This window comes from Parabacteroides sp. AF17-3 (assembly GCF_003635445.1).
GTDB classification, from domain to species: domain Bacteria; phylum Bacteroidota; class Bacteroidia; order Bacteroidales; family Tannerellaceae; genus Parabacteroides; species Parabacteroides goldsteinii.
Map to the genome: position 1 here is coordinate 173,015 of NZ_QTMM01000011.1, position 90,100 is coordinate 263,114.

General features: G+C 44.1%; 78 protein-coding genes, 1 tRNA gene, 4 pseudogenes and 2 riboswitches (1 of these 85 only partly in view). Of the genes and pseudogenes, 38 read left to right on the forward strand and 45 right to left on the reverse strand.

The features are described 5' to 3' along the window. The 11 genes and pseudogenes from DWW91_RS15805 to DWW91_RS15850 all read right to left on the reverse strand — a co-directional run. A protein-coding gene (locus tag DWW91_RS15805) for a DnaB-like helicase C-terminal domain-containing protein (RefSeq protein WP_122328296.1) crosses the window boundary here: on the reverse strand, window positions 1–487 show its start. It extends 899 nt beyond the left edge of the window; the window shows 487 of its 1,386 coding nt (coding positions 1–487); its start codon is at window positions 485–487; the stop codon falls past the left edge of the window. Next, window positions 487–981 carry a hypothetical protein gene (locus DWW91_RS15810; RefSeq protein ID WP_122328297.1) on the reverse strand — a complete coding sequence of 165 codons (495 nt, stop codon included), beginning with the start codon at window positions 979–981 and terminating at the stop codon, window positions 487–489. The genes DWW91_RS15805 and DWW91_RS15810 overlap by 1 nt, the downstream gene beginning before the upstream one ends. A 316-nt stretch (window positions 982–1,297) precedes the next feature. Beyond that, on the reverse strand, window positions 1,298–1,708 hold the full coding sequence (locus tag DWW91_RS15815; RefSeq protein WP_224264961.1) for a hypothetical protein: 411 nt from the start codon (window positions 1,706–1,708) through the stop codon (window positions 1,298–1,300). A 181-nt stretch (window positions 1,709–1,889) separates the two neighbouring features. Then, a complete protein-coding gene (locus DWW91_RS15820) occupies window positions 1,890–2,858 on the reverse strand; it encodes a glycosyltransferase family 10 domain-containing protein (protein ID WP_122328333.1) in 969 nt (322 codons plus the stop codon). 28 nt (window positions 2,859–2,886) lie between these two features. Further along, window positions 2,887–4,047, reverse strand: coding sequence for an OmpA family protein (locus DWW91_RS15825; RefSeq protein WP_122328299.1), 1,161 nt, complete (start codon window positions 4,045–4,047; stop codon window positions 2,887–2,889). A 21-nt stretch (window positions 4,048–4,068) separates the two neighbouring features. Then, complete coding sequence (locus tag DWW91_RS15830) at window positions 4,069–5,184, reverse strand: acyltransferase (protein ID WP_122328300.1); 1,116 nt, start codon at window positions 5,182–5,184, stop codon at window positions 4,069–4,071. 35 nt (window positions 5,185–5,219) lie between these two features. Beyond that, the gene (locus DWW91_RS15835) at window positions 5,220–6,320 is read right to left on the reverse strand and encodes a hypothetical protein (RefSeq protein WP_053078069.1); all 1,101 of its coding nucleotides are present in this window, start codon (window positions 6,318–6,320) and stop codon (window positions 5,220–5,222) included. Window positions 6,321–6,481: 161 nt separating this feature from the next. After that, on the reverse strand, window positions 6,482–6,646 hold the full coding sequence (locus DWW91_RS27690) for a hypothetical protein (protein WP_158599459.1): 165 nt from the start codon (window positions 6,644–6,646) through the stop codon (window positions 6,482–6,484). 401 nt (window positions 6,647–7,047) lie between these two features. Then, window positions 7,048–8,790 (reverse strand): ATP-binding protein, encoded by a 1,743-nt coding sequence (locus DWW91_RS15840; protein ID WP_122328301.1) that lies wholly within the window; start codon window positions 8,788–8,790, stop codon window positions 7,048–7,050. Window positions 8,791–8,831: 41 nt separating this feature from the next. After that, window positions 8,832–9,950, reverse strand: a pseudogene (locus DWW91_RS15845) (AAA family ATPase); the annotation flags it as partial. Window positions 9,951–10,065: 115 nt separating this feature from the next. After that, window positions 10,066–10,308 carry a DUF4248 domain-containing protein gene (locus DWW91_RS15850; RefSeq protein ID WP_007659180.1) on the reverse strand — a complete coding sequence of 81 codons (243 nt, stop codon included), beginning with the start codon at window positions 10,306–10,308 and terminating at the stop codon, window positions 10,066–10,068. 279 nt (window positions 10,309–10,587) lie between these two features. Between DWW91_RS15850 and DWW91_RS15855 the strand changes: the two genes are divergently transcribed. From DWW91_RS15855 to DWW91_RS15865, 3 genes are read left to right on the forward strand one after another with little or no spacing between them, the layout of a single operon-like run. Beyond that, window positions 10,588–11,043 carry an HU family DNA-binding protein gene (locus DWW91_RS15855; protein ID WP_010803439.1) on the forward strand — a complete coding sequence of 152 codons (456 nt, stop codon included), beginning with the start codon at window positions 10,588–10,590 and terminating at the stop codon, window positions 11,041–11,043. Between the two features lie 2 nt (window positions 11,044–11,045). Then, on the forward strand, window positions 11,046–11,492 hold the full coding sequence (locus DWW91_RS15860) for a glucosaminidase domain-containing protein (protein WP_046146878.1): 447 nt from the start codon (window positions 11,046–11,048) through the stop codon (window positions 11,490–11,492). Between the two features lie 58 nt (window positions 11,493–11,550). Further along, window positions 11,551–11,817, forward strand: a complete 267-nt coding sequence (locus DWW91_RS15865; RefSeq protein ID WP_010803441.1) for a hypothetical protein — start codon at window positions 11,551–11,553, stop codon at window positions 11,815–11,817. 89 nt (window positions 11,818–11,906) lie between these two features. On the opposite strand, the gene DWW91_RS15870 is transcribed toward DWW91_RS15865, so the two are convergent. The 6 genes from DWW91_RS15870 to DWW91_RS15895 all read right to left on the reverse strand — a co-directional run bounded on the left by DWW91_RS15870 (window position 11,907) and on the right by DWW91_RS15895 (window position 19,640). Continuing rightward, complete coding sequence (locus DWW91_RS15870) at window positions 11,907–13,628, reverse strand: ABC transporter ATP-binding protein (RefSeq protein WP_048317766.1); 1,722 nt, start codon at window positions 13,626–13,628, stop codon at window positions 11,907–11,909. Between the two features lie 9 nt (window positions 13,629–13,637). Next, window positions 13,638–14,912 (reverse strand): O-antigen ligase, encoded by a 1,275-nt coding sequence (locus DWW91_RS15875; RefSeq protein WP_232312623.1) that lies wholly within the window; start codon window positions 14,910–14,912, stop codon window positions 13,638–13,640. Continuing rightward, window positions 14,816–15,856, reverse strand: a complete 1,041-nt coding sequence (locus DWW91_RS15880) for a glycosyltransferase family 4 protein (protein WP_048317763.1) — start codon at window positions 15,854–15,856, stop codon at window positions 14,816–14,818. Before DWW91_RS15880 ends, DWW91_RS15875 begins: the two co-directional genes overlap by 97 nt. Window positions 15,857–15,859: 3 nt before the next feature. Then, complete coding sequence (locus tag DWW91_RS15885) at window positions 15,860–16,927, reverse strand: glycosyltransferase (RefSeq protein ID WP_048317761.1); 1,068 nt, start codon at window positions 16,925–16,927, stop codon at window positions 15,860–15,862. Beyond that, window positions 16,912–17,769, reverse strand: a complete 858-nt coding sequence (locus DWW91_RS15890; protein WP_233584504.1) for an MraY family glycosyltransferase — start codon at window positions 17,767–17,769, stop codon at window positions 16,912–16,914. Before DWW91_RS15890 ends, DWW91_RS15885 begins: the two co-directional genes overlap by 16 nt. Window positions 17,770–18,683: 914 nt before the next feature. Continuing rightward, window positions 18,684–19,640: a site-specific integrase gene (locus DWW91_RS15895; protein ID WP_122328303.1), complete on the reverse strand. Its 957-nt coding sequence runs from the start codon at window positions 19,638–19,640 to the stop codon at window positions 18,684–18,686. A gap of 105 nt (window positions 19,641–19,745) precedes the next feature. On the opposite strand from DWW91_RS15895, the gene DWW91_RS15900 reads away from it, so the two are divergent. Further along, window positions 19,746–21,290 (forward strand): ClC family H(+)/Cl(-) exchange transporter, encoded by a 1,545-nt coding sequence (locus DWW91_RS15900; RefSeq protein WP_122328304.1) that lies wholly within the window; start codon window positions 19,746–19,748, stop codon window positions 21,288–21,290. Between the two features lie 61 nt (window positions 21,291–21,351). On the opposite strand, the gene DWW91_RS15905 is transcribed toward DWW91_RS15900, so the two are convergent. After that, entirely contained in the window at window positions 21,352–23,028 is a 1,677-nt protein-coding gene (locus tag DWW91_RS15905) for a putative transporter (RefSeq protein ID WP_007659165.1), read from the reverse strand. A gap of 111 nt (window positions 23,029–23,139) precedes the next feature. Here DWW91_RS15905 and DWW91_RS15910 point away from each other — a divergent pair, with 111 nt between their 5' ends. Both DWW91_RS15910 and DWW91_RS15915 read left to right on the forward strand, forming a co-directional pair. After that, window positions 23,140–23,949 carry a peptidylprolyl isomerase gene (locus tag DWW91_RS15910; RefSeq protein WP_122328305.1) on the forward strand — a complete coding sequence of 270 codons (810 nt, stop codon included), beginning with the start codon at window positions 23,140–23,142 and terminating at the stop codon, window positions 23,947–23,949. A 12-nt stretch (window positions 23,950–23,961) separates the two neighbouring features. Continuing rightward, window positions 23,962–24,354: a hypothetical protein gene (locus tag DWW91_RS15915; protein WP_007659163.1), complete on the forward strand. Its 393-nt coding sequence runs from the start codon at window positions 23,962–23,964 to the stop codon at window positions 24,352–24,354. Window positions 24,355–24,360: 6 nt separating this feature from the next. On the opposite strand, the gene DWW91_RS15920 is transcribed toward DWW91_RS15915, so the two are convergent. The 8 genes from DWW91_RS15920 to DWW91_RS15955 are packed head-to-tail and all read right to left on the reverse strand — an operon-like array spanning window position 24,361 to window position 34,036. Then, window positions 24,361–24,804, reverse strand: coding sequence for a VOC family protein (locus tag DWW91_RS15920; RefSeq protein ID WP_122328306.1), 444 nt, complete (start codon window positions 24,802–24,804; stop codon window positions 24,361–24,363). A gap of 54 nt (window positions 24,805–24,858) precedes the next feature. Beyond that, on the reverse strand, window positions 24,859–26,439 hold the full coding sequence (locus DWW91_RS15925; RefSeq protein ID WP_007659155.1) for an NAD(P)/FAD-dependent oxidoreductase: 1,581 nt from the start codon (window positions 26,437–26,439) through the stop codon (window positions 24,859–24,861). A gap of 6 nt (window positions 26,440–26,445) precedes the next feature. Then, the gene (locus tag DWW91_RS15930) at window positions 26,446–27,144 is read right to left on the reverse strand and encodes an outer membrane beta-barrel protein (protein WP_007659151.1); all 699 of its coding nucleotides are present in this window, start codon (window positions 27,142–27,144) and stop codon (window positions 26,446–26,448) included. Beyond that, on the reverse strand, window positions 27,141–28,925 hold the full coding sequence (locus DWW91_RS15935) for a hypothetical protein (protein WP_010803447.1): 1,785 nt from the start codon (window positions 28,923–28,925) through the stop codon (window positions 27,141–27,143). The genes DWW91_RS15930 and DWW91_RS15935 overlap by 4 nt, the downstream gene beginning before the upstream one ends. Window positions 28,926–28,937: 12 nt before the next feature. Continuing rightward, window positions 28,938–30,311, reverse strand: a complete 1,374-nt coding sequence (radA, locus tag DWW91_RS15940) for a DNA repair protein RadA (RefSeq protein ID WP_122328307.1) — start codon at window positions 30,309–30,311, stop codon at window positions 28,938–28,940. 34 nt (window positions 30,312–30,345) lie between these two features. Continuing rightward, a complete protein-coding gene (locus DWW91_RS15945) occupies window positions 30,346–31,302 on the reverse strand; it encodes a hypothetical protein (protein WP_007659146.1) in 957 nt (318 codons plus the stop codon). Window positions 31,303–31,337: 35 nt separating this feature from the next. Beyond that, the gene (locus DWW91_RS15950; RefSeq protein ID WP_007659143.1) at window positions 31,338–31,880 is read right to left on the reverse strand and encodes a ferredoxin domain-containing protein; all 543 of its coding nucleotides are present in this window, start codon (window positions 31,878–31,880) and stop codon (window positions 31,338–31,340) included. Window positions 31,881–31,915: 35 nt separating this feature from the next. Next, complete coding sequence (locus DWW91_RS15955) at window positions 31,916–34,036, reverse strand: KamA family radical SAM protein (RefSeq protein ID WP_122328334.1); 2,121 nt, start codon at window positions 34,034–34,036, stop codon at window positions 31,916–31,918. 653 nt (window positions 34,037–34,689) lie between these two features. On the opposite strand from DWW91_RS15955, the gene DWW91_RS15960 reads away from it, so the two are divergent. The 4 genes from DWW91_RS15960 (at window position 34,690) to DWW91_RS15975 (ending at window position 38,980) form a co-directional block, all read left to right on the forward strand. Further along, entirely contained in the window at window positions 34,690–34,971 is a 282-nt protein-coding gene (locus tag DWW91_RS15960) for an HU family DNA-binding protein (RefSeq protein ID WP_007653559.1), read from the forward strand. 213 nt (window positions 34,972–35,184) lie between these two features. Continuing rightward, window positions 35,185–35,871: a response regulator transcription factor gene (locus DWW91_RS15965; protein WP_007653558.1), complete on the forward strand. Its 687-nt coding sequence runs from the start codon at window positions 35,185–35,187 to the stop codon at window positions 35,869–35,871. 15 nt (window positions 35,872–35,886) lie between these two features. Then, window positions 35,887–37,653: a cell wall metabolism sensor histidine kinase WalK gene (locus tag DWW91_RS15970; RefSeq protein WP_122328308.1), complete on the forward strand. Its 1,767-nt coding sequence runs from the start codon at window positions 35,887–35,889 to the stop codon at window positions 37,651–37,653. Window positions 37,654–37,738: 85 nt separating this feature from the next. Continuing rightward, on the forward strand, window positions 37,739–38,980 hold the full coding sequence (locus tag DWW91_RS15975) for an Hsp70 family protein (RefSeq protein ID WP_010803449.1): 1,242 nt from the start codon (window positions 37,739–37,741) through the stop codon (window positions 38,978–38,980). A 115-nt stretch (window positions 38,981–39,095) separates the two neighbouring features. On the opposite strand, the gene DWW91_RS15980 is transcribed toward DWW91_RS15975, so the two are convergent. From DWW91_RS15980 to aspT, 5 genes are all read right to left on the reverse strand, one after another. Continuing rightward, a complete protein-coding gene (locus DWW91_RS15980) occupies window positions 39,096–40,442 on the reverse strand; it encodes a citrate/2-methylcitrate synthase (protein WP_007653552.1) in 1,347 nt (448 codons plus the stop codon). 20 nt (window positions 40,443–40,462) lie between these two features. Continuing rightward, on the reverse strand, window positions 40,463–41,722 hold the full coding sequence (gene icd / locus DWW91_RS15985) for an NADP-dependent isocitrate dehydrogenase (RefSeq protein ID WP_122328335.1): 1,260 nt from the start codon (window positions 41,720–41,722) through the stop codon (window positions 40,463–40,465). A 169-nt stretch (window positions 41,723–41,891) separates the two neighbouring features. Next, window positions 41,892–44,141, reverse strand: coding sequence for an aconitate hydratase (locus DWW91_RS15990; RefSeq protein WP_046146872.1), 2,250 nt, complete (start codon window positions 44,139–44,141; stop codon window positions 41,892–41,894). A gap of 273 nt (window positions 44,142–44,414) precedes the next feature. Then, the gene (locus tag DWW91_RS15995) at window positions 44,415–46,070 is read right to left on the reverse strand and encodes a bifunctional aspartate transaminase/aspartate 4-decarboxylase (RefSeq protein WP_007653544.1); all 1,656 of its coding nucleotides are present in this window, start codon (window positions 46,068–46,070) and stop codon (window positions 44,415–44,417) included. A gap of 67 nt (window positions 46,071–46,137) precedes the next feature. Further along, complete coding sequence (gene aspT / locus DWW91_RS16000; protein ID WP_122328309.1) at window positions 46,138–47,835, reverse strand: aspartate-alanine antiporter; 1,698 nt, start codon at window positions 47,833–47,835, stop codon at window positions 46,138–46,140. 140 nt (window positions 47,836–47,975) lie between these two features. Further along, window positions 47,976–48,172: riboswitch (cobalamin riboswitch) on the forward strand. Window positions 48,173–48,294: 122 nt separating this feature from the next. On the opposite strand from aspT, the pseudogene DWW91_RS16005 reads away from it, so the two are divergent. The 6 genes and pseudogenes from DWW91_RS16005 to cbiD form a co-directional block, all read left to right on the forward strand. After that, window positions 48,295–48,654, forward strand: a pseudogene (locus DWW91_RS16005) (sirohydrochlorin cobaltochelatase); the annotation flags it as partial. Window positions 48,655–48,979: 325 nt separating this feature from the next. Further along, complete coding sequence (locus DWW91_RS16010; RefSeq protein WP_044214490.1) at window positions 48,980–49,822, forward strand: helix-turn-helix domain-containing protein; 843 nt, start codon at window positions 48,980–48,982, stop codon at window positions 49,820–49,822. Between the two features lie 394 nt (window positions 49,823–50,216). After that, window positions 50,217–51,629: a precorrin-3B C(17)-methyltransferase gene (cobJ, locus tag DWW91_RS16020; protein WP_122328311.1), complete on the forward strand. Its 1,413-nt coding sequence runs from the start codon at window positions 50,217–50,219 to the stop codon at window positions 51,627–51,629. Then, window positions 51,626–52,834, forward strand: a complete 1,209-nt coding sequence (gene cbiE / locus DWW91_RS16025; protein WP_122328312.1) for a precorrin-6y C5,15-methyltransferase (decarboxylating) subunit CbiE — start codon at window positions 51,626–51,628, stop codon at window positions 52,832–52,834. Before cobJ ends, cbiE begins: the two co-directional genes overlap by 4 nt. 7 nt (window positions 52,835–52,841) lie before the next feature. Next, window positions 52,842–54,686: a precorrin-4 C(11)-methyltransferase gene (gene cobM / locus DWW91_RS16030; protein ID WP_048317832.1), complete on the forward strand. Its 1,845-nt coding sequence runs from the start codon at window positions 52,842–52,844 to the stop codon at window positions 54,684–54,686. 18 nt (window positions 54,687–54,704) lie between these two features. Continuing rightward, window positions 54,705–56,546 (forward strand): cobalt-precorrin-5B (C(1))-methyltransferase CbiD, encoded by a 1,842-nt coding sequence (cbiD, locus tag DWW91_RS16035; protein WP_122328313.1) that lies wholly within the window; start codon window positions 54,705–54,707, stop codon window positions 56,544–56,546. Window positions 56,547–56,583: 37 nt separating this feature from the next. On the opposite strand, the gene DWW91_RS16040 is transcribed toward cbiD, so the two are convergent. The 4 genes from DWW91_RS16040 to DWW91_RS16055 all read right to left on the reverse strand — a co-directional run bounded on the left by DWW91_RS16040 (window position 56,584) and on the right by DWW91_RS16055 (window position 60,548). Beyond that, on the reverse strand, window positions 56,584–57,261 hold the full coding sequence (locus DWW91_RS16040) for a hypothetical protein (RefSeq protein WP_046146864.1): 678 nt from the start codon (window positions 57,259–57,261) through the stop codon (window positions 56,584–56,586). A gap of 72 nt (window positions 57,262–57,333) precedes the next feature. Then, window positions 57,334–58,338 (reverse strand): ABC transporter ATP-binding protein, encoded by a 1,005-nt coding sequence (locus DWW91_RS16045; RefSeq protein WP_044214665.1) that lies wholly within the window; start codon window positions 58,336–58,338, stop codon window positions 57,334–57,336. Window positions 58,339–58,340: 2 nt separating this feature from the next. Further along, the gene (locus DWW91_RS16050) at window positions 58,341–59,378 is read right to left on the reverse strand and encodes an iron ABC transporter permease (protein WP_007653531.1); all 1,038 of its coding nucleotides are present in this window, start codon (window positions 59,376–59,378) and stop codon (window positions 58,341–58,343) included. A 9-nt stretch (window positions 59,379–59,387) separates the two neighbouring features. Further along, a complete protein-coding gene (locus DWW91_RS16055; protein ID WP_122328336.1) occupies window positions 59,388–60,548 on the reverse strand; it encodes an ABC transporter substrate-binding protein in 1,161 nt (386 codons plus the stop codon). Window positions 60,549–60,595: 47 nt separating this feature from the next. After that, window positions 60,596–60,806, reverse strand: a riboswitch (cobalamin riboswitch). Window positions 60,807–60,872: 66 nt separating this feature from the next. Here DWW91_RS16055 and cobI point away from each other — a divergent pair. Beyond that, window positions 60,873–61,571 carry a precorrin-2 C(20)-methyltransferase gene (gene cobI, locus DWW91_RS16060; RefSeq protein WP_122328314.1) on the forward strand — a complete coding sequence of 233 codons (699 nt, stop codon included), beginning with the start codon at window positions 60,873–60,875 and terminating at the stop codon, window positions 61,569–61,571. A 34-nt stretch (window positions 61,572–61,605) separates the two neighbouring features. Here cobI and DWW91_RS16065 read toward each other — a convergent pair whose 3' ends face one another. After that, complete coding sequence (locus DWW91_RS16065; protein WP_010803462.1) at window positions 61,606–62,058, reverse strand: hypothetical protein; 453 nt, start codon at window positions 62,056–62,058, stop codon at window positions 61,606–61,608. A 393-nt stretch (window positions 62,059–62,451) separates the two neighbouring features. Here DWW91_RS16065 and DWW91_RS16070 point away from each other — a divergent pair, with 393 nt between their 5' ends. Next, window positions 62,452–64,119, forward strand: a complete 1,668-nt coding sequence (locus DWW91_RS16070; protein WP_007653523.1) for a formate--tetrahydrofolate ligase — start codon at window positions 62,452–62,454, stop codon at window positions 64,117–64,119. 99 nt (window positions 64,120–64,218) lie between these two features. Here the strand turns inward: DWW91_RS16070 and DWW91_RS16075 are convergent, their stop codons facing one another. Further along, window positions 64,219–65,028 (reverse strand): alpha/beta hydrolase family protein, encoded by an 810-nt coding sequence (locus tag DWW91_RS16075; protein WP_007653521.1) that lies wholly within the window; start codon window positions 65,026–65,028, stop codon window positions 64,219–64,221. 49 nt (window positions 65,029–65,077) lie between these two features. Next, a complete protein-coding gene (locus DWW91_RS16080) occupies window positions 65,078–66,817 on the reverse strand; it encodes a thiamine pyrophosphate-dependent enzyme (protein WP_048317335.1) in 1,740 nt (579 codons plus the stop codon). A gap of 167 nt (window positions 66,818–66,984) precedes the next feature. Between DWW91_RS16080 and DWW91_RS16085 the strand changes: the two genes are divergently transcribed. After that, complete coding sequence (locus DWW91_RS16085) at window positions 66,985–68,328, forward strand: MATE family efflux transporter (RefSeq protein ID WP_010803466.1); 1,344 nt, start codon at window positions 66,985–66,987, stop codon at window positions 68,326–68,328. A gap of 18 nt (window positions 68,329–68,346) precedes the next feature. On the opposite strand, the gene DWW91_RS16090 is transcribed toward DWW91_RS16085, so the two are convergent. Further along, window positions 68,347–68,434: transfer RNA gene (locus DWW91_RS16090), tRNA-Ser, on the reverse strand. 489 nt (window positions 68,435–68,923) lie between these two features. Here DWW91_RS16090 and DWW91_RS16095 point away from each other — a divergent pair. The 11 genes and pseudogenes from DWW91_RS16095 to DWW91_RS16140 all read left to right on the forward strand — a co-directional run bounded on the left by DWW91_RS16095 (window position 68,924) and on the right by DWW91_RS16140 (window position 77,581). After that, window positions 68,924–69,595: a FadR/GntR family transcriptional regulator gene (locus DWW91_RS16095; protein ID WP_122328315.1), complete on the forward strand. Its 672-nt coding sequence runs from the start codon at window positions 68,924–68,926 to the stop codon at window positions 69,593–69,595. Between the two features lie 162 nt (window positions 69,596–69,757). Further along, entirely contained in the window at window positions 69,758–70,636 is an 879-nt protein-coding gene (locus tag DWW91_RS16100) for a cache domain-containing protein (protein ID WP_122328316.1), read from the forward strand. A 2-nt stretch (window positions 70,637–70,638) separates the two neighbouring features. Further along, the gene (locus DWW91_RS16105; protein ID WP_122328317.1) at window positions 70,639–71,310 is read left to right on the forward strand and encodes a DNA-3-methyladenine glycosylase; all 672 of its coding nucleotides are present in this window, start codon (window positions 70,639–70,641) and stop codon (window positions 71,308–71,310) included. A 7-nt stretch (window positions 71,311–71,317) separates the two neighbouring features. Then, window positions 71,318–71,425, forward strand: a pseudogene (locus tag DWW91_RS28115) (Ada metal-binding domain-containing protein); the annotation flags it as partial. A 60-nt stretch (window positions 71,426–71,485) separates the two neighbouring features. Continuing rightward, the gene (locus DWW91_RS16110; RefSeq protein WP_233584506.1) at window positions 71,486–72,019 is read left to right on the forward strand and encodes a methylated-DNA--[protein]-cysteine S-methyltransferase; all 534 of its coding nucleotides are present in this window, start codon (window positions 71,486–71,488) and stop codon (window positions 72,017–72,019) included. A 2-nt stretch (window positions 72,020–72,021) separates the two neighbouring features. Then, window positions 72,022–72,879 carry a methylated-DNA--[protein]-cysteine S-methyltransferase gene (locus tag DWW91_RS16115; protein ID WP_122328318.1) on the forward strand — a complete coding sequence of 286 codons (858 nt, stop codon included), beginning with the start codon at window positions 72,022–72,024 and terminating at the stop codon, window positions 72,877–72,879. An 84-nt stretch (window positions 72,880–72,963) separates the two neighbouring features. After that, window positions 72,964–73,812, forward strand: coding sequence for an RteC domain-containing protein (locus DWW91_RS16120; RefSeq protein ID WP_122328319.1), 849 nt, complete (start codon window positions 72,964–72,966; stop codon window positions 73,810–73,812). A gap of 210 nt (window positions 73,813–74,022) precedes the next feature. Continuing rightward, the gene (locus tag DWW91_RS16125) at window positions 74,023–74,382 is read left to right on the forward strand and encodes a helix-turn-helix domain-containing protein (RefSeq protein ID WP_122328320.1); all 360 of its coding nucleotides are present in this window, start codon (window positions 74,023–74,025) and stop codon (window positions 74,380–74,382) included. After that, window positions 74,345–76,387, forward strand: a complete 2,043-nt coding sequence (locus tag DWW91_RS16130) for a bifunctional DNA primase/helicase (RefSeq protein ID WP_122328321.1) — start codon at window positions 74,345–74,347, stop codon at window positions 76,385–76,387. The genes DWW91_RS16125 and DWW91_RS16130 overlap by 38 nt, the downstream gene beginning before the upstream one ends. Before the next feature lie 12 nt (window positions 76,388–76,399). Beyond that, window positions 76,400–76,678: a helix-turn-helix domain-containing protein gene (locus DWW91_RS16135; RefSeq protein ID WP_009000849.1), complete on the forward strand. Its 279-nt coding sequence runs from the start codon at window positions 76,400–76,402 to the stop codon at window positions 76,676–76,678. 381 nt (window positions 76,679–77,059) lie between these two features. Continuing rightward, complete coding sequence (locus DWW91_RS16140; protein WP_199722596.1) at window positions 77,060–77,581, forward strand: dihydrofolate reductase family protein; 522 nt, start codon at window positions 77,060–77,062, stop codon at window positions 77,579–77,581. A 105-nt stretch (window positions 77,582–77,686) separates the two neighbouring features. On the opposite strand, the gene DWW91_RS16145 is transcribed toward DWW91_RS16140, so the two are convergent. From DWW91_RS16145 to DWW91_RS16155, 3 genes are read right to left on the reverse strand one after another with little or no spacing between them, the layout of a single operon-like run. Next, window positions 77,687–79,768 (reverse strand): type IA DNA topoisomerase, encoded by a 2,082-nt coding sequence (locus DWW91_RS16145; protein WP_122328322.1) that lies wholly within the window; start codon window positions 79,766–79,768, stop codon window positions 77,687–77,689. Continuing rightward, a complete protein-coding gene (locus tag DWW91_RS16150) occupies window positions 79,765–79,953 on the reverse strand; it encodes a hypothetical protein (RefSeq protein WP_122328323.1) in 189 nt (62 codons plus the stop codon). The genes DWW91_RS16145 and DWW91_RS16150 overlap by 4 nt, the downstream gene beginning before the upstream one ends. Next, window positions 79,950–81,485 carry a DUF3945 domain-containing protein gene (locus tag DWW91_RS16155; RefSeq protein WP_122328324.1) on the reverse strand — a complete coding sequence of 512 codons (1,536 nt, stop codon included), beginning with the start codon at window positions 81,483–81,485 and terminating at the stop codon, window positions 79,950–79,952. The genes DWW91_RS16150 and DWW91_RS16155 overlap by 4 nt, the downstream gene beginning before the upstream one ends. A 224-nt stretch (window positions 81,486–81,709) precedes the next feature. Between DWW91_RS16155 and DWW91_RS16160 the strand changes: the two genes are divergently transcribed. Next, window positions 81,710–82,522 carry a phospholipase D-like domain-containing protein gene (locus DWW91_RS16160; RefSeq protein WP_122328325.1) on the forward strand — a complete coding sequence of 271 codons (813 nt, stop codon included), beginning with the start codon at window positions 81,710–81,712 and terminating at the stop codon, window positions 82,520–82,522. 59 nt (window positions 82,523–82,581) lie between these two features. Here the strand turns inward: DWW91_RS16160 and mobC are convergent, their stop codons facing one another. The 3 genes from mobC to mobA are packed head-to-tail and all read right to left on the reverse strand — an operon-like array spanning window position 82,582 to window position 86,271. Then, window positions 82,582–84,591: a conjugal transfer protein MobC gene (mobC, locus tag DWW91_RS16165; protein ID WP_122328326.1), complete on the reverse strand. Its 2,010-nt coding sequence runs from the start codon at window positions 84,589–84,591 to the stop codon at window positions 82,582–82,584. Window positions 84,592–84,610: 19 nt separating this feature from the next. After that, on the reverse strand, window positions 84,611–85,849 hold the full coding sequence (mobB, locus tag DWW91_RS16170; RefSeq protein WP_117904955.1) for a conjugal transfer protein MobB: 1,239 nt from the start codon (window positions 85,847–85,849) through the stop codon (window positions 84,611–84,613). Further along, window positions 85,834–86,271 (reverse strand): conjugal transfer protein MobA, encoded by a 438-nt coding sequence (gene mobA, locus DWW91_RS16175; protein ID WP_117904953.1) that lies wholly within the window; start codon window positions 86,269–86,271, stop codon window positions 85,834–85,836. Before mobA ends, mobB begins: the two co-directional genes overlap by 16 nt. A 358-nt stretch (window positions 86,272–86,629) precedes the next feature. Here mobA and DWW91_RS16185 point away from each other — a divergent pair. From DWW91_RS16185 to DWW91_RS16215, 7 genes and pseudogenes are all read left to right on the forward strand, one after another. Beyond that, window positions 86,630–86,941: pseudogene (locus DWW91_RS16185) on the forward strand (hypothetical protein). 2 nt (window positions 86,942–86,943) lie between these two features. Continuing rightward, a complete protein-coding gene (locus DWW91_RS16190) occupies window positions 86,944–87,705 on the forward strand; it encodes a ParA family protein (RefSeq protein WP_044544900.1) in 762 nt (253 codons plus the stop codon). Window positions 87,706–87,709: 4 nt separating this feature from the next. Further along, window positions 87,710–88,144: a DUF3408 domain-containing protein gene (locus DWW91_RS16195; RefSeq protein WP_120129915.1), complete on the forward strand. Its 435-nt coding sequence runs from the start codon at window positions 87,710–87,712 to the stop codon at window positions 88,142–88,144. Window position 88,145: 1 nt separating this feature from the next. Further along, the gene (locus DWW91_RS16200; RefSeq protein ID WP_120129918.1) at window positions 88,146–88,826 is read left to right on the forward strand and encodes a hypothetical protein; all 681 of its coding nucleotides are present in this window, start codon (window positions 88,146–88,148) and stop codon (window positions 88,824–88,826) included. Window positions 88,827–88,990: 164 nt separating this feature from the next. Then, window positions 88,991–89,287 (forward strand): DUF4134 domain-containing protein, encoded by a 297-nt coding sequence (locus tag DWW91_RS16205; protein WP_005926215.1) that lies wholly within the window; start codon window positions 88,991–88,993, stop codon window positions 89,285–89,287. Window positions 89,288–89,298: 11 nt separating this feature from the next. Further along, a complete protein-coding gene (locus DWW91_RS16210; protein ID WP_032529744.1) occupies window positions 89,299–89,625 on the forward strand; it encodes a DUF4133 domain-containing protein in 327 nt (108 codons plus the stop codon). Then, on the forward strand, window positions 89,622–90,100 hold a 479-nt coding region (locus DWW91_RS16215; RefSeq protein WP_122328339.1), incomplete at its 3' end, for a TraG family conjugative transposon ATPase. The genes DWW91_RS16210 and DWW91_RS16215, both read left to right, overlap by 4 nt.

Sequence of the window (90,100 nt, forward strand, 5' to 3'; positions counted from 1 at the left end):
TCGACGAGACATGTGCCATGCCATCACGTAAAGAGCCTGCCAGATCCTCTATCCCCGTCAACAACGCTGTAACATCGGCGGAGGGCAATTGCGCCTCCGTCTCTTTTTTCTTCAACTCATTCACCAGCTGACGCAAGGTATAACAACGGACCAGCTCGTCGGCATGAATGCGGATATGGGCATCGCTACGTACGTCCAGCAACATATCCGACAGAAACGATAATCCATTCAACTGTATATACAAGCCGTTATCCAGCCGTCGCATCTCATTCTCTACGGTCAGCATATCGACAGCTGTTCCGGAGGCCATCAGCGAAAGTACCGCCCGGTAGACAAAACCGATCCGGTTGTCGCTGAACATATCCGGCTGTAACCGGTCCGCCACATCGAATATCGCTTCCGGACTCACCAACAAGCCGGCTATCACGGCTTGTTCCAGCCGAAGGTTCGTGTTCGGCTGAGACTGCATGTTCTTTTGTGTGTTCATCAGTTCACCGCCCCTTTCTGATCATTACCCGGATTATAAAAATTCATCGCTTCATCCCAAATACTACCGCCGGAATTATTCCGGTCGGTTTCGTTCGGATTATGGTCCGCCGGTTCCCCATGTTGCACCTGTACGGATTGTTCATAATTGACCAACGCAATCCGCTTGTAAAAACCGACATTCGACACAAGTACGAAATGTTGCTTTTCCAGCTTCACCAGATACTTCTTCACCTGGCGGCGATCGATACCCGTCAGTTCCTCGATCTCCGTGTACGAAGTGATCCACTCTCCCGGATGACAGAAATAAACCTGATCGTTCAGCCAAACCTGTCCTTCGCTGAAATAGGCAAAAGTTTCGACACAGAGCAAAATACTAGCCAACTCACGGAGATCGCGTTCTCCCATAAAAAATGCGCGCAACACACTTCTACCCACTTTCAGGTAGCCCGACTTCCGGTAATCCGGTGTCATGTTTTCCTTACGTTTTTTCATTTTTACAACCTTTTTAGTTACTAATTCAAACGTGACAGGTAAAAGCGCGCTTTTGTGACAGATTACGAATTTTGATTATCAAACGGTAGAAGATGGTTATAAGACATTACCTTGACAACGGTTCGTACGGCCTCTTTAATATAGAATGAATATTATTATAACTAATACAAAGAAACGTGCAATCAAAAAATCATTCAGGACACTCCTGCCCGCTTACCCCATGATGTAAATATACATCCGGTATACCACTGGGCGGAGTACACCAAAAACCGGGAAAACAAGAACAAAGCAAACTCATTCCCAGCCGATTAATAATTTATTTCTTGATTTTTAGTGTGCAAAATAAATCTTTAAACGTTGTTAAAATCTCTTCATATTCAGGGGGCATCTCGTAAAACCATCTGCGGACAGTGGAAAGTTCCTGGTCAAAACAAAACATACCGCAAAGCGTTTTAACCAATTGCCCTTTTTTAGCTCTGATAATTCCCAGCTCCAATAAAACCGACATAACTGCAATAAAGAAGCGTGGGTAAACCAATACCCTGGGTGGCGCATAATACAGCTGGCTTTCATAACCGTAATACTGCATGATCGTATCGCGATATTCCGTAAAAAAACGGCGGGAAAATTTATGCCATTGTTCATTATCGATATCACCCGATTCACGTAAAAAGACAGCTATCTCCATAACCGTTCGTACCGGATCCGGTTGTTGTTGAATATTCACTTTAAAAGTCGGAAAAGATAACGGATCTCCTCCCGCAAGCCTGCATAATTTTTTTTATCCATTGTTGTATGTATTAGGCCGGGAATGGGTTGCTTATTTCCTAAAAAAAGGTCATGACCTTTGATTGTAAAAGTCCCTTATTTTGAAGTTAAAAGACTGGTCTTAACATTTCAAAACACCCTTATTTTTTCTTCAATAGTTTTTTAGTCATAGTTTTTGACAATTCAAGGAATGTCGGAGCATAATATCTCCTTCGTCTCATAATAGTAAATTTGTTACAGCCATAACGTACCCGGCGACCGGCTTTATCCAAAGGTTGCTCAAAAATATAGATGAAAAAATCCTTTATTTTTTTTATCTCATTATCTCGAAAGTCTTCAAAATCCGCCCCATAAGGCCAAAAGGGCATCATCATTTTTTCCAGATAAGCAGCATCGTCTTTATCCAGGCGGATAATCTCCTCGATAGCTTCTTCTATGGAAGAATAATTCATCAGATTAACAAACGAGTTCGGATGGTAATCCGAACTGACAGTGGGGCTGCCCCAATAAAGTGGTAACGATTGGGCCAGAAATGGCTCCAAAATTTTTTCAGTCGCATAGCCCGGTAAGCTCGAGTTCTCGATTGCCAAAGTGAATTTATAATCACGCAAGAATTGTCTCTTATCGGCTACCCTCTTACCCATATTATTCAAAAAAGCACCACCGGAATCAATCCGTTTATAACCGGATAAAGCTTTAAAGAACAACTCCCGATAAGGGACGGCACAAGTGTTGTTGGAATAAACAAAATTGCAGAATTTACGGTTAAGCAACGCTTCCTCTTTTAAAACCGGTAAAATCAAATGAGAATCCTTTCTATACAAAAACCCGCTATATTTTCGAAAAGTTCTGTCATCACATTGAAGGTTACTCAAACTCAAAGCATAATCGCATAAATTAAGATCGGGCACAACGTTTTCGTCACTCCAAAAAATCCGGATACAGTCTTCATAAAACAAATGTTCATTGCCAAAACAGGAATAGAATAAATAATCCGGATGCTCTTTATCTATCAGAAACTCATATTCATCCAATAAGAACCATAAGGTAAACCTATAATCAAAATTCGGCCAGAAATCGACAAAATTGCAGCGTATTTTCTTTTTCATATTCAAATTCATTTAGTTGATCCAAAAACTATTCATTTATCATTCTCAGGTTTTCACGGGCTACTCTCGGATTCAGGGGAAGATACTTACGAAAATAAGAGGCAGCTCCTTCTTTATCTCCTTCCATCAGCAATAAAACTCCCTGGTTATTGTAAGCGCGCGGATCATCGCCTACCTGTTGGAAAAAGTGGCGGGCCGCTTCTTTATCACCTAATGCCAACGATGCGGCAGCGGCATTCAGCAGGGCGACAGCACAGGAGGGATAGGTATAGGCGGCTACCTCATATACTTCACGGTATTGTTCGGTGCCCGGACGATAGAAAGAGGCCAAACGGATAAAATCAGGTAATGAGATTTTTTCCGGGTGGGTATATATCGTTTCGATCAATTGAGGATCAGTCAGGGTGGGTTGTTGCGCTTCTGTCTCGACTGTCAGTTCCATCCGGCGTAAACGGCTGAAAAAACTCTTTTCGATATCTTTATAAACGGCACCGTTATCTATGGCTTTTATCTGTTTACGACGGCTATCCGGATCGTCGGTCAGTTGGAAGATAGTCTGTACACGGCTGCCGTATTTTTTATCCGACGCGGAGATCAAACCTTGCAAACCGTCCCAGTCTTCTCCTACCCAATCGACAGAGACCTGGCAGGTTACAGGCAGTTTGAATTGTTTCTGCAGATAGTTTTTAAACTGGACGGCACGGTTGCCTGCCAGGCGTTCATTATCCTTCGTGTTCCCATCGGGAGAGGCGTAACCGATGATACGGATGTTTTTTACAAAGCCGTCAGCAGATTGCAGCAAGGTTTTCAAATGTCCTTCCAGCTTTGCCAGTTCGGCAGAATTATTTCCGTATTTAGGGTTCACCTGAACACCACCGGCCGGAAAATCAATGTAAACAGCCAATTGCTCCTTCAATAACACCGGAGCCAACTCTTCTTCCGGAACGATATAATTAATCATCCGGTTATAAACAGACTGGGCATCGACCTGCAACTGGGGGATTTCCACATTCCGGGATATTTGCCCCTGTTGTTTATCGCTCCCTGCTTCCTGCTCCGTTCCGGTTTGTACGGTACGTGCCACAGCATACACATCTTCCGGCATTATTGCTTGTTTTTGAGTACTACAAGCCGGAAGAACAGCCAGTAAACCAATACCGGCAATCCCTTCTAAAATTCTTTTTCGCATGATTTATGTAAAATTTTAATACTAATTATCTCTTTTCGATAGACATGGAATGCGGCACGAGAATTGCCTGTTTTTTAACCATGATTTCACCGTAGCCGTACGTTTTTCAAATATCCAATAAATAAAATAGGCGACTATCATACTCAAAATCAGTTCCCCTATGTAATACCCTACGGAAAACCAATTTACACTCGTACTTTTCGGTGCCCCATAATATTCCAGTAACCGAAGAACAAGCATATGGGTTAAATAAAGAGTATATGAAAATGCAGCAAACTTCGTGCCCATGCTATTTATAAATCTAGCAAGACTATTAACCGGACGAATCAAAATCACTTGCTGCAAAAACAAACAAAAAGTAAAAGAAAACAACAACTCCAATGCATCTCTATTCGGTAAAAAAGAACTATATTCTCCCAAAGAAAGCGAACGTGATACGCGAGTAAACTGCAAAGTTCCTATCAATATAATCATAGCCAATAAAGCCACACACAATAAAAACTTATTACATATTTTAGGTTGCACCCAATAGGTAACAGCTCCCATAACCCAAATGAAGAGATAGACTGAGTTCAGTTTTGTAAAAACCAACAAACAAATTAATAATAATACAAATGGAATAGCTATTCCATTTGTATGCTTTTTTAAAAGCATTGCCAGGGAGCCTGCTAAAATATAAAACCAAACTTCATACGACAAGGACCATAAAGGATCAATCACGCTGGAACAATAAATACCTTGGAGCGACAGTAAATTTCCAAACCAAGCTATCCAGTCCGTATCAATACCTTGAATAAAGTTTGTGAGTATAAGAAATAACAATGTTGAGACCAATGGTAACAAAATACGAACCGAACGATCTATTCCATAACTCTTCAAATCAAAAACACCGTTTTTTAATCGTTCAATCACACGTCCTCCCACCAAAAAACCACTCATCACAAAAAAAATCAGAACCGCCTCATGACCTAAACGAGTCACTAAATAAAAAAAAGAAATAAAAGCATTTTGCTGTTCAGCGGGAAGTAATCCATATTCCACAAAAAAAGCTCCTCTAAAATGAGATGAAAGAACCAAAAATGCAGCCAGAAAACGAATCAGATCCAGCCAATAATAATGTACTTGATTATTTTTCATATACTAATTATTTTTCGCATGATTTATGTAAGTTTTTAATACGAATTATTTCTTTTTGATATATTACGAGCCGTTTCTTTCAATAGCAGAGCGGGAATCGGCAGATTCTTTTCATACTGTCCACAGAATAACCATATTCCTTTCTGGAAATAATTCCAATCAGCAGATACTGTGTTCCATGTTAATTTTGACGTTAGAACGATCCATTCTTTAATATTTTGATACGAATTCGTTCGCATTCCTTGTAAATGATACCAGAACCATCCTCCAAATAAAATCGGTTTATTATATCTCATAACCTCAATCGGATTTTTCCTACCTACGCTGGTTATATAAAAAGTATCTTCTGTTATACCAAAAATCAAATGGTCGACCGTTCCATTATATATTAATTTGCCCAATCTGCAAATATGCCACTCTCCTTGTTTATACCCCAAATTAATACCGGACATAGAAACGGCATACTTATTATTAATAACCTCTTTAATAATATAATTCTCATATTTCCGAAAAACAAAATCACGTATCGCAGGTATTCTTGAAAATAAATCAAAGGAGGATAAAAAAGTATATTTCACCATGATCCGTCGATATATCTTCTCATAATATTTTCCAAAATAATCCCCCAAAGAAAAGGTGACTTTATTATCTGCCCGGTAAGCATCACAATATCGTTTTAATTTATCTGTAAAATAAATCTGATCGCTATCAATTTTCATGGCATACCGGTAAGTGCTCTTCGACAAGGTATAATTGTAATAATTACAGAGTTTATGTATAGAAGAATCAGGCAAAGAAAAGGCATTTTTCTTTGCCTCTTCTGTCAACCCATGACAGAAGACCGGAGGAGCATAATAAAAAACGTTGATTTTATCCGGATACTTCCGCTGTTTTTCCCGGATAATCTCCGGTGCATTATCCGTACAATCCTGATAGCAGATAACCAATTCATCCAAAGCATCGATACATGATTCTATACAATCCGACAAGAACTCGGCATCATTTTTTACACGCAACAATCCGGATACGCCAACCGGCCGTTCTTTTTTCAGAAAAGACATATCCACATAATAGTCTTCACCCTTATATTTGCCCTCCTGACAAAGAGGACAAGTACATTCAAGCATTTCTTCCATTGATTATCAATTCTATTATTAGATTCAAAGATTACATCCAGGCACTAAAAAGCCAATGAATACCGACATAAAACAGCGGTAGCCCTTATCCAGTTTTTTAAACGATTTCATGTTGATTGTTCCGTTAATATAATCAAAGGTAAGGTTGGGTTCAAGATTTATCAGAATTGAATGTTACTTTTCTCTTGATAGAAAAGTAACCAAAAGATCAAGGCTGCATCTGGTTCGCTACTCAGTATCCTACGTTCGCTGTCGTCTGTGAACTCGCTACGCTCAAACAGCACAGCCTCCGGGCGCTCTCTACGGATACTTCGCTTTACGCTCACCAGATGAGGCCTTTCATAGAACGCTTTGCGTTCTCCTAAGATTGCCGATACTACCTGTTAAATCCGAAAGTTTTTGTTCTATAAGTACCGGTATCGGCCATCCTAAGAGGAAGCACAGCTTCCTGGGAAAGGCCTAAGCGGGTGAACGTCCGCGAAGGGGGAAGACGAAGCTGTTAAAAAAATCCGTTGTCTGAGCGAAGCGAGTTTCGGATTTTTCAGCGAAGTCTTTCACCGGAGCAGTGAAGCCGGTTGAGCCTTGATCTTTTGGCTACTTTTCCATCAAGGGAAAAGTAGGTTCAATTATTTCTAAATACGATTGTAATTTTCGGCAAAAACATCATGCATTCTAAATACGATTGTAATTCTCTGACCTTCGGACTAGAATAAAGAATGTATCAACATCACTCAAATTCCTGCATTGCCTCCGGTTGCCAGCCTCTGTAAACTGCGGCAAGGAGACGCAGACGGGTGTTACCTGTACTGCTCTTTACCTTTTCATCGGATGCATATTTATGCAATTGTGTTTCTGCTTCCTGCATCAACGATTCAACTTTAGTTGTCGTATCATCCCGTTTCAGAAACTTCAACTCTATCAGGTAAGAATATTGCATGTCCGGATAATTGGCCAGATTGGGCATCAGGTAAAGGTCTGAAAAACCACGCCCGGCTTCAAACTCGGGCCAGATGATAAAATAATCCGTTAAACCCATATAGGCTAACATAAGTGTTTTGATAGTCGATTCCTGATAGATCGCATCACGAAGGACAGCTTTCTTATCCACCTGATCAGCAAAAAAGCCCAACGCAGCTTCCCATTCTCCAAAATAAGCCATGCGGCGCATACGGTCGGACAATTCCATAAACGGGAAAACAATCGAATCGCGTTCTTTCATTGCTTCCACCAGGTAGCCGTAAATCTGTTCGCGAACCGCCAGATTCGGTACTTTCATTATCGTCTCCCCATATTCTATCCGGTCATAAGTCAACAAACCGAAATAATATAACAAGGAAACAAAATTTCCCGGATCAGCCAGATTCTCAGCAGGAAAACTCTCTTTTATCACATTTCCGTTCACTTCGCCTGTATCGATCAGGCGGGTTATAACCGAACGTCCTTCTTCCTGCATCTTATCGATACGGATAAAATGACGCAATTTGCTGTAATCGGTACGGATATTACGGTCCAACATATCGGAAGGGGCACGTTTTTTCAATAAATAATTATTCAAAAAATAAAGTACCATATCAGAGTTATACATAGTCTGCCCTATGCATTCCCAGGCAAAACAATAATTGTCATACCAAGGCTTCATCAACCTGACAAGTTCTTCTTTTGAGTTAACCAGCATTCCTTCTGATTCATAATAGGATAACATCTCTTGCAATTCAGATTCACTGAATCCGACCATTGAATTAAATTGTTCATCCGTCGTAATATTCGTCCCGATATTAAATCCACTCGTTACATCATCCAGGGTTACAGGCGACACACCGGTAATGAACATTCGTTTTACAGGAGCTTCCGGACCGGTTGTAATTGCTTTGACAATATTGAAAAATCCACGGTAAAAACCAGAGTCATGTGTCAGGGCACGATACACATTATTACCCTCACTGGATAATATCGTATTTGTAAAATTATCATATTCGTCGATCAGCAGGTAGATAGACAAGCCTAACATACCGGCACGTTTTCCTATATAATTCAATTGGCTGGCTGCCGACTTCAATTCCCGTATACCCTGTGAGAAGCCGGGTTCAAAATAAGACGCATACTGGTCGGCGAACGCTTCCATCTGTATTTTAGCATACATGTTGAAGTTTTCCTCCAACGCCTCTCCCGTTCCACGAACGGCACTGAAATTGAAATAAAGTACCAGATACTTACCTTGTTCTGAAGTTGGATGTTTGCCGATATATTGATTGCCGAATAACTCGTCAAATTTATCTGCATATCTCACATCGTAATAACAGTAAAGCATATTCAGGAACAAAGACTTTCCGAAACGACGCGGACGGATCAGAAACAGAAAAGCTGCCGTCTTTTCCAAATCCTCAATATATCGTGTCTTATCCACATAATAATAATCTTCTGTAACAATACGAAGATAATCTGTCAATCCGTAAGGTATTTTCTTTGCCATATCTTTCTTCTGTTTTAAAAATTCAGTATTATTTAAAATAAATCGACGAAGCCATATTTTACTTCTTCGTTCGGGAAAGCCAATGTATATAAAGCAAACTCTTTATCATATCCTTTGATTGTCAGATAACCGCTTTGATAGAGTAGCGGTATTGGATTATTCGCCTCCATACGATATTCCGAAAAAGCAGAAGCACGCATTTCCACACCTTCCAAAAGCAACCGCAAATCATAATCACTCTTTTTCAATAATTCAACCAGAAAAGTAAGAGTTCCTGTTTGAAACCAGTAATTATCAAAACGACGCGTATGTAAACAATTTAAGACACTGAACGGATTAAATATGCCTGGAGTTTCTTCCCGGAAATGATAACCGTCATATTTAAGCTTCATCTGATGGATAGTCTCATCCAATGCAAAATTCATTTCAAGACTAAGGACCTCTAGTTCCGGTATAAAATTCGAACGCAATTCCTCGGATGTTATTCCGCAGATAGCCGCATAATCCGAATTCATACTGATATCTACCAATTGATTCAAATCACTGAATACGCTTACATGCGCAAACTTGGTTACTCCTGTAAGAAAGACAAATTTCAGGTGGCCATCCAGACTTTTAAGAACGCCATAAAAAGCTTTCAATGTATTACGATATTCTATCGTCAAAGTCTCATTACCTAATGCTTGTAATAATGGTTTATCGTATTCATCTACCAATATGACAACCTGCATACCTGTTTTTTCTTCTGCACGGCGAATAATACCGGCAAAGCGGGTGGAAAGGGTTTGTTCATCTTTTCCTTTCCCGTATAAATCTTCCCACCGTGTAAGATGAGAACTCAGAATAGCTTCAAGAGCTTTAGGAGAATCATATTTTTCAGCATTCAGATCCAGATGCAATACCGGATATATTTTCCAGTCCTGTTCCAGTTTTTCAACCGCTAAACCTTTAAACAGATGCTTTTTACCTTGAAAATAGGCTTCTAATGTCGAAAGAAACAAACTTTTACCAAAACGCCGCGGACGGCTTAAAAAATAGGGATTACCGGACTGAACCAATCGATATAACAAATCGGTTTTGTCTACATATACAAAATCTCCTTCACGAACCTTTTCGAAGCTCTGTATCCCGACCGGAAGTTTTCTGGTTTTCGTATTCATATCGAAACTATTTCCTAATTATTACTTGTCATTATCGGCAACTATCACACAAAGATAAATAATTATACCGTACGTACTGTCTAATTTTCAATTTTCAATTCCTAATTTTCAATTCTCAAGGCTCTCCCAGAAACCTGAATATCTGTTGCGTCTGCAAAGGTGTAAACTTGCGCTGGCCTTTGCGCCAGCCGGATTGCTGCAAGGCGGTTGTCAGGTCCTTGTTGAAGGCAATCCAACGCTTGATGGCTTTCGCTGCCGAATCGGGCTGCAAGGACGGGTTATATAACAAACCCAACTCTGTTAGTCCGTAACTACGTACTTTTACATGTGCTTCCGGTTGTTCCGTTTCCTTATTCATATCCTGCTGTTTCTAATTGGTTTATGCCTTAAATTTACAAAATAAATAACAGAAAAACAAGCATTTACCTCCATATATTCCAACTGAAATCATTTTATAGCCAGACATATCAGCCTTTATCCATACATAACCGTACACAACCGGAGTTAACCGGAAACGACACTCTCCCACCGTCGTACCTTTGAACTGTTATCGATAACCAACCAGTTAACCGTCAATAGCTTTCGGAGTATTTCCTTTGGCATATTGGCACATTGTCAAATTAAAAAATTATTTCCCATGGCTTTAAATTATCACCTCGTAAAACGTCCCGACATGCGTAAAGACGCTGCCGCAGGTTCCGAACTGTATTATGCACAGGTCCGGGCATTAAAGAAAGTCAGTTTCGAAAAGTTATGCAGCATGATCGCCATGCGAAGCACCGCATTTATCGGTGATGTCATGCTGGTGATCGAAGGCTTGCTTTCGGTCATGCAGGAACGCCTCGAAGAAGGCGATATCATCAGTATGGGCCGCCTCGGAAACTTCCGCATGGTTGCAGGAAGCAAAGGGGCTGCCACAAAAGATGATTTCAATACCTCTCTCTTTAACGATGCACGCATCGTATACGTATCGGGCACTATGCTTGCCGATATCAAGAAAAATGCCAAATTTGAAGAGCTGAAACCGATCATCGATCCCGATGCCAACAACAATGGCGGCAGCGGTTCCGAAGATCGTCCTGAAATCGAATAGGCATGGATAAGCAAGCATTCTTCAAACAGTTCCTTCCGGCTGCACAGGCGGCCGGGGAACATTTCAAGCTGAATCCGGATATCATACTGGCACAAGCGGCCATCGAAAGCGGTTGGGGTGAAAGTGTTCTTTGCCGGACATACCACAACTATTTCGGACTTACCGGATACGGACAATCTACCCTCTACTGGAAAGGAGCGAAAACGCTCAAAATAGAGGACGGAGGAATCTCTCATCTGCAATTTCGTATATACGAATCGGATCAACAAAGTTTCTTTGATTTTGCCCGGTTGATCCGTACAGTCTATCCGACGGCTGCTGCCATCAGCATTTATCCCGAGGCTTATGCCAAGGAAATCGCCTACAGCCGCTACATCAGCGAACAAAACGGCGACAACCGCGAAGCCTACCGGAAACTGCTGATTACGATTTGCAACTATATGAAATAAATAACCGCTCAATTGGCACATTTGCATATTGGCATATTGACACATTAAAATTATTCCTATGAAATATCTTGAAGCTATCCTCGGTTTCCTGACTACGATCGCCCGTTTGATTTTTCGGGCCAAAGGGAAACACAAACCCGGTCAACCTGTGGTTGACGATACTGGCCATCCTGGCTGTCCGCCATCAGAATACGGAAGTGGCGCTGGCAGCGGTCGGGGCGATACTCTCAATATCAGGGAAACCTTCCCTGCACCCGAAAAAATAATGGGTACGGCACTAATTCTCTGTGCAACGGGAGGGTATTTGCTGAAATTGCTGGCATAATCCTTTTCCTTTAGCGGGAAGGTGTCAGAAGTCACTATCCTGTGATCCCGGGCTTGTCCCGGGATCACATACCAAGTTAATATACATTGTTATTGTATATTACATATATCCACGATCCGGCGACAAACAGATAACGATTCCGGACGATGGGAAATAACCAGTAACGTCAATCCCGGACACTCCTCAGAAAGCCGGATAATAGAGTCGTTGATCGCATGCTCCGTTGTCTCGTCCAGAGAAGAAGTCGCTTCGTCGAACATCAGAATCTCTGCTTCCTTGTATAAAGCCCGGGCAATCCCCAACCGTTGGCGCTGACCTCCCGACAACAGGCTTCCGCCTTCCCCCACCGGTGTATAAACACCTTTGGGCAGAGAACTGACAAAATGATTCAGCGAAGCCAGACGGAGAACCCGGTCGATCCGGTCCATATCCGGATGTTCACTATTATACCCCATTACGATATTATCGAGTAACGTACCTTCCACCATAAACAATTGTTGCGACACATAGCCGATGCGGCTCCGCCAGGAGGTCAGTTTATCGGCAGACAAAAGAGCATCATCCACATAAACTCCTCCCGAATCCGGTTGCAAAAACCCCAGTATCAAATGAAACAAGGTCGATTTACCCGAACCGGACTCTCCCCGGAAACCAATAAAATCGCCTTTATGTATCTCCAGATTATAATGATCGAATATGGGAGCTTTTCCATCATAAGAAAAACAAATATCCCGGATTGTTATCGAATGCCCGAACTCGATCGGAACTTGTTCCGTTATGACCTGTGTAACCTGCCCGGACTCAAGATCGGATAACAGGTTCAACGCAAACGAATTACCCCGCATCTGAAAAATATATCCCGTACCTTTTATAATACCCGGTAACACCCGGTAAACGGCGATGGCAAATATACCGACTATCAGCCCTATGGATGGAAGTTTAAATAACTGTGTTGCAATAATCAACACCACCACCGAAGACACAATAGCCACCTCCAATACTTTTTGTAAAGAATTAGTCAAAATAAAATTACGGACAGTCAAACTGTTTTGTTTTTTCAACAGGGCCGTGAATCGCGAAAAGCTGTTGGAAAAAGTATTATTCATTTCCATATCCGTAAACCCGATAAATGTCTGTTGCAATAATTTGCCCCTCTGGGGATTCAACAGATTCAACTGTTTCCCGTATTCTTTTATCCGGGAACGGGAAAAACGATAATAGGTCCATGTAATAGGGACAAATGTGAAAACGACCAGTAAAAATACATAGATATTGAATGTAATCAATCCGACCAGAATAGAGGTTGTAACAAAAAACTCACAAAGTAATTGGGCATAAGGTACAAAATAACCTTGTATTAAATTACCGGCTACACTGTTGACCTGATTAATCAACTTATGGCTGTTGTTTTGCTTGATGAATAAATACCCCCGTGAATAATAACTCTGATAAAGCTGAAGGGACAAATAACTGGATATATAAAATAACCGTTTGTTCTGTTTATACTGCAACCAGGCAGACAGACAAACACGTATAATTGAAAAAAGCAATACTACTATACAGATAAAAAATACAAACGACCGGATACTGTCAAATCCCATCCAACTGTAAAATAAGGCCATATGGCGATTTTCCAGGATGATATTCTCATTAAGCACCAGCAATAGAACAGGTAATAAAACGCCGGTCCCCACCAAATCCAAAACCGCCATAATAAAAACAGAAATACCGACCTTCAACAACCGTAACCTGTATAAACGAGGCAATACTTTATACAAACGTTTCAACTCCGAAGGTATGATTTGTATCATATCGAACAATTATTTTACATTAATTACTTTATTACACTCCGACAACAACAGCCACAGAAAAAAACATAAGTAGGCCCCCGAAGACACTACATACCCTTCAAAAAACAGGTGAAAAAAGAACAAAAACAACAGAGAACCCAAAAAATAGCCATTTATACCGACCGATTCCCTTTGGAACATCCGGTACATAAAAGACAGATACGGAATAAAAAAAGCCAGGAAACCCGTTATCCCCATTGAAGACAGCAGAAATAACCAACTGCTCCCCGGTTCAATAGTCCCGGTCTCCAGATTTACTTTGTTTGTCTTTGCGTAGTCAGGCTTTACGGTAGCAAATCCGACTCCAAAGATGGGAAATCCCTTAAATTCGGTCATACGGGCATCCCATAAATCATCTCGTGAACGGGTCAAACTACCTGCTATTTTACCACCTTCCATTTTAGAACGTATTCTTTCCGTATAAGGCCACCAAATACCGGCTGTCAATACAGCTAATATAGCCAGCATAAATACGAGCCGTGCCAACCGTTCCACACGATGACGATAAATCCGGCTATAAAAAAAAGCAACAGCCATAACAGAACTTGCCAATGCGGCACGGGAACCGGCCAGTAATAGTACGGCGAATGAAATAACCGTAATTCCAATTTGTTTATATCGTTCACAAATTCCGGAAGACAAATAAAAACGGTACAAACTATATACCATTGAAATACCTGCTAACGGACCGAGCAGCATGGATTGATTTGTCAATCCACGGAAACCGCTGTACCCATGTACAAAAGGTAACCTGAATGCCCATGCAAAGAATGAGATTATCACAATCCACCGGATAACCGCTAACACATATACAAAAAGCAAACGCCTCCACGTAACCATATACGGATTTATAAAGAAAGGGCCGACAGCAAAGACTACAGATAAAAAAGCCAGAACCCGAAACCATACTTTAAAATAAGCAGGAATCTCATTCACCCAGATAGAGATAAACAAGGCAACCAGAAAAGGTATGTAAGTGTATGATATTTTCAAACCTCCCCGTAAAACAAACCAGATAAAAAGGACTAAAAATACAGCATAGTATACATTATCCGGAATAGGATAAAAATAAGGTATGACCTTTGTCAGTGTCAACAAAAGGACACCCGGCAATGCAATGCGGGAAAGAATATCCGTCGTGGCAACCATCATTTCAATACGGCTAAAATACAATCGGCAACTTTCGACGGTGTAATCCTCTCTGACAGTTTCCTGCTTCTCCGCCCCATTTGTACCCACTGCCACTCCGGCAAACGGATAAAACGTTCGATAGTTTTACGAATAGAACGTTTATTCGCCGGCTTAAACAAAAATCCGTTTTCCCCGTCTTTCACAAAACAACTCACGGCACCGCAACAAGCGGATGCCAGTATCGGTAAACCGGCACAAGCGGCTTCATGTATCACCAGTGCCCAGGGTTCGGTAACAGAAGGTAAAATAAATGCACCCGCCTTTTCCAGCTCTTCCGCCAATTCTTCCTGCGGCATAAAATCTTTTATTTCGACATCCGGATATCCTTTCAGTTTAGGATAATCCGGTCCGTTCCCTATCAATACCAATTTCCAGTTTTTACGATCCGGTATCGTATTCCAGGCCTCCAAAAGATACGCCAAGCCTTTTTCTTTCGAAAATCTACCAATAAATACTAAACGACGCGGATATTCTTTTTCCCGCATTTTCAAATCGACGTTATGGAATAACTCCACATCGGCCGATAAATTATGCATCAGAATCTGTTCCTGCCGAAATCCCAATTTACGTGCATAAGCAACCTGCGGCTCACCCGATACAAACAAATGGCTGAACCACCTGCGATGACGAAAACGGGATACCAGGACATTGAACCATTGCATTCCCCCTCTCCATTGGGTATCGCTACTGGCTATTACGGGTATATGCAGTTGCTTACGAACTTTGCCTGCCACTTCGTTATATAAGGGATCTATCCAACCGGCAGTCCAAATCAAATCAGGTTCCAACCTTTTTACCAAGCGGAATAAATGGTCGGGATCCCAAAACGAAGAACGGTTGTAATACGTGACGCCTTCCAACTGGGGAGGCAAATAAGGTGTCTTCTTGTTTGAATCCGACAATACGACATGTACATGGCATTCCCTATCGACCAACGCCTTTATAACTATTACATTATAAGGCATTAGCTCTGTATACAAAATTACAATGGTAATCATATGTTATTTAGATATAAGTCGTCTGAAAATACGGTAAACACCATCAAAATGATACCGCATATAGAATAAAATCCGATAATAACTATCTGTCATTCCGGATGTTGTTTTAAACAGAAAGAAATAAAACATTCTTTGCTGGAAACCGGCAGGACGTGACAATATGAGATCCCGTCTTAATAAGCCGTTTTGCTTAAATTCCTTTTCCAGACATTCGATACGTTCCCTGCGCGTAAGAGGACAATTCTTTTTATAAAAACTTGCCGCATACGCAGAATAATCGGTAATTCTTCCAGACCTCAGATAGGATTCCATATCATTGCTATTCCAGTCATGTATTCTGAAAAAGTGACGAAACGCATCTTCCGTCAGTTGACAGGCCTGCAAATGGTCTGATGAAAAAGAACCGGCAGCACTCATCTCATCCCGGCATAAATAATGATAAGGACTGCTATCCGGAATAAAACCGATTCTTTCGGCAAACGAAAATGCACGCAGGTTGAATACCAAATCTTCATGGGGTAACATTTCCATAAACCGGACTTTTTGTTTTTTCAGTAACTCGGAGCGGTATAATTTATTATAGGCTACCGCAAACATTTTTTTCTCTTTCAACAATAGAAAAGCATCCAGTGATGTTACTGCCGGCCATTCTGTAATCGATTCTACAAATCGGTTTTCCTTTTTCCGGTTATCACGCAGCCATTCTGTTGTTACCCCTGTAACGACAATATCCAGGTTATCCGTTTCCGCTTTCGCATAAAGAGAAGAAAACATCTCCGGTTCGATCCAATCATCCGAATCGACAAATCCGATATATTCTCCTGTCGCCAATTCTAACCCGACATTACGTGTCGCTCCCGGATTTCCGTTTCTTTGATGTACCACCCTGATACGTTTGTCCTGCAAGGCATACTGTTCTGCAATACGCCCGCTGTTATCGGTCGAGCCGTCATCTACCAGTATAATTTCCAGTTCTTTCAATGTTTGATGGCAAATACTGTCCAGGCAAGCCGGCAGATATTTCTCCACATTATAAACCGGTACAATGACCGAAATCATTTTCTTTTCCATATTTTCAATGATTTACTCAACAGGATACCAAGCAGCAAATCGACTATCAATATAATAGTTATATTACAGAAGCCTGTCAACCAATTATTCAGGACCAATAATACGATTGTAAATACCAGAATAAGTTCCGTTGCCTGTAAATGAGTCATGCTCGCAGCCAAACATTTATGATGCAAATGATTCTTATCGGCAATAAATAAGGGACGGTGGTGCATAGCGCGTACCAGCATGACACGAAGGACGTCGAACATCGGAATGAATAATAAGGTAAACGGAATTACCAGATTCTTTACATCCGGTTCCGTTTCCGATACATACACAGCATATTTAATGACCAGAAAAGACAACAGATATCCCAACGACAACGCTCCGGCATCTCCCATAAACATCTTGGTTCCTTTGACAGTACGGCCCCATACATTAAAATATAGAAAGGGTATCAGGCAACCCAACGCCGAAAAAGCCAACATCGAATATAGCCATAACCCTTTGAGAGAAAACATCAGCCCAATCACCAGGAAAGAGAAAGCACTCCCTCCCGCTGCCAATCCGTCGATGCCATCGATCAGATTGACCGCATTTGTTATAAAAACGATCAACAAGACTGTAAACGGAATCGCGATATATTCCGGCAATATGTACACCCCAAACAATCCGTATAAATTATCCAGATAAAAGCCGGATACCGGAAGTAAAGAAGCCACAGCAAATTGTATAAAAAATTTCTTACGATAACGAACCCCTATCAAATCATCTTCTACTCCGGTCATATACAGGAACAAACATCCTGCCGACAAAAATAAAAATTCCAGTAAGATATTGCCATTTAATTGATGATTCATCGGAAAACCAATCAAATAACGATAACCGACTACTAATGACATAGACAAAACAATGGAAGGAAAAAATGCCAGACCACCTAAACGGGGTATTTTTTCATGATGACACTTCCGCCTATTCGGCGTATCATATAATTGTTTGCGTCGCGATATATTCAAAATTTGAGGAAGAAACATCAGAGAAAAGAAAAATGACAAAATCAAACAAAGAAATAAAGATATCTTACTTTTCAATGGCTCTCCGGTAACAACATCCAAAACAACTAAAAATGAATTAGTTAACATGCATTTATTATTTGAGGGTTGATATAACAAAGGTCGTCAGTCCCATTCCTGAGGGTGACATACTAGTGCTTTTTATTTTGACCCTTATTTATAGAATAAGGGTCATTGAGTTTAAATCACTATATATCAACACAGTAACAGCACGATTTATATAGAGAGTAAGTAAAAAATCACTAACGATGTCTATTTACATTCTATATATAACCCGGAAATAATCAGTTGTCTGAAAAAGGAAAGGACAAGAAACTGGAAATGGAAAAATGATAGTGTTTATTTAGTAAAATAATATTACAAAACTCAGGATTCCTTAAATAAATGTCAATCTATTTGTTTCTGATAGTTGGAGTGTTCTGCTAAGATCAGTTAATGGTTTTATAGCGGTTAATCTTGAATTTCATAATGGTTTCATTTTTAGGTCTTTCCGTATCGTTTTTTCATGAATTTCAGTAAGATTATCTTAATATTAATCTTTTTTAAGACACAAATTTTCTTCTTACTACAATTTTATCAATAGTAATTTTTTACTTTTGCACTGTCAAAGATTTTCAAGCTATCTGGTAGTATAGGGTATAGATTTCGTAATTATAATCCTACCAGTTTATAGACAATGACCCTTATTCTATAAATAAGCGTCAATTCTTATAACTTCTTTTACTTACCCATTTTTCCACAAAGTCAATGATTTTCAAATTAACCCTGTCAATGATATTTTGATCCAATTCTTTTAAATAAAAGAGTGTTGTTCTTTCGGAAGTATGCCCCAAGGCCTGACTGATCACAGCAACCGGAACAGAGTTTTCTTTTGCCTGCATAGCCCAGGAATGGCGGGCTACATAAGAGGTCAGTTTTACCGGACAATCTATCATATCCCCTATCGTAGCTAACCGTCGGTTGTATGTTCTTAAAGCGACTTTATATCTCTCATAAGAAACATTTTCCGATTGTAATACCGGAAATAGCAGGTTGGAATTATCCCTGGCATATTTTTCCAATAAACGACGCATACCCGAAGTAATCGTCACGCGGATTTCTGTTTTTGTCTTCACACGGTAATAGACAAGTACATTGCCACGTACATTATTTCGTGTCAGATGCGCCAAGTCAACAAACGCCATTCCGCATGCCATAAAACTGAACAAGAACAGATCGCGGGCAAAATCAAGACGCTTCTTCCCTTTTAAATCCAATTCCGTCATATCCTTAATGACCTGTATCCCCACTGAACGCTTATAAGTGGATATGGGGCGAAGATGTATTTTTTGAAAAGGATTTGTTTCAGGTGTAACCAGATTTTCAGATACAGCACTGTTGAATACGGTACGGAATATACTGGTGTAGTTGGTTACCGAATTAGGACTTAAATTGAGGGATTGCAGATAAGATACAAAATCTTTCACCAACAGGGGGTTCACTTGCTTCATTTTTAAAATATCCGTACCTACGAACCGCTCCAGATGCCCCAGGGTTACCTTATAGAGGGAAGCTGTACTTTGGGCTGATCCACTTTTCTCCTTTTCAAGAAAACTCATATAATTCAATAAATTTCCCCGAAAATTTCTTTTTACTTCTTTTACATACGATGTTTCCATAAAGTTGTTTTTTTAATTAGATTATATAGAACAAATGTAAAAGATAATTTGATAATGAACTTCTGCTAAAACCAAACTTGATTCAGTCTTGTTTTTATCGAGCTTATGAAGGTAAACTGGAGGATATTAAAACTGAAACTAGTGGATGCCAGGCTCTATTTCGTGAGCCTCATTGTAGGGTTGCTGACCGGGTTGGTGGCAGTTCCCTATCACTATTTATTACAGTTATTCTACAATTACCGGAAGGATTTCTTTGAATCGTCGCCACCCTGGTATCTTCATATTATTGCTTTCCTTACCTTCTGGGGGGTCCTCCTGTTTGTCGCCTGGATGGTGAGGCGATGGCCTTATATATCGGGCGGCGGTATTTCACAAACACGCGGGGCGATCAACGGAAGGATTGTATATAAGCATTCTTTACGGCAACTGCTGGCTAAATTTGCCGGTGGAGTACTGACATTAAGCAGCGGCCTTTCCATGGGGCGCGAAGGGCCGTCCGTCCAGATGGGATCGTATATCGGTGACCTGGTCGGTAAATGGGGACATATCCTGAGCGGTGAACGGAAACAGTTGCTGGCAGCCGGTGCCGGAGCCGGACTGGCGGCTGCCTTTGCCGCTCCATTGGCGGCTGCTACGCTGGTTATCGAATCGATCGAGCGGTTTGATGCGCCCAAGACGGCTATCACAACCATACTGGCCGGGGTGGTTGCCGGAACCATTGCCAATATGATCTTTCCCATAAATCCTTATCATGAGATAAATGCCGTGGCACCGGATTTGTCATTCTCGTTACAGATCAAACTATTCCTCTTGTTCGCCGTCATCGTCTCCGTTTTCGGAAAGTTCTATTCGCTGTTGATGCTTTACGTGAAAAGGTTATATCCGGCCATAAAACAACCGGAATACATCAAGTTGCTGGGATTACTGATCATGGCCTATACCATTTCACTGACGTTAACGGACCTGACCGGAGGCGGCGAACAGTTCCTGATGGAACAGGCTTTAGGCGGAAAAGAGAGTATCCTGTGGATAACCGGGATGATGTTGCTGCATATGGTGTTCACCGTCTATTCCTTTTCATCCGGACTGCCGGGTGGCAGTTTTATTCCGACACTGGTAACAGGGGGATTATTAGGAAAGATCTGTGCCTTATTGCTGGTGCAGCAGGGCATCATCGCACCGGAAAATATAAGTTACGTCATGTTGATCGGGATGGCTGCATTCCTGGTTGCCGTGGTACGTACTCCCATCACCGCTATTCTCCTGATAACAGAGATCACCGGCCATTTCGAAGTGTTTTATCCTTCGATCGTTGTCGGAGGACTGACGTATTATTTTACCGAGTTACTGGAAATAAAGCCTTTCAACGTCATGTTTTATGAAGAGATGATCAAGAAGCCGATCTTTCAGGAAGAAAAACGGCTGATACTAGATGTCGAAGTCATGGTAGGTTCTTATTTCGACGGGAAGCTGGTCGATACGCTCCACCTGCCCAATAACTGCATCATCATCAATATCCACCGCGACCGCAAAGACTTCCCTCCTGCCGGACAAACGATCCTGCCCGGCGACCAGCTGACTCTTGAAATCGATGCCCAGGACATCGAGAAGCTGTACGAGCCGCTGGTTAGTATGGCAAATATCTATTAGCCCCAATAAAAAAGGTGTCTGATAAAAACTCAAACACCTTTCCTATCTATGAATTGTTTGTTTACGCAAAGAACAATATCAACAATTGTGCTGTCAACACTCGCAGGAACATCGTCAACGGATAAACTGTTGCGTATCCCACAGACGGTGCATCGTTACCTGCCGTTGCGTTTGAATAGGCCAGTGCAGGCGGGTCGGTCGTACTACCGGCAATCAGACCCATCAGCGTGAAATAATTCACTTTGCAGAAATAGCGGCCGATACAACCGATAATCAGCAAAGGTACGGTAGTGATGATAAAGCCGTAACCGATCCAGGCAAAACCTCCATTGTTCACGATCGTGTCGACAAAACCGTCACCCGCACTGATACCGACACAGGCCAGGAACAACGTTATACCGATCTCACGCAACATCAGGTTGGCACTCTGAGTCGTATAAGTCACCAACTTATATTTATAACCGAAACGGCTGATCAGGATAGCCACGATAAGCGGACCACCAGCCAATCCCAATTTTACCGGCTGGGGAATACCCGGGAAAGTAATAGGAATACTTCCCAATACAATACCTAAAGCAATACCGATAAAGATAGTGATAAGGTTCGGCTCGTTCAAACGTTTCATCGAGTTACCCAATACCTTCTCTACGTTCGTTACGGCAGTTTCAGTACCTACTACATTTACACGGTCACCCACCTGAAGGGTCAGATGCGGCGTTGCAACCAGGTCGACACCGGCACGGTTGATACGGGTTATATTGATACCATACAGTTTACGCAGTTTCAACTGACCCAGACGCTTACCGTTCAGTTCCGGTTTTGTAATCAGGATACGGCGGTTGATAAACTGGCTTTCCATACGAATCCATTGTTTACGCTCCATATCGATCTCTTCACCAATGAAAGTTTTAATCGTTTGGGCATCCTGCTCCGTAGTAATGACAAAAACCTTATCATTCTCCATCAATACGGTATTGGCAGATACGATTTCAATCTGCTTGTCGCTATCGTGCCAGATACGTGAAATAACGAAATCACGATGTTCCAGAAGGTTTGATAACTCACCGACACTCTTACCGAAAACAGCCGGGTTCTTCACGATTAATGAAACAGGTTTTGCCTCATTCGTATGGGAAGCATCTTCATTGTTCAACTGTTCGTTTTCCTTGTCAAAGTTAACCCGGAACACGTAACGGATAAATATAATCGACAGGATAATACCGATAACACCCAACGGATAAGCAACTGCATATCCTAACGCTATCGTATTGTCCGTTGATCCGTACATATCGGAGAATGCCTGTTGTGCAGCACCCAGACCCGGGGTATTCGTTACAGCTCCTGACAGGATACCGACCATCGTCGGCATCGGAATGCCGGTTGCATAATGCAGGATAATAGCTGTTACCACCCCCAGGAATACAATCCCGCAAGCCAGCATATTCAACGTAATACCACCTTTCTTAAAAGAGGAGAAAAATCCAGGTCCCACCTGCATACCTACCGAGTAGACGAACAATATAAGACCAAATTCTTTAAAAAAGTGGATAACATTGTGATTGATCGTAAAGCCGAAATGCCCTAAAATGATCCCCACAAACAGTACCAGTGTGATCCCTAACGATACACCAAATACTTTAATTTTTCCCAATTGAATACCTGCCGCAATAACGAAAGAGAGCAACAGGATGGAGTGGCCAATGCCTTCGCCCCATAATAAATCATTGATCCAATTCATACTATTATATTAAAAAATCTTTTTGCCATTAAATAAAGTTCGCAAAGGTATACATTTAGTTTGTGTTTAACAACATAAACAGTATCTTTACCCGGGAAAAATAAAAAGATCATGAAGAAAATATATCGTATAGCACTTGCTTTGTTATTTGCCGCGACAGGGCTTAATGCTCAAAGCTCTGAAAAGACAGTAATTATCAACACGAACGTAGGGACCATGAAAGCCCGGCTGTATGACGATGTCCCGAATCATGTCCGTACATTTATCGCCCGGGCCAGACAAGGCGAGTTCAACGGGACACTTTTTACCCGTGTGATCAAAGAGTTTATGATCCAGGGAGGAGCGCCCGACTCAAAGAATGCACCGGCCGGAGCCCGTTGCGGTTTTGGTGATTCGTCGGCGGAGATCATGCCGGAGTTGAACGATAAATATTTCCACAAGAGAGGTGCGCTGGCCGCCCCGCGTCAAAACGATGATGTCAATCCGGAAAAGAAATCGGATATGTCGCAGTTCTTTATCGTACAAGGGAAAGTCTATCGCAACGGGGAACTGGATACGTTGGAATTGATTGCCAACCAGGACATACGAAAAAAAGCGCTGGATAAGTTCTACCGTCCTATTGCCGTCGACTTAAAAATGCTGAAACAAAGCAACAAACGGGAATACAACAAACGGGTAACAGCCGTCAACGCCCAGATAGATTCCATGATCCTGGCAACGCCGGGACACCTGATCTTTACAGACGAGCAACGGAAGGCATACACCACAGACGGCGGATGCCACCACCTGGACGGTATTTATACCATCTTCGGCGAACTGACCGAAGGATTCGATGTGTTGGATATCATTGCCAACCAGCCGAAAGATCAATATGACCGTCCTAAAAAAGATATCAGAATCATTAGTGTTATTATTGAATAAAACATCATTTATATGTTAAAAAGAGACTTTATCATGGTCCAGATAGAAGAACTGGGCAAAGTGATCGCCCAGATCATCTTCAACCGGAATGCTAACGCTGCCCGTAAAAATCCGGAGTTAATACAAACGGTCTACAGTTCACTCAAACTGGATCAGGATTTCCTGATGACCACATCTCCCGAAGAGATTCTCCGTTCTCTGGACAATGAAGATAACGGCGGTGTGTTACGCCTTGAAATAGCAATCAAGACCCTGATCGAGGACAGTTACCTCCAACCGGAAAACCAACCGCAAATACTCCTGCGGGCTAAAGAATTGCTGGAATACCTGCAAGCACATGACAGTACGTTCTCGCTGGAAAGGGTCAATTTGCTGAACGAGATCGAGGAACGGCTGAAAGAATAATTCTATTTACTGGAATTTCTTATTTTCTTCTATTAATTCTTCGCTATATTGTTCCGGAGCTAAGGGTGAAAAAAGTTCTATTAAATTATCTTCGGGATCACGCAGATGTACTGTGCGCGCTCCCCAATCAGCCATATCGGTTGGTTCATTAACGAATATCACACCCTTATCTTTCAGAATCATATAAGTGTTATCGACATTATCCACACTGAATGATACAAGTGATTTCTCTCGAAATCCCACAGGTAATTCTTTATCTGCATTGCCCACTGACGGAGCCATCCAGTCGGATACAAAAAGAGCAAATCCTTCTATTCCATCTGCTACTTTAAAACTTGCATAACCACTGTTTTCATCTCCCCAAGCAGGCTCTAAACCAAGCTGCCCGGCATAAAAATTAAAACATTTTTTGTAGTCTTTGACTAATAATCTTACATTACTAAACCTCATAATTGTTCTTTCTAAAATTTATCAAATAGTATTTCTTTATTCAGTTGGCAACTGTTACTTTTCCAATGCCGCCACTCCTTCCGCGCAACGTTCCCCATCGATCGCAGCCGACACAATACCACCTGCATAACCGGCTCCTTCCCCGCAAGGGAAAAGTCCTTTTATCGTAACATGCTGATAGGTGTCACGGTCCCGAAGAATACGGACGGGAGAAGAAGTTCGTGTTTCGACACCGATCATCAGTGCTTCATTGGTAAGAAAGCCTTTCGATACCTTTCCGAAATAACGAAAACCTTCACGCAAACGGCGGGTTACAAATTCCGGCATCCAGAAATGAAGCGGAGAAGCCAGCAAACCGGGAGTATAAGAGGAAACAGGCAGATCGAAGGAGTTTTTCTTGTTTACAAAATCGTTCATACGCTGTGCCGGTGCCGTCTGTTTCATGCCTCCGTTCAACCAGCAGACTTCTTCCAGCCGTTCCTGAAAGGCCATCAAAGCCAGTGGCGAATCAGCCGGGACCGTCACTTCTTCATGTTTCATCAGTTCGGTATAATCTTCCGGACGAATTTCGACCACCATTCCGGAGTTAGACCAACGGGAACCACGATTAGAGGGAGACATCCCATTCACGACGACCTGCTTCGGACCGCTCGCCGCCGGAACGACAAACCCGCCGGGACACATACAGAATGAATAAACGCCCCTCCCGTTCGACTGGGTAACGAAACTGTACTCGGCAGCCGGAAGATACTTGCCCCTTCCCTCCCTGCGATGATACTGTATCTGGTCGATCAGTTCCTGCGGATGCTCCAGGCGGACGCCTACCGCAATACCTTTCGCCTCTATCGGAATCTGCTGCTGATAAAGGTATCTGTAAACGTCACGTGCCGAATGTCCGGTTGCCAGGATTACCGGACCGTAAAAAGTCTTTCCGGTATTCGTCTCCACACCGATCACTTCGTCCTCTTTCAGGATCAAGGCATCCATACGGGTTTCAAAATGCACTTCACCGCCACAACGGATAATCTGCTCACGGATATTTTCTATCACCCGGGGGAGCTTGTCCGTACCGATATGCGGATGGGCATCGGCCAGAATAGAGGTACTCGCTCCGTGCTGGCAAAAAACATTTAATATCTTGTCTACCGAACCGCGTTTCTTGCTGCGGGTATATAATTTACCATCGGAATAGGCTCCGGCACCACCTTCACCGAAACTGTAATTCGATTCACTGTTTACCGTATGTTCGCGACTGATCAGGGCAATATCTTTCTTCCGTTCACGAACGTTTTTCCCCCGCTCGATAATCACCGGACGCAGTCCCAATTCAATCAGGCGAAGGGCAGCAAACAAACCACCCGGCCCGGCACCGACAACAACGACCTGTTTCCCTCCGGATACATCTTTATATTCTACCGACTGATATTCCGGCTCTTCCGGTTGTTCATTAATAAATACACGTAGCTTGACATTCACATAAATCGTACGCTGACGGGCATCGATAGAACGTTTCAATACACGCACGGCCTGAATATCTTTTGGCTGAGCACCGGTTTCATGCGCCACCACCTGTTTCAATGATTGCTCATTCACAGCCTCCTCCGGCAGGATGCGGAGTTGTAATTCTTGTATCATATCTGTTTATTTGCTTGTTAATGGGATATAATAGATAATACCTCCCTGAAGGCGCAAACCACTCCAATCGGGAGCTATCGTAAGCGACTGGCCTTTGTTCCTGAATCGTTTTGTCAGATCAAATTCATAACCGACATTTATATTCAATGCGAGTTTCTTATGTATCCGTATCTTTGCACCAACAGCAGGTTCAATAAAAAAGTTTGTTCCGTCAAGAGATTCGGAGTCTATTATTTCTTTTGGTCTTTCCGCTAAAGTAACTTCCTCCTCGACAGTACCGTTATTAAAAACAACGCCGGTTGAAAACTGCAAATAAGGCCTCACGATACATTCCGAAAAATCCGGTAAAGCAAAACGATAAAATCCTCCTAAACGAACTCCTTTCGTACGAATAGTAAAGTTGTAAGACGCTGAATAGTCAGAGACTCCTTTATTGCCTACAGTATTCATAAAATCAAGTAATAATCCGGCCTGATGCAATTTCCTCCATTCAAGCCCCAATTTAGCCTGATGAGTTATATAACCAGGAAAGTTATCGGTTGTTTTAACATGGTTCAAAGAAGGTTTTGCTTCGTCGAGCAACGACTTCATATCTCCCATTTTATAAGTTGCAAAACCGACATTATATTCCAGGGTCAACTCCTGAGCCTGCAATGACAATGTTGCCAACAGACATATTATAGTTATTATATAAATCCGTATCATTTCTGCAAGTATTTTTCAATGTTCAATATATATCCGTCGAACGACAATAAAGTATTACCTAACAAAAGGGGATAAATCCACGACGCTGTTTTTAATGTGAACAACACTTCTCCTTCGGGAGAAAGGACTTTGAGATTATTACTATTGTAAATCAACAAATTGCCGGTTAACGGATCGACATTAACCAGTTGCGCGTACATGTCTTTCCGTATAATCTTGATTCTCTTGAAATCCGGCAAATGAATCACCTCCACATAATCGTCGTAGGCGATCAGCAATTGATCGGGATGTACCGGATGAAGCATGCTTTTCCAATAAGTTCCATAAGAATACGGCATTTTGGTGTCTGCAACAATCTGATGATTATTCAATATGATCAGTTTCTGATCGAACCCATCCTCATACATCAGATATTTACCGTCGACCGACATTTGAGGAGTCAAAGCATTCGAAGGTATAGCAGCCAAATGTTCGCCCTCCAATGTTGAGAAATGCAGAATAGCCCCGCTTCCATCACCCTTGTAGGCACAATAAATCAATTCATCTGCTGCATTTATACCTAAAAGAGAAGAATAGCCTTCACAATCTACACTATTCAACAATGCCAATGTCCGACCATCAAAAACATTCGCCGGATTACCATCGGTAACAACCCTGCCGGATACCGGAGAGCTGAACACTCCCCACCCGGAACTTCGGTTATCGGACGATAACAGTTCGCCATCGGTAGAATAACATCGCAAAGAACCCGGCTCTTGGGCATACAGACAACCCGTCATCCGGTTATATACCCATCTCGCACCCCGTGATTCATACTGAAAAATTCCGGGCGATCCGACCTGCAATTCCCTGAATGTAGTCTTACCCGGATCTTCTGTAGAAACAAGAACCAAGCGGGCGTTATAAGTCGTTGTCATCGAACCGAACTCGCCGGGCGGCAATGACACTGTCGCCTTCCCGTCATCCGGCCTGAAAACAGTTCCGTCATCCAACCGAACAGAAATATCGGCCGGATAAGGGGTTTCCCAAGCCACCACTGTCTCTTCTATATCAGCTTTAACAATATAATACCGAATGGCATCCGGCATTTTAACCTCTCCCATTGGCCAGACCAATGTCGTATTTCCGTCACGCAGGTTCATCCGGATATTATAAACCGATTCCGCCCCCAGATTATTCTTATCCGTCCACGAAGTATTTCCGGCAGGAACAGTCACATCGACCGTGTATCCTTCAGAACCGCCGGTAATGGTGTACGACTGTAACTCAAGATGGGAAAGAACCGGTTCCGCCCAGTTCAAGGTCAAATACCCGTCAACACTAACTCCCTGTGATATAATAGAGGGCAATTCCATACTATAGTCGATAATTACCGGCCAACTCATCTTGAAAGAATATCCTTCTATTTCCATTTGGTCGGCAATACTACCGCTACCTGTCGGGGAATAACACTCACAGGTTAACGTATAATTCCCGGAAGGGAAAGTCGATGAGGAAATCATCAGAGAACCATTAGGTTGCAAATCCGAATCACTCCAAACGATATCGCCCATTTTAAACTTTAGTCCTTTGATATCTTTACCGAATGCTGTCAACGAATAATTTAATTCCGTCTCTTTATTGATTAAAATTGTCTGCCCGTCGGTAACAGCATTCAAATCAATACTGGCATTTGCCGAATCCTGAGGTTTCTCGATATCAACAAAATTTTCATGTATCTTATATTCACAACTCCAAAGCAAACAGATACAACACAAATAACAAATTAATTTACTATCCATAATAAAAAGGATTTAACCGAACAAATGCCGGAAAGCTTCTTCCACCTTTCTGACCTGTACGATTTGTATCTTACATTTATTCGTATCAAACCCTTTCAGGTTATTGTGAGGGATGATGATGCGTGAAAAGCCCAGCTTCTCTGCTTCCAGAATCCGTTGTTCGATGCGGTTGACCGGACGGATTTCGCCCGACAAGCCGACCTCGCCACACATACAAACGCCTTGTTCGATACTGATATCGAGACTCGACGAAAGGATAGCGCTGATAACAGCCAGGTCGATAGCCGGGTCGTTGACCTTCAGTCCCCCGGCAATGTTCAGGAACACGTCTTTCTGTATCAGCTTGAATCCGGCACGTTTCTCCAACACAGCCAGCAGCATATTCATTCTTCGCAAATCAAAACCCGTCGCACTGCGTTGCGGAGTTCCATAGACAGCCGAACTTACCAGCGCCTGTGTTTCTATCAGGAAAGGACGTATGCCTTCGATGGCGGCAGCAATTGCCACACCGCTCAATCCTTCATGGTTCTGTGTCAGCAACAACTCGGACGGGTTGCTGACTTCACGCAAGCCATCCTGACGCATCTCATAAATACCCAATTCAGCCGTGCTGCCGAAACGGTTTTTGATACTCCGGAGAATACGGTACATATAATGTTGATCGCCTTCAAACTGAAGAACGGTATCGACAATATGTTCCAGTACTTTCGGCCCGGCAATACTTCCTTCTTTATTAATATGGCCTATCAGCAGAACAGGGACACCGCTCTCTTTGGCATATTTAAGGATTGCTGCACTACACTCACGAACCTGTGAGACGCTGCCGGGAGAAGATTCAACGAGTTCTGTATAGATTGTCTGGATAGAGTCTATAATCAGTAAATCAGGCTGGACGTTACGGGCCTGGACAAATATCTGTTCCAGATTCGTTTCACTCAGAATGAAGCATTCCGGATTTTCGTGGGCGATACGGTCGGCACGCAGTTTCAGCTGGCGACTGCTTTCCTCACCCGATACATATAATGTCTTGAGATTGTTCAATCCCAGAACTGTTTGCAGGACTAAAGTCGACTTACCGATACCCGGTTCACCGCCAATCAGCACCAACGAGCCTTTCACCAAACCGCCTCCCAGGACACGGTTCAGTTCTTCATCTTTCAAATCAATCCGGGATTCTTCTTCGGAGGTAATATCACGTAACAGGACGGGACGTACTTTACCCGTTTCTGTTATACCGGGAATAATACGTTTTGCAGAAGATTCTTTGGTTGCAACGATTTCTTCCACATAGGTGTTCCATTCGCCGCAATTCGGACATTTACCGACCCACTTAGGAGAGTCTGCTCCGCAATTGGAGCAGACATATACTGTTTTTGTCTTAGCCATACATCTTTAAGATTTGGCGTAAAGATAGGAAAAGTTAGCCAAATAAGTCGAGTGTAAGTTGTTTCTTCTCCGCCTCCAGCTTACGCAGATGGCGCTTGCCTTGCGGAGTAACAATTTCCAGTTTGTCGAAACGGGTACGGATTACAGTCGTTACCGTATAGCTGATGTTAATTGTCTCGCCCAATTCACTTAGCTTACGAGCGATTTCCAGCACACAGTCGATACACATGCCGCTGGTGAAAGAAATCTTCTCGTCGAACATCTGCTTCTTGAAATCTTCATCGCACATGTAGAAGTCGATTGTCTCCCCGCCTTTATTATAGATACCTTTCCAACGGTAACGGCTATCTTTCAATACCGGCGAGATAATTTCGATGGTCGCTTTATTGTCTTTGATAGTCGGCAGGTCGTCCGAACGAAGGATGAAATAATCGAACTGTTCACGTTTCACCTCCAGAGAACCGGAACGGCTACGGTTATTTTCATTCAGTTCGCGTACATTAATCTTTGTCACTTTCGGATACCCACGCAACGCTTCATAGAAATTGGATTTATATTTACAGAACTTCGGCCAGGATGCCAGCAGTTCCACCAACTCACGGGGTATCAGGGCACCGGCCTGTTTCAGTTTAAGCGAACGCTTCAAAAGCGAGATTTCCTTCTGCATATTCTCTTCATCCGAATTGGTCCGGTCAACCAAAGGCTGCCCTCCGACAGACAAAGTAGGCCGGGTCAGTACCTGCATCAGAATATTTAATACGACAGAGATAGAACGCGAACTTTCGCCTGCTATCGGCCATACGACGCGGTATCCACCTTCTTGTGAAAAGGGTTCGCAATGAGCAGTCATCTTCACATCCAGCAAATCGGCCAGGACACGCAGCATGGAGAGTATCTCTTTTTCACACCGGTGCTTAATCCAGGCATCCATATAAGCGGATTTATCGTTAAATGAATAACGTATCTCAAGTTTGTTGTCAAACTTTATCATAGAGTCATCGAATTATTTGTCCAAATTCCAGCTAATTATTTCACAGGTTGTTCTTTGGGTTTGCGGTCAAAGAACGGGTTCTTCGAAGAGGCACTGACAGGGATAGCCATTACGCTCTTGCTCTCGCCCAGCCATCCCAGACGTTGGGCAGCCATCCCGGCACTAAACATCACACGGGTATCCAGTCGCAAATCGGAAGCCGTCGCACAAGCAGAACCGATGGCGATTCCCAAATCGACCGAGTTGATCGCACAAGGTACTTCTGCCGGCTTCTCCACACACGTTTCAAAACCGCAATGAGCACAGTTCAGTCCCTGCACCTGCTGGCGTGTACCCAATATCACAATAGCCTCCGCACTCAAAATATTATCCGCATCACGCAAAATAAACTTAAATCCGGTTTCTGCTGCCAGTTTCAGCATCTCGTCAGACAAACGTTGTATATCTTCACCGGTAACCATTGCAATCTCTATAATGTCAATCCCCTTACCTTTGGGAGCCGTACGAGCAGCCGTCATCATCTGACGGACAGCCTCTAACACATGTTCGTGCCGTATTTCTCTTTCGTTTTGTATCATTTCTTTATTGGTTTAGCAGGAACAAAGATACACTTTTACTCGTTTTCGAGTTCAAGATTAGTCATCTTTTCTGTGATGGCGAACGGATAATCCGGATATTCGTACAGACTGAAACGCGGTTCGGTCACTCCTTCGCAATAATTCCAGATGCTGCGATATTCTTTAACGTCCTCTCCCATTTCTTCCAATTGACGCAAATAAGCGGCTACCGACTTGTTCTCTACGATATATACTTCCCCCATCTTATTGATGATAGGGCTATGCCGGCGTCCGGTATCATGGTCAAACTTCAGGATTCGTTTTCCTTCAGCGGTGAGACCTACTGTTTTAAAAGTCATACTTTTACCAATAGCCGGCAGATTCAAGACACTACGGTCTGTTGCAGCAAACAACAAATGATTCTCTCTCAAGAAATTATACAATTTTCTTCCTAACGGGCGTTTATTGGTGACAATATCATCCAATTCGGCGAGTTTATCTTCGGGAACCAGGCCAAAAATCTTTTCTTCATATTGTTCCTGAAGCGAACGGCTGTTCGGGGTAAACACGGCATAGTTTTCATTAAACCCTTTTACCGAGAACGTATAATAGCAAATCACACCGACGGAATTAAGCGTCTGCCGCAGTTTGGCAGTATGTCCGCGCCGGGAAGCTGCAACCGTATAAACCAATTGGTTCGTTATCACCCATCCGGCATCCAATATCGCTTTTATAGCACGTTTGGCTTCGGGAGTTACTTCCAAAGGAGATTGGAAGTGGGTTTGAATAATAAACTGGGAGACTCCGATAGCAGAAGCCTTCTCTTTAAATTCTTTCAAAATTTCCACAAGTTCATCTGTAATGCGCAACGGCAGATAAGCCAGCAAACGCGAACCTAAGCGAACCCGCTGCAACTCGGCATATTTTTTACCCTCGGGCCGTTCTTCATTCGCTTTACGTTTACGGACAGCCATTTTATAGACAGCTTCCAATATCTTACGCAAAGTAGCATTCTGGCTCATCAGGGCGTCACCTCCGGTAATCAGAATATCCCGCAACTGGGCATCTTCTTCAAAGTAATGCATCAAACGACGGAGTTTCTTATCCCAGGTTTCCTTGGGTTTCAATGCTTCAAAATCGAAATTAAGACGTTCGCTCTGGAAATCATACATGCGCTGACAAGAAGCACATAAGCCTCCGCAGGCTCTTCCCATCGAATCAGGAATAAGAATGGCCACTTCCGGATAACGGCGGTGGATATTATGACCTTCAGGCAAAAGCCATCCGGCGGCATTCGGCTTACCGGCTTCCACGATATCCTCTTTTTCCCAGGCTTTTATATGACCGTATGTGTCAACCAGTTCATCTGAATAAAGGACATACGAACGAATCGTGTTGTCATCATAGCCTTCCGTTCCCGGATTCAGCAAGGATAAATAATAAGGTGTAACAAAAAACGGCATACCTTTCTTTCTGGCACGGGCCAACAGCTGCATCATCTCTTCCGAGAGGGATTCACCCAGAAAATAATTCAGTTCCGTCGGACTCTTGATAGCCAATGCCAGATGGAAACGGGCAGTGTTCCACCATTCCTGTACCTGATTATATTTTTCTTCGTAAGTCATCTCCGGTAAAAACTGATAACGGGATGACGGTGCACTCCTGCGCTCTATCTTCCGTATAAGCCGTTTTATAATACGGTCTTTATTTGCTTCACGGATTGCCACCACTTCTTCATCCAAACCGGTCGGCCAACGATGCATCTGACGCTTAACCAGGGAACGGTCCGGTTCGATGCTCTCGGGATGCTCCAGTAACTTGAACTGATGATAAAGGTCAATAAACAGGTCGGGAGAAACTTCGTCTGCCAGCTTTCCCGTCAGTAATTGCCAGAAATAAGTGATTGTTTGCACAGACAACTCCTCACCTGTTGAAAGTTCATCAATAGGAGACCCGTCATATTCGATTAAAAGTAAAATACGCTTCGCCACGGCATTTCCCATATTACTGCCACCTCCGTTGATTTCAATCCGGGAAGAAACGAATGAGCGCAGAGCCTCCCTGAACAATTTTATGTTCTGGCTCTCTTCCGCCATTGTCACCAAATGAGGAAAGTCCCTGTTAAACACTTTTAGTAAATAAGAATTGTCGTACGTTAGTTCTTTTCTTTTAATCATAAACATCGCTGCTTTTTATATTGATTAGAGTAATATTACAATCATGCCACTCACATAGGGAGAGATTATATCCGGGGATATACACTTACACTTGTCCACAAATATAATATTTTTAATCGGAAAACGATGAATATCCACTTTTAAAACATTCTAATAAGAGAAATATTTAAAGCAAAATGATATTTATGTGGCTATTTTACTACATTTTGATTTCATTTTTAGCATTCCACAAGAAACCAGGTATTTTACACTTCATAGAAAGCTTGAAAAATATATGTTTTCACTTGCAATCTTCAAAAACTATTTATATCTTTGTGAAAAGTAATTTTAGAGGCTCAAGCCTCACATTTTAGGTAAAGGTATTGGTCATTATAAGTATTAAAAAAGTCTACTTGTGAAAGTAGACTTTTTTATTTTTCACATTCTTTCATAGATGTATATTACAAACAGGTTTATTATATCCTTCTAAAAAGTCTTATTACAAACTCATTAAATAAAACATGACTATTATATTTACAACAACTTATCGTCATCTTGTCTTAACCAACCTCTCACTTTGAAACATAAAGTAAGCAGAATTTGCAAAAAACTTTTCTATAGTAATTTTTTTCACTAATTTTGCAACAGTATTAATCATTAAAACAATAATACCTATGAACAAAGCAGAACTTATTGTAGAGTTGGCTGAAAAAGCCGGTTTAAAAAAACAAAAGGCTAAAAAGGTCTTGGAAGCTTACATGGAGATCGTAACAGAAAAAATGTCCCAGAACGAAGAAATATCTATCGTTGGTTTTGGTACATTATTACCCAGACCGCAAAACAGCCGTTTGGCTCGTAATCCTAAAACAGGTACTCCGGTACAGATCCCGGCAAGAACAACAGTAAAGTTCAAACCAGGTAAATTCCTGCTGGAGGCTATGAACGGTAGCAAATAAAACCAAACCACTCCATATGTAAAATGAACGTCCGGACTATACCAATAGCACGGACGTTGTTCTTTTCTCCCCCCTAGACAAAAACGGCTGATGTAACAGAATCGTAACATATATTTCATTCAACCGAAATACCAAATGCCTTCCTTTGCAGAAAATAATTAATTTTGTAAACAAAGGAATGAATTATTCATTTCAAATTAAATAAAAAAGACTATGGATATGCCCCGAATTCTTGTTGTGGATGACGAAGAGGACTTGTGCGAAATCCTCAAATTCAATCTTGAAATAGAAGGTTATGAAGTGGATACGGCTTTTAGTGCGGAAGAAGCATTAAAAAAGGACCTGTCTGTCTATCAGTTGCTTTTGCTCGATGTTATGATGGGAGAAATCTCCGGATTCAAGATGGCGAGTATATTAAGAAAAGAAGAAAGCACGGCTGATATACCGATCATATTTCTGACAGCCAAAGATACTGAAAACGATATGCTGACAGGCTTTAACCTGGGAGCGGACGATTATATTTCAAAACCTTTTTCGATCCGCCAGGTTGTCGCACGTGTTAAGGCTGTATTACGGAGAACGACCGATAAAGAGAAAAACGAGACGAACGAACTTCTCGAATATGAAACATTAGCACTCGATCCCAAACGCATTAAAGCATCGGTAGACGGCAAGGAAGTCCCGCTGACCAAAAAAGAATTCGAGATTTTGAAATTACTGCTGGAGAATAAAGGAAATGTTTTCTCACGTGAAGAGATCCTGTCCCGTATCTGGAAAGATGAAGTATATGTGCTGGATCGAACAATCGACGTAAACATTACCCGTCTGCGTAAAAAGATAGGCCCTTACGGAAAAAACATCGTTACCCGACTCGGCTTCGGTTATTGTTTTGAGTACTAATCCTGTTATTTAATCATGGTAAGAGTAGAAAAGATGAAAAACCGGATACCTTTCAGCCAGCGGTTATTCTGGTCGATTTTTGTGATGTTCCTTGGATTTACAGTTTGCTTCCTGTTGTTTCAATACCAACGGGAACGGGAATTTTCGCAGGAGAAGTTGAATAATGTATTGAGTAACTACAATTACCAATTATTTAGCCGTACCCAACAGGATACCGACATTAAGAAGACGGTAAGGCAATTTATCGAAGATATTCCGCAAAAAGAATTGCGTGTCACCATTATCGATCCCAACGGAAAAGTCTTGTTCGATAATAGCAGGACAGAAGAATTCAACAACCATAACGATCGTAGCGAAGTGCGCAAAGCCCGTTTGTATAATGAAGGCTTTGCCATCCGCACCTCGGGATCGACGGGCAGACGGTATTTTTATTCGGCCAGCAATATAGGCAGTTATATCTACCGTTCGGCGCTCCCTTATGATCCTTATGTGCAAAGTGCCTTATCCACGGATAAGGACTTCATCTATTTTATGATACTGATGACATTGATCTTTTTCTTTGTCCTCTCCCGCTTTACATTCAGTATCGGACGGACCATATCCAAGCTACGGGACTTTGCCCTGAACATAGAAAAGGACCGGATACCGGAAAACGATTATATCTTCCCCAACGATGAACTGGGAGATATCTCAAAGAACATTGTCACACTGTATCACCGGCAACAAAAGGCCAAAGACGAGCTTTCCATGGAACGTGAAAAGCTGATAAAGCATTTCCAGTACGCCAAAGAAGGATTCGCCATGTTTACCGCCGAAGGGAAAGAGATATTGTCGAATATCCTGTTCATCCAGTTCTTAAATGTTATTTCCGACAATCAGATCCGTCAGGCTGAAGATGCCCAGGATATCCGGGAACTTGAACCCATTAAGGCTTTCCTTAATAAAAATATCCCTAATATGAACCGGAAACGGAAAGTGTTACGCGAATCTGTAACGATCGATAAAAACGGGAAAATATTTCTGATCGAATGTATCCTGTTCCTGGATAACAGCTACGAAATATCCATCAATGATATTTCACGCCAGGAAGAAGAGAGCCGGATGAAACGCCAGCTTACCCAGAATGTCGCCCACGAACTGAAAACACCCGTCAGCAGCATTCAGGGATATCTGGAAACGATTATCAGCAATCCGGAACTTACTCCCGACAAACGCCAGTTCTTCCTGGAACGTTGCTACTCACAGAGTACGCGCCTGACCGGATTATTACGTGACATCTCTGTACTGAACCGTTTGGACGAGGCGTCCGAAATGTTCGACTTGTCCGACATAAATATCCCGAAACTGATCGTCGAGATCCAGAAGGAATGTTCGAAAGAGATGGAAGAAAAACAGATCACATCTGAAGTTATTCTGCCGGGCGATCCTACGATACATGGCAATTACTCCCTATTGTATTCCATTTTCCGTAACCTCTACGACAATGCGATCGCATATGCCGGAGAAGGAAGCCAAATAACCGTGAACTGTTATAAAGAAGATCCGAAATTTTATTATTTCAGTTTCGCTGATAACGGTGTGGGTATTTCGGAAGAACATATCAACCGCATCTTCGAACGGTTCTATCGGGTGGATAAAGGACGTAGCCGCAAAGTCGGCGGAACAGGACTGGGATTGTCTATCGTCAAGAATGGGGTTAATTTCCATAAAGGACAGATTTCGGCAAAGAGTAGTCCGGGCAAAGGAGTGACCTTCTTCTTTACCCTGAAGAAAAAATTATAAACATAAATTACAGGTATATATAGTATAAAAATGTGTCGTATTTTATATCTTCGCGCCCTATTTTCCTATAAAAAACAAGGCAAAGATGAATATAAACGAGTTGACATGCGGTCTGGACTTCGGAACATCAAATTCCATTATATCGCTGACAGACAAAGCAACACGGAAAGAAGTATTTTCGTATAGCGAAAGTTCCATTCTGTATTTTCCGGACACAAACGAGATGAAATACTATGTGGGTAAAGAGGCCCAGGATAAATATATTGAAGAAGAGATGACCGGGCGTCTGCTGAAATCCGTCAAGACGCTGCTCCGCCAGGACAAGTTTCTTTCTACCTGGATATTCGGTAAAAGAATGACGCCCGATCAACTCGTTACCTGCATCATCCGCCATTTGAAAGAGAAAGCGGAAGCCTTCGCCGGAGCGGAAATCACGGATGTGATACTTGGAAGACCTGCCGTTTTTTCGGAAGACCCCAAGCAAGAGACTTTGGCAGTCAACCGCCTGACGCTTGCCGCCCGTAACGCCGGTTTCAGAAACATCAAATTACAATTGGAACCGATTGCCGCCGCCCTCTCCTATGAGCAACGGCTCGACCATAGCGAAAACGTACTGGTTGCCGACCTCGGTGGCGGTACTTCCGACTTTACCATCATGAACCTTTCTCCCGATAAAATCCGTAAGGAAGACCGCAAAGACGATATCATCGCTCACGGTGGTGTCTATATCGGCGGTGACTTGTTCGATTCGGAAATCATGTGGTACAAAGTGACTCCCCATCTGGGCCGGGGCGTAAAATACCAATCGTACGATAAAGAGATTGAAATACCTTCCATTCTCTACCGCGAACTGAAAAACTGGGAAAGGACATTTATGTTGAAGGAGAGCAAACTGCGCCGTTCGATGGATAACTACTACCATCTCTCAGGCAACAATCCTAAGATAGATAATGTAAGAGTTTTGATCGATAATAACTATGTCTTCTCCCTGTTCAAAGGAATCGAGCAATCCAAAATAAACCTCTCGACCGGAGAAGATACAACAATCGACTTTGAAAAAGAGACAATCCATATACATGAGCCTTTCACGCCCGGTGAGTTTGCTACGATCATCGAACGGCATACTACCGAGATCGAACGATATATCCTGAAAATACTGGACACAGCGCAATATAACGCAGCAGATATCGACTCCGTCTTTATCACAGGAGGTAGCAGCCTTGTCATTCCGGTAAGGGAGATACTTTACCGCATCTTCGGAAAAGATAAGATACGTACGGGGAATACTTTTAATAGTGTAGCTTACGGGTTATCCTTGAGTTACTAACTTCCGCTGCCGGAGACCGTCTGGTTTCCTAAGCAGGAAACGCGAGTTTCACCCTAATGAAACAGTAGTTCCCTGCCTAGGAAATTGCAGTTTCCAGGGCAGGGAACTACGAAGATCAACGTTCCTTGATCGGAACATATACCTGTTCATCCAACACATTCTTATAAGCCGGACGGATAATACGTTTTCCATCGAAATGTAATTCTTCAATGCGATGGGCAGTCCAACCTACGATACGGGCCATAGCAAACAGCGGTGTATAGATTTCCTGCGGCAAACCGATCATTTCATACACAAAGCCTGAATAAAAGTCCACGTTTGAAGAAACACGTTTCTTCGTTCCTTTATGTTTGGCGAAACATTCGATGGCACGTTCTTCCAGCAGTTCGAGGAAGGCAAATTCTTCTTCACGTCCTTTTTCTTTAGCCAGGTCACGAGCCAGTTCTTTCAAAACAACGGCACGCGGATCGGAAATTGTATAGACGGCATGACCGATACCGTAAATCAGGCCGGTCTTGTTATAAGCCTCTTTGTTCAGCATACGCATGAAATAAGTATCGATTTCATCCACATTCTTCCAGTCGCCAATGTTCTCTTTCAGATGATGGAACATATCGACAACCTGGATATTGGCACCACCGTGCAACGGACCTTTCAACGAACCGATACCGGCTGCAATAGAAGAATAGGTATCCGTTCCGGTCGAACTGGTTACACGGACTGTAAAGGTCGAGTTATTACCGCCACCGTGCTCGGCTTGCAAAACAAGCAACAGGTCAAGTGTACGGGCATCCAGTTCCGTAAAGTCTTTTTTCAGCATATGCAGGAAGTTTTCTGCAAGCGAAAGGTTTTCGTGCGGATGGCGGATATGCAGGGAACGGCCGTGTGTACTATGACGATAAATATTATAAGCATACGCTATAATGGTCGGGAAACGCGAGATCAGTTCGATGGACTGGCGCATCAGGTTGTCACGGGAAGTATCGTCAGGATTCGGATCGAACGTATACATTTCCAAAACACTACGGGCAAGGATATTCATGATATTCTGTCCTTCCAGGTCAAGGATATTCATCTTGGTTTTCTGTTCCAACGGCATATTATCGCAGATCAGCCCTTTGAAAGAGGCTAACTCTTCTTTATCGGGCAACTTTCCGGAAAGCAACAGATAAGCTACCTCCTCAAAACCGAAACGTTTTTCTTTGATCAGGGCATGAGCCAGGTCCTCCACATCGTAACCTCTGTAAAACAGTTTACCGGGAATAGCTTTCAGGCCACCGTTATCCGGCAGGCGTTCGTAACCAACTACATTACCGATCTTGGTCAGGCCGACCAACACCCCGCTGCCGTCCTCGTTACGCAGACCACGTTTCACGTTGTACATCGGAAACAGTTCGTTATCAATCTTGCAAGCATCTTTTGACGCATCCGACAGTTTGTAAATAAGATATTCTTTTTTCATCACGAGTTATTTTTACGAGGTTACAATAAAGATATGATACAATCACCAAATTCTTTGGTGCCAAGAGATTTTCCTTCCGGCATAAAACGTGCCAGGTCATTCGTTGCTTCTCCTTTCGAGAAAGCCTTTTCCATGGCAGCCGTGATCAGGTTGGCAGCTTCGTTCCAACCCATATATTCAAGCATCATCACGGAGGAGAGTAAGAGGGAAGACGGGTTCACGATATTCTTTCCGGCAATATTAGGTGCCGTGCCATGCGTCGCTTCGAAAATAGCATAACCGCTGTTGTAGTTGATATTGGCACCTGGTGCGATTCCGATGCCACCTACCATGGCGGCCAATTGGTCGGAGATATAATCGCCGTTCAGGTTGAGCGTCGCAATAACGGAGTATTCTTCCGGGATCAATAAGGTATTTTGCAGGAAAGCATCGGCAATCACATCTTTGATAATGACCTTTCCGGCAGCCGATGCTTCTGCCAGCGCTTTGGCGGCTTCGGCTTCACCCTTTTCCTTTTTGATCTTTTCGTATTGCGGCCAGGTGAATGTCTTGTCGCCAAACTCGCGTTCCGCCAGAGCATATCCCCAGAGTTTGAAACCGCCCTCAGTGAACTTCATGATATTTCCTTTGTGCACCAGTGTTACACTCGGCAACTGATTGGTCAGGGCAAATTCGATGGCGGCACGCACCAGCCGTTCGGTTCCTTCTACCGATACAGGTTTCACACCGAATGAAGAAGTTTCCGGGAAACGTACTTTCGTCACTCCCATTTCTTCCGTCAGGAACTGAAGGAATTTTGCTGCTTCAGGTGTTCCTTGCAGCCATTCGATACCGGCATAGATATCTTCCGTATTCTCACGGAAGATATACATATCGACCTTCTGCGGTTCACGTACCGGAGAGACGACACCTTTAAACCAGCGGACGGGACGCAGGCAAACGTACAGGTCGAGTGTCTGCCGTAAAGCCACGTTCAGGGAACGGATACCGCCGCCGATGGGAGTAGTCAGCGGACCTTTGATACCGACCATATATTCGCGGAAAGCATCCATTGTTTCGTCGGGCAGCCAACTGCCTGTTTGATTGAACGCCTTTTCGCCAGCCAATACTTCTTTCCATTCGATAGAGCGCCGGCCGCCATATGCTTTTTCGATGGCGGCGTTTACAATTTTCTGGCTGACCGGAGTGATCTCCGCTCCCACTCCGTCACCTTCGATAAAAGGAATGGTTACTTTGTCCGGGACGATCAGACGGTCGTTTTGTTTTGTTATTTTATTCATCATGATAGTTTATTAATTTTGTTCAGTCTTTATCAGTTTTGAGCTATCTTGTCCCCGTGCTTGACACGGGGCCGCAGAAGAACCAGCAGTATCAAAAGATACATATAGGATACGGTCTGTGCCTTTGCGTTCCCGTGTCAAGCACGGGAACGGGATAGTCCAATTATTTCTATACATGTGCCATATTCAATGCTGATCCGGACTTGAACCATCGGATTTGCAAATCATTGTACGTGTGATTTACAGGGAATGATTCCTGTGTGCCATCTGCATGCAATACGATAGCAGTTAATGGCTTGCCCGGTGTGAACTCTTTCAAACCGATGATGGAGATGTGATCGTTTTCACGAATCTTATCGTAATCGTCTTTGTCGGCAAAGGTCAGGGCAAGCATTCCCTGCTTTTTCAGGTTCGTTTCATGGATGCGGGCAAAACTTTTGGCAAGGATCACTTTCACATTCAGGAAACGGGGTTCCATAGCGGCGTGTTCACGGGAGGAGCCTTCACCGTAGTTCTCTTCGGCAACCACGATGGATGAAATGCCTTTCGCCTTATACTGTTTGGCAACGGCGGAGACAGCTTCATACGTATTATTCAACTGGTTCAATACGGCATTCGTCTGACCGTTGAAAGCGTTCACCGCCCCCATCAGCATATTGTCGGATATATTTTCCAGATGACCACGGAAACGGAGCCACGGACCGGCCATCGAAATATGGTCTGTCGTACATTTACCCGAAGCCTTGATCAAAAGAGGCATTTCCAGCAAATCGTTTCCATCCCACGGAGCAAAAGGATGCAACACCTGCAAACGGTTTGAATCGGGACTGATCTTTACTTCCACATCTTTTCCGGTCGGAGCCAGATAACCGTTATCTTTTACATCAAAACCTTTGGGCGGGAAATCAGTTCCCTGCGGCTCACGGAGTTTTACTTCGCGACCGTCTTCGGTCTTCAATGTATCCGTCAACGGATTGAAACAAAGGTCACCGGCAATGGTCAATGCTAGCGTCAGTTCCGGGGAAGCGACAAAAGCATGTGTATTCGGATTACCGTCTGCACGTTTGGCGAAATTACGGTTAAAGGAGGTTACGATTGAATTTTTACGGGTATTATCGTCGGTATGACGTTTCCACTGGCCGATACACGGACCGCAGGCGTTTGCCATGATGGTGGCACCGAGCTTTTCAAAGTCACCGATGATACCGTCACGTTCGGCTGTATAACGGATCTGTTCCGATCCCGGATTGATGATCAGCGGGGAAGCGACAGGTATTTTATCTTCAAAAGCCTGCCGGGCGATAGAGGCGGCACGGCTTAAATCCTGATAAGAGGAGTTCGTACATGAACCGATCAGGCCGACTTCCATCTGGCGGGGATAGCCGTTTGCTTTTACCTTCGCGGCAAACTCAGAGATAGGCGTTGCTGCATCCGGAGTGAACGGGCCATTGATATGCGGTTCCAGTTCGGACAGGTTGATGACGATCACGCGGTCATAATATTCATCCGGCTGTGCCCTTACTTCCATATCGGCTTCCAGATAATCCTGGATAGCATCGGCCCAGGCTGCAACGGTATCTCGGCCAGTGGCACGCAGATAAGTTGCCATATTCAGATCGTACGGGAATAATGAAGTAGTGGCACCCACTTCGGCACCCATGTTACAGATTGTCGCTTTTCCTGTAGCGGAAATAGAGGAAGCACCTTCTCCGAAATATTCGATAATGGCATTCGTCCCGCCCTTTACGGTCAGGATACCGGCTAGTTTCAGGATAACGTCTTTCGGTGAAGCCCAGCCGCTCAGACGTCCGGTCAGCTTGACACCGATCAGTTTCGGCATCTTCAGTTCCCATTCCATCCCGGTCATTACATCGACGGCATCGGCACCACCGACACCGATGGCTACCATTCCCAATCCGCCGGCATTCGGCGTGTGCGAGTCTGTTCCGACCATCATTCCGCCGGGGAAGGCATAGTTTTCCAACACCACCTGGTGGATAATTCCTGCACCGGGTTTCCAGAAACCGATACCGAACTTATCGGATACGGATTTCAGAAAATCATACACTTCGCTGTTCCCTTTTGTTGCTGTTTCAATATCTGCTTTCGCACCGATATTCGCCTGGATCAGGTGATCGCAATGAACAGTTGCCGGGACAGCGGATTTCTTTTTTCCAGCATTCATGAACTGCAACAATGCCATCTGGGCCGTTGCATCCTGCATCGCCACACGATCGGGACGGAAGTTCACATAATCGTCTCCACGCCTGAACAGGCGTAATGCCTTTTCGTCATATAAATGAGCATATAAGATTTTCTCGGCCAGAGTCATCGGACGACCGATCTTTTCGCGGGCCACATCTACCCTTTTCGGGAAATTGGAATAAAAGCTTCTCAGCATTTCAATGTCGTACACCATATTATAATCTTATTAGTTGTTTGTTTATCAAAAAGCTTGTATATGCAAATAAAAAAATTCCATGTCGTAAAGAATGTAATATATAAGACATCATATCATTTTGCATTTCTATTTTGTCATTAACAAATGTATATATAAATAAAACACCTTTTATTCAATAATGTCTATGACCCGATAGAGGTTGTCTATACAAATAAGAAAGTTCGCCTCACGTTCATTTATAAAACGCGCGGCGAACTTATTTTGTTCAACGATATATAAACTATTCTTAACTTATTTATCTTTTGTCGATTCTTGCCATTTCGCGGCATAACTATGAAGGATGGAAGCGATCCCCTCGCCGATCCGGACATAGTCTTCCGTTTTCAGATTAGCCAGCGAAGCACGGATAGACCATTCGGGAGCATCGAAGCCTCCGCCGTTCAACAGGACAAGCGATGTTTCCTGTGCCAGGCGGAACACGACATCGACCGGTTCGTAGTTGGCTTTCAGATATTCGAAGAAATCGTCTCCATAGAATTTCTTTGCCCACACTTCCATATCTATTTCACTGTAATAACCGGCACGGAGAGGATCATCCAGCAGGGTAAATCCTGAACTTTTCCAAAGGGTGTGCAGGCGTTCGTGAATGATGTCGATCATGCGGGACTGATACAGGTTCTCGGAATCCAGCAAGGAGAAAGAGGCAAACAAAGACATCTGTGTCTGCTGTGGCAGGGAAAGTCCGGATGTATGATTAAGTGCGACCTGACGGCTATCAGCAACCATGCGGTCGATAAACTTCATCTTTGAGGGGTCGAGCATGATACTGCTGTAACGTTTTGCCAATGCTTCTTTCTTATCATCAGGCAATGCGGCAATCATACGGTCATAGATGTTATCTTCATGCAAAGAGATGACTGCCAGACGCCAGCCTGTCGCACCGAAATACTTGGAGAAAGAATAAACGCACAATGTATTATCAGGAAGCTCAGCCATCAGGGAACGGAAACCATGCACATAAGTGGCATATACATCGTCGGTAATAATCATCAGGTTGGGATTATAATTGGTAACGATATCGACAATACGCTCCGTCAATCCGGGTGTCAAAGCATAAGAAGGCGGATTACTCGGATTGACAATAAAGGCAGCCTTAACAGACGGATCCTTCAATACATCCAGATCTTTTTCCTGATATTGCCAGGTATGATATCCGTCACCCGTCATTTTCAGCGCATGTATTTCCGTTACATCAAACAGATAACGGGCCTGTTCGGGTATTTCTATATAAGGAGTAAAGACCGGAGCAAACAGGACGATCTTGTCTCCTTTATTCAACAGGAAGTTCTGTTGAAGGGAGTCGAAGATGTAACACATGGCAGCCGTACCGCCCTCGGTGGCAAACAAATCGAATTTACCTTTGGGCGGCTGGTTGTTACACAATGCCTGATCCAGATAATCACGCACCAATACTTCCGTATATTTCAAAATACGGTCGGGAACAGGATACTGGTCACCAATCACACCTTCTGCCCACTCATGTACCAGGTCGTTTTCATCAACATTCTTTACACGTACCATATAATTATAGGTATCACGTAAAAGTTCGGAACCAGGTGTTCCCTCTTGTTTATCAAGAAACTCCCTGAACCGATAGGCGATACTTGGTTTCTGGGGAACGCCGGCAAGACCGACCATACCGTCTTCCAGTTTAACCCCGCGACGGCATTCTTCCAGAGCAAACTGGCCGAGTAGAAAAAAGGCTTCGCGTGGCGTGGTAGCAATCCAGTTCGGGTTGCCACGACCGGCATTCAACATGATGTGGGTACTCTTACGGGCACTCTCATCGGCTAACCGGATCAGTATGTCCTTTAATTCGAACGGACTGATCTCCGACATTTTCTTTTCGTATTCACGGGTGACTACGATTTTATTGTTTTCTTCCATATTATATATTATATGTATGATTATTAATTTCTATTTTTATCAGAATTGAACTATCTTTTTCTATGATTTACATTAACAAGACAATCACCACTCCCCAGATAATCAGTAAGGTGTTACCGACAGCATAAGTAACTGTATATCCTAACGCCGGCGTCTGGCTTTCCACCGCATCTTCTATCGCACCGAGGGCGGCTGTTGTCGTTCGTGCTCCTGAAGTACAACCCAGTGTAATGGCCGGATGGAATTTAAAGAGATAGCGTCCCATCAGGACACCGGCTATCAGCGGAATGGTCGTGGCCAGTGCTCCGATAATGAACAGACTTACGCCTACTTCTTTGAAGCCGGTCACAAAACTCGGTCCGGCCGTAATGCCGACCACGGCAATGAACATATTCAGCCCTACATTATTTAATACCCACAAGGATGGTTCCGGAATACGTCCGAATGTCGGGTGTTTGGAGCGAAGCCATCCGAATACCAGTCCGGCAATCAATGCCCCGCCACTCGTACTCAGGCTGATCGGTATATTTCCAAAATGTACCACCAATGAGCCGATCACGCCACCGATAAAGATCCCCAGACCAACAAAGATCATATCCGTCTGGTTGGTCGGCCGGTCAGCATACCCCAAAGTCGCAGCCGCAGCATTTACCTCCATCTTGGTACCTACCAGTTCGAGCATATCGCCCGGATTAATCTTTGTCGCAGCCAGCACAGGTATATTGACACCCGCACGTTTGATACTTTTAATGCTGACGCCGTGCATCACCTTTTCACTGCGGAGACCGGCTACAGTTATTCCCGAAAACTTCTTACAGGAGATCAGTACAGGCAATGTCTCTGCCGGGAAGTCCAGCAATTCAAGGTCGTTCACTTCGTCTCCGATCCAATCTTCTTCTCCGATCACAAATTCACGGCGACCACTCAACACGACTTCGTTCCCTTTCTGAAGCATCAGGTCCGGTTTCACGTCATATACCACATTATTGATTCGTACGCGTTCTACAAACAGACGACGGCCCTGCCCTTCCAGATAATCTTCCAGCTCCTGTACGGTCTTGCCTGCCCCGAACCAGTCATTACTGATCTTATAAGCGCGGAAAGTGATGGGACGTGCTGCCGGCATAAAACCGGGTTGCTCGCTCTCATCGTCGGTACCCATCTTTGCTTCCAGCTCTTTACAAGCCTTCTTTACCGAAGGCAGTCCGCCCAGCAAACGGGGAGCCACATCGCTCATCAGCCAGGCAGAACCGGCCGTACCGAAAATATAACAGACAGCATAAGCTACAGGCATCACATTAATCATGGATGTTTTGTCTGCCGCACTCAACCCGCTCTGGTTGATCGTATCTTCCGCTACTCCCAGCACCGCAGAGATCGTCTGCGAACCAGCCAGCAATCCAGCCGCTTCTCCGGCATTGTATCCCATCAGCTTGGCAAGCAAAAAGGGAACAAACAGAGAGAACAAACACATCAGTACGGCAAAAAGCATCTGCGGAAGTCCCTCCTTTTTTAGCCCGCGAAAGAACTGCGGACCAACACTATATCCCACGGCAAAAAGGAACAGAAGAAAGAATACGGATTTAATGGGTGCCCCAATATCGATATGCAACTGTCCAATTAATACACCGACCAGCAATACGCTGGTAACTGTTCCCAAGGAAAATTTACCTATCTTAAATTTACCTATCCAGAAACCGAAAGCCAGTGTCAGAAAGATAGCCAGTTCCGGATAGTGTTTGAGCAAATCAGCAAACCACTCCATATATACAATTATTTGACGTTAATAGTAAGACATATTCCATGTCCGATTTTATTGTGGTAAATGGAACACAATCCATGAGAAAGTTGTTGCGGGAGATTCAATTAAGAGATTATAAAAGCTCCCTTATTTTAAATAAATTTCTATCTTTGTCCCGCTTTGGTGATACGCCAGCCTCCGGTTGTCGTATAAAAGGGAATCCGGTGAGAATCCGGAACAGTGCCCGCTACTGTGAAGCCCGCTATAAAAGGAAAACATGCTTACACCACTGTCCGTGACAAGGATGGGAAGGTCGTTTTCCGGGCAAGTCAGGAAACCTGCCAGACAGACAAATCCGTTCTCCCGGGGCCAGGAGGGCTATTATGAACATAAAACAAATCTCTTTCAATGAAAAAGAAATGTCTGCTGACAGCCTTTCTTGTAGGTTGTTCAATGAGTATGTCTTTTGCACACGGTATGTTGCAGAAGACAGTGACCGATTATATGCTGAAAGCAAAAGGCTATGATAACTTCCATGTCGGAACGATCGAAGGTTATCCCACTTTCGATACGATGCTTGCCAAGCTCAAAGCCAGCGGTGTAAAGAAAGTCATGCTCATGCCTTTCATGTTCGTTGCCGGCGACCATGTCAACAATGATATAGCAGGCGACTGGAAAAAGGAGCTGGGAGACAACGGTTACGAAGTATCCGTCCTGATGGAAGGTCTGGGACAGAATCCCGACATACAGGACATCTTCATCGAACATGCCCGTTTTGCGGCCAAACACAAAATGGTCGATATCATGGATAAAAAGAAGCAATACGCTGCTGGAAAAGACTGACGGACCAAACGCCCATTATCCGTCACAGAGTCACAAATGAAAACCGGCCTCTTTCCTCATACGGGGAAAGGCCGGTTTTTTATATCAATACATTCTTGAAATTCTAATTTACACAACCAGAACTTTTACATTATTAAAGGAGCAATAACAATAGACATTTTATCTATTATCAACTAATTATTTACCATCTTTACTTGCATTTTTATTTATATCAAAATATATACATAAAATGATATTTTGTATACATAACAAACTGGAACATTGTATTTTTTTTGCATATACATTCACATGGAGTGTAAAACAACAACTAAATCCAAACAAAAACATGAAAAGTACGATTAATAACGCGCCTTCTGAAATACCTAACAGTCAGTCATTACATGCAGGCTTTGATCTTCTCATAAAGCCCGAAGGAATAGATTTAACTGAATCTTACCTATATAATAATATGATTTTCTTCATACTGGACGGATCAGTAAAAATATATTCTCCACATACTCAAACGAAGTCCATTGGCGAACCGCATATGCTCTTTCTTAAAGGGCATGAAAAATACACCTATGAAATTACTCCATGTTCGCAAATTCTTGCGTTCACCTTCGATAGTCTGACTATCGATGAGTTATTTCGTTTCCGGGCTCAATATGACCTGTTACCCGAATCCTCGTTTGAATGGATAGAACTAAAGATAATCGAACCTCTCTACAGCTTTTTAAAACTTCTCATCCAGTATCTGGAGAATAATTATTTGAATTACAACTTATATCTTGCCAAAAGAGAGGAACTGTTCTATCTTCTCAAAACAGTCTACCCCAGTAAAGATTTAGGTCATTTTTTCTATCTGCTGGCCAATCACCCGTCTGAGTTCGAAAAACAGGTAGCGGAAAATTATATGAAAGTAAAGAATGTCAAAGAACTGGCCAATCTGATGGGATATGGGATAAACTCCTTCCGGGTCAAATTCAAAGAAAACTTCGGTATTCCTGCCTACCAGTGGTTACTGAATGAAAAGGCGAAACGGATTTTAAAATGCCTGACAACGGAAGGTGAAGATTTCAAAAGTATAATCGACGATTTCGATTTCAGTTCACATTCTCATTTCTATAAGTTCTGTAAAACACAATTCGGACTTACCCCCGAAGAATTAAAGAAGAAACTAAACAGCTGAAAGAATATCAGATTATATATTTTATATGTGATTTTATATATATTCCCCTTCTGCAGCATAGGCTACCTTTGTATTGTTAAAATACAGATTCTTATTAAATTATGATGACCAAATTGTATGTGTTATTATCCCTTGGTAAGGGTGGGGATAATACTTTTGTTGAGGGGAGAATGTCAACTCCCTTAGTCTGTTATATTCTGTCAGGTGTTATTTTACTTGTTGTGTTACTACGAGTATTTTCCTGGCTGCAATACCTGCAACTCAAACGCAAAGCCCGGAAACGTATTTTTAAGAACAAAACCGTCAAAAGTCTACCGGTACGAAATAAATAGATTATCTTTGTGTCTGCATGATTACAACCGAATGTATCAGAATCAATAACTCAAAGCTATAAATGAGCACAGGTAAAATAATCGTAGCCGGTATCGGACCCGGCAGTGAATCAGACATTACTCCCGCAGTGTTATCTGCCATCCGGCAATCAGACGTTATCGTGGGATACAAATATTACTTCCGGTTCATTGAAAAGATAATCCGTCCCGGAGCCATATGTATCGACTCAGGGATGAAACGGGAGAAGGCACGTGCCGAAGAAGCATATAATTACGCGACCGAAGGCAAAGTAGTAACTGTTATCAGCTCCGGCGATGCCGGCATCTATGGGATGGCCCCGCTTATCTACGAGATGAAACGCGAAAAAGGAAGTGACATCAGCATCGAAGCTTTACCCGGAATCAGTGCCTTCCAGAAGGCAGCCTCCCTGTTGGGTGCCCCGGTAGGACACGACTTCTGCGTGATCTCCCTCTCCGACCTGATGACACCGTGGGAACTGATAGAAAAACGCATCAAAGCCGCCGCTTCGGCAGACTTTATCACCGCCATCTATAATCCCAAAAGTGAAGGCCGCTACTGGCAGCTCTACCGCCTGATCGAAATTTTCCTACAGGAACGCGATCCGCAGACACCGGTCGGCTTTGTCCGCCAGGCAGGACGCGAAGAACAGGAAGTGACGATCACTACACTGGCAGACTTCGACCCGGAACAGGTGGATATGTTCACTGTCATCCTTATCGGCAACTCACAGACCTATCAGTTCGAAAATAAAATGATTACCCCGCGCGGTTATTACGGCGAGATCAAAATGGCCGCTAAGGAAATCGGAATCGGCCAGGACATCATGATCCGTAGTTTCCGCACCATCGAGAAAGAACTGAAAAACCAGGATATTCCGTTAGACAAGAAATGGGCCTTGCTGCATGCCATCCATACAACAGCCGATTTCGATATGGAAAATGTACTGCGGGTAGACGACAATGCCGTTTCTACGCTCTACGAAAAACTAAGCAGTGGCGCAGTCCGTACCATCATCACCGATGTCACCATGGCAGCATCCGGTATCCGCAAAGGAGCTTTGCAACGCATGGGACTCGAAGTGAAATGTTACCTGCAAGACGAGAAAACCGTTGCCCTCGCTACCGAAAAAGGGATCACCCGCACACAAGCCGGCATACGGATCGCCGTCAGCGAGCATCCGGATGCTCTGTTCGTATTTGGTAATGCCCCGACGGCACTGATGGAACTATGCGACCTGATCCGCAAGGGAAAAGCGACCCCTGCCGGAATCATTGCCGCCCCCGTCGGCTTCGTGCACGTACAAGAATCGAAACATATGGTCAAACCGTTCACTTCCATCCCCAAACTCATCGTTGAAGGACGGAAAGGCGGAAGTAACCTTGCGGCTACACTGACCAACGCTATACTTTGTTACAACGACGCTATTAATTTAAAACCAGGAAGAGACGTATGAGAACACAATTCACCGTCATCGGCATTCCCGATGACCCCAACTACATCAGCAACAACAAGACAATAGTAGATATAATCAACAGCAACACATACTTTTCAGGAGGCAAGCGCCATCATGAGATCGTCATGCCTTTCCTGCCGCCGGATGCTGTATGGATCGATATAAAAGTACCGCTCGACAACGTTTTCGACGAATATGAATACCATCAGAAGATCGTTGTATTCGCTTCGGGCGACCCTTTGTTCTACGGATTCGCTTCAACAATACTTAAACGGATGCCGGAAGCGGAAATAACGCTCCTGCCCTCATTCAATTCATTACAGATGCTTTCGCACGAACTGAAAGTATCGTATGAAGACATGACCATGGTATCCCTCACCGGACGTCCGTGGCATGAACTCGACCGCGCACTGATAGAAAACCGGGGGAAAATCGGAGTATTGACCGACCATGTGCGTACCCCGGCCTCCATTGCTATGCGCCTGCTGAAATACGGTTTCACACAATATAAGATGTATATAGGAGAACATCTAGGCAACCCGGAAAAGCAGCGCATCTCACGCTCGCTTGCCCTGTCGGAAGTGGAAGAATATCCCATCGACAGTCCGAATTGTGTGATACTGCAACGGATGTATAACGATATCACCTACCGTCCGCTGGGCATCCCCGACAAGCTGTTCGAACTGCTCGACGGCAGGGAACGCATGATTACGAAAGCGCCTGTCCGGATACTGGATATGAGCATGCTGATGCTCCCGATGTGCAACCACTTCTGGGATATCGGTTTCTGTACGGGATCGGTTTCTATCGAAGCGAAAAGGCAATACCCCCATCTTCACATCCACGCATTCGAGATCCGCAAGGAATGCTGGAAACTGATGGAAGAAAACAGTTCGAAACTGGGAGCACCGGGTATCGACGTACATATATGTGACTTCATGGAGGAAGACGTTTCCGACCTGCCCGCACCCGATGCCGTATTTATCGGCGGGCATGGAGGCAAGCTGAAAGAGATCGTAGGCAAAGTAGCTCGTTACCTCGCTCCCGACGGCCTGCTGGTATTCAACTCCGTATCCGAAGAGAGTGAAAAGTTATTTATAGAATCGGTTCACGAAGCCGGATTGAAATTAGACGAACCTTTGCATGTAAGTGTCGGCGATTATAACCCGATCACCATACTGAAAGCATTTAAAGAAGCAAAATAGAAGAACGATGAATAAACGATCAGTAGCAATCGTCGTGGTATCGGTCAGCAGTCTGCCGCTGGCACGGCAAATAAAGAAACAATATCCTGATGCTGTGATCTACAGTAAGGAATCGCAGGAAGAGACGGTAGTAATGGAGTCGATCGACACCATTGTCGGAGACCTGTTCCTCAAATCGGACGCGATTATCTTTATCGGGGCAATGGGTATCTGCGTACGCTGCATCGCTCCTTATATAATGGACAAGCATACCGACCCGGCGGTTGTCTGCATCGACAGTACCGGTAAATATATCATCCCGGTCCTCTCCGGCCATATCGGAGGGGCAAACGAGTTAAGCGTCGAACTGGCACAGGTACTCGGAGGTAACGCCATTGTCACCACCCAAAGCGATAATACCGGATTGTGGGCGCTCGATACACTGGGAGAAAAATTCGGCTGGTCTGTCGTAGCTGACGACCTGACGGACAATGAAAATGCGATGAATGCCTGCATTGCCGCCTTCGTCAATAAAAAACCGACAGCCCTTATATTAAATGTACGCGAGAAGGGTACGGAATACCTCGAACACACCTGTCCGGATCATGTCCGTATATTCAATAAATTCTCTGACATTCCCCTCGACCAGTTCGAGTTGGTGATCACCGTCGGGCCGTTTATCTACGAAGCGGATATCAAGATGGTCTCCTATTTCCCGAAAGTGCTGCACCTGGGTATCGGCTGCCGGAAAGACCTCAAAGGCGATCCTGTCGAGATGCACCAGCATATCATCGCCACTCTGATCGACAACAACCTCTGTCCCGAATCCATTGCCGACATATCCTCCATTGACCTGAAAAAGGACGAAGCACTCCTGGCCCTGCTGGCCTACGGCATTATGGACTGTCCGTTCAAGACCTACCCGGCAGACGTTCTGAACAAACTTGCCGTCCCCAACCCTTCCGCCAAGGTAAAGGAAGTCACCCAGTCATCGAGCGTGGCGGAAGCCGCGGCGATACAAAGTGCCGGAGGCGGATTCCTGCTGCTGGAGAAACAAAAGGGGCAGCTGGGAGAAAGCAACGATTATACATTTGCCGTGGCAATGGATAAATCCGTACAGCGGCAAGGCCATATCGAAATAGTCGGTGCCGGTCCGGGCGATCCGGAGCTGATCTCGATACGTGGCAGGAGGATGCTCGAAAAGGCAGACCTGATCCTGTACGCCGGCAGCCTCGTCCCAAAAGAACTGACCTATTGTGCGAAACCGGGAGCCACCGTACGCAGTTCGGCAGATATGAACCTGGAAGAGCAGTTCATCCTGATGAAAGAGTTCTACGACAGGGGCAAGTTCGTTGTGCGCCTGCATACCGGCGACCCCTGCATCTACGGGGCGATACAGGAGCAGATGGCTTTCTTTGACCAGTTCCATATGAGTTATCATATCACCCCGGGGATATCCTCTTTTCAGGCTGCCGCTGCCGCTTTGCGCTCACAGTTCACCATCCCGGAAAAGGTACAGACCATCATTCTCACCCGTGGTGAAGGCCGTACGCCGATGCCCGAAAAAGAACAGCTGCACAAATTGGCCGCCAGCCAAAGCACGATGTGCATCTACCTCAGTGCAGGCATAGCGGACAAGGTGCAGGAAGAACTTCTTGAACATTACGCCCCTACCACACCGGTAGCCGCCTGCTATAAACTGACCTGGAAGGACGAACGCATCTACCGCGGAGAGTTGAAAGACCTGGCGAAGATCGTCAAAGAGAACCATCTGACGTTGACCACCTTGCTGGTGGTAGGCGACGCGATTGACAACCGCGAAGGCCTCTCACGCCTTTATGCCGACGAGTTCAAACACCTGTTTCGTAAATAACCTGTTTCAGAAAAGGCTATGATACTGATATTGGGAGGAACAACGGAGGGACGGGCCAGCGTCCGCATCGCAGACGAAGGAAGTGCGCCTTATTATTATTCGACCAAAGGCGCGCTCCAGGAAATAGAGTGTGCGCATGGCATCCGCCTGACCGGCGGCATGGATACGGCAGCGATGGAAACATGCTGCCGGGAGAAAAACATCCGGTTGCTGGTCGATGCCGCCCATCCCTTCGCCTCGGCCCTGCACCGCACGGTTGCAGAAGTATCCTCCTCCCTCGGGTTGCCGGTGATCCGTTACGAACGGCGTTATCCGCCCCGCGACCCCGATCTGGTCTGGTGCGATAATTACGATGACGCCATTCGTAAACTGGAAGAACACGGTATCCGGCACCTGCTTGCCCTCACCGGGGTAAACACCATCGCCCCGCTACGCCCCTGGTGGGAAAAGCACTCGGCGTGGTTCCGCATTCTTGAACGCGAAGAGTCGCTCATAACCGCCACCCGTCAGGGATTTCCTGCGGACTATCTGTGCTTCTATCAGGATGAAGACGATGCCGGAGCACTGATGGACCGGTTGCAACCAGATGCCGTTATCACCAAGGAAAGTGGCCGGTCTGGCTATTTCAACGAGAAAGTGGCGGCTGCCCGCAAACGCTCCATCCCTGTATTCGTTGTCAAACGGCCGGCATTGCCCGAAACATTCTACATTGTTTACGGAGAGGACGGATTGCGCAAACAGATCGAACGCCTGCTGCCGGAGTTCTTCCCCCTGCATCACGGCTATACGACCGGAGCCTGTGCCACGGCAGCGGCCAAAGCGGCCCTGACCGCCCTGTTAAGTAAAGAGGAACAAACAGCCGCATCCATCACCCTGCCTTCGGGCGAAATAATCACCTTGCCGGTTACCGCAACCGAATGGGACAGTGACAGTGCAACCTGTTCGGTCATCAAAGATGCCGGCGATGACCCGGATGTCACCAACGGTTCTATGATCGTTGCCAACGTGGCTTTTTCGACAGCCTCCAACGATGCACTTGTCCGTTTCGTCGCTGGTCCGGGAGTAGGCACAGTCACTCTGCCCGGATTAGGGCTGGAAGTCGGAGGTCCCGCCATCAACACGACCCCCCGCAAAATGATCACGGATGAATTGGCTGCTGTTTTACAAGCGTTCCGTCAGAACAACCCGGCAGCTAAAAACCTGCCGCCGAGTCCCGGACTAACAGTCACGATCTCCGTTCCCGGCGGAGAAGAACTCGCCACCAGGACATTCAACCCGAAGCTGGGCATCGTTGGCGGCATCTCCATCATCGGGACATCCGGCATCGTACGCCCTTTCTCCGCCGACGCCTTCATCGCCTCTATCCGCAAAGAAGCCGAAGTAGCCAAAGCCATCGGCTGCCGGACACTGGTCATCAATTCAGGAGCCAAAAGTGAACGGTATCTGAAAGCCCGTTACCCGGAATTACCGCCACAGGCTTTCGTACACTACGGAAACTTTATCGGCGAGACATTGAAAATAGCCTCGGCACTCTCCTTCGAGCAAGTTGTCATGGGGATCATGATCGGAAAAGCAGTCAAACTGGCGGAGGGATTTCTGGATACCCACAGCAAGAAAGTAGTCATGAACAAAGACTTCCTGAAGGAAACCGCCCGCGAAGCCGGCTGCCCCGAAGCAGCAGTCCGGCAGATCGAGACGATTACCCTCGCCCGCGAACTCTGGCAGTTATTCCCTTCCGGAGAACAATCATCCTTCTTTTCTCTCCTTTTAAAAAAATGCTATGCACATTGTATCCCGCTCCTTCCCGCGGATAAATTACAGATCGTATTGATTACGGAAGAAGGTCGGATTCGGGAATAAATAAGATTTACCGGATCAGAACAGGAAATAACACGGCTTACTCGAGCCTGATCTCCTTACTCTGTACATAGGAAACATCCAACTGCCCGCCGGCACTCCCGTTGCTTTCCTGCAAAGGACTCACTTTTGCACGGCTCAGCGACAGGGTTGCCTTACCGGGCAGTGATGAATTACTGAACGTGATATTGATGGAACGGCTGCCCTCGTCGCGGTTAAAAATGCTGTTCACTCCGCCATCATAACTGATAGTAACTTCCACCACTTCGTTCGGACCAACCGGATCACCTTCCCAGGTCAACGTAGTCGTACCTTTCACTTTGGCCGATGTAAACGATTCGGGAATAGCGATCGGTTTTACGTCTTTTATGGAAGCGACGTTGGTATAGACCTCATCTTTTGCACGGGTAAAGGTGAAAGTCATATCTTCCAGTCCTTTAAAAGAATACGTATAGAAATAAATACCCACATTGGCAAAGTTGGGGTCCTTGCCGTTGAACAGGATGGAAGCCGGGCCATTCAGTTTGATGTTAATCCCCGCACTATCCTGCTTATTGAAATTCGCCCCGACATTTGTCTTATTATTAGTCACATCGTAGGAAACACCGAGATTCTGATAGAAAGGGACATCCGGTTCAATATCGGAAGAATCATCACTGTCGCAGGAGGTGAGTGTCCATGCGAATAAAAGGGAGGCAAACAAGAAATACTTTTTCATGACGTTTAATATTTTGAATTACCTTTATATAACAAACGAAATGAAAAAAGTTTATCCCGTTAACATTCTCTGTCAGCTCTCAAGACACATCAGCAGTTCTTCAACAGAAGCGACCTGCCGCGGCGGATTACCCGAAAGATAAAGGGTGATCGGAGATTCCACCGTCTCTCCCGCATCAATCCGGCTTTCCGATTCTATTTCGCAGCCGGCATGAATCCCGTTCCGCAGAAGCGCCTTACGCACCATCGCATATTTCTGGCCACTGCCGGTAAGATGGATTTCCCTGTCATAACGGTTGTCGATGCGGAACAGGCCGGTTTCCATATCGAAGACAATCCCTTTGCGGGCAAAGAAACCGCTCAGGTAACCGCTTAAAGCGAGGTCCTCGGGCGTACCGGTACTGATCCCTTTCACCTTGTCCATCAACCATATCTTATCGGCGATCTGAAGAGCCAGTTCAAGGTCGTGAGTAGAGAGGAAGATCGTTTTATTGGTCGTACGGGTAAGATGATGCAAAAGCTGCATGATCTCCACCTTGCTGGGGAAATCGAGAAAGGCGGTCGGCTCATCCAGGAAGATTACAGGCGTTTCCTGTGCCAGCGCTTTGGCGATCATGACCTTTTGCCGCTCACCGTCGGAAAGGGTGTGTACCATGCGCGAGGCGAGGTTCTCGATCCGGACCATGGCGATCGCCTCTTCTACGATCTGCTTGTCTTCTTTACCCAGGCGGCCCCAAAAACCGGTGTACGGACTGCGTCCCATGCCGATCAGTTCACGGACAGACATGTTGCGGATGTCACACTTATCTGTCAGCACCACTCCCACTATAGTGCTAAGCTCCTTATCACTATAGTCCTGTATATCGCGGGACAGTAGTGCTATTTCACCCGACAGGCGAGGCTGGAAAGCGGATAATGTACGTAATAAAGTAGACTTTCCGACACCGTTGGCACCCAGCAGGCAGGTTAATTCGCCACTATAGATCGTTGTCGTTATATGGCTTGCTACCAGCTTAGTATCACTTTTAGAATGATAACCGATAGAGAGATCGTTTATCTGAATAGTTGCCTCTTTCATGCTCATTCGTTTAGTTCGTTTTTACGCCGGCGGAATAAAACGGAAGCGACGACCGGAGCACCGACCAATGCGGTTACCGAGTTGACCGGCAAAGCTCCCTCGAATCCCGGCATACGTGCAATCAGGTTACAGGCCAATGCCAGGGCTGCACCGACAAACAGTACACCGGGCATCAGTATGCGATGGTCGGATGTCTGGAAAATGGCACGGCAAAGATGAGGAACAGCCAGTCCCAGGAAGACGATCGGACCACAGTAAGCGGTCACGATGGCTGTCAATACACCGGCAGAGGTGATAACGAGCAGGCGTGCCCGTTTGATATTCAGTCCCAGATTACGAGCATACCCATCGCCGAGAAGCATCAGATTCAATGTCTTTATCAATAGGAACGAAAGAGGGATCAGGATAGCCATAATCGCTACGAAAAGCATCATCTGATTACCGGAGACACGCGAGAAACTTCCCAGCCCCCAGATCACATAAGCACGGATATCTTCTTCCACACTAAAAAACTTCAGGACTCCGATTACCGCATTCGCCACATAGCCGATCATCACACCGATAATCAATAGCGTCACATTCCCTTTTACCTTCTGCGAAACATAAACGATCAGTGCCATGACAGACAAGGAACCGACTATGGCCGCAATGGATAAGGCAATCTCCCCCATAAAGCCCAGCTTACTCAACGCCACGCCTCCCAGACTTCCGCTCAGTAAAACAACGAAGGCAACTCCCATACTTGCACCGGAACTGATACCCAATACAGAGGGGCCGGCCAACGGATTGCGGAATACGGTTTGCATCTGAAGCCCGCTGATCGCTAATCCGGCTCCGGCGACTAATGCCGTTAAGGCTTGCGGAAAGCGTGATTTCCAGATAATATTCTGCCAGGTGACCGGTTCGTCGCCATTGCCGCAGATGATATTCCAAACCGAATGGAAGGGTATAGAAACAGAGCCCAACACCAGATTCAGAAACAACAACACGACGATCGAGACAAAGATCACAAACATCAGGAAAGTGTTAGAATACTTCATCGTACCCATTTATTTAAGTAAATCATAATAGACAGGCGTATGATCCGGCAGTAGATTCGGATGGAAGATATGCAATAAATCGCCCAGCACCACTTCCGGCTCGGTCGGCATGCTTTCGTAAAAAGGTTTTTCCCTCATGTTGCAATAGATCACTCCTTTTTCCTTGAAGGCACGGAAGTCTGCATAACGGGGATCCTGATCTTTCAGTGATTTATAAGTATATATTCCCGGATAGCTGTTTACGATACGCCAGTAGTCGGCTTCGTCGGCCTGGTTATAGACGGTCTCGAAGTCGAGCGTCACACCGCCGGAGCGATCGTCGTCTTTCAAAAAGTAATCAGCGCCGGCATCTTTGAAAAGTTGTGCAAGGAAGCTCTTTCCTCCTACTGCATACCAGTTACCACCATGTATTTCGCCACTGAACACGACAGGACGTTTCTGCACTTTACCTTCGGCTGTCAGCTCTTTCAGCTCGTTGTAGCGGTTCTCTATAGCCGAGAATTTTTCATTGGCTTCCTGCTCTATCCCGAGTAACAAACCGACGAACTTGATCCATTCAGCCTGCCCCAGCGGTGTCATTTCTTTATATCCCAGATGAGGAATCAGAGGGATACCGATATCTTTCATTGTTTCATAGCCGCCACGCTTAAAAGGTGAGATCAGAATCAGGTCGGGATTGATACTCATGATCACCTCATTATCGAAGTTGCCTTCGATCCCGATCTTTGCCGTCTTTCCTTCCTTCAGCTGATTATTGATAGTCTTATTAAACAGATGACGCGTACTCGTAATGCCGACAACCTTATCCTCCGCTCCCAACTTAATGAAATTGGATAATTGCAGGGAAGTCATACAGATAGCACTACGTACAGGTGTTTCGATAACCGTATAATCCGCATGAATCCCTTCCGGCTTCGTCCCCCGGGGAACCAAAGCATACAGGAAATGCGTACTTTCTTCATTCTGCGGATCATGTATATCCACCAGCATATAATCATCTTTATAGGTCAGTTGAAAACCTTCGGCATGCTTTGGTGTCACCTGAACCCGGCTATCCGTCATAGTCGTTTGTTGTGAAGAAACATTCTTTTTCTCCTGTTGATTTCCTTTCGATGCACACGACGTAACCAATAGTGCAACCAGGCAACAACCTGCTAAATACTTGTTCATATTCATATTATTTTTATCCGACACAAACCGTCCGAACCCACGAGGACAATCGCTATGTGAAAAATGGCAGGTCTTCTGACTTACTTCCATCCCGAAAGCCTTCCCGGCGAGGCTGTCTCTCCGCCAGTGGCAAAAGGTGTTATCGGGATGTTACTGAAGTTTTACAGCAGCGTGGACTGTCCGGGATTTCCACCCGGTTCCCTTTTAATCTGTCTCCATGAACAGGAGTTTTACAGAACCTATTTCGATCGCAAAAGTAATAAGAAGTTTGCAACTTTGCACTATTTTCAGCACATTTGCACCCCAAATAAAAACAAGAATAAAATGACTTACCCGATCAGTTTCGTATCATTAGGTCCCGGCGAACCGGAACTTATCACAGTGAAAGGTCTCCGACAACTTCAGAAAGCAGATATTATCTACTGCCCCGCCACCCGTAACAGGCAAGGTGAAATCCTCTCACGTGCCGCCGATATCGTACGTGCACTGGAAATAAACGAAACTGCCATCCGCTGCTTTATGCTTCCCATGAGCAAAGACCGCACGGAAGCCTGGAAAGCCTACGACGCCCTCTACAACGAAGCCGCCGCAAACTATGCGGAAGGCAGACAGATCGTTATCGTAGCCGAAGGCGATGCCGGCTTCTATTCTTCCATCCAGTATATATATGACAAGTTTATAGAGACGGGAATCGACGTTCAGCGTATTGCCGGAATCCCCGCCTTCATCGCTGCCGGAGCATTGGCCGGCTTGCACATTGTCAAACAGGAAGAACAGATCATTGTTATCCCCGGCACTCCTTCCGCAGAAGAATTGTCAGAAAAGATAAATGCCGGATACGTGATCGTCATTATGAAACTGTCGCAATGTGTGGAAGCCGTACATGCATGTATTCGCAAGCATCCGCAGACACAATTCCATTATTTTGAAAATGTAGGGACGGATAAAGAATACTACACCTCCGACCGGCAAATCATCGCAGAGAAATCTTTCCCCTATTTCTCACTGATGATCATACAATAAAAAAATTACTATCCCAATTATTGTATCGCAAAAACTATACGGATTCTATGATACCGTTCAGACGGTTCATATGGTAGCGGAGCGACTGGACAGATTCCCAGTTCTGATGCCCCGACTTGCACAACTCACGTGCACTCACTAATACTCCTGAAATGTGACTGCTGATCTCTTCAATCTTTTTATTCGTTTCATTATAAAGAGTTTCAGTCTCTTCCGGTGAATAGATAGAAGCAGATTGTGCCAACGATTCAAGTAACTTCATCTGATAGACTCCGGCCCTGGGGATCAAGTTGCTGATGGCATAATGATGAAGATCCTGGATTTCCTTCTGCTTGGTGGTATCCCAACCGACATTATTCATACTCTCCGAAGAACCCATCTTCGAAAACATTCGAATACCCAAACAATCTGCAATTGTTTTAACCCATGATCCTGTCTCTGTTTCTCTTGAAACGACGCCTGTCAAACTAAATCTCATTGTTGCCATAATCAAATCTCCTTAATTACATAAACCGAAGTTTTTAAAATTGTTATTTACTTTCTTTTTATCACTATAAACTTGCTGTTAGTTTCATTTTATTATTGTGATGTCACAAAATTAGGCAAATTATCATACACCACAACCCTATATCTATATTTTAAAGTTCTTTAATACAAGAACTGTCGAAATGCACTGTTTTTGTCAACTGAAGATTACAAATATGTTGAAAAACGCGCACTTCACTTAACAAAGAATCATTGCCGGCCTCCTTTTGGTAACTTTTATCAATATAACACTAATTTTACACAGTTATCAGGTATTACAACCTTTCATTCTATCATTTTGTTATTTAATTAAAAATAATATACTTTTGTTGCCTCTTTAAACTTACATAAGCACATGAAATCGGATATAGAAATTGCAAGAGAAGTCTCCCTTCGCAAAATAAAGGAAGTTGCCACGGGTTTGGGTATTCCGCGCGAAGAAGTACAAAACTATGGTCGGTATATCGCCAAAGTGCCCCTTCACCTGATCGATGAAGAGAAAATCAAAGAACATAACCTGATCCTGGTAACGGCCATCACGCCTACCAAAGCAGGTATCGGTAAAACAACCGTATCTATCGGTCTGGCCCTGGGCCTGAACAAGATAGGTAAAAAAGCAGTCGCCGCCCTGCGTGAACCCTCGCTGGGTCCGTGTTTCGGTATGAAGGGCGGAGCAGCCGGAGGCGGATACGCACAGGTACTGCCGATGGAAAACATCAACTTGCATTTCACCGGTGATTTCCACGCGGTTACATCTGCCCACAACATGATCACGGCGTTGCTGGATAATTATATCTATCAGACACGCAATACTTGCGAAGGGCTGAAAGAGATCAAATGGAAACGTGTGCTCGACGTAAACGACCGTAGCCTGCGCAATATCGTATCCGGCCTGGGAGGCTCGGCAAACGGTGTTCCGACAGAAACAGGATTCGACATCACGCCGGCTTCCGAAATGATGGCTATCCTTTGTCTGGCAACCGATCTGGAAGACTTGAAACGCCGCATCGGTAATATCCTGCTGGGATATACAAACGACGACCAGCCGTTCACAGTCAACGACCTGGGTGTTGCCGGAGCGATCACCGTACTACTGAAAGATGCCCTTCTGCCTAACCTGGTGCAGACAACAGAAAATACCCCTGCTTTTGTGCATGGCGGCCCGTTCGCCAACATCGCCCACGGCTGTAACTCGATCATTGCGACAAAGATGGCGCTTACCTACGGCGATTATGTGATCACGGAGGCTGGTTTCGGTGCCGACCTGGGTGCTGAAAAGTTCTTCGACATCAAATGCCGCAAAGCCGGCCTGAAACCGAAACTGACGGTTATCGTTGCTACCGCACAGAGCTTGAAGCTGCATGGCGGCGTTCCCGAATCACAGATCAAGGAACAGAACATCGAAGGTCTGCGCAACGGCTTTGCCAACCTCGACAAGCATGTGGCCAATATGAAACGTTTCGGTCAGGAAGTGATCGTTACCTTCAACCGGTATGCTACCGATACGGACGAAGAAATCGCCCTGGTTGCCGAACATTGCAAAGAGCTGGGTGTAGGCTTCGCCATGAACAGCGTATTTGCCGAAGGCGGTGAAGGTGGCGTGGAACTGGCCAAGCTGGTAGTAGATACGATCGAAAACAAGCCGTCGGGCGAGTTGAAGCTGATCTACGAAGATACAGACAATGTACGCGACAAGATCAAAAAGGTATCCGAAGAAATCTACGGTGCCGCCTCGGTCACTTATACGACATTGGCGGACAAAAAGATCAAACAGATCGAAAGCCTGGGCATCTCCCACTACCCGATCTGTATTGCCAAGACACAATATTCATTCTCTTCCGACCCGAAGGCTTACGGCGTTGCCAAAGACTTCGAACTGAAAGTGCGCGATATCATCATCAACAACGGCGCCGAAATGATCGTTGTCATCATGGGTGAGATCATGCGTATGCCGGGACTCCCGAAAGACCCGCAGGCAAAACGGATCGACATCGTGAACGGGCTGATCGAAGGGTTGAGTTAATTAAAAATTAAGAGCTATTTGTTTATAGTGACAGGAGTTACTAATTCCATCACTATAAACAAATATTCATATCTGATCAATTATGATTCAACGCGTCGATCATTTATTCCTGTTGAAAAATTTATTAAAGAATACTATCTGATAGTCAATGGAATTGCGCCAATAGTCGCCATTATGCGCACCCGGGCGGACAATGAAGTCGTGGTCGATCTTGTATTTCAGCAGCTTTTCATGGAAATTGTTATTTACTTCAAAGAAGAAATCACTGTAACCACAATCAAAGATCAAAGCTAATTCGTCGTTCTTTAGATGCTCGACCAGGTTGATGACCGTATGTTTCTCCCATACTTCTTGATTTTCACTTTCTTTGCCCAGCCATTCACTCATATTCCAGTTATTGGGGAAAGGACGGATATCGACACCGCCGCTTGTGCTTCCGGCTGCACCGAAAATATCCTTATGACGGAACGAGAGCCACATGGCACCGTGGCCTCCCATGCTCAGACCGGTGATGGCGCGTGCCGTGCGGTCTTTTATTGTCGGATAGTTGGCGTCGATATAGTTGACCAGCTCCTTAGCGACAAAAGTCTCATAGCGGTAAGAAGGATTGACCGGACTGTCCCAATACCAACTGTTCTTGCCATCCGGACACACAAATATGATTCCATACCGGTCAGCGATCTCGGGTAAGTTTGGTTTCAGACCGATCCAGGTTTTGGCATTTCCTCCATGCCCGTGCAGTAAATAAATGACAGGAGCCGTTATCTTTCCGCTTCCGGGCAAGACGATAACGGTCTGAATCTCTTTATTCATCGCATCACTGCGTACATTGATCGTATCAACAACTGCCGCCTGAACAGACAAGGCGAAAAAAGCGACTAGAGACAAAAAAAATATCTTTGCTTTCATAATCTTGTATAGAATTTATTAGTTGAAAGCAAAGATATTTATTTTTTGGTTAGAAGACTTCTTTCCAGTGCTTCAGATTTGTATCGATCGTATCCATTACTTCTTTTGAGCGGCCTTCCATCAGCAGTTTATACATGGTCTGCGCAAATCCGAGCATCTGGGTGAACTCGATCTTCGGAGGCATCGCCAGGGCATTCGGATCGGTCATGATATTGACCAGGACGGGACCGTCGGAGGCAAAGGCTTTTGTCAGCGTCGGCAGCACATCATCCGGATTGCTGACATTGTATCCCGCCATTCCCATCGAGAGGGCAACGCGGGCAAAGTCGGGATTGAGCATCGTTGTCTGCCAGTCCGGCAGTCCGGCGACTTCCATTTCCAGTTTGACCATTCCCAGTGAACGGTTGTTGAAGACGATCAGCTTGACCGGCAGTTTATATTGCACGATCGTCGCCAGGTCGCCCAGCATCATCGAAAGGCCGCCATCGCCACAGAGGGCAACCGCCTGACGGCCGGGATAAGCCAGTGCCGCCCCTATGGCCTGCGGCATGGCATTCGCCATCGAACCGTGGTTGAACGATCCCAGCATCTTCCGTTTTCCGGTTGCTTGCAGGTAACGGGCGCCCCATACGCAGGTCATGCCCGTATCGACCGTAAAGACGGCATCTTTTGAGGCCAGTTCGTCGATCAGGGAAATGACATATTCCGGATGGATCTTTTCATCTTTGCCTTTTACTTCAGCGGCCGAGCGTAGGTTTCGCTTCACCTTGTCGTAATGGGCCAGTTGTTCACGCAGGAAGCTGTCATTCGTTTTCTGACGGACCAAAGGGAGCAGTTCCTGTAAGGTATCTTTCACATCGCCGCAGAGTCCCATCTTTATTTTGGCACGACGCCCCAGACGGTTTGCTTTGATATCGACCTGCACGATTGTATTGTTTTGCGGCATAAAGGCTTCGTAAGGGAAATCCGTACCCAACAACAATAAGACTTCCGCTTCGTGCATGCTGTAATAGCCGGAGGGCATTCCCAGCAGGCCGGTCATACCCACTTCGTTCGGGTTATCGTACTGGATTTCCATTTTACTTTTGAAAGAATATGCCACCGGGGCATTCAGGCGTAGGGATAATTCGACCAGTTCCTTATGGGCGTCTTTCGCTCCTATTCCACAGAAAATGGTTACTTTTTCCGCTTTGTTCAGCAGGTCGGCCAATGCGTCGATCTCTTCTGCCGAGGGGCAGACGCGCTGTTTGGTAGGGAAAGGCTGCTGGGATGATTCGCCCGACGTTGCAGTCTTCGAAGTCAGGTCGCCGGGCAGACCGATCACTCCTACTCCGCGAAAAGAAAGGGCGGCCTGTATAGCTCCCTGCAACATGCGGGGGAACTGTTCGGGCGTTGTTGCGACCTGGTTGTAATAACTGCAATCTTCAAATAATTTGATTGTATTGGTTTCTTGAAAATATTCCGTTCCGAACTCGTGGGTCGGCAATGTGGATGCGATGGCCAGCACCGGAGCTCCCGAACGTTGGGCGTCATATAACCCGTTGATCAGGTGGACATGCCCAGGGCCGCTGCTTCCCGCACAGCAGGCCAGTTCGCCGTTCAATTGCGCTTCGGCGGCGGCGGCAAAAGCGCCTGTTTCTTCGTGGCGGACGTGGATCCATTTGATCTTTCCGCTTTTACGCACTGCTTCGTTTACCTCATTCAAGCTGTCTCCCGTGACAGCATAGATACGTTTTACGCCTGCCTTTTCAAGCGTGTCGACTAATTGTTCCGCTACATTCTTTGCCATAATTATATGTACTTTTTCTTTTATGTTTTGTTTATAAAAGAACTATGGTAGAATGCAAAATGTTTTGAAAACAGGGCATAATAAACATCGACAGATTTTATAAGTGTATCCCAGTCCTTTTTGATATAAAATCGTTACCTTTGCGGCGATTGTTTAGGGAAATAGTTATGGGAACTTCAAAAGAAATGACCTCCGGCGCTGCATTACCGTTGATCTTCAACTTTGCGATGCCGGTACTTTTAGCCAATTTACTCCAACAGACCTACTCTTTGATCGATGCGGCTATTGTTGGCAAGTTTTTAGGGATCGATGCTTTCTCGGCTGTCGGTGCCAGTACTTCCGTCATTTTTCTTATCATCGGGTTTTGCAACGGGTGTTGTGCGGGATTCGGCATACCGGTAGCGCAGAAGTTCGGAGCCAGGGATTACAGCACGATGAGGCGGTATGTTTCTATCAGCCTGCAACTGGCGGCTGTCATGTCGGTTATTATTGCGGTCGTTACAAGTCTCTATTGCCGGGATATTTTAAGGATCATGCAGACGCCGGAGAATATATTCAGGGATGCTTATTTCTATTTGCTGGTTACTTTTATCGGCGTTCCGTGTACATTTTTCTATAATCTGCTTTCCAGCGTCATCCGTGCACTGGGCGATAGCAAGACTCCATTCTGGTTCCTGCTTTTTTCAACGATACTCAATGTGATTCTCGACTTGGTTTGCATCCTGGTATTTAAATGGGGAGTTGCCGGGGCAGCCATTGCAACGCTTCTTTCACAAGGTATATCGGCCGTTCTCTGCTACATTTATATGTATCGCCGCTTTGAAATATTAAGGAGCACGCGGGAAGAACGGAAGTTTCGGTCCAACCTGGCAGGGAATCTGATGTGGATTGGTGTGCCGATGGGACTTCAGTTTTCCATCACGGCAATCGGCAGCATTATGTTGCAGAGTGCTAATAACGCACTGGGATCGGCCTGCATTGCTGCGTTTGCTTCGGCTGTGCGCATCAAATCGTTCTTTATCTGCCCGTTCGAAAGCCTGGGGATTGCCATGGCCACTTATACCGGACAGAATTACGGAGCCGGAAAGCCGGAACGTATCTGGCTGGGTATTAAGGCAAGCGGATTGATGATGATTGTCTATGCCGCATTTTCTTTCCTTATACTGATGCTGGCATCACGCGAACTGACGCTGATCTTTGTCGATCCTTCCGAGACGGAAATCATAAATGATGCCGTTCAGTTCCTGCATATCTCCTGCTCATTCTTTCCGATTCTGGGGATTCTGTGTATCCTGCGTTATACAATCCAGGGAGCCGGATTTACGAATCTGGCCATGCTGTCTGGCGTATCCGAGATGATTGCCCGTACGCTGGTCAGTATTTATGCGGTACCTGCTTTTGGATTTATGGCCGTTTGCTTCGGCGATGCGACTGCCTGGATGGCTGCGGATTTATTTCTGATTCCAGCCTTCATCTATGTATATAAGAAAATAAAAAAGGTAAAAAGATAAAACTCGCAGTACGGACTGCGGAGAGAGCGGGATTCGAACCCGCGAAACCCTTTAGGGGTTTACACGCTTTCCAGGCGTGCCTCTTCAACCACTCGAGCATCTCTCCTTTTGTGAAGAACGGAGAACATATAGCCCTCCATATATAATAAAAAAGCAGCTTTTATGCTGCTTCTGCGGAGAGACAGGGTAATGAACCTATTCATCTAACCGCCTATAAATCAGTTTTTTATTTTCCAATATTTCAAATAGGTAACGAAACAGTAACGATTCTCTATCGCTTTTCTGTCCAGCTTTGTCCGCTGTTTGTCTGCCTATCTCACGGGTTCAAAGATACAACACTTTTTTGAATTACGCAAATACCTGAATATAAATGTTTCAGCTTAGGTGTAAGGTGCAAGCTATATATAGATATATACTTGCACCTTACACTAAACTTTTTCCCAAGCAATAGTTTTACCTGATACGTTTACATAACAACACATATAGAGTACATTGCTAAAAAAATAGAAATACAGCGTAAGAACTTGTTAATAACTACAAATAACTCTATCTTTGCAATTCATCAGATGATATGATGATAAGACTATAATGTAATATGGGAACAAGTACAATTATTCAAAAAAAGTCACTGGCGGAAGAAGTTGCAGAACAGCTAAAAGGACAAATTGTAAAAGGGAAACTTAAAAAAGGTGAGAAACTTCCAATTGAAACCGAATTAATGAAAATTTTCGGAGTGGGGCGTTCTACAATTCGGGAAGCTGTAAAAATGTTGGAAAACATGGGGTATTTAAAAGTACAACAAGGGCGAGGAACTTTCATTGAAATTCCAACACCTGCAAAAGAGCCGTTGGAACAACGACTCAAGCGTGCAGATATAAGAGAGTTAAACGATGTTAGAAAAATTTTGGAATCTGCCATAGCAGAAAGAGCAGCACTTCATCATACAGAACAAGATGTAAAAAAAATAAAAAAACATCTTGCAGCCCGTAAAGATGCTGCCGAAGCTGGGCTATTGAATGAATGTATCGAAGCTGATATAAAATTCCATATCTCAATTGCAAAAGCAACACATAACGAAATCCTGTTTGAATTATATAGTTCAGTCGCAATACGATTACAAAAAGGTTATAAGCACATATACGATGATACAAGTTGTTTCTTGCAATCCCAATTACTTCATGAGAATTTAGTTGAAAGTATAATCGCCAACGACAAGCAAGTAGCGGCTAATTTAGGTTCTCTCTTTTGGAATGACCTCCATATTTGAAAGCCTAAAGACATAAAGATGTTAGCTTTCTCAATTTTGTTTTGAATTAGAGCTTAGTACAGAGGGCTATTAGAACTCTTTTAATATGAAAATAGCAATTTTCGGGTCGTTTACCCAATACCTATACTGTAATTTTGCAGCGTCAATTAAAAACAGATGAATATGAGAGCAAAAACATTATTAACAGCTATCTTAATAGTTAGTAGTATAAACGTATTTTCGCAAAACAGAATGGAAACAAAAAAAAATGTAACGCCGCAAATGGTCGTTGAGAACGTCCATAAAGCAGCAAAACTCCTTAAAACACAGGGAGAAACCGGATTAAAAATAGTAAGTGACCCTACGTCTGAATTTAATACAGGAGATGACTACATCTTCATCATTGATGTTGAGAAAAGCCTCGTAGTTTCAAACCCCCGTTTTCCTGAACGAACAGGGGGAAACATCCGGGAACATTTAGACTGGAACAAAGAGCATTATGGTGTCCGTCTTTGTGAAGTGGCTATGCAGGGCGGTGGATGGATAGAATTTGTATGGCCTAAACCCGGTACAACAGAGGGAGTACGCAAAATTTCATACATATACCCTATTCCCGGACTTCGTTATACCGTATGTGCCGGAATATATAACGAATCAATGGCTATTGATGAATTAAATAAAATGTCAAATAACATAGATGTAAAATCATCGAAAGTAGCTGTATTGTTTGAGGTAAAACCCAAAACAGAATGCAAAGACGAATACCTGCGCTTAGGTGCGGCATTGAAAACTGAATTGGTAAAAATACCGGGCTTCATAAGCGTAGAGCGTTTCGCAAGCCTGAATGAAGAAGGTAAACTGTTAAGCCTTTCGGTATGGGAAAACGAAACTGCCGCCACCAACTGGCGTAATCAGCTTAATCATCGTGACAGCCAAAAGAAAGGACACAATTCCCTTTTTGAAAAATATAAAATATCGGTAGCTGCTGTTATTCGTGAATACACACAAAACGACCGCAAACAAGCACCGGAAGATTCTAACAGTTTCTTGGAAATACAATAAATATGTCTGACTATTTTCAATATGGAGAAACTGAAATTGCCTACTTAAAACAGGTAGATAAACAGTTGGCTGAAATAATAGACAAGATTGGCATAGTGAAAAGGCAGGTTATCCCTGACCTTTTTACTGCGCTTATACACTCTATTGTAGGGCAACAAATATCAACAAAAGCCCATCAAACAATTTGGGAACGTATGAAACAAGGATTAGGAGAAATTAATCCTGTTGTTGTCAACAACTTGTCATTGGATGAATTGCAGAAATTTGGAATTACGTTTAAGAAAGCGTATTATATCAAATCATTGACACAAAAAATCATATCAAATCAATTTAACATAGACGCTCTATATACAATGTCCGATGAAGAAGTTTGTGCCAAACTATCAGAATTGGAAGGTATCGGCAAATGGACGGCTGAAATGATAATGCTTCATTCCATGCAAAGACCTGACATATTGAGTTATGGAGATTTAGCTATTATTAGAGGTCTTAGAATGATATATCATCATCGAACCATTGATAAAGTAAAATTTGAACGCTATAAAAAGCGTTACTCTCCTTACGCTTCTGTAGCCAGCCTGTATATTTGGGCTGTTGCAGGTGGAGCTATTGAAGATATGAAAGATTATGGGACTAAAATAAATACATCAAATGGAAAAAGAAGAAAAAATTAAAGCGATAATGAATCGTGACAGTAGCTATGACGGGAAATTTTATTATGGTGTAAAATCCACAGGTATTGTATGCAAACCGTCATGTAAAGCAAAAAATCCGCATGAAAAAAACATCGTACTATTCGATACATTCGAACAGGCAATAGACGCAGGTTTCAGACCATGCAAAATTTGTATGAAGCCCTTAAATGTTATTCAGATACAGCGTTACCATTCTCCATGTGGGGATTTGATACTCGGTTCATTTCAAGGCAAACTTTGCCTGTGTGATTGGGCTGTTGAAAAACATCGGGACGTAGTAGATATAAGGTTACGGAAAGTTTTGAAAGCCAGTTATGAAGAAAAAACATCGGATGTTATACAAGAAACCAGCCAACAGTTAGACGAATATTTTGATGGTAAACGCACGGCGTTTGATATTCCCCTACTCTTTGTTGGTACTGAATTTCAAAAAAAAGTATGGCACAGGTTGTTAGAAATACCTTATGGAAAGACTATTTCTTACGGAGAACTGGCTAAACAACTGGATATGCCTAAGGCTGTGCGTGCAGTAGCAAATGCCAATGGAGCAAATGCTATTTCTATAATTGCACCCTGTCATCGGGTTATTGGTAGTGACCATTCACTTACAGGCTATGGTGGTGGGCTTACTGCAAAAAAAATGTTGCTGGATTTAGAATTAAATCTGAATAAAACATTTAAGGAATAGCAATGAGTGAGCAACAAAAGTTAAATTACGAACGTATTGCTGCTGCCATCCGCTTTATCGAAGAAAACAGACAGGAGCAACCAAAGTTAGAAGCGGTGGCAGAGCATGTGAACATGAGTCCTTTTCATTTCCAACGCATCTTTCAGGAATGGGCAGGAATAACCCCTAAACATTTCTTGCAATACCTGAACGTAGAATATGCAAAATATATTCTACAAAAAACTCACGCTTCGCTTTTAGATACAGCTTACGAGGTAGGGTTGTCAGGAACAGGCAGACTGCACGATTTGTTTGTCAATATAGAGGGAATGACACCGGGTGAGTATAAGAATGGTGGTGAAAGTCTTTCTATCAATTACAGCTTTGCAGAAAGCCCGTTTGGTGAAATATTCGTAGCTTCAACCAGCAAGGGTGTTTGCTGTATGGAGTTTGCAGACAACCACGAAATAGCTTTTAATTCTTTATTGCAAAAATTCCCCAATGCAAAGTTTTCCCAAATAGTGGATAAAATACAGCAAAATGCCTTATTTATTTTCACCCAAGACTGGAGCAAGCTAAAAGAAATCAAATTACACTTAAAAGGCACTGATTTTCAATTAAAAGTTTGGGATGCTCTACTCAAAATCCCAATGGGCGGATTAACTACATACGGAGACATAGCAACTGAAATCAACAACCCAAAGGCTTGTCGAGCAGTAGGAACAGCGATTGGAGAAAATCCTGTGGCTTTCCTTATACCATGTCATCGTGTGATTCGTTCTTCCGGTGCATTAGGAAATTACCATTGGGGGGAAATTCGTAAAACAGCAATTATTGGCTGGGAAGCAGCTAAATGTGGAATTAAAGAAAATATTAAATAAAAACAGAAAGCATAATCAGCCCATTAAATTATAATCGAATAATAATTGTTCCTATTCAAATAGAAACAATTTTTTTTTAATAAGATGAAAGAATTTGCTAATAAAATATTGCTTAAAATAAACACAGAAATTGAAATATCCTGTGTAGATGGCGATGTATCTGCCGACAAGGCTTTGTATATGATTAATTTCATCAGACCTTTATTTGAAGAACTAAGAGAATTTATCCATCAATATACTTTTCAGGATGATAATGAAGAAATATTATTCTTTAAAGATATTAAGCCATTCATTTTAAGCAAGCTAATATATTTCAATGATATATACACTCTTGAATTAAGAAAACCCAATGGTAGTAAAGAAGTTATTAAAGAGTATTATAAGAAGAAACAAACAACTATAACAGAGTTTTGTAATGCCAATCTTGACTTCTATCAATATTATCGTTCTAAGGCAACTCACTTAGATAGATATTATTTCCTTAGAGGACATGAAAATTATAAACTATGCCATAACTGTGGTATGTTCGATAAAGACCCGTTATTTTCAACTTGTTACGACCATAGGGTAGCTAAAATGTTGGCTTATGATATGTTGGAAATTTATCTGCAACAACGATTACAAGATGTGGAAAGACAAGAAGTAATAGAAATCAGTCGGGCTTCATTACCTGATAATCCTTTTCGGTGGACTGGAACTAAAATAGCTGCTATCGAATTGGGGTATGCCATATATGCTGCCGGAGTTCTGAATGATGGGAACGCTGATATTAAAGAGATTATGACTTACATAGAAGCATCGTTCAAAATAGACTTAGGAGATTATTATAGGACTTATCTAACAATGCGAGAAAGGAAGAAAGATAAAACATCGTTCCTCACCAGTCTTATAAATAAGCTGTTGCGCAAAATGGATGAAGACGACAAACTATAATAAATTTCCTCGAAAAAACTACCAAGTTACTACCAACTTGGTAGTTTTTTTATGCCATGTTTTAAAGAGTGTTTCTACCCTTAAAATTCCCTATTTTCCCTGTTCTGACACCAATTTCCACAAAAAAATAAATCAACCAACTTGGTTGTATCTTGTAAGTTTTATCTTCTACAACTCCCGACCTTTGCAGCAAATCAATTAGTTAGCAAAATGGAGATAATAACATTCGAGTCAAAAGCCTATAAGGATTTAGACAACAAGATTACCGCTATCGCCGATTATATATTCAATCACAAAGAAGCGGAAAGTACCAATGAGGATGAAATTTGGGTGGATAGTTACGAGGTCTGCACATTTTTGAAAATCAGTGAAAAGACACTCCAACGTCTGCGAGTGGCTGGAACTATTGCCTACTCTAATATTCGGGGACGTTACTTCTACAAAATCAGCGAAGTAAAACGGATGCTGGAAGAACGCCTGATAAAAAGTAATAAGGAGAATATTAACGACCTGATAACCAACCACCAGCTATATGTTAAGGAAAGAAGAAATATTAGAAAGGACAAATAACGGGTTATCTGTGTTCAAGCACTACATATCCGGTAACTGGCGGATAGGTCGCAATTTCTTGAATCCGCTTTATGAGGATAACAAAGCGTCCTGTAACATCTATTTTGACCGCCGAAGCGGTATCTATAAGATGAAAGACTTCGGCAACGACAGTTATAGCGGTGATTGTTTCTTTTTCGTGGGGCAACTCAAAGGGCTGGACTGCAATAATTCAATGGATTTTGTGGAAATACTGGAAACCATAGACCGGGATTTGGGATTGGGACTGACAACAGGCAATCCGATACCTGTTACCTGTACTTCTTCCCATATAGTAGATGATATGCCGGAAGAAACACCTGAAAAGGAAAGCAAACCTTACCAGTTTAGGGAACAGAAATTTCCACTTGCCGAATTGATGTACTGGCAGCAGTATGGTATCACACCGGAAGTATTGGAACTCTACAAGGTATGTTCCTTACGGGATTTTCAGAGCGTAACGGCGGATGGGACACCGTTCACCTATACTTCATCCGTAACAGAACCAATGTACGGGTATAAAAGTAAGCGATATATAAAGTTGTACCGTCCGTTCTCAAAAACCCGTTTCCTGTATGGTGGTAACTTCGGGGAAAACTATTGTTTCGGATTGGAACAACTGCCCGCAAAGGGTGATACACTGTTTATCACGGGTGGTGAAAAAGATGTCATGTCATTGGCGGCACACGGTTTTCACGCTATCTGTTTCAACAGTGAAACGGTGACTATCCCGCCTACCCTGATTTATAAGCTGACATTCCGTTTTAAGCATATTATCCTATTATATGATACCGATAAGACGGGCAAGGAAAGCGCACGTAAACAGGAAAAGCAGTTGGAAGAATTGGGGGTAAAACGCCTACTCTTACCACTTCCCGGAACGAAAGAGGAAAAGGATATTTCCGATTATTTCAAGGCTGGGAATACCCGTGAAGATTTCCTGAAATTGTTTATCGAATTTTTAGATAACCTATATAGTGATACATTGATTATGCTTAAATCGTGCGAAATAGACTTCAATAATCCTCCGGCAAAAGCACAGGTGATAATTTCTGCTGGGGATGTCCCATTGGGGACACAAGGAAACCTGTTCGGTATTACAGGCGGCGAGGGAACAGGAAAGAGTAATTATATAGCTGCCATGTTAGCAGGCTGTATCTGCCAACCGGATAAGGAAGTAGATACGCTCGGCATACAGATAACCGCCAACAGTAAACACAAAGCGGTATTGCTCTATGATACGGAACAGTCCGAAGTACAACTGTTCAAAAATGTAAGTAACCTGCTGGCACGTGCCAAGCAACCGAACAAACCGGAAGAACTGAAAGCATTTTGTCTGACGGGTATGTCCCGCAAAGAACGGTTGCACGCTATTGTTCAAAGCATGGATAAGTTTTATTACCAATACGGGGGCATACAATTAGTAGTGATAGATGGTATCGCCGACCTTGTAAAAAGTGCTAATGATGAAGTAGAAAGTGTGGCGGTGATAGATGAACTGTACCGATTGGCAGGAATTTATAATACCTGTATTCTCTGCGTGCTGCATTTTGTACCCAATGGATTGAAGCTGCGGGGGCATTTAGGTTCGGAATTACAACGTAAGGCGGCAACTATCCTTTCCATCGAAAAGGATGAAGAACCCACACAATCTGTGGTAAAAGCTCTGAAAGTAAGGGATGGTAGCCCGTTGGACGTTCCTTTGATGCTGTTCGCATGGGATAAAGCAGCCGGAATGCACCTTTACAAAGGAGAAAAGCCACGTGAGGAAAAAGAGAAGCGCAAGGAAAAGGAACTGGTCGGGGTTGCCCGTGACGTGTTCGGCAGACAGGAACATATAACCTATATAGACCTGTGCGAACAGATACAGCAGATTTTGGATGTGAAAGAACGTACCGCAAAAAGCTATATCCGCTTTATGCGGGAACGGGACATCATCATCAAAGACCCGTCCAACCAAAGTTATTTTATGATTGGTTTAATTTAATCAGACAGCCTTATGTATATAGATAAAGATGATTTTACCGCATGGATGGAACGTATCATGGATAGGTTCGATATGCAGGACAAGAAGATAGACAAAGTTATAAAAGGTCGTAACTGTTTGGATGGGGAAGAACTGCTGGATAATCAGGACTTGTGCCTGCTGCTGAAAGTAGCACCCCGAACACTGACCCGTTACAGGAAAAAGGGAATACTCCCTTTCCTTATGCTGGACGGCAGGTGTTATTACCGTGCTACGGACGTACACAAGTTAATTCGGGAGAAAACCGATTGATTTTTTCTTTTCTAATGGCTTTTAATCCTGTTTTGTCGTGAGATAAGGCAGGATTTCTTTGTTTTGTATGCCGGACTTTTCAGGGATTTGGCTAACTTTGCAAAAGTTACATAAGAAAATAACGGCGATTGAACAGTAACCTGTGATTTCGTCTTTATATATAACATATTTATTCGCAGATGTCTTAACGTAGAAAACTGGCACTTTTCAAAGAATAGAGGCTTTTGCGCAATGCTTATGCTATGCTTTGTCATAGCGTGGGCTTGCGTGCTTCTATTCTTGGGTATGCCAGTACCTCTACGTTGAAGTTGCGTGAGTTCACGCTTCTTTTTTGATGTACTGGCGAACAGTTTATAAAAAGTAACTGTTAAATACTCAATTATGAAACATTTAAAAACTTGTATTGCCGTATCTCTCGATGGCTTCATTGCCACAAAGGATAATGAATTGGACTGGATGCCTGAAAATGTAAAGCAAGAGATTTCAGCAGCCTATGAACAGCCGGGTGTACTGCTCGCTGGAGTAAATACCTATTCTTATATTTTTGAACATTGGGGCGGATGGCCGTACAAAAGTAAAAAGACTTTTGTAGTGTCCCACTACGACACCAATGTGACGAAAAAGGAGAATGTAACCTTTCTTACCGATATACCCTTACGGGCAATCAATGAACTTAAATCAAGTTCGGAAACCGATATTCAGGTCATTGGCGGCGGTAAGTTTATAACCTCGTTGATTGAAGCGTCCCTGCTGGATGAAATAACCCTGTATATCGTTCCGGTCATGCTGGGGGACGGTATCAAGTTCATAGGAAAGACTTTCGGGTCAAAGTGGGAACTGACCGGACACCGGGTGATAGACAATCAGGTCGTTTGCCTGACCTACCAGTATAAAGGGGAATGATTTAAAAAAGCACCCGGTGTCCCTCCGGGTGCTTCAACCACAAAAATTTCAATTATAAATCTATCTATAATGAAACTTTCTGTGGCAAATATAACGATTTTCATTCTATTTCTTCGGTTTGCCTTTCTTTTCAGGGAACACGAAAGTAACATTAAACTGCCCGTCAAAGGCAAGTGAAGCGTCAAAGATTTTACCGTCCCTGTTCTTGAATCCTTTGATTAGTCCGGTTTTCCCGGTAGTCACCAGTTCGGTAATCTGTTTGTCCGTCAATTGCTTGTCGCTCTTGTTGCGGAAAATGGTAACGGAACAATCCACATTGGAACATTTGGCGACTTTCGGATAGAAAAGGATGCGTCCGGTCTTGCATTTGGGGCAAATGCAACCACCACCCGAAGCGAAAGAAAGCTGAACGTCCAAAAGTTCAGCCGTGATTTGCCGTGCATACACTTCGATACCTTTACGGAACGTGTCGGGGTTCATTTCTCCGCTTTCTATTTTGGCAAGCGTATTTTCCCACATTCCCGTCATTTCAACGTCTGCTATCTTCTTATCCCGGATGATGTTGTAAACGGTAAGCCCCTTTTCGGTCGGGACAAGGTTCTTTTTCTCCCGGACAATGTACTGGCGGGAAAACAGCGTTTCGATGATGGCTGCCCGTGTTGCGGGCGTGCCGATACCCGTATCTTTCATGCTGGCTTTCAGTTCTGCGTTTTCCAGTTCCTTACCTGCCGTTTCCATTGAAGAAAGCAGACTGCTTTCCGTATGTAACGGCTTGGGCTTGGTCTGTTTCTCCAACAGCTCAATGCCGGAAAGCGGTAAACTATCTTCGTCCTGCATGGCGGGCAAAGTGGCGTTATCTTCTCCGTCCTCTTTTTCGCCGAATACGGCACGCCATCCGGCGGATTTGATTATAGACCCTTTGACCGTGAAAAGTGACCCTACACATTCCAGCGTTACACTGGTAACGTCTTTGACGCATTTTTCAGAAAAGGCTTCCAACATCCGTCCGGCTATCAGTTCGTAAACTGCCTGTTCGTCCGTTTCCAGTTTACCGGGCAGGTTTTCCGTTACTATCAGGGCGTGATGGTCGGTTACCTTGCCATCGTTCACAGAACGGGAATTTAAGGCTTTGCCTTTCATCCCGGCAGCATATCCGGCAAAACGGGTGTACTGTTCCAAATTAACAAGACGTTCCGGGATTTCCTCGAACACGTCCTGCGATATATAACGGCTTCCGGTTCGGGGATAGCTGATTAGTTTACCCTCGTATAACTTTTGTGCGATGGATAGGGTTTTGTCTGCGGAAAAATTCAGTTTCGTATTCGCTTCTTTTTGAAGTGTGGTTAAATCATAGAGCAAGGGCGGTTCTTGGTTTACTTCCTTACGCTCTACGGTTTTCACCTGTACCGTTCCCGCTTCCTTTATTCTTTGCAGCGTGTCGATGGCGGGCTGCTGCGTATCGTATTTGTCTGCGGATAGTGCGGCAAAGGAAACATTGTCTTTTGCCGCCTGTAATTTCAGTTGCCAATACTTTTGCGGAATAAAGTTCTTGTTCTCCAAAAAGCGGGTACATATCATTGCCAACGTGGGCGACTGTACCCGTCCCAAAGAAAAAATGCCTTGTCCGGCTGCCACACTTAAAGCCTGTGTACCGTTAATTCCTATCAAATAATCAGCTTCGCTGCGTGCCTGTGCCGAAAGGAAAAGGTTATCATACAGGCTGCCGGCTTTCAGGTTTTGCAGTCCCTCACGGATTGCCTTGTCCGTAAGGCTGCTTATCCATAAACGGACAAAGGGCTTGTTGCATCCGATATACTGGTAGATGTAGCGAAAGATAAGTTCTCCCTCTCTCCCTGCATCGGTGGCGACTATAATCTTGTCCGACTGGCTGAATACCTCTTTGATTACCTTTAGCTGTTTCAATGCGCCGGGGTCTGCCTTGTACCCTTTTTCCGCTTTCACTTGCCGGGGTGTTAGTTGAAAATTATCCGGGATAATAGGCAGACTTTCCCGGCGGAAACTCTGTATGCCGTATGCTTCCGGCATTGCCAAACCTACAAGATGGCCGAACGCCCAGGTAACGAGATACCCGTTACCTGAAAGGTAGCCATCCTGTTTTTTATTCGCTCCTAAAATGCGGGCAATGTCCCTTGCCACACTTGGTTTTTCTCCGATTACTGCAATCATTCTAATTTCGATTTTAATTGTTCTACTTCTTTTTGTCTTAGGATTTTCCGGTCATAATAGATGTGATAGCCATCTATATAATATTGTCGGTTCTGCTCGTCTATGGTTTTCCAGTCTGTTTTGAAACAGGCGAAGAAAAACAGGGCGAAACCGACAACCGGGATAAGGATTAATACTGCTATCATCTTTTGCGTCCCCTGCTCTGTTTGGGTTTGTCCGCTTGCTCCTGCTTCTCCTTTTTATCCAGCTTGGTTTTCTGTTTTTCAGTGGGCTTGTCCTGACCTTTTTTCAAGGGTTCTTTCACTTTCTTGGTAGCTTCGTTGGTATTGCCCTCCGAATTGACCGCTACCTGCGTGCGGTTCTTGCTTGCCGGAGTAATTTCTTTCACGGCGGAACGGTCAAAACTGGGGTTGTCACTGTAAAAGCCTAACTTCTTCTTATCATGGTTCACCTGAATATAAGCATCGTATTCGACCCCTCTCTTGTCTTTCAGCCCGGCAACAAAAATGGTCTTGTCATTGACTAAATCCTGCTGTTGCTGGCGGGATAGCTCTATTCCTGAAATGCTCTTGGGAATGGTTACACCGTCACTGGTGACAAGGCTGTTTTGCTGTTCCTGTTTCTGCCGTTGCTCCTGTGACTGTTTGGCATTGGGATAGATAAATTCCAGACTTTTCTTGTCGGCATTGACCTGAACAGTTGCGGAAAAGGGATTTTTACGGTTGGAAATCATATTTTCAAGGAATACCCCTTTTCCTTCCCGTAAGGCTTGCTGCTGTTCCTTGTTCAGTTTGACACCCTTTATTTCATCCGGTATTTGGACGCTGCTTGCACGCATGGAAACCAGTTCGTTTGTTACCTTATCCACGCTGACGAAAGAGGGTATCATTTCTCCCGTGATATAGTTTTTCAGGTTTACTATCCGTCCCATGTTGCCTGTTTCAAGAAGATTGGCTTTATCTTCTTTGGAAAATTCATGTCCGAAGAACGGGCGTTCAAGTTCCGGCTTTTGTCGGATGCCGTGTATCGCCAAAACTACATTCCCGTCCTTGTCGTGCCGGAAAGATAAACGTGCATCCAGTTTCATAATGGCTGAATTGTAGTTTCCGGCAATGGTGAACGCTCCGGGCGACTTGTACCCTCTTAACATGGGTTCTAAAGCCTTTGCCTTTTCCAGTTGCTCTTTGGAAAGCCCGAAATTTTTCAGGGCTTCCCAGTCCACTTTATCCGGGTCAATCACATACTTGCTTTTGTCGGGTTGCTGCGGTACTTGCGCCGTTGCTCCCGTTTCTTTGGCTGGCTGCTGTGGTTGTGGTTGTTGGGTTTCCTGCTGTTCTTTCTTGGCTTCCTGCTTCACGGTTTCAGGTGTTACCCGGTAACGCTCTATACCCGCTTCATTTTCCGGTGTAGGGTTGTTGAAGTTCTCCCTGATTATCGGCTCGATTTTGGGAAGTTCCAACTTCGGGATTTTGAAGAAGTTGAAGCGGGTCGGGTTCTTCAACTGGTTCATCATGTTGGAAAAGAAGTTAGAAAAGAAATCACCGTGACGGTCGAATTTCAAAAGTTCGCTGTTGTTCTCCGGTGGTACGGTTTGGAGTTCCCCGTTTTCATCTACGCCTTTTACTGCGCTGATTGTCTTTTTCTCCTTATCCAGTACAAGAAGAATATCCATCATCTGTTCGTCAGTGGTGGATTGGCTGGCTGTGTTTACATCCATAACTTTTTGAATTTTAGTGAGTAAATAAAAATTTCGGAAGTAAAAGTAAGGATGAAATAGAGTATATTTAAGGATTTGGGAACGGGTGGCTTCATTAGTCCCCGTTTGGCTTCATTTGTCTCAACAGTTTCAACTGCACTTTTTTACTGGAAATATACACTACTTATAAAAATGATTAGTATTTTTGCACAGTATATTATTAACTTTGAGATATTTATAAAAATATGGAACTATCTAACTATGCAATAAACGCACTTATTCCCTTAGTTACGGGCGATAGTGAATTAACCAATTATAAAAAAGGAAGTGAACTAACTAAATTCTTTAATACTTATGGTTTTCGAGATGTATATGACTTTAACAAGGGGGGATTACCTAAATTATCCGATAATAAAATGAACACATCTCGCACAGAATATACAAAAGATAGGTTAAGTAAACTTTCAGGAAAGCCGGAACTACAAACTTTATTAGAAGACCTCGTCAATTCTTCTGACAAAGCAGAAGAATTGGCAAAAGAAATCAATGAAATTATTTCTCCTGATAAATTTAATATCGAAAAAATCAATAATAAATATATTATACTCGGTAGTAGAATTATAAAAAAACAAGAACCTAAAAATGATGCTCGTTTCAAAGATATACAAAACAGTATCATAAAAGAATTGGAGAATGCCCAAGTATCCATATCACTTGCTATGGCTTGGTTTACAAATAAAACTCTATTAGAAAAGTTAAAAGAAAAACAGGAACAAGGCGTTAAAGTTGAAATTGTTATTTTTGACGATGGTATTAACGCTAAATATGGTGTTGATTTACAAGGGTTTGATTTTGTAAAAGTACGTGCAGAACGGGGTGGGAAAATGCATCACAAATTTTGTGTAATAGATAACCAAACTGTTATAACTGGTAGTTATAACTGGTCTGATAATGCCGAATATAAAAATGATGAAAATATATCTATTCAAGCTGACCCCCAACAGGCAACAAAGTATTCCGTAGAATTTAGAAATCTCCGAACTCAAACAAAAAAATAAATTAGTTAGAAGAATAGAAATAGAATAGCGAGAAGTTATATATTCTCGCTATTCTATTTCTATTCTTCCGTCTTAATCAAGTGTTGCAATTCAGGGTCGTTCTTTATCCGTTCCATTTCATCCGTGACAATCTGCTGGACTTCTTGCTTGACCCGGTTGTAATTTGCCTGTATTTCTTCCTGCATCCGGTCGTTCCCGTCCTCGTCCCGGAAATCTATAATTTGGGGCAGCTTTTTGTAGTTGGCTGTTTCCCGTTTCACTTGCTCGTTATCCACCACAATTTCCGCATGAAATATTTTCTGCTCAATGCGTTCATCGAAATTATCACTGACCGCACCCACGAACATACCCTGCGTTAAGTTGGATATTTTACTGGGTGGTATCAGGCTATCCATTTGCGTACTGATAGAGGTTGATTTATCATTCCGGTTGATAGTCATGCTTTGGCGTTTTTGTAAGACCTTTCCGAAACGGTCTGAAAGCGTTTTTGCCGTTTCAGAAACCACCTGACCGGAAAAGATGTTACCCACCGTATTTTCGATTACCCGGCTTTCCTTATCCCCATAATCCCGGCGTAACTGGCTGAAATCCTGAAAGCCCAAACAGACCGCTTCCTTGTTGCTTCGTGCCGTTGCTATCAGGTTATCCAGTCCCCGAAAATAGATGGTCGGTAATTCGTCAATGATTACGGAACTTTTCAGTTGGTGCTTCTTGTTTATCAGCTTCACAATACGGGAATTGTACAATCCTAAAGCACAGGAATAGATATTCTGACGGTCGGGATTATTGCCTACTACCAAAATCTTAGGTTCTTCCGGGTTGTTTATATCCAGTGAAAAATCATCCCCTGTCATTACCCAATATAAAGCTGGGCTTATCATACGGGAAAGTGGAATTTTAGCACTTGCAAGCTGCCCTTGAAGCTGGTCTTGCGCATTACTTTCCCATGCGTCCATGAACGGTGAAAGATAGTTTTCCAGTTCGGGATAGCTGGTTAAAATAGTGAACGTATCGGCATATTTCTTGTTCAAAAATTCAATGGCGTGCGGAAATGTACAATACTTGCCCCCCTGATAGATTTTCAAAAACCAAATGATAGAAGCCAGCAGGATAATCGGGCTTTCTACAAAGAAATCTCCCTGCTTGGTTATCCAACTGCGGTTAAGGTTTAACATGATGGTATAACTGGCTTCGTATGCGTCCGATATGTCCGTCATAAATGCCGGATTTATCGGGTTGCATCGGTGACTTTTACGTGGGTCATCAAAGTTAATCATGTAGAATTTAGGCTGTACCTTATACCCGTCTAAATGGTTGATTAGGTGATTGTAAGCTATCTCTGAAAGGTCAGGAAATTTGTAGTCATAAATATAAACAGCGAAGCCTTTTTCGATTTGCTGTTTGATGTAGTTATTGACTATCGCATACGACTTTCCTGAACCGGGCGTACCCAATACCATGCTTGCCCTGAACGGGTTTACAACGTTTATCCAGCCATCGTTCCACTTCTTTTTATAGTAGAACCGTGTCGGCAGATTGATGGAATACTCGTTTTCTATCAGGCGTGTTTCCTGTGCGAAACTTTCATTTTCCAAATTAAACACATCATCCATTAGGTTGTTTTTCAACAGGCGGGAAATCCATACTCCGGCAGCAAGTAGCGAAAGATACCCGGCGGTCATGGTAAAGATATACAATGCTGTGTTTGCCGCCAGTGCCAACGGCAGAACCAACAGCCACCAGTTCAGGAAAAACAGGATAAAACCGATTGTCAGGAATACATAAATCTTGTTCCATGTGATTTTTTCCTCTTTCACTCCCTTTGTACCCAAACAGGAAAGCGCAAGGAATACCACCGAAAAAAGTTTGGTGTACAGGATATTGGAGAACAGCCCGGCGGTACGCTGGAAGTTCAGCAGGATTTTATCGACTACCCCGATATTGATACCCCACTGCCGGAACGACTGGTAACAAAACCAGTAGATGTTTATCACTACAAATAAAATACTGATTGCCCGCATAAAGTCCATGACCTTTGCAAGTCCTCTTAAATCATCTTCATTCTGCATAATTGAAATTTTATAGTTATTAAATACGTCTTTGTTTCTTCTTCTTTTTCTTCTTGGGTGGTGGAACTTGGCTGTTGTCGGGTGGCGTATCGTTCCCACCGGATAACAGGCTGAACAGTCCTGCAATGGTTTTGCCTGTATTTTCAAGGTGTCCGGTCGGGTTAAATTCCAGTGCGTCTTCCTGCATTTCCTGTTTGCTGTTTCCCGACAAAGTATGGGAGCCGGAAAACAGGTCATTGAACACATTGGCGGAAAAGTCCTTTCCCAACCGTGAACCGTTCAGGACGGTACGGTTTTCGTGGTCGATGAATGTTACACCGTATATCCTGCCTGTATCGTTCTGCCGGAAAAGTACATCTATGCCTTTCGCTTTCAATTCCGTAATAAGCTGTTCCCGGCTACGGGCGGATTGCATCACTGCGCCGACTGTCCGGCGAGTACGCTCTTTCAGGTTCTTGTCCTGAATGTCCTTTGCCGATTTCTTGATACGCCGCTGAATGGCTTCGTAACCTACCGACTTACCCAAAGAAGAAGATTTGAACGGGTTTCCCTGTTTCTCCCCTTTGTCATTGGTCGCTGAATAGACAATACCGTTATAGGGTTTGCCGTTCGCTTCCCCTTTCACTTCCTCCGCCTGTACATTATATATAGATAGCAACGCTTTGTATTCCGTAAAACTCTGAAAACGGTAACTGCTGGCAAGGGCTTTCACCGTATTGGATAACTGGTGCTTTACGTCCCCTGCCCGGTAGTCCACCTTTTTAAGTTCGGGGCGTTCGGCTGCCTGTTTCTTCTCTGCCGGATGCAGCCCGTACTTCTGTTCCAGTTCACGGGTGATTTGTTTGCTGCGGATATGCTCGAACTTGTCGTTTATCTTTTTGCCCGTATCGTCCACCCGGATGGAAACGATATGTATATGATGCCTTGCAATATCTTCGTGCTTGTACACCATATACGGCTGGTTGCCATACCCCAACTTATCCATATACTCTTTGGCTATATCTGCAAGCTGGCTGTCTGAAAGCACATCATCCGGGTGTGGGTTCAGGGAGATATGGATAATCGGTTTTTCCGTTTTCAGGTCTGCGGGCAGGTGCATATCGAAACATTCCATACAACGCCGGATGCTGAAATTCCCGTCCTCGCTCTCAAACATACGGTTGCTTAAAAGTACCTTTCCTTGCTCTTCATCCACCTTGTTTTGGTTGTAGGAAAGCGCACCGAACAGGGAGCTTCCTACGCTTATCTTTGCAACCATCTTGTTTCAAATTCACGGGTCAGTTCAATAATTTGGCGGTTCAGGTCGGCAAGTTCTATCGTTGCCTTTTCCAGTTTATAGAGAAATGCGAGTGCTTTCTTCTCTGAAAAATTGGTATGGAGAGCCTTTACCACCTGATTGTAATTCACGGCAATTCCCCTGTACTGGGAATATAAAGCGGTCAGCCGGGTATAATATTCGACTGCCGCCTTGTCGATTTTAATCACTTTGAACGGTTCGCCGAAGATGCGGGCGGTGATAAAATGCGCTTTGGTGCGCATACCGGACTGGTCGAACAATGCCAAAAAGCGGGCGTGGTCTATCGCATTGAAGCTGATAGAGTACCTGAACACTGCCGGGTCTGCTTTGGGCTTGCGTCCTGCGCCACCCGGACGGGGCGCATTTTCATTTTTCTGTTTCATGCTACATTTTTTTAAAGGGTTACGACTTCGGAGTGACCCTATCCCGGCTTCGTCCGGGCAAGGCGTTCAAAGCTGCTGAAAGAATTTCAAGCAGCTTAAAACACACCTTGCTATTTGCCAGTGCAAATAAAAATCCATCTACCGATGGATTGGAGTTAGCGGATATTGGAACGCTCCCGGCGGCGGGGGCTTAGTTAGCCTGACCGATACCTTTCGGTTGCAAAGTAACGGGTATTAAAAATGCTGTGAAATAGCAGGTTATAGGACAAATGAGGACAAACGGGGACATTTGAGGACACATCTCGAAACGGGTTGTTTTTCTATGTTTATTTGTCCCGAATTTAAGAAAGAAAGCAATATGGACGGATGGAAATATGTAACAGAAAGCGGACGGAAAGAAAGCGGTTTTGAAAACTTGAAAACAAGATTTCAAGATTGTAATCTTTCAAGAAAGCAGGAAAGCAAAACGGATGGAATGATTGAAAGCAAACAGTCTTTCAATCGGGAAAGAAAACTGTCCGTCTTTGTGGAAAGATTGAAAGGAACAAGAATAAGAAGAAAGAAATCATTCCTGCTTTCGGGCTTCCTGTATGGAACGAAAGAAAATACTCTGTCTGTCAATCTGAACGGATGGAAAACAATAAAGATGTATCACAATAATTCAAAATGACAATGAAGAAAGAAACCTTGTATGTGGCTTTCTCCACCCAAAAGGGCGGGGTCGGCAAAACAACGTTCACCGTCTTGGTGGCAAGTTACCTGTATTACCTAAAAGGGTATAACGTGGCAGTCGTGGATTGCGACTACCCGCAGCACAGTATCAGTGCCATGCGCAAACGGGATGCCGAACAGGTGAACGGGGATGATTACTACAAACAGCTTGCCTTTCATCAGTTCAAGACACTGGGAAAGAAAGCGTACCCGGTGCTTTGCAGTTCACCGGACGAAGCGATAAAAACGGCGGATGAATATCTTGCGTCTGCCGGGATGGACTATGATGTGGTCTTTTTCGACCTGCCCGGAACGGTGAACAGCGAGGGTGTTATCAACTCCCTTTCAGGGGTGGATTATATTTTCACCCCCATAGCCGCCGACCGGGTGGTATTGGAAAGCAGCCTTTCCTTTGCGGTGGCTATCCATAAACTGCTGGTTAAGAATGAAGCGTGCCGACTGAAAGGGCTGCACCTGTTTTGGAACATGGTAGATGGACGGGAGAAAACAGACCTCTACACCCTGTATGAGCAGACCATCAGAGAACTGGAACTACCCCTTATGAAAGTATTTATCCCGGACACCAAAAGGTTTAAAAAGGAACTGGACGCACAGCGTAAAACCGTGTTCCGTTCCACGCTGTTCCCGGCGGACAAACGGCTGGTAAAGGGCAGCAACATGGAAGAACTGATAACCGAAATCGCATACCTTATAAAACTGTAACGATATGGCAAAGCAAAGTGGCGGGAAACCGCAAATTGACGAAGATTTTATGAAAGAGATTATTTCACAGGGCTTGCCCGTGAAGAAACAGGAAACGCCAACATCGGCGGCGGTGGAAACCGAAAGGGAAACACCCGATAAGCCGGACAAACAGGAAACGGCAAAGGAAGAAAAGGCAGCGAAAGAACCTGCCCGCCGGAAAAAGAACGCTCCGGGCGATTACCGGGAAACCTATTTCATGCGGGTGGACTTGACCGACCGACAACCGTTATATGTCAGCCGTGCCACACACGAAAAGCTGATGAAGATAGTAACCGTTATCGGCGGACGCAAGGCGACCGTGAGCAGCTATGTAGAAAATATCCTGCTCCGGCATTTCGACCAGTTTCAGGACGAGATAAACGAACTGTACGAAAGCAAATTTGAAAAGCCGTTCTGATATGCTAAAATGGTTTATTATCGGAACGCTCCTGTATTACGCCATCCTCTTATGGCGATACCGGGACAGCTTGGGAACATGGTTTACAAACGGAAAAAGAGAGCCGGAACAGCCGGGAAGCAAACCGACCGTGAAAACCGGAAACAGGGATTCCCTTGTAGGGGCAAGCCGTTACCGGATGGGACAAATGAGGACAAACGGGGACATCTTAGGACACCTTTCAAAAGGGGTTGATAATGCTTCTATATTTGTCCCGAAAAGCGATGGAGCAGAGGAAGAAAGACCTGCCCCGCAAGCGATTGAAACCGAATTTGAAATGGAATTTGAAGCGGAAGATGCGGAAGAACTGGACGTTTTACAAGATGAAATCGAAGCGGAAGAAATCGCCTGTTACATGGGTGAGGGTGAACCGGAAATGGCACAGGGCATCACGCTGGGGGAACTGGGTCAAATGGTACAGGTCATTGAGGTTAAACAAGCATCCGAAGCGGAAGAACGACAAGCGGTACAGACCATCTGCCGAACGGAAACAAACCTGTTTCATTCACTGGTGGAGCAGATTAACGGGGGCAGGTCACGGGTAGCGGAACTTTTACAAAAGCATGAGATACCCGTACCCGCCATCATCCCGGCTGCCGGAAGTAATGAAATGGCAGATTTTGACATGAACGATTTTCTTTAATGGTAAACTTTAAATAATAAGATGATGAAACAAAGAGAGTACGGTTAAGACAAAGCTTTCTAAACACTGGGGAACACTCCCCGCAACCACAAAAATTCAATTATTAATCACTCCGCCGGGCGGACTATCCACCCGTCCGGCAATTTAAAAACAATGTATTTATAATGAAAAAGAAAGTTCTCTTTTCGGCAGCCGTTCTTTTGGCTGCATCCTCCGCTTTTGCACAAGGTAACGGCATGGCGGGTATTACAGAAGCTACCAATATGGTAACAAGTTATTTCGACCCGGCGACAAAATTAATTTACGCCATCGGTGCGGTGGTGGGCTTGATTGGCGGCGTGAAAGTCTATGGCAAGTTTTCTTCGGGTGACCCTGATACAAGCAAAACGGCGGCTTCATGGTTCGGTGCTTGTATCTTCCTGATAGTCGCTGCCACTATCCTACGTTCATTCTTCCTCTAAAGAAACGGACTATGGCAGACTATCCGATTAACAGGGGGATAGGCAAGCCAGTTGAGTTTAAAGGGTTGAAAAGTCAATATCTTTTCATTTTTGCGGGCGGGCTGTTAGCCCTGTTCGTGCTTTTCATCATCATGTACATGGTGGGTATCAACCAGTGGGTGTGCATCATCTTCGGCGTTACTTCGGCGACGCTGCTTGTATGGCTCACATTCCGGTTAAATGAAAAGTACGGGACACACGGGTTAATGAAATTGTCCGCACGCAAAAGCCACCCTTTCCATATCATCAACCGCAAAGCCATATCCCGATTATTCCATTTAAAACAAGCATCGAAATGAGAAATATATTAAAAGCTACTACGCTGGAAAACAAGTTTCCACTGTTCACGGTGGAAAACGGCTGCATCGTTTCCAAAAATGCCGACATAACGGTGGCGTTCCGGGTGGAACTGCCCGAACTGTTCACCGTCACGGCAGCCGAATACGAAGCGATACATTCCGCTTGGAACAAAGCGGTAAAGGTGCTGCCCGATTACAGCATCGTACACAAACAGGACTGGTTCATCAAAGAGAACTATGCGCCTGACATCCAAAAGGATGATTTGAGTTTCCTTTCCCGTTCCTTTGAACGGCATTTCAATGAAAGACCTTTCTTAAATCATACCTGCTACCTGTTCCTGACGAAAACCACAAAGGAACGCAGCCGGATGCAGAGTAATTTTTCCACCCTTTGCCGGGGTTTCCTTGTCCCCAAAGAGATAAAGGATAAGGAAACGGTTACAAAATTCCTCGAAGCGGTGGGGCAGTTTGAAAG

What these genes read in the sequence shown, in the direction of transcription:
- cobM (WP_048317832.1), top strand. Translation starts at nt 52,842, where the DNA reads ATGAATAAACGATCAGTAGCAATCGTCGTGGTATCGGTCAGCAGTCTG.
- DWW91_RS15960 (WP_007653559.1), top strand. Translation starts at nt 34,690, where the DNA reads ATGAACAAAGCAGAACTTATTGTAGAGTTGGCTGAAAAAGCCGGTTTA.
- mobB (WP_117904955.1), bottom strand. Translation starts at nt 85,849, where the DNA reads ATGGTTGCAAAGATAAGCGTAGGAAGCTCCCTGTTCGGTGCGCTTTCC.
- DWW91_RS16080 (WP_048317335.1), bottom strand. Translation starts at nt 66,817, where the DNA reads ATGGCAAAGAATGTAGCGGAACAATTAGTCGACACGCTTGAAAAGGCA.
- DWW91_RS16140 (WP_199722596.1), top strand. Translation starts at nt 77,060, where the DNA reads ATGAAACATTTAAAAACTTGTATTGCCGTATCTCTCGATGGCTTCATT.
- DWW91_RS15970 (WP_122328308.1), top strand. Translation starts at nt 35,887, where the DNA reads ATGGTAAGAGTAGAAAAGATGAAAAACCGGATACCTTTCAGCCAGCGG.
- DWW91_RS16040 (WP_046146864.1), bottom strand. Translation starts at nt 57,261, where the DNA reads ATGAAAAAGTATTTCTTGTTTGCCTCCCTTTTATTCGCATGGACACTC.
- DWW91_RS16120 (WP_122328319.1), top strand. Translation starts at nt 72,964, where the DNA reads ATGAAAGAATTTGCTAATAAAATATTGCTTAAAATAAACACAGAAATT.
- DWW91_RS15830 (WP_122328300.1), bottom strand. Translation starts at nt 5,184, where the DNA reads ATGAAAAATAATCAAGTACATTATTATTGGCTGGATCTGATTCGTTTT.
- DWW91_RS15955 (WP_122328334.1), bottom strand. Translation starts at nt 34,036, where the DNA reads ATGATTAAAAGAAAAGAACTAACGTACGACAATTCTTATTTACTAAAA.
- DWW91_RS16045 (WP_044214665.1), bottom strand. Translation starts at nt 58,338, where the DNA reads ATGAAAGAGGCAACTATTCAGATAAACGATCTCTCTATCGGTTATCAT.
- DWW91_RS16190 (WP_044544900.1), top strand. Translation starts at nt 86,944, where the DNA reads ATGAAGAAAGAAACCTTGTATGTGGCTTTCTCCACCCAAAAGGGCGGG.
- DWW91_RS15885 (WP_048317761.1), bottom strand. Translation starts at nt 16,927, where the DNA reads ATGGAAAAGAAAATGATTTCGGTCATTGTACCGGTTTATAATGTGGAG.
- mobC (WP_122328326.1), bottom strand. Translation starts at nt 84,591, where the DNA reads ATGCAGAATGAAGATGATTTAAGAGGACTTGCAAAGGTCATGGACTTT.
- DWW91_RS15855 (WP_010803439.1), top strand. Translation starts at nt 10,588, where the DNA reads ATGGCTTTAAATTATCACCTCGTAAAACGTCCCGACATGCGTAAAGAC.
- DWW91_RS15965 (WP_007653558.1), top strand. Translation starts at nt 35,185, where the DNA reads ATGGATATGCCCCGAATTCTTGTTGTGGATGACGAAGAGGACTTGTGC.
- cobJ (WP_122328311.1), top strand. Translation starts at nt 50,217, where the DNA reads ATGAGCACAGGTAAAATAATCGTAGCCGGTATCGGACCCGGCAGTGAA.
- DWW91_RS16095 (WP_122328315.1), top strand. Translation starts at nt 68,924, where the DNA reads ATGGGAACAAGTACAATTATTCAAAAAAAGTCACTGGCGGAAGAAGTT.
- DWW91_RS16195 (WP_120129915.1), top strand. Translation starts at nt 87,710, where the DNA reads ATGGCAAAGCAAAGTGGCGGGAAACCGCAAATTGACGAAGATTTTATG.
- DWW91_RS16075 (WP_007653521.1), bottom strand. Translation starts at nt 65,028, where the DNA reads ATGAAAGCAAAGATATTTTTTTTGTCTCTAGTCGCTTTTTTCGCCTTG.
- DWW91_RS15850 (WP_007659180.1), bottom strand. Translation starts at nt 10,308, where the DNA reads ATGAATAAGGAAACGGAACAACCGGAAGCACATGTAAAAGTACGTAGT.
- DWW91_RS15895 (WP_122328303.1), bottom strand. Translation starts at nt 19,640, where the DNA reads ATGGAAACATCGTATGTAAAAGAAGTAAAAAGAAATTTTCGGGGAAAT.
- DWW91_RS15890 (WP_233584504.1), bottom strand. Translation starts at nt 17,769, where the DNA reads ATGAATCATCAATTAAATGGCAATATCTTACTGGAATTTTTATTTTTG.
- DWW91_RS16065 (WP_010803462.1), bottom strand. Translation starts at nt 62,058, where the DNA reads ATGGCAACAATGAGATTTAGTTTGACAGGCGTCGTTTCAAGAGAAACA.
- DWW91_RS16130 (WP_122328321.1), top strand. Translation starts at nt 74,345, where the DNA reads ATGTTAAGGAAAGAAGAAATATTAGAAAGGACAAATAACGGGTTATCT.
- DWW91_RS15945 (WP_007659146.1), bottom strand. Translation starts at nt 31,302, where the DNA reads ATGATAAAGTTTGACAACAAACTTGAGATACGTTATTCATTTAACGAT.
- DWW91_RS16115 (WP_122328318.1), top strand. Translation starts at nt 72,022, where the DNA reads ATGAGTGAGCAACAAAAGTTAAATTACGAACGTATTGCTGCTGCCATC.
- DWW91_RS16200 (WP_120129918.1), top strand. Translation starts at nt 88,146, where the DNA reads ATGCTAAAATGGTTTATTATCGGAACGCTCCTGTATTACGCCATCCTC.
- DWW91_RS15990 (WP_046146872.1), bottom strand. Translation starts at nt 44,141, where the DNA reads ATGGTGTACGACATTGAAATGCTGAGAAGCTTTTATTCCAATTTCCCG.
- DWW91_RS15950 (WP_007659143.1), bottom strand. Translation starts at nt 31,880, where the DNA reads ATGATACAAAACGAAAGAGAAATACGGCACGAACATGTGTTAGAGGCT.
- DWW91_RS15930 (WP_007659151.1), bottom strand. Translation starts at nt 27,144, where the DNA reads ATGATACGGATTTATATAATAACTATAATATGTCTGTTGGCAACATTG.
- DWW91_RS16100 (WP_122328316.1), top strand. Translation starts at nt 69,758, where the DNA reads ATGAGAGCAAAAACATTATTAACAGCTATCTTAATAGTTAGTAGTATA.
- DWW91_RS16160 (WP_122328325.1), top strand. Translation starts at nt 81,710, where the DNA reads ATGGAACTATCTAACTATGCAATAAACGCACTTATTCCCTTAGTTACG.
- DWW91_RS16010 (WP_044214490.1), top strand. Translation starts at nt 48,980, where the DNA reads ATGAAAAGTACGATTAATAACGCGCCTTCTGAAATACCTAACAGTCAG.
- DWW91_RS15900 (WP_122328304.1), top strand. Translation starts at nt 19,746, where the DNA reads ATGAAGGTAAACTGGAGGATATTAAAACTGAAACTAGTGGATGCCAGG.
- aspT (WP_122328309.1), bottom strand. Translation starts at nt 47,835, where the DNA reads ATGGAGTGGTTTGCTGATTTGCTCAAACACTATCCGGAACTGGCTATC.
- DWW91_RS16105 (WP_122328317.1), top strand. Translation starts at nt 70,639, where the DNA reads ATGTCTGACTATTTTCAATATGGAGAAACTGAAATTGCCTACTTAAAA.
- DWW91_RS15810 (WP_122328297.1), bottom strand. Translation starts at nt 981, where the DNA reads ATGAAAAAACGTAAGGAAAACATGACACCGGATTACCGGAAGTCGGGC.
- DWW91_RS15980 (WP_007653552.1), bottom strand. Translation starts at nt 40,442, where the DNA reads ATGAAAAAAGAATATCTTATTTACAAACTGTCGGATGCGTCAAAAGAT.
- DWW91_RS16145 (WP_122328322.1), bottom strand. Translation starts at nt 79,768, where the DNA reads ATGATTGCAGTAATCGGAGAAAAACCAAGTGTGGCAAGGGACATTGCC.
- DWW91_RS15835 (WP_053078069.1), bottom strand. Translation starts at nt 6,320, where the DNA reads ATGGAAGAAATGCTTGAATGTACTTGTCCTCTTTGTCAGGAGGGCAAA.
- DWW91_RS16070 (WP_007653523.1), top strand. Translation starts at nt 62,452, where the DNA reads ATGAAATCGGATATAGAAATTGCAAGAGAAGTCTCCCTTCGCAAAATA.
- mobA (WP_117904953.1), bottom strand. Translation starts at nt 86,271, where the DNA reads ATGAAACAGAAAAATGAAAATGCGCCCCGTCCGGGTGGCGCAGGACGC.
- DWW91_RS15905 (WP_007659165.1), bottom strand. Translation starts at nt 23,028, where the DNA reads ATGAATTGGATCAATGATTTATTATGGGGCGAAGGCATTGGCCACTCC.
- DWW91_RS15870 (WP_048317766.1), bottom strand. Translation starts at nt 13,628, where the DNA reads ATGATACAAATCATACCTTCGGAGTTGAAACGTTTGTATAAAGTATTG.
- DWW91_RS15915 (WP_007659163.1), top strand. Translation starts at nt 23,962, where the DNA reads ATGTTAAAAAGAGACTTTATCATGGTCCAGATAGAAGAACTGGGCAAA.
- radA (WP_122328307.1), bottom strand. Translation starts at nt 30,311, where the DNA reads ATGGCTAAGACAAAAACAGTATATGTCTGCTCCAATTGCGGAGCAGAC.
- DWW91_RS15995 (WP_007653544.1), bottom strand. Translation starts at nt 46,070, where the DNA reads ATGGAAGAAAACAATAAAATCGTAGTCACCCGTGAATACGAAAAGAAA.
- DWW91_RS15865 (WP_010803441.1), top strand. Translation starts at nt 11,551, where the DNA reads ATGAAATATCTTGAAGCTATCCTCGGTTTCCTGACTACGATCGCCCGT.
- DWW91_RS16125 (WP_122328320.1), top strand. Translation starts at nt 74,023, where the DNA reads ATGGAGATAATAACATTCGAGTCAAAAGCCTATAAGGATTTAGACAAC.
- DWW91_RS15910 (WP_122328305.1), top strand. Translation starts at nt 23,140, where the DNA reads ATGAAGAAAATATATCGTATAGCACTTGCTTTGTTATTTGCCGCGACA.
- cobI (WP_122328314.1), top strand. Translation starts at nt 60,873, where the DNA reads ATGACTTACCCGATCAGTTTCGTATCATTAGGTCCCGGCGAACCGGAA.
- DWW91_RS16055 (WP_122328336.1), bottom strand. Translation starts at nt 60,548, where the DNA reads ATGAACAAGTATTTAGCAGGTTGTTGCCTGGTTGCACTATTGGTTACG.
- DWW91_RS16135 (WP_009000849.1), top strand. Translation starts at nt 76,400, where the DNA reads ATGTATATAGATAAAGATGATTTTACCGCATGGATGGAACGTATCATG.
- DWW91_RS16050 (WP_007653531.1), bottom strand. Translation starts at nt 59,378, where the DNA reads ATGAAGTATTCTAACACTTTCCTGATGTTTGTGATCTTTGTCTCGATC.
- DWW91_RS15935 (WP_010803447.1), bottom strand. Translation starts at nt 28,925, where the DNA reads ATGGATAGTAAATTAATTTGTTATTTGTGTTGTATCTGTTTGCTTTGG.
- DWW91_RS15860 (WP_046146878.1), top strand. Translation starts at nt 11,046, where the DNA reads ATGGATAAGCAAGCATTCTTCAAACAGTTCCTTCCGGCTGCACAGGCG.
- DWW91_RS15920 (WP_122328306.1), bottom strand. Translation starts at nt 24,804, where the DNA reads ATGAGGTTTAGTAATGTAAGATTATTAGTCAAAGACTACAAAAAATGT.
- cbiE (WP_122328312.1), top strand. Translation starts at nt 51,626, where the DNA reads ATGAGAACACAATTCACCGTCATCGGCATTCCCGATGACCCCAACTAC.
- DWW91_RS15840 (WP_122328301.1), bottom strand. Translation starts at nt 8,790, where the DNA reads ATGGCAAAGAAAATACCTTACGGATTGACAGATTATCTTCGTATTGTT.
- cbiD (WP_122328313.1), top strand. Translation starts at nt 54,705, where the DNA reads ATGATACTGATATTGGGAGGAACAACGGAGGGACGGGCCAGCGTCCGC.
- icd (WP_122328335.1), bottom strand. Translation starts at nt 41,722, where the DNA reads ATGAATAAAATAACAAAACAAAACGACCGTCTGATCGTCCCGGACAAA.
- DWW91_RS16210 (WP_032529744.1), top strand. Translation starts at nt 89,299, where the DNA reads ATGGCAGACTATCCGATTAACAGGGGGATAGGCAAGCCAGTTGAGTTT.
- DWW91_RS16205 (WP_005926215.1), top strand. Translation starts at nt 88,991, where the DNA reads ATGAAAAAGAAAGTTCTCTTTTCGGCAGCCGTTCTTTTGGCTGCATCC.
- DWW91_RS15880 (WP_048317763.1), bottom strand. Translation starts at nt 15,856, where the DNA reads ATGATTACCATTGTAATTTTGTATACAGAGCTAATGCCTTATAATGTA.
- DWW91_RS15820 (WP_122328333.1), bottom strand. Translation starts at nt 2,858, where the DNA reads ATGAAAAAGAAAATACGCTGCAATTTTGTCGATTTCTGGCCGAATTTT.
- DWW91_RS16155 (WP_122328324.1), bottom strand. Translation starts at nt 81,485, where the DNA reads ATGGATGTAAACACAGCCAGCCAATCCACCACTGACGAACAGATGATG.
- DWW91_RS15825 (WP_122328299.1), bottom strand. Translation starts at nt 4,047, where the DNA reads ATGCGAAAAAGAATTTTAGAAGGGATTGCCGGTATTGGTTTACTGGCT.
- DWW91_RS15975 (WP_010803449.1), top strand. Translation starts at nt 37,739, where the DNA reads ATGAATATAAACGAGTTGACATGCGGTCTGGACTTCGGAACATCAAAT.
- DWW91_RS16085 (WP_010803466.1), top strand. Translation starts at nt 66,985, where the DNA reads ATGGGAACTTCAAAAGAAATGACCTCCGGCGCTGCATTACCGTTGATC.
- DWW91_RS15925 (WP_007659155.1), bottom strand. Translation starts at nt 26,439, where the DNA reads ATGATACAAGAATTACAACTCCGCATCCTGCCGGAGGAGGCTGTGAAT.
- DWW91_RS16110 (WP_233584506.1), top strand. Translation starts at nt 71,486, where the DNA reads ATGAAGCCCTTAAATGTTATTCAGATACAGCGTTACCATTCTCCATGT.
- DWW91_RS16150 (WP_122328323.1), bottom strand. Translation starts at nt 79,953, where the DNA reads ATGATAGCAGTATTAATCCTTATCCCGGTTGTCGGTTTCGCCCTGTTT.